Consider the following 80,877-nt stretch of genomic DNA (forward strand, 5'->3'; position numbering starts at 1 on the left):
CCCTACTTTGGTGGCGCCCGGGGCGGCGCCCCCCCCCCCCCCCCCGCCCCCCCCCCCCCCCCCCCACGACGGGGACCGGGAACCTCCAGTGGACACACTCGGGGTGAAGGTCATGCCCGGCGCATATAGGCCCGGATGGCCAACGGTGCGAAGATCGCGATGACCGCGGCCGACCCAATCAGGCACCACGCCAGGTTGCTGCTGTAGACATTGCCGTTCATCAGCTCCCGGCACGAATTCACCATGTAGTACACGGGATTGACCTTGTTCAGGCCCTGCATCCAGCCCGGCATCGTGCTCACCAGGGCGAAGGCGCCGGACATGAAGGTCAGCGGGAACATGATCATCATCGAGATGCCCTGCACCGACGCGGCGCTCTTGCCGGTCACGCCGACCAGGGCCCAGATCCAGCTGACCGCGAACGAACAGACCACCACGACCAGGCCCGCGACGACCACGCCGGACACGCCGCCTGCCGGACGGTAGCCCAGGATCAGGCCCACCGCGATCGTGAGAACCGTGGCGATGCCGTAGCGGACCATATCGGCGATGAGCGCCCCGGCCAGCGCCGAAACCCGTGCGATGGGAAGGGATTTGAAGCGGTCGAATACGCCCTTGTCCATATCCTCGCGCAGTTGGGTGCCGGTGACGACCGAGGTGAGGACCACGGTCTGCACCAGGATTCCGGGAATGAGAACGGGCAGGTAGTCGTGCACGCTGCCGCCGATGGCGCCGCCGAAGATGTAGGCGAACAGGGCGGTGAACAGGATCGGCTGCACCGTGACGTCGAACAGCTGCTCCGGATTGTGCTTGATCTTGAGAATGCCGCGGTAGGCCATGGTCAGCGAGTTGGCCACGGTCTGCCGGAGGCTGATGTGGTTGCCGACCGCCGGAATCGCGGTCCTGCCCGCGCGGCGTGCGGGGGCGGTGGGTGCGGTGATGGTGGTCATGCCGCACTCCTTTCGGTGTCGTTGTCGTTCTGGTCCTCGGCGCCGTGTCCGGTCAGGGCGAAGAAGACCTCGTCCAGGCTGGGCTTGCTGACGGTGATCTCGTCGACGCGAATGTCGTGGTCGCGCAGGCGAATCAGCAGATCGGCGGTGACGCCGGGATCGTCGAGCGGTGCGGTGACGCGCCCGGCCTCCGGGGTGATGGTGGCCTCGACCAGTCGGCCGCTGGTACGGGAGAGGAATTCGCCGATGATCGTGCGGGCCTGTTCGATTCGGCTCGCATCGGCCAGGGTGACCTGCAGCGCGGACAGGCCCACCGACGATTTGAGCTGATCGGAGGTGCCGTCGGCGATGACCTTGCCGCGGTCGATCACCGCGATGCGGTCGGCCAGCTGGTCGGCCTCGTCCAGGTACTGGGTGGTGAGCAGGACGGTCGCGCCCTCGCGGACCAGTCGCCGGATGGTCTCCCACATCTGGGCTCGGGTGCGCGGGTCCAGGCCGGTGGTGGGCTCGTCGAGGAACAGCAGCGGCGGGGTCGCGATCAGGCTGGCGGCCAGATCGAGGCGCCGCCGCATGCCGCCGGAGAAGTTCTCCAGCGCCTTGTCGGCGGCCTCGGTCAGGCCGAACTCCTCCAGCAGATCGTTCGCCCGCCGACGGGCATCGGCTCGGCTCAGCCCGAGCAGGCGGGAGAAGATGACCAAATTCTCGGTGGCCGACAGCTTCTCGTCCACGGAGGCGTACTGCCCGGTGACCCCGATCAACTGCCGCACCGCCGTCGGCTCGGCCACCACATCGTGTCCGAAGATGCGAGCGCTACCCCCATCCGGTCGCAGCAGCGTGGCGAGCATGCGGATCGTAGTGGTCTTCCCGGCCCCATTGGGCCCGAGCACCCCATACACAGCGCCCTGCGGCACCGCCAGGCTCACCCCATCGACGGCCCGCTGCTCCCCGAAAACCTTGACCAGCCCATCCGCCTCGATAGCGAGAGCCTCATCAGGTGCATAAGAAGTCATGCCCCCACCCTCGCCCCACGGACTTGCACGCCCCTTGCACGAAGATTGCATCCCCTCTTGCACCCACCGCGTTGCCTGTCGTCCGGCCTGGCGGCCGCACGGCAGGCAACGAGAAGCGCCCGGTTGTCGAGGGTTTGCTCACGGGCAGCAGATCAGCGACGCGCCGTACGCGATGCCTGGATGCTGGCTCAAGGTGCCGGGCAGCTGATTGGGGCGTAGGTGTCAGGTGACTCGTGAAAGTGGCCCCCGGCGACCGACTGGGGTGGCGGGGGCGGTGCTCGAGTGCTGGCTCCGGCGCCGGCAACTGGTGAGTGCGTGCTGACTCTGGTGCTCCGCGAATGGGGAGGGTAGCGGCTGGATCGACGGACTGGTGTTCTCCCCCAGCAGTGGTGGTGCTTTCGTTGATAGCTGGTGTTCTCACCGAGCAGCGCGGCACTTTTGTTGATAGCTGGTGCTTTCCCCAAGCAGCGCGGCACTTTTATTGATAGCTGGTGCTCTCCCCGAGCAGCGCGGCACTTTCGTTCCCCGTCCCGGTGCGCCCCGGCGCGCCGGGACGGGGCTAGCGGGCCGACTCCGAGATCAGGTGGTCCCGTAGTTTGGTGCGGTCTGGCTTGCCTGGGCCGCGCATGGGGATTTCCTCGACGATGGCCAGTTCGCGGGGGGCGGCTATCGAGTCCAGTTCGGCGGTGACGTGGTCGCGTAATTCGTCGAGGGTGGGGATGGTTCCGGGGGCGGGGACGACGGCGACGGCTACTCGTTGGCCGAGGCGTTCGTCGGGGAGGCCCAGGACGACAACCTCGTTCACCGCGGGGTGGGTGGCCAGGACGGCCTCGACCACCTGGGGGATCACCAGGAGGCCGCCGGTGGTGATCGCCTCGTCGAGGCGGCCGGTGATGCGTAGTCGGCCGTTCTCGATGATTCCGGCGTCCTCGGTGCGGAACCAGCCGGGCTCGGCGAAGGCGGGGTGGTCGGGCAGGCCGCGGTAGCCCTTGGCGAGCATGGCGCCGCCGAGCAGGACGCGGCCGTCCTCGATGCGGAGCTGGGCGCCGGACAGGGGGAGACCCTCGTAGACGCAGCCGCCGCAGGTTTCGCTCATGCCGTAGGTGCGCACGATGTTGATCCCGGCCGCGCGGGCGCGCTCCAGCACGGGTGCGGGGGTGGCCGCGCCGCCGACCAGGACGGCGTCCAGCGCGGCCAGCGCCTCGGCGCTCGCGGGCTCGTCGAGGGCCTTGATCAGCTGGGTGGGGACCAGGGAGGTGTAGCGGCGTGGGCCGGTCATTCCGGCCACGGCCGAGGCCAGGCCGCCGGGCAGGAAGCCGTCGGAAACGTCCAGCACCGCGGGTTCGGTCCCGGCCAGAATGCTGCGCAGCAGCACCTGAATTCCGGCGATGTGATGGGTCGGCAGGGCCAGCAGCCACTGGCCGGGGCCGCCCAGGCGCTCATGGGTGGCTTCGCCGCTGGCCCGCAGGGCCGCCGAGGTGAGCATCGCGCCCTTGGGCACGCCGGTCGTGCCCGAGGTGGTGACCACCAGGGCCACATCCTCCTCGATCGGCTCGCCCGGGCGCAGCGCGCTCGACAGCCGGTGTGATTCTCGACGGTCACCGGTCGGGACCGGCAGCCACGCCGGACCGTTGCCGTCCAATGCTTCCCGGAGATGCGGCAGAACGTCACCCACCGCGGCACCGGTGGGCATGGGAAGGGTCCGCAGGGTACTGCTCACGTTCGCGATCGTGTCATGTCAAGGTCGGCGACCCGCGCACGGGTCCGTCCTCCCTTCGTCGGTCGGGGAATCGGGATCAATCGGACGTCGGTGTCGCCAGCGGCCATCCACCGGCTGCGAGCCGGGAGGCCACCCGAGCGATATCGTCCTCGCCGGGTTGCTCCTTGGCAACTCGGGCGATCGCATCGGCGATCTCGTCCAGGGCGATCTCGGCGTCGCCGTCGCGCTCGCGCACCAGCTCGCCGACGATCATCTGCACCTCGTAATCGGTGAGACGGCGATGCAGCACCGCCAGCAGCGCCACGTAGTCCGACTGCGGAATGCCCTGCGGATAGCCCGCTTTCAACCAGCCGAGCACCTTGGCCAGCACCGACTGCGAGGCCTCCGAGCGCTCGGCGCGCTGGGGCGGTTCACGGTCATCGGTCACGGATGTCCTTTCGGCGGTCACTGTCCGAACAGGTGGATGCCCAGTCGGCTCGCGAGGAAGGCCTTGGCCACGAACAGCACGCCCGCGACGACGGTGGCCAGCACCACCGCGTAGCAGAGCGCCGCACCCACCGCGGCCGTGCGGCGGACGGCCGCGCCGTCCGTGCTGTCGGATACCCCGCTGCGCGATTGCAAACGCACGCCCAGTGCGAAGATCGCGGGCAGCCCGGCCCCGAACAGGAGCGCCGCCAGCGTCACTCGCGCCAGTTCCTGTAGATCGGTCACGAGTGTCTGCATCAGGTCCTCCCCGCGGACTCGGTCTCCGGCAACACCTCGGCGGTGGTCTGGGCCGCCGCGGCCGAGGGCTCGGTCCACTCGGCGTTGACATTGGCGGCGTGCACCGGCGTGCGGCGCGAGCGCAGATAGATCAGTCCCGACAGCACGATCAGCGCCGCGAAGACCACCAGCACACCCGGGAATCCGCCGATCCCGTGCGCCAGCCCCCAGCAGATCGCACCGGCCAGCCCGGCCAGCGGCAGCGTGCAGACCCACGCGACCACCATGCGCCCGAGCACCGTCCAGCGCACCTCCGCGCCGGGCCGCCCGAGTCCGGTGCCGAGGATGGCGCCGGTGACGGTCTGGGTGGTCGACAGCGGCAGACCGAAGTGCGCCGAGGTGAGAATGATCGCGGCACTGGTCGATTCGGCCGCCAGACCCTGCGGCGGGGTGATGTCGACCAGTCCCTTGCCGAGGGTGCGGATGATTCGCCAGCCGCCCAGCGAGGTCCCCGCCGCGATCGCGATCGCGCAGGCCACGATGACCCACAGCGGCAGCTGATCGGTGGGTCTGGCCGAGCCGTAGGCGATCAGGGCCAGGAAGATGATTCCCATCGTCTTCTGGGCGTCGTTGGTGCCGTGCGCGAGCGATACCAGCGAGGCCGAGCCGATCTGACCCCAGCGGAAGCCGCGGTCGACCACGCGCTGTTCGCTGCCGCGGGTGAGGCGGTACACCAGCCAGGTGCCGATCGAGGCGACCAGCGCGGCCACCACCGGCGCGAGTACCGCGGGCACCACGATCTTGGCCAGCACGCCCTTCTGCCCGGCCGACCAGATCACCCCGCTCCACCCCAGCGCCGCGATGGTCGCGCCGATGAGCCCGCCGAACAGGGCGTGCGAGGAGCTCGACGGCAGGCCGAACAGCCACGTCAGCAGATTCCACAGAATGCCGCCGACCAGTCCGGCGAACACGATCTCCAGCAGGTCCGGCCCGCCGACCTGATCCAACCGGACGATGCCTTCGGCCACCGTGGCCGCGACCTCCACGCTGAGGAACGCGCCGATCAGATTCAACGCACCCGAGAGCAGGACCGCGGTCCGGGGACTCAGCGCCCCGGTGGCGATCGAGGTGGCCATCGCGTTGGCCGTGTCGTGGAAGCCATTGGTGAAGTCGAATACGAGGGCGGTGACGATAACGATGAGCAGAACCAATAGTTCGGCGGTCACGTCTCCAGTGTGCGTTATGGATCCGTTAACGCCTGTGCCAGGTTCCCGTTGGGTCCTGTATGCCGGGATGGTAAAGCGGTCGTTCGATGCTGCCGGTTCGCTGGCTCAGCTGTCCCGCGGCGGACGGGTATCGCGACGTAGCGGATGGTCGGCGGGCACCTCCACCAGCACAATCGGTACGCCATCGGGATCGCGCAGCCACATCTCGATCAGGCCCCACGGCTCCCGGACGGGGGCCCGATCGATGGTGATTCCGCCCAGCGCCAAAGCCGCCGCGGTGTCGTGCACGTCACGGACCTGCAACCAGAGCGCGCCCGCGAAATCGGTCGGCGCGTCCTCGCGGCGACCGTGTGCGGCGACCTCGATCAGCGACTGCCCGGCATAGAACACCGTGCCGCCCGGATACTCCCGCGCGATCGCCAGCCCCAGCCCGTCCCGATAGAACCGCAACGTTCGCTCGTAGTTCGCCGGACGCAGGATGACCCGGCTGCTGAGAATGTCCACCACTTCAGAAGTACCAGGGGAACGGCGACCAGTCCGGCTTCCGCTTCTCCAGGAAGGAGTCCCGGCCCTCGATCGCCTCGTCGGTCATGTACGCCAGGCGGGTGGCCTCGCCCGCGAACAGCTGCTGGCCGACCAGCCCGTCGTCGGTGAGGTTGAACGCGTATTTGAGCATGCGCTGCGCCTGCGGCGACTTGGCCAGGATGTCGGCGGTCCACTCCAGCGCCTCGTCCTCGAGCCGGTCGTGATCGACCACGGCGTTCACCGCGCCCATCCGGTGCATCTCCTCGGCGGAGTACGGGCGGCCGAGGAAGAAGATCTCGCGGGCGAACTTCTGGCCCACCAGCTTCGCCAGATACGCGCTGCCGTAACCGCCGTCGAAGCTGCCCACATCGGCGTCGGTCTGCTTGAAGCGCGCGTGCTCGCGGCTGGCCAGCGTGAGATCACACACCACGTGTAGGCTGTGCCCGCCTCCGGCCGCCCAGCCGTTCACCAGTGCGATGACCACCTTGGGCATGAACCGGATGAGCCGCTGCACCTCGAGAATGTGCAGCCGCCCCGCCCGCGCCTTGTCCACGGTGTCGGCGGTCTCGCCGCTGGCGTACTGATATCCGCTGCGCCCGCGGATGCGCTGATCCCCGCCCGAGCAGAACGCCCACACCCCGTCCTTGGGGCTGGGCCCGTTGCCGGTCAGCAGCACCGCGCCGACGTCCGGCGTCATCCGCGCGTGATCGAGTGCGCGAAACAGCTCGTCCACGGTGTGCGGCCGAAACGCGTTGCGCACCTCGGGCCGATCGAAGGCCACCCGCACGGTGCCCTGTTCGACGTGCCGGTGGTAGGTGATGTCGGTGAGATCCTCGAAACCCTCGACGGGTTCCCAAAGCTTTGGATTGAACGTCACAGTGCTAGTTTGGCCTCCGCTTCGCTCCGGCATGTTCGCGGCCTGCATGTCTCGTCGTTCAGCACTCGAGACTCGCGCTTCGAGCGCTGAACGACGAGACGGCCGCGAACGGTCGCTTGTCGGGCTCGCTCCGCTGGGGTTGAGGGTGGGGAAGGCCAAGTTCTGGGGTTGAATGGGAGCCAGCTACCGGTCAGTTGTGTTTGACGCTGTAAGAACTCCGGCTAACGTGCAGGTATGAGCGAGCGAGTGGAACCGGTTATCGACCTTAGTGCCGTGGATGAGGATCGGTACGAGAAGCACGGGGGCTTCCCGAAGGTCGTGGGTGCGCGGCCGGGGGCAAATTTCGGGCCGTTCGTCGAGGCCATGCGGACGCTGCAGGATCTGGCCGTATCGGTCGACTGCCCGGACGAGGTGTTCGGGCGGGCGCTGGACAAGGCGCGGGAGCTGATCGATCTGCTGGAGCCGTATCGCGCGCCCGAATTGCAGGGGCCCGCGGGGCGCGTGGTCTCGTTGCCGGGGCGCGGCAGTCTGCTGATGCCGCCCTGGCATACGGTCGAGGCCGGGCCGACGGGTGTGCGCATGCGCGGGGAATTCCGGCGCTATCACCTGGGCGGCAATTCCGCGGTGCACGGCGGGGTGTTGCCGCTGCTGTTCGACGATCTGTTCGGCGCGCTCGTGCACTATGCCGGACGTCCGATAAGTCGCACGGCATTTCTGCACGTCAACTACCGCAAGGTGACTCCGCTGGAGACTCCGCTCGTGGTCGAGGGCACCGTCGATCGGGTCGAGGGACGCAAGACGTTCGTAAGCGCAAGGCTGCGAGACGAATCCGAAACGCTGCTGGCCGATTGTGAAGGGCTGATGGTCCAGTTGCTGCCGTGGCAGCCTTAGCGGGTTGCGGGAGTGTGCCTGGTTCGTCCGGTGCGTATAGTGGCGTGCGCTCGCTCATCGAAAACTATCCGGAGGAACCTGAAAGTGGTTGCTGCACTGTCTGAATCCCTGCTCGATGACGCCAAGCGCTCGGCCTTCCTCGCCGACGCCCAGCAGGTTCTGGAAGCGGAGGTGTCGGACAAGGGTGGCGCGTCCGGCCTCGCCGTGAAGGGTGCATACGCCGCGGCGAAGAAGGTCAGCCCGACCATCGTGTCGGACGCGCTGGAATCGTTCGTGCCCAAGTTCGTCGAGCGCCTGGAGCCCTACTGGGCGGAGTACCAGGCTTCGGGTAACGGCCGATTCGCCGATCTGCTGGTGGCCAAGCAGGACGAGGTTGCCGAGTCGCTGCTCGCCGTGACCGACGCCCGTGCCGAGGCCTCCTCGCGCCCGGCCCTGAAGAAGGCCTACTCCGCGGTCCGCGGGTCGGCGAAAAAGCATGTCGCCGAGGCGCTTCCGCGGGTGGGTGACCTCATCCAGAAGCACGCTGGTTGATCGGTTGCTCGGCGGGTGTCCGCGCCCGCCGAGACCAACCGGGGGGTCGGGGGATCTCAGCCCGCGGACCTGCCCACCCGCCAATATCCGGTGAAGGTGACGTCCGCCTTGGGAATTCCGCGCTCGTCGACCAGATGACGACGCACGCCGGAGGCGAGCTTCTGCTCCCCGGCAACGAAGCCGTACACGCCCTGCGCGGGCAGCTCCGCGGTGCGCACCGCCTCCTGCGCGACGCTGCCGATGGCCGCGGTCGGATCGGTACGCAACAGCCAATTCACCTGCACACCATCCGGTTCGTCCAGCTTCTGGGCGTCATCGGGGTGGGTGATCTCGATATAGGCCGCACCGCGCAGATCCCGCGGGGCCGAGCGCAGCACCCCGGCGATCGCGGGCAGCGCGCTCTCGTCGCCGACCAGCAGCGAATACGAAGTGTGTTCCGGCGCTTGGTACATGATGCCCTCGTCGAGCAGTCCGACCTCGGCGCCCGGCGACACGCCGCTGGCCCAGCCGCATGCGGGCGTGTCGGTGCCGTGCATCGCGAAATCGATGTCCAGCTCGCCCGATTCGCCGAATTCACCCTCGCCCGCGGGGCGCCAGGCGCGCACCGTGTAGTTGCGCACCACCGGCCGGTGCTCCTTGCCCATCATGAGGTACTGCGCGTACCAGAGGTTGCTGGCCGCGGTCGGCAGCCGCAGGCCGTGTCGGCCCGGCAGGAACAACCGGAACCACTGGTCGTAACCCATCGCCGTGAACCCGGCCAGGCCGGGACCGCCGATGGTGACGCGGACGAAGTTGGGGCTGATCTGTTTGCTCGACAGCACCTCGGCGGTGAGTATCTCGCGCTGCTCGGGTTTGACGTATTTGGTGCGCTTGGCCATGCACGTTAGGTTAGCGCAACCTAACTTGTAAAACAGTGTGTGAGCGAGTCGACTGCCCACGTCTACCGGCTGTCTGACAGGCTGGGGGCGTGAATCCATCGACTGCTCAGGCGCGGGTCGTCGTCGACGAACTCGTCCGCGGAGGCGTGCGCGACGTGGTGCTGTGCCCGGGGTCGCGGAACGCGCCGCTGGCCTTCGCGCTGGAGGCCGCCGATGCCGCCGGTCGATTGCGGTTGCATATGCGCATCGACGAGCGCACCGCGGGATTCCTCGCGATCGGCCTGGCCATCTCGAGCGGTCGGCCGGTGCCGGTGGTGATGACCTCCGGCACCGCGGTCGCCAATCTCGGCCCGGCCGTCCTGGAGGCGAACTACGCGCGCCAGCCGCTGATCGTGCTGAGCGCCAACCGGCCCTACGAGATGCTGGGCAGCGGCGCGAATCAGACGGTGGAGCAGTTCGGGCTGTTCGGCAGCCAGGTGCGCGCGGCGATCAGTCTCGGCCTGGCCGAGCGGGAGGACGGCTACCGCAGACAGAACAGCGTCTGGCGCGCGGCGGTGTGCCGGGTGCTCGCCGCGGCGCGGGGCAGCCGCTCCGGCAATGCCGGACCCGTGCAGTTCGACATTCCGCTGCGCGAGCCGCTGGTACCCGACGCGCTGCCGGACGAGCAGTGCCCACCCGGGCGGGCCGGCGGGATGCCATGGACCGCAACCCAGTACGCGACGCTGGATGTGCCGCTCGAGATCGACCTCACCCCGGACACGGTGGTGATCTCCGGACATGGTGCGGGTCGCCGCCCGGAGCTGGCCGCGCTGCCGACCGTCGCCGAGCCGACCGCGCCGATGCCCGGTCCCGCGCTGCATCCGATGACGCTGCCGCTGCTGAAACCCGCGCAGGCCATCATCACCGGGCGGCCCACGCTGCATCGGCAGGTGTCGAATCTGCTGGCCGATCCGGAGGTCACCGTCTATGCGCTGACCACCGGTCCGCGCTGGCCCGATGTGTCGGGCAATGTGGTCGGCACCGGCACGCGCGCGATCACCACCGGTGCGCCGCGTCCGGAATGGCTCGCGCACTGCCGCGCCGTCGACGCGATGGCCTGCGGGGTCGTGCGCGAAAGTCTGGCGCGCCACCCCAAGCCGACGGGACTGCATGTGGCGGCCGTGGTGATGGACGCGCTGCGCGAGGGCGATCAGCTACTGCTGGGCGCGTCGAATCCGGTCCGCGACGCGGCACTGGTCTCGCATCCGCGACCGAATATCAAGGTGCTGTCCAATCGCGGCGTCGCCGGAATCGACGGCACGGTGTCCACGGCGGTCGGGGCGGCGCTGAGCCATCCGGGTCGCACCATCGCGCTGATCGGCGATCTCACCTTCCTGCACGATGCCTCGGGACTGCTGCTCGGCCCGGGCGAACCACGGCCCGCCGACCTGACCATCGTGGTGGCCAACGACGACGGCGGCGGCATCTTCGAACTGCTCGAGCAGGGCCACCCGGATTACGCGGGCGTGTTCGAGCGCGTCTTCGGCACCCCGCACGGGATGGATCTGGCCGCCCTGTGCGCGGCCTACCGGATTCCGCATCGGCAGGTCGACCCCGCCGAGCTGGCGGTCGAATTGACCGGGCCCGCGCACGGCATCCGGGTGCTGGAGGTGGCCACCGAGCGGTCCAGCCTGCGTGAGCTGCACGCGAGTGTGAAGGCCGGGATCGCGGCGGGGGTCTAGTAGGCCGAGCCGGTGTCCTCGTAATCGTCGTCCAGCGGCACCGCGATGGACTGTTCCAGCACGTCGGCTTCTGAGGCCTCCAGCGCCGGTTCGCCCGATGGCACGAGGACGTCCTCGTCGTCGAGATCCGGATACGCCGGGACGGTCTGCTCCATGTAATCGGCTTCGGGAACGGCGTCGATGGCGCCGGCGGTGCGGTCGGTCATCGGGTGCTCCTTTCGCTGGTCGGCCGATTGCCGGGATGCCCCGGCAGTTTCGAGGATGCACGTCGTGAGCCCGCATGGCAACCGTTTCACGATCATCCGCGCGGCGCTCACTCGCCTGGGAGTGCCCCCGTTTCGGCCGGATATTCCACCAGTGCCAGGGTGCGCCCGGCCATGAACCGCGCGGTGCGCACCGCGGTGCCCGTGCGGGTCACCTCGCTGACCTCGACCACGCCCCGCGCGATGCGGATCTCCACCCGCCGCCCGGCCCGTGTCGCGGCCACCTCGTACTTGCGAGATCCGTCGCCGGTGTCGACGACGATCTCCACTCGATCGCCCTTCATCTTCCAATTCTCCCCGCCACCAGCGGTTTTCGCCGCTAACAAGTGGGTTTCGACCTGGCGGTGTACGTACGCCGATGAGTTTCGTGCGGTCGGGTCGTCTGCATCGGCAGGGCGCCCGCGCCACCCCTGCGGGCCGCCCGCAGCCGAGGAGGAAATGATGTTCGACATGGAATCGGCCGCCGCCGCACTGGAGTCGGTGGTCGCTGGCATCGCCGATGAGCAGCTCGAGCTGCCCACCCCCTGCGCCGACACCACGGTGCGCGACCTGCTGGTGCATGTGGTCGGCCTGACCGAGGCGTTCCGGCAGGCGGCGACCAAGGGGTCGGTGGGCCGGTCGGAGCCGCCGCAGGTCGGGCCGCAGGCCCCGCTGGTCGCGGACTGGCGCACGCGAATTCCCGCGCAGCTGAAGGCGTTGGTGGCCGCGTGGCGCGATCCGGCGGCCTGGGAGGGCGAGACGGAGGCGGGCGGTGTGACGATGCCCGCGGCCGTCATGGCGCTGGTCGCGCTGGACGAGGTGATCGTCCACGGCTGGGATCTGGCCCGCGCCACCGGCCAGGACTACCACCCCGCCGCGGCCGACCTGACCCTCCTGCTCGACTTCCTCCGCGAATTCCCGTCCGAGGGCACCCCGGGCATGTTCGGCCCGCACGTCCCGGTCCCCGCCGACGCCCCGCTCCTGCACCGCGTCCTCGGCCGCACCGGCCGCGACCCGAACCACCCCTGATCCCCGCACCCGTTCCCGCGCTTCGCACCCCGTGCGGCCATCCGGAACGGGTGCGAAGGCCCGCAAGGGGTGCGGCGCTGAGTTCAGTGGGTGAACAGGCCCGCGCGGGCGGCGAGCAGAGCCGCCTCGGCGGCCGTCTCGGCCACCCGGTCGTCGAGGGGGTCGCCGGTGACGAGCAGGCGGTAGTAGAGCGGGGCGGAGACGGCGGAAAGCACTGCGCGGGCATCTGTTTCCGGTGCCAGCTCTCCGCGCGCCACGGCCGCTTCGACGCAGGGCGTCCATTCGTCCAGACGGATGTCGTAGAAGCGGCGCAGGGCCTGTGCCGCTTCCGGATCGCAGGTGGCCGCCGCGACAAGGGATCCGAACAGCGGACCCTGCCGCGCGTCGGTGAGGGTCGCGACGACCAGGCGGGCATTGGCGAGCAGATCGCCGCGCAGCGAGCCCGTATCGGCATGGGGGAGTGAGGTTTCCGCCATCTCGGTGAGGACGTCGGCGACCAGTCCGGCCGGGGTGCGCCAGCGGCGGTAGACCGTGGTCTTGCCCACGCCCGCCCGGGCCGCCACCTCGGCCAGGTCGAGCCGGTCGAAGCCGTGTTCGGCCAGCAGATCGCCCGCCACCCGCAGGACGGCCGTGCGGACGCGGGCGGTACGGCCCCCGGGCCGCAGCGAGCCGGGCCGCTCATCGGTCATAACGGTCCTCCAGTTCCATTAGTCGCCGCACGAGTGTATCGTGACTCGCGTTAATGAAACATCTGTTCCGTTAGGAGTGGGGTCATGGAGTATCGGCGACTGGGCGCATCGGGACTGCTGGTCCCCGTCTTGAGCTTCGGTGCGGGCACCTTCGGCGGCCGTGGCGAACTGTTCTCGGCCTGGGGCGACACCGATGCCCGGCAGGCGCGCCGACTGGTCGACATCGGCCTGGACGCGGGCGTGACCATGTTCGACACCGCCGATGTGTACTCCGACGGCGCGTCGGAAGAGGTTCTGGGCGAGGCCATCCGGGGCCGTCGCGATCGAGTCCTACTGTCCACCAAGGCATCGCTGCCCACCGGCCCCGGGCCCGGCGACGCCGGTTCGGGCCGCTCGCGGCTGATCGGCGCGGTGGATGCGGCGCTGCGCCGCCTCGGCACCGACTACCTCGACCTGTTCCAGCTGCACGCCTTCGACGCCGCGACCCCGGTGGAGGAGGTGTTGTCCGCACTGGACGATCTGGTGCGCGCGGGCAAGATCCGCTACGTCGGCGCCTCCAATTTCGCGGGCTGGCAGCTGATGAAATCCCTTGCGGCCGCGGACAAGTACGGACTGCCGCGCTATGTGGCCCATCAGGTCTACTACTCGCTCGTCGGCCGTGACTACGAGTGGGAGCTCATGCCGCTGGCCCGCGATCAGGGCGTGGGCGCGATGGTGTGGAGTCCGCTCGGCTGGGGCCGCCTCACCGGCAAGATCCGGCGCGGCCAACCGCTTCCGGCGAATTCCCGCCTGCACAAGACCGCCGCGGCCGGACCACCCGTCGCCGACGACCTGCTCTACGACGTGGTCGACGTCCTGGACGATCTCGCCGCCGAGACCGGCCGCACGATCCCGCAGATCGCCCTGAACTGGCTGCTGTCGCGCCCCACGGTGGCGACGGTCATCGTCGGTGCGCGCAACGAGGAGCAGCTGCGCCAGAATCTGGGAGCGGTCGGCTGGCAGCTCACCGCGGACCAGATCGCCCGCCTGGACACCGCCAGCGCGCTCACCCCGCCCTATCCCTACTACCCGTACTACCGCCTGCCGGACTTCGCCCGCCTGAATCCGCCCGCGGTATAGGTCAATACACGTCGCGCACGTAGCGCTTCTCCGCGACGAGCTGCTTCTTGAAGGCCAGCGCGGCGTCGGAGTCCAGGTTGCCGTGGACGCGGGCGATGCGCAGCAGGGCGTTGTCGACATCGCCCGCCATGCGGGTGGCGTCGCCGCAGACGTAGAGGTGGGCGCCGTCGCGCAGCCAGGACCACAGCTCCGCGCCGTGTTCGATCATGCGGTGCTGCACATAGATCCGCTCGCGCTGATCGCGGGAGAACGCCAGATCCAGGCGGGTGAGAAAGCCCGTGCGGAACATGTCCTCGAGCTCCTCGCGGTAGTAGAAGTTGTCCGCGGCGTACTGATCGCCGAAGAACAGCCAGTTGCGCCCGGTGCAGCCCAGCGCCCGCCGCTCGTGCAGGAAGCCGCGGAAGGGTGCGATTCCGGTGCCGGGGCCGATCATGATCATCGGCGCGGTCGGGTCCAGCGGCGGGCGGAAATGCGGTGCGCGCTGCAGGAATACCGGCACCTCACCGTCGGCGCAGCGATCGGCGAGGAAGGTCGAGCACACCCCGCCGCGGCGCGCCCCGGCCTCGCCGTAGCGCACGATGCCGACGGTCAGCTGTACCTCGTGCGGGGTCACCAGCGGGCTGGAGGAGATCGAATACTGGCGCGGCTGGAGCTTTTTCAGCACGCCGAGCCAGTCCAGCGGATCCGCCCGCACCGGGAAATCGCGCAGCACGTCGACCGCCTGCCGGTCCCACAGATACCGGTCCAGTTCGTTGCGGTTGTCCCGGCGCAGCAGTTTGGCCAGGCGCGGGCTGGGATTGCGCTCGGCGATGAAGCTCAGCAGATCGTGGCTGACCTTGCTGATGTCGAAACGCGTGCGCAGCGCCTGGGCCAGCGGCAGCTCGCGGCCGTCCACCTCGACGAACCACTGACCGTCCAGCCCGGTCACCGACAGCCATTCGGCCACCAGATCCTCGCTGTTGGTGGGCCACACCCCCAGCGAGTCGCCGACCTCGTAGGAGACATCGAGCTCGCTCAGATCGAAACCGAACTGCCGCACCTCCTTCGCCGAGCCGGGCCGCGACAGCAGTTCGTTGCGGACCAGCCGGGCCGCCAGCGGCGTGTTGCGCGTGAAGCGGGCCTGCTGGGTGCGCCCGAGCGGCGGCGCCTCCGGCCGGGTCAGCAGGATCGTCGTCCCGCCGGGCGGCGGCGCCGCGGGGGTTCCGGCCTCGCCCGCGAGCGCCGCGATCACCTCGTCGACCCACCGCGCGGACAGCGGCTCGTGATCGGGTTCGCTGTCGATCCGGGCGAGCAGCCGGGTCGCGCCGCGCTCGGCCAACAGCTGATCCAGTCGGCGGCCGTGCCCGCAGAAGTCGTCGTAGGAGGAGTCGCCGAGGGCGAATACGGCATAGCGCAATCCGGTGAACCGAACTGTGCTGTCGTGCAGGCGATCCCAGAAGTCCGCGCCGTTGTCGGGCGGACCGCCGTCGCCGAAGGTGCTGGTGACGACCAGGGTGTCACCGGTCAGCTCGCTCGGCTCGCAGGAATTCATGTCCAGCAGCCGCGGCGCGAAACCGGAGGCGGCCAGTCGTTCCGCCACGGCGGCCGCGAGTTCCTCCGCGGTGCCGGTCTGCGAGGCCCACAGCACGGTGATCGCGCGGGCGGCGGAATCGGTTGCGGGCGTGTCCATTTCACCCGCCCTCGAGTACATACCCGCCAGCAGCCCGTCGACCCACAGCCGGGTGCGCGCCGAGAGCGGGGCCGATTCGGGCAGTACGGGCACCTCCCGCACCGGAAGCGATCGCAGCGCGGCGAGATAGCCGCCGAGGTAGATCCGCTCGCTCTCGCTGAGCGTCGGCGGCGTGGCGGTGTCCAGGCCGAGCATCGCGGCCAGCGGATGCGCCGCGCCGTCCGGCAGCGATGGCGGCTCCGGCACCGGGGCCACCCGCCGCAGCGCCACCGCGCACGCCTTGAACTCCGGTTGCAGCGACGCCGCGTCGACCGCGTCGTTGGTCACGGCGTTGACGGTCAGATACTCGCCCTGCTCGTCGTTCCAGTGGAACGGCGCGAAACAACATCCCGGCTGTACCCGATCGCTGATCCGCACCGGCAGCACGGCGCGCCCGCGCCGCGAGGCGAGCTCGAGCTGATCGCCCGCGCGCACGCCGAGCCGCTCGGCGTCGTCGGGATGGACCTCGAGGAACGGCTTTCCGTCGAGTCGGTTCAGTTTCGGAATCCGCCCGGTCTTGGTCATGGTGTGCCACTGATGGGCCAGCCGCCCGGTGTTCAGCACGAACGGATAGTCGTCATCGGGCATTTCCTCGGGCAACATGTGCGGCCGCGGCCAGAACACCGCGCGGCGGCTCGGCGTCGCGAAGGCCAGCCGCGGTCGATTGCCGTCCTCGTCGACGAACAGCGTCTGGCTCACGCCGTCGTTGTGATAGCGCACCGGGTTTCGGCGCTGCGCCGGATCGGGGCACGGCCACTGCATCGGTCCCGCGCGGAGCTCGTCGTAGCTGATCCCGCGCAGGTCGTAACCCGTGGCGGGATTGGCGAAGCGGCGGATCTCGTCGAAAACCTCGGCGCTGGAGGCGAAGTCGAAACCGTCGAACCCCATGGCCGTGGCCACCTGCGCGATCAGCTGCCAATCCGGCCGGGCCTGGCCGATCGGGTCGACCGAGCGCCGCAGCAGGGTGACGGTGCGCTCCGAATTCACCATGGTGGCATCGGATTCGGCCCACAGCGTGGCGGGCAGCAACAGATCGGCATAGGCGTTGGTGGCGGTGTCGGTGTAGACGTCCTGTGCCACCACGAGTTCGGCCGCCTCCAGCCCGGCGATCACCGTCTTGCGATTGGCCACCGACGCAACGGGATTGGAGCAGATGATCCAGCACGCCTTGATCCGCCCGTCGGCCAGGCCGCGGAACATCTCGATCGTGCCCGGCCCGGCCGCGTCCCGGATGGTTCCCGGCGCCAGTCCCCAGGCCGTCTCGACGAAGGTGCGGTCGGCCTCGGACAGCACGCTGCGCTGTCCGGGCAGCCCCGGACCCATATAGCCCATCTCGCGTCCGCCCATGGCATTGGGCTGTCCGGTCAGCGAGAACGGACCGCTGCCCCGCCGGCAGATGGCCCCGGTGGCCAGGTGCAGATTGCAGATCGCATTGGTGTTCCAGGTGCCGTGAGTGGACTGGTTGAGGCCCATCGTCCACAGCGACATCCATTCACCCGCCTCGCCGATCCACCGTGCGGCCGTGCGGATGTCGTCGGCGGCCAGTCCGGTGAGCTCGGCGACCCGGTCCGGGGGATAGTCGGCCAGGAACTCCGGCATCGCCTCCCAGCCCTCGGTGTGCGCGGCGATGAAATCCTCATCGATATCACCGTTCTCGACGAGCAGATGCAGCAGGCCGTTCAGCAGTGCCAGGTCGGTGCCGGGACGGATCTGCAGGAAAAGGTCCGCGTGCGTGGCGGTTTCGGTGCGCCGCGGATCCACGACGATCAGCCGCGCGCCCGCCTTGAGCCGATCGGCCATGCGTAGGTAGAGGATCGGGTGACAGTCGGCCATATTCGCGCCGATCACGAAGAACAGATCGGCGTGGTCGATGTCGTCGTAGGAGCCGGGCGGGCCGTCGGCGCCGAGCGATTGCTTGTAGCCGGTCCCCGCGCTGGCCATGCACAGCCGCGAATTGGCCTCGATGTGAACGGTGCGCAGATACCCCTTGGCCAGCTTGGTGGCCAGGTACTGCGCCTCCAGCGACATCTGCCCGGAGACGTAGAGCGCGATCGCGTCGGGCCCGTGTCGCTCCAGGATCTCGCGCAGCCGAGCGGCGGCCTCGCCCACCGCGTCGTCGACCGCGACCGGCACCGGCGGCTGGCCGCGCTCGGGGCGGCGCAGGGCGGTGGTCATGCGGCCGGGGGCGGCCATGAGGTCGGCGTGCGTGGCGCCCTTGGTGCACAGCCGACCGGCATTGACCGGATGCAGTTTGTCGCCCCGGACCTTGGCGATGACCGGCACACCCCGTTCGCCGGGCCTGGTCTCGACGATCATTCCGCAGCCGACACCGCAGTAGGAGCACGTGGTGGCCGTGGTGGCCGGTGCGCGGCTGGGTACTGCATCCGACGACATAGGCCGATCATCTCCACCCGCGATTGCGCCGGATTTACCGAACGTTATCGCCAGGTGACGAAGCCCCACACAGCCGAATTTCGGGCCTGTGAGGAGTGACCGATATCACCGCGAAGTCCCTGCCGCCCGGCCGTGGCCGGTGCCGACGGTACGTTACCCCAGCTTGTAGCCCCGGTGCAGGGCGACGATTCCGCCGGTCAGATTGCGCCATTTCACCGTCGACCACCCGGCGTCGGCGATGCGCAGCGCCAGCTGCGGCTGATTGGGCCACGCCCGGATGGACTCGGCCAGGTAGACGTAGGCGTCCGGATTGCTGCTCACCGCGCGCGCCACCCGCGGCAGCGCCTTCATCAGGTACTCCATGTAGACGCGGCGGAACGGGCCGAACGTGGGGGTGGAGAATTCGGCGACCACCAGCCGCCCGCCGGGTTTGGTCACCCGCAGCATCTCCCGCAGCGCCGCGTCCGGGTCGGAGATGTTGCGCAGTCCGTACGAGATGGCGACCGCGTCGAACGCCTCGTCGGCGAACGGCAGGGCGGTGGCATCGGCGGCGACCATCGGCACCTCGCGGAACCGCCCGGCCGCCAGCATGCCCTGGGAGAAGTCGGCGGCCAGGCACCAGGCCCCGGATTTCGCGAATTCGGCCGTCGAGACCCCGGTCCCCGCGGCGAGGTCGAGCACCCGCTCGCCGGGCCGCAGCGCCAGCGCCTTACGGGTGGCCCAGCGCCAGTATCGGTCCTGTCCGCCGGTGAGCACGGTGTTGGTGAGGTCGTACCGCTTGGCCACCCCGTCGAACATCGACGCGACCTCGTGCGGTTGCTTGTCCAACGAGGCCCGAAACGACTCTGTCTTCGCCACGACTGCGACCCTACCTGGCCAAATATCGGAACAGGATCACCCAGGCGTCCGGCGGGACATAGCCCACGGGCACCCCTTCCGGTATTCCCGCTGCCGCACAAGCCCTTCGGACCGCCTTGGCGGGAAAGCGGCGGCGCAGCGAGGCCGTCAGGCAGCCGCCCGTGCCGGCGAAGCCGATCTCCACCAGCGCGCGGTAATCGGCCCGTGTGGCGCCGGGCAGCAGCGGCGTCGCGCGGCGCTCGAGGTGCAGCACGGCCGCATCGACGCGCGGGACCGGATGAAAGCTCGTGCGGGCGATCTTCGGCCCCAGGCGCAGTGCGGTCCACGGCCACTCGCCGACGGTGAGCTTGGACCAGCGTCCGTAGTCGCCGGAATGCTTGCGGGCGAATTCCAGCTGGGTCACCAGGGTGGCCGAGGTCAGTCCGGGGGCGGCCAGGCACCAGCGCACGATGTCGGTGGTTATTTGTCAATAGCCGGTATATTGGTTGCGTGACGGAGAACACCCGTGCGGCCCGACGTGAACGCCTCGATATCGCTGCTCAGCTGCGATGGGTCATCTACGCCCGCAAGTCCGGGCCCGGCGACAAATCGCCTGCTGACCAGGAGAAGGCGGGCCGTCGCGATATCGAGAGCATCGGCGGGGTCGTGGTGGAGGTGTTCAAGGACAACCTCTCGGCGTCGCGGTATCGGCGCGTTCAGGAGCGCAAGGGTTTCGTGGCGATGAGGAAGTTCATTCAGGCCGGGCATGCCGACGGGTTGTGGACGTTCGCGCACAACCGCGGCCACCGCGACCTCGACGACTACGTGCACCTGCGGCGCATGTGCATCGAGAGCAGAATTCCGTGGCGCTACAGCGGGCGCACCTATGAGCTGTGGAGGGCCGTGGATCGCCGCGCCGCGAACGCGGACGCGGTGAGAGCCGAAGAGCAGTCCGACGACATCTCCGAAGCGGTGAAGCGGGGCATCGACGAAGCGGTGACCGCGGGCGAGCCGCACGGCAAGGTTCTGAAGGGCTACCGGATCGTTCGAGACCCGAACTCAGGCAAGCCGATTCGCCGCGAGCCGATCCCGGAGCAGGCGGCGGTAATCCGCGAGGCGGCGCGGAGGGTGCTGCCGCCGCGGCTGGAGAAGCTGCAGCGGGTGAGCCGTGACCTGACACCGGCATGGGAGAAGGCTGGCGGGAAAGGCGCTTTCGACCTGAAGGCGCTCCGTAAGATTCTGACCAACCCGAGCTATGCCGGCCTGCGGACCCACAAGGGCCAAGTTGTGCGCGTCGGGACGTGGGAAGGCATTCTCACCGTCGACGAGCACGAGCGTCTGGTCGCGCTGCTGGACGATCCGTCCCGGCGCACGCACCGCGGCAACGAACCGGTCCACCTCGTCTCCTACATCGCGACGTGCACGCAATGTAAGGAAGTGGTGCACGGGCGGACGCCGACGAGGAGCCGCCGCGGCTACCCGTTCTACACCTGCGAGGCCGGGTGCGTGGGTCGGGGCATCGCGAAGGTCGACGCGCATGTCGAGGAGGTGCTGTTGCGGCTGCTCGAGCATCCGGACACGATGGCGAAGCTGATGGCCGAGGACGCCGAGGGCAAGGCATCGGTCGACGAGCAGCTGGCGCATATCGAGCGGTTGCGCAACAACATCCGAGTGTTTGTGAAGCAGGCCGCGCGGACTGGGCTGACCGCTGCGGAGGTCGACGAGTACGTGAGCGAGGTGAAGACGCAGATCCGCGAAGCGGAGGAGCGGATGAAGGCCTCGATCGGTGATCCGGTGTTGGCTGGGATCGTCGGGCCGGACGTGCGCCGGGCGTGGGCCGGCTATGACATGGTGCAGAAGCGTGACGTGATTCGGCGAGCGATGAAAATCGAGATCCGGCCAGTCGAACATCGCGGCCGATACAGCGAGGTGGGGGTAGAGATCTATCCGTTGCGTGGGTTGGCCGCCGTGCCGATGGAAATCAATTGATCGGCGCGGCGAACACTGTTGTGTAGCAGAGATATTGGGGGCAAGTCCCTTTCGCGCAGAGGTAGCCCAAGGGTGTCTATCGGATTGTTTCCGTCCGGTGTTAGCTGGCAAGGAAAACCGGAGCGTTTCCCTGCAAAACCCTTGTGCGCTGGTGGAATCGGGATACGATCTAGCCGGGATGACTCAGTTGAGCCATCGGCGGGGGTCGGGGAGAAGTAGCGGAAGGTTTGACGATGACGTCATTCACACGAGATGGGGTGGGACTCGCGTGATCGGACCTGCCCTGGCAGCACTAGGGATCGCGATCACGGCGCCGCGCGGTGAGATCACGACCGCTGGTGAGACGATCGAGATCGGAACTGTGATCTGGCGCCACGACGGCGTTACCGTTATTCCGCGTCGGGGCATCACCCATCGGATGGCTCGGTGCTTGCAACAGGCCGCCGAAGACGCCTGGTTTCATGGACCACAACCTGGTTGGGCACCCTGCCGTATAGGGATGGTTGGTTGTGTTCGAATCCGGGCGTCGATCATCAACTGGCTGAAGCAATGTGGGCGTTCTAGAGAACGCATGGACATTGTGGGGGCGACGCTCAGTCCGGCCTGTCCGGAGCGTTCTGCTGTTCCAGTTCGGCGAGCATTTCCGGGGTCAGCTCCGCCAGCTGCTCCGGGGAAGGCGTTCCCCAGATGTAATCGGCGCTCCCGTTCTTGGTGGCTGGCCGGGCAGCATCGTCGGCGGCGGCCACGGCCGCCTCTTCGGCTCGATGCTCGAGTTGCTCGGCCTCGATCAGGGCGCGGAGCACTTCGATCGCGACGCGCCGCCGCTTAGGGGAGAGTTGATCTACCCCTTCGGGCAACTCGTCCTTGAACGGGGCGGCCGGTGAGGGGCGGCCAGCGGCTTCGAAGGCTACTCGTTGGGGTACCTCGGCGAGGAAGGCGATCGCGCGAATGGTGGCGTCGGAGGGGCGCGATTTGTACTTTCCGCTGAGGATCAGGGAAGCGGTTCCTCGGTTGAGGCGCATATCCGTACCGGCCGATCGCGCGGCGTCCTCGACACGCTTCTCCATCGCGCGGGTGGATAACCCGCGATCGGCCACGCCTTGCAGCAGTTCCCGCAACGTCGTCACGAATCTAACTCTCCCGGTACGTGCATTGCTGCGCTAGGACGCGCCCGTAGGGGTGTTGGCAACCATCCGCATGATGATGGCACATCTAGCTGCACGAATGACAGTTGACAGTCTATCAACGATTGCTTAGTGTCATAATTGACAATTGACACCCTGGCAACCTGAGGTGATCATGGCAGCGCGAAAGTATTCATCTCGACGTCGAAAGGACTGTTGGATGCAAGTCCGAGACCCGGCCGTGCTGCGCCGCTGGCGGAAGCAGCGCCGCTACACCCAGCGCGAGCTCGGCATGCTCGTCAAGCGATCGCACACCACCATCCACGCCCTGGAAACAGGGAAGCTGCGCACGTTGAGTGAGGATCTCGCGATCTCTCTCGCGTCACGGCTCGAGGTGCCATGGGAGGACCTGTTCGTCGAGCGCGGCGCTTTCGGTGTATCCGAGCTGTCAACTGCTGTGCAAATCGCATGACGAACGGCCGAGTCATGAAAGAGCCCGCACCCCGTACGCCTAAGCGCCCTTCCGGCGGCTCGAGCCCCAGCCGAGTAACCCCGGACGAGGCTTGGATCCAGCGTCAACTCGCACGATTTCAGCCCAGCGACCTCGACGGTGCCGTCGCGCTGATCCGCTCCTATCGACTCCAGGCGCGCGACGATGCGGCGTGTCACCAGGCCGAGGGGAGGGCGGTATCGTGACCCGCTGGATTTCCCTGTTTGGCGCCGTGGCGGTGAGCGTGCTGGCCGCGTGGTTCGCCGCGCTGTTCGCCACGGCCGCACGCGATTTGCGTGACGAGACCCAGGTCATCGCCGCCCGGGCCCGTCGGGCACAGCTCACCCGTGAGGATTTGTGATGGCCACCGCACTGGCCTGGATATTGACCGGGATCTGGGTGGGCTGCGCCGTAGTCGCGCCTTGGGCCGCGTGCGTCGCGGCCACCCACCGAAACGAGGCGCGCGAGCTGGCTCACCGCACCGCCAGGCACAACGCCGAGGTGCGTAGAAATCTGGCCGAGATACGCGTTCTGGCGCGTGAGATGCGTTGCCTGGCAGCTGAATGCGGAACACTGATCGGCTCGGCGGGCCAACCGCCGTCGCGAACGCGCACGTTCGCGTCCGATACCGGGCTCGTACGTCCCCAGGCTAGCGGGGCCGATGCCTTCGCTGGTACCGCGGCCGTCACCGCCGCGCGGAATGCGGCGAAGCCCGGGCGGCATCGCCGGGCCGAGTCAGAGACCACGGTCGTTCGACCGGCGCAGTGCGCTGTCGTGCGCCCTCCCTCCGATTCGCATGCCACCGACCCTGACGGGATCTCCGTGGTCGAGCCGAAGACCGGCCACCCCTCGGACACGTTGTGCGCGGGGAGCGGCTCGGGCAGCGGTGGCGGCGGGTCCGACCTCGCCGGTGGTGACTGCGGCGGACCCGGCGGGGGTGACTGATGTTGACTCCGAATCGTCTGTGCAGCAGCAGCCTTGCCCTCCTTGTCGGCGCATGGGTCCTGTACGGCACGGGCGTCATCGTCTCCGATCTGTTCCTCGGTACCGCGGCGGTCGCGTTGACCGTGGGCGCCGTTGGCACCGAGTGGGCGCTGCTGGTCTGGCTGCAAGCGCGCCGGAAGCTGGCTCGCCGATACCGGAACGGCCCGTACCTGGTCCCCATCCCTGAATCCCCTTCCTCGCGAACCCTGCTCGCGCGGAAGGCCCGGCCGGTCGCCGACGCACTCCCGCCCGCCGCGGCGACCGGCCACCCCCGCACCCCCGCACACGCGGGCGGCGGACCCCGCGGGTACATCCGGGTCCGGCCGAAACCTCGGCGCGTCCCGTCCCCGCAGGGCTACCACGGCGCCGGGGAGCGGCCCTCCGGATTCGCTCCCCGGCCGCTGCGGAGGACGCGATGACCTCGGTCCTGCCTTCGGTGCCCATGCCGCCTCGGGGCGTGCGAATCCTGCGCGGTGACACCGCGATTCCGGTTGAGGTCGTGTATGTGGGCCTGCGCGAGGACGGCCAGCATGTGTGGGCTGGCACGATCCCGTCTTTCCTCGACACCGACCAGGTCGACTGGGACTGGCTCCCATCGCGCACCTGCCTGGAGTTCGACGTGGGAGGTGATGACCGTGCGTGAGCTGCTGGAAATGTGGGGACTGCTGCGCCCCGCCCCGCTGGTGGTGGCCGTGTTCGACGCGCCGACGCTGCACTGGCTGCCCTAACCCTGAGTCGCCCTCGGCACCGGCGACATTCCCGGCGTTCCGAGGTGCGCGCGGCCCGCGGCCAACCCCTCACGGTGCACCACCGGCTGCGGGCCGCGCTTTCCAACCCTGCAAACACGTGTCCGGTCGCCGCGAACCTCCCACGCGGCGACCGGCCGGACCCGACACATGACCTTCGATCCAGACAAGGAGCCTACCCGACCCATGATCGGAACCACGGAACTGCGGGCGCTCGCCGCGACCGCCCGCACCTACGGCGACGCGGAGTTCGCCGACCTCGCCGACACGCTCGCCGCCCGCCGCGAACACGACTACGACGAGCGGCACCTGGCGCCGCTGGTGCACGCGCTGCACCCACAAGCACCCGAGGACGGAACCTTCGCATCACTGCCGCCGCTGGTGCGCGAGCGGCTGACCGAGCTCGCGACGGCGATCCGCGTCCGTCTCGAGGAACACGGCTGGGCGCGACCAGCGGAACCCGGCCGCCGCTGGAAATACGCGGCCAGCATTCCGGAGGGCGTGCGATTCCGGCCCATCGGCGACCACGAGAACCAGTGGGTGCGTGCCGATCGGTACGCGCTACCCGCGCCTACGGTCGGGGAGGCCGAAGTCGCCGACGCGGCGTTCATCGCCGCCACACTGGACGACGAGTACAGCGACGGTTACATCGAGGTGCTCGCATGACCGCGATTGCCGACGACGTTCGCGCTTATGACGCTTCGGCGGGAGCGTCGACCGACGAGCTGGCGCGCCTGATTTGGATCGCGACGCAGTGTGATCCCGACGATCCCGAGCCCGGGTCGTCGTGGCCGGATTTGCACGCCGGCGAACGGTGGAAGTTTGAGCGGATCGCTGCGCGGGTGCGGACTCACCTCGAGCAGGCCGAGGGCTGGCAGCGGCCCCGAGCGTGGGAGGCGCGTCGCTGGGAATCGGCGATCGACATCCCGGATCGAACCCGATTCCGAGCGGTAGGCGACCAGCGCGAATTCGTGCGCCACGACGAACACGTCCGTGCGGTCGCGCCCCCGAGCGATACTCGCTACCTCCTCGGGGGCCTGGACGCGGTCTTCACCCGCGGCTACATCGAAGTGGTGGTGTCCGCACGATGACCCAAGGGCACTGGCGCATCAACGATCCCGGCGACCGTCGCGAGTTGCGCGAATGGCTCGTCGCCTCCGAAGGCGAGGAGGGGCTGAGCCCCCAGAACTCGGTGCAGCTGCTCGATCTGGTCGACGAGCTGGCCGCACGCTTGGATGCCCTGCACGCCTACGGCGAATTCCTCACCAATCCCTACGTGCCGATCCTCGAGCAGTGGGGGATCGGCAACATCGTGCAGCACTTGGCCGCTCCGGAGCGGCACCCCTGCCCGGGCTCTGCACCGACTGCGGCTTCCGGCCTGTCTGAGGGGAGTGCACCCCAGTGATCACGATCGGTGAACTGCAAGACATGGCTGCGGCGGCCGAGTATCGCGGTGATGCGCGGCTCGCCGAGCTGTTGGCGGAGGAGGCACACGCCCGCACCGAGGCGGCCTCGACCCGCTCCTGCGACGAGCAGGGCAGGCGGTGGTGGCCCACTGCTGCCGCGGTCCCGATCGGCGTGATGTTCCGTTCGACGAGCCCGCTGTGCGAGATCCCGTGGCGGCGCGAGGTCGGCGGCTGCCGCGAGCTGGCGGCGGCCGGGGACGGCCGGGTCTACGCGGTCGGAATCGTCGACCACGTCTGGGCTGAGGGTGGCGGGTTCGTCGAGACCACCGCTGATGAAGCGAATCAGATTGCGAGGCAACAAGAATGAACATTTTCAGCGACGTGCATCTGGGTGTGCGCACCGACGGCAGGCTGGGTGTGCGCTACGACCAGCCGCGGCCCGGGCACGAGCAGCATTTCGGCGGCGTCTCGCTGGAGCTGTCCGACGGTGCGATCTTCGCGCTGTTCCGCACCCCCGAGGACGCCAAGCGCCTCGGTCGCGAGCTCTACGACCGGGCCGTGCGGTGGGAGCAGGATCTGAACGGCGACGCTGCTGCGGACGGCGCGGAGACCGATGTGCGGTATCCGGACCCGGACCTGCTGCGCGAGCAGGCGATCGCGAGCGCGCAGGGGGCACTGTGACAATGGCCGTGACCGACGAGCCGCGCCAGCCGCTTGGTCTGGACTGGCGAGCGCGGGCGGCATGCCGGGAGTGCGACCCGGATCGGTGGTATCCCGAGACGTCGGTGCGGCCGACCTACGCGCGCCAGGTCTGCCTGGAGTGCCCGGTGCGTTCGGAGTGCGGATGGACGGCCTACCGCGCGGACGAGCGGCAGGGGATTTGGGCCGGATTCCGCATGGACCGTGCCAGCGAGCGCGCGGCACTGCAGAACTGGCTGGGCGTGCCCGACGATACGGCCGGGAATGGGACTCCTGTCCGTCGTACCTGCCAGGGGTGCGGGGACATCTTCGAGCCCGCGGAATCGCAGGAGCGGGTGTGCGCGCTGTGCTCGCGGTACACCGACGCCGCCGCGCCGCGCGCGCGGGTGCAGAGGCTGCGTGCGCTCGGCTGGACGATGGGCCGCATCAGCGCCGCCAGCGGCGTGCCGCAAGGCACATTGTTCGACCTGCTCCGTCCTGATCACGCTCGACCGGAGCGGATGACCCGGACCAACGCCGAGAAAATCATGGGCATCATCGCGCCGGAGCTGGACGAGGCGGTGACGCGGTGAGCACTGTTGTGGAACCCGGTAGCGCGGAATGGTTGTCGCTGATTACGCCGAGCAAGGTCGCTGCGATCATCGGTGTGTCCCGGTGGGAGAGCCCGTATCGGTTGTGGCACAGGATGAAAGGGCTCGTGCCGCCGGAACCACCGGCAGACCGGTTCGACGTCGGCCACGCGATGGAGATGGCGTTGGCCGAGCTGTGGCGGATCAAGAACCCGGGCTGGCAGCTGTCGCGCCCTCAACTGCAGATCCGCCGCGATCTCGCCGAATTCAGCACGCTGGCCACCCTGGACCGGCGGGCACGGCGCGGCAGCCGACGGCGGGTGGTCGAATTCAAGATCGCCCGCAAGCTCGAGGACTGGGGCAGCTTCGGCACCGACCAGGCCCCCGCCGACTATGTCGCCCAGCTGCAGTGGCAGATGCACGTCACCGGCTACACCGACGACCCCGCTCACCTGATGGTGATGGGCCCCTACTTCGCCCACCACACCTACGAAATCGGCTACGACCCCGAACTCGCCACCGCGATCGAACAGCGGTGTGCAGCGTTTCATCAGTCGCTGCGTGCGAACCAGCCGCCGCCGCTGGACGATTCGGTGCCCACTTACGAGTGCGTGCGCGAGCTGCACCCCGACCTCGATCCCGAGGTGAACGTCGAGCTGGATCCGCAGCTGGCGGCGGACTACCTCGCCGCCGACCGCGCACACAAAGCCGCAGAGACCACCCTGCGCGGCGCCAAAATCCGCGTGCTCGCCGCGATGGGCACCGCCGCCGTGGCCACCAGCGCGGGACTCGCTGTGGCGACCCGGCGTCGAAGCGGCAAATCCGTTGCCCTGTACGCCGATACGAAAACCCCGATCGATCAACTGAGGGAGTTGACACCTGCATGACCAGCACCGACCTCGCCGTTCCCGCTGCGGCGACGACCGAGCTCACCCTGCGCCCCGACCAGGACAGCTTCACCGATGTGCAGCTGGCCGCGCTGCGCCAGCTCGGCGTGGAGAACGCTCCCGAGGGCGACATCAAACTGTTTTTCCACCTGTGCCAGCGCACCGGCTTGGACCCCTACGCCAAGCAGATCTACATGATCGGCCGTAAGACCAAGAGCACGACCTGGCACAACGGTGAACAAGTCGACCGCTGGGTCACCCGCTACACCATCCAGACCGGCATTGACGGCTACCGCGTCACCGGTGCCCGGATCGCCGAGACCCGCGGCGACGACCTCGAATTCCGCGATCCGCTGTGGTGCGGGCGTGACGGCCGCTGGACCGATGTCTGGCTCGACCCCGACAACTCGCCCGCCGCCGCGAAATACGTGATCGTCAAGAACGGCAAACAGTTCCCGGCCACGGCCATGTACGCCGAGTACGTCCAAATGGGCCCCAGCGGTAAGCAGCCGAATGCCATGTGGTCGAAGATGCCTGCCCACATGCTCGCCAAATGCGCCGAAGCCGCCGCCTGGCGGCGCGCCTACCCCCACGACTTCTCCGGCCTGGTCCTTGAAGACGCCGCCCACACCGTCATCGACGCCGACATCGAGTCCCCGGCCCGCAGACCCGCACCGCGCCACGGCGTGGCCGGCCTGCGCGCCGCGGTCGGTCTGACCGCCCCGCCCGCAAACGAGCACCCGGAGGCGGGCGCGGAGCTGCCTCTGGACAACCCGCCCCCTGCGGACAGTGCCCAGCACAAGACGCTTTCCTCGCTCCTGGACGAGGCCGGATACAAGACCCCCGCGCGCAAACGCGCCTACCTGTCGGAGTTGATCGGACGGCCCATCAAATCGGCGAGAGAACTCACCGCGGCCGAAGCCACACAGCTGATCGACACCCTGGCCGGGGCCGCGCACGCCGCCGCGGCACCAGCGGTGGCCGAGAACCCGAAGGCCACCCCGGCGCAGGTGAAGGCGCTCGAAAACGCCCTGATCGGCGAGGCCGTTCACGACGAGGCCCAGCGCCTCGACTGGGTGCGCAACGCCGTGCACAACCCGGATCTGGCCTCCATGGCGGAGCTGACCGGCGAGCAGGCCGAGGCGATGACGCGCTTTCTCCTCGACGCCCAGGCCGCGGACGCCCACCCGGCCACCGCCGACTCTTCGGGGACATCGTGAGCAGCGTCGACCCGGACACCGTGCGCGGCAGCAACCGACGGTCCGGCTGCCGCCGCGGCTGTGAGGAGAACGAATGCTATTGCACCGAACCGTTTTTCGCTGAGACAGCGGGCGTGTGTGACGGCTGCGGCGGCCTCGGCGGCGAGTGCTACTGCGGAGAGGAATGACTGCGAATGGAATCACAACCCACGAAATCCGGTGTGCTGCTGCGGCTCATCGGCGACGAGGCCGATATCCGTGCCACCCTCGACAGGATGCGGGCCGCCGGGTTCACCGTGCAGTGGAATGGGCGTTTCCGCCCCGACGACCAGGGCGGTGTCCGCACCTACGCGAAGCTGCGCGGTGAGCAGTCGTGAGCGGCACCGTCGTGGTGGGACCGTGGGCGGGCAGCGCCGCGGCGCCGTCGGTGTCGGTCACCCGCCGACGCCGCGCGGGCCCGATACCGCACCGCTACCGCGACCGATACGGGGCCCGGTACCTGATCGACTGCCGCGGTTGCCGGGTCCCGTTCCGCCCGGACGTGGAGGTGCCGCGAGACCGGCTGTGCCGGGACTGCCGCGAGCAGCGCCCGGACCTCGCGCCACCAGCCCTGTTCGAGGTTCGCGAGGCCGACCGGTGAATCAGCGCCCCGAGGATGAGACGCGCACCGCGGTGCGGTGCAGAAAGTGCCTGGGCTGGTTGGTGGCTCAGGAATCAGTGGACAAACATCTCGGGCCGACCTGCGAGCGGAAGGTGGCCGCCCAGCGGCGGGCCGTCGCGGCGGCGGCCCACGAGATGCCTCTGTTCGAGGTAGAGGGGCCGTGCTGATGGGCGTCGACATCGGGAGGGCGGGCCGAGAGGGGCAGCCACGGCCTGGTGGCGGGCTGGCGGCGGCTGGGCGGATCGAAATGGGACGGGGGCAGGTGCGGGTGTCGAGAGGTGGTGCGTATGGACCCAGCCGGTGCGCCGGAGCTACAACCGTTCGATCGGTTCGCGTGGGAACGCGTCGTGCGGCGGGCCCGTATGAAGCCGATGACGAAATATGTGGCCTTGGCCATGGCCACGTATTCCGATTCGAACGGCTCCAGGGTCCGGCCGGGAATCAATGCGCTCGCGTTGGTCCTGTGCATCTCCGTGCCCACGGTGAAAAGAGCGTTTGCGGAGTTGCGGGAATTGGGGCTCATTCAAAAAACGAAACAGGGGAATCGGTGGAAGAACGAAGCGGACACTTATCGACTGACGGTGCCGATGAATTTGGCGAGTCTGCCGATGCTCGACCCCGACGAGGTTGCGGAGGCCTCCGAAACCGCGTAGTCCGAGGATCTGGCGCGATACCCGGAGTTATCCACACGGTACGTCTGGGGATCTCTGGAGCGCCCCAGACTTTGCGCAGATAACAAAGTCTGGGGATCAGTCAGAACGAGTCTAGGGATCACACAGGCCCAGTCTGGGGATCACCCGTGATCCTCCACCATAACAACCATCCACAACCATCCCAACCAGGTACCCGGCTCGACAACGCAACTCACGACCGCGCGCGAGCGCCCGCGCGGCGACCGGCTCGGAACGAATTTTTGCTCGGTCAGGAAATGCGAAAAGAGGTGATGGTAATGCGGCACGACCGAACCGGAGAAAAGCTAGACGAGGACGCCGAATTCACCCCGTCGCACAATCCGAACTGCACGGGATGGATCGGCTACGACGACGACCACCGTCCCATTCCTTGCCTGCAATGCCGAAAACATCTGCGAGAAGGAACCGTGAAACTCAACTACTTCGACAACCGGAGAACCCCGTGATCAATACGACCGCAACCGACACCGCGACACCGCTCGTATTTCTCGACACTGAGACAACGCATTTGAATCCGCGGCTGCGGCGACCCTGGGAAATCGCGATGATCCGCCGCCCCGCCCTGGCCGGACAGCCCACCGACCGGCTGACGATCCTCATCGACGATGTCGACCTGGCCGACGCCGACCCCCGCTCCCTGCAGATCGGCCGCTTCGACGACCGCCACCCCCGCCACAGCGGACGCGACCAACTCTGGAGCCCCTCACCGACCGGACGCGGCGTCGCCCTGCACGGCGCCCCCGACACCCTGCTGATGCCCGAACGCGACGCCGCCGCCACCGTCGAGGAATGGACCCGCGGCGCGGTCCTGATCGGCATCGTGCCCGACTTCGACGCCCACACCCTCGACCCCATGCTGCGCCGCCACGGCCTGCTGCCCCGCTGGCACTACCAGGTGATCGACGTCGAGACCCAGGCCGCCGGCTGGCTGGCAGGGCGCCTCCACGCAGGCGATAGGCGACTGACCTCCCCGGCCTGGCCCGACGACGACGAGCCGGGGCGCTCGCTCGCTGAGCTCCTCGCTGAACTCCTCGCCGCGCTCACCCCGCCACGCAATTCCGATCTGCTGTCGTTGATGTGCGACGTCGCACCCCCGGCCGAGGCCGAACGCCACACCGCGATGGGCGACACCGCCTGGGTCGAACGCTGGTGGGACGCAATATCTCCCACCAGCACGCCCGCCGCCGGGAGCCGGGCATGAGCAGCGGCCAGCAGCCCCGCCAGCCGCGGTTCTTTTCCCGCATGAAGTACCGGGCCGCGAAACGCCACCAACGAGCGGCATTCGGCCGCAGCCTCCGATGCGGTCGCCAGCTGCTCCTGGACCGGGCCACCGCCGCGGCTATCACCGCGATCATCCTCGGTACCAGCCGGGCGCACCAGCCGTGACCGATCGCCTCGAATACGGCGCCCGGTGGCTCACCACCGACGGCGAAATCGGCGTCGCCCGTCGCGCCCCAACCACCGACCCCACCGTCGCCGTCGAGCTCGTCGACAAGCTGCGTGAGATTCAACGGCGCGACGGCCGCACCCGGGACGCCCATCTGGTCGCCCGCCGCCTTGACGCTGATGGGCTGCCGGTCGACGACTGGCAGGCCGTTGCGCGCCCGCCTGGAGCTCGCGCCGACGCGCGGGCCGCTATGAACGCTAGGACTGGCCCATGAGTGCGACCACGATCGCCATTCTCGCCGAGACCGCTGAGGCCGCCGAGAATCCGTGGGTGGACCTCCTCGCGTTGGTCGTGCTCTTCGTGTTGTTCGGTTTTGGGGGTTGGCTCGACAGCGGACGCTGAAGCCCGGGCTCGTCACCGGCATGTCCGAGCCCACCGGAAGGCGTCGGTGACCAGCAACGGGTCCGGGCCACGCGGTGACCGTAGCCGTGTCGCGGTTGGCGCGTCGCCCGTGGACCTGGTAGGCATCGGGCAGTCGATGAATGTCCGGTATTGCTCGACGGGCTTCGAGATAATTGTGGGTACACAGCGAGAGGAGGGCACGCGATGGTCGATCTGTTTCACGATGCCCTGTTCACGCCGACCGACGTGTCCCACCACCTGGTGATTCCGCATCGAACCGTCACCTCCTGGCTGTCCGACAGCGCCCCCGGTGGACCTCTGGTGCATCGTGTGCCAGCGGAACGGCGGGGCGCGGCCAACGTCACATTCATCGCGCTCGTCGAGGCGTACGTCCTGCGGGCGCTGCGTACCGAACTGCGGTTCAGCAAGCGGCGAATCCGCGAAGCCGTCGAGGCAGTCCGCCGCGAACTGGACACGCCCTACGCGCTGGCCAGCCAACGCATCGCCACCGACGGAATCGACATCTTCGTCCACTACAGCGACGACGAATTCGCCCGCGTCGGCGACCACCAGATGCCGGTGCGCGAGTTCATCGCCGACTACCTGCGATTCATCGACTGGGGCGGCACCGACCACGCAACCAGGCTGCGACTTCGCCAGTTCGCGGACGACACCCCCGTCATCATCGATCCACGCTTCAACTGGGGCAGCCCCGTCGTGGAGCGGACCAAGACGCCGGTGAAAGCCGTCGTCGACTTGTTCACCGCCGGAGAACCCATTGATGTCGTCGCCGAGGAATACGGCCTCCGCGAAGAGGAAGTCGAAGCGATCTGCCGAGCGGAACTCCTCCGCGCAGAAATCCTCACCGCCGCCTGAGTTCCTCCTCGACCGCTGCCTCGGCAAAGGCGTCGCCATCGGCCTGGCCGAGCTCGGGTGGATCATCCATCGCATCACCGACCACTTTCCCAACGACGCCCAAGCAATCACCGACGAGGAATGGATCGACTACGGGCTGTGCCACGGCTGGATACCGCTGTGCAAGGACAGCCGCATCAAATCCCGTCCCGCCGAGCGGCGCCCACTGGTCGACCACGACGCACCGCTGTTCTACCTCGACAACCAACAACTGGTCATCACCGAGATGATCGCGCGGTTCCACTCCGCCCAAGCCGCGATCTACCGCGCGATTCGCCGCGGTGGCGCAGCCGCCTACGCCGTCGGACCGGTCGGACAACGGCTACGGAAAACCTGGCCATGAGCCCGCGCCGTCTGCTGTCCCGCCCCCACCGGCCCCGGTTTTCCTGCCCGGGTTTCCCGACGTGTTCCCCCCGGTTGCGGCTCGCTGGACCTCGCCCCCGAGCCCCGTACCATCCGAGGCGCCAACTGCTCCGAATCCCCAATGGTGGCCGGTGAGCTGAGGAGTCCGCTGGCCACCTCTCGGGTACGAGCCGACACCGGCGGCACGCAATCACCTTGAGCCGCACGCACCGCCGGTGTCGGCCTTGCCATTGTCCATCCAGGGCACGCCGCCGCGGTGGTGTTCCGTTGTAGAGCAGATGCCCGCCGGCTGAATCGCCCGCGGACAGTACATATGCGACTTCGTGGCGCCACTTGTCTGAGCCAGGTAACGGTCGGAGCTCAGCTATCGGTCTTCGCCCACTGCCCTGGTGACAACGTCGACCCACAGCTCTGGATCGGTAGCCCACAGGTTGTGGCCAACTGCGGGTAGCTCTTCGAACCTCCCGCCCGGAATCAACGCCGCGAGCTGCCGAAGTGGCCAGGACGGACGGATGTCGTTCTGCGCGGCGATGAAGGTCATGACGACCGGGCAGTCGGCCAGTCGGCGCCACAGGTCGGGTTCGTGTATCCATTGCACGAACGACGCGCTCAGGGCGGCGTGAACGCCTTGTTCCCAGGGGATCTCGAGGTCGGCTTCCAGATGCCGCGAGGACTCGTACACCTGGGACCAAGTGCTGTCCTTGTGCAGTCCGTGGCCTGCGACGCCGACGACGGACCTGACTCGATCGGGATGGTCCAGCGCATAGCGCACCGCGAGATCGGAACCCCAGGAATGGCCGACCACTGCCCAGCTTTCGACGCCTATCTTCCGGCGCACCACTTCGAGATCGGCGACCGCGCGGGCGAGATCGTGCGGCCCGCCACGGGACCGGCCGACTCCGCGGGGTTCCGGGTACCAGGCTCGCAAACCGCGCGGCGCCAGGTCGTCGGCCGCGAGGTAGTGGATATACCCCGGCCCGCCGGACAGGACCACGACGTCCGGGCCGTGCCCGGTGGTACCCACGTGCAACAGCGTCCCGTCATCCGCTGACATCATCAGCGATCGCATCACACCCCCTCGCCATTCTCTCCGTGCACCAGATACAGCGGCGGCCGGAAATTGTCCGGCCGGTGGCGGCCCAGCAGTTCGCGCAGTGCCTCAGTGGCACTGGGTTCGATGGCGGAGACCATCTCGGCGGTTCGGCGCACTGTGAGCGCGTCGACGCCGCGGGTGGCGGCTTCGTCGACGTACCTGTCGATAACGTCCAACGTGTCCAAGGTAGGCATCCGCACTTCGGCGTGTTCGCCTGCGGCCCTGCGGCGTTCGATGTCGAGCTCGCTGCGGCCGTCGCGGCGCTCCCGCAACAACTGTTCCGCTTGCTCGAGGCTGGTCGTGCCGACGAGGGGTGCCGCCAGCGATGACTCGGTGAGTGTGCGAGCGTCGATTTCGTAGACGATGGCCGCGGCCGCAGTGAGCTCCAGCAGCGCATTGCGCTGCGTCTCCACCGCGCCCTGCCATCCGCCCGCGGCGGCAGCCAGCAAGGCGTTGGCCTCCGAGGGATGCCAGGACCAGATGTCGTTGAAGGGTTCGACATCTTTCGGGGTGAGCTCGGCAACGGGCCGGGCGTGGAGTTGGTCGAGCCGGACCTCGAGTTCCGGGCTCGACAGCTCGCCGTCCATGCCGATCCCGGCCACCAGCACCCGGGTAGGAACTCCGGATTGGACAGCCGCGGCGAGAGCGAGTGAATCGGCAAGCGGAGTGCGCAGATTGGCCTCGTGGCCTTCCCCAAGGATGTCGCCGCCAACGTCCACCACAACCACTTCGTCCGCGTCGAACGCTGCCACCGCGCGCTCGATCAGCTCAGCCAAGCCCGTGGCACCCCCGTCCGCCTCCAGCAACAGCAGCGGATGACCAAGGCGGCCAGCCAGTCGCGGCAGCGTCGATCGGCCGATCCGTAGCGCAGACGTCTCCAAAATCTGAGCGACGCCCCCGCGGTCGCCCAACCGATCGAAGTCGCCGCGCACGCGAGGGCCGGGAGTCGGGTCGATCATGAATCGGTCCCACGACCAGCTCATAAGGGCCGCGACTCCCAACTTCGGCATCGCTGTGGCGAGCATGGCGGCGGACACCGCATCCCCGCCCCCACCGGCGGCTATCGCTATCGCTGTATGCATGGCTGCGCTGGCATCCGTCCCCGAGTTCGTATAGTGGCCAGTGGCATATGGTAGTTGGCGGAGGTGTGCGGTTGCCCGAGATCGAGGAAGTACTCCCGAAGTACCTACAAATCGCCGGTTACCTGAGAGACCAGATCGTGCGCGGCGACCTTCCACCTGGCGCGGAGGTGCCGTCCGAGCGTGAGCTCGCAGCAACCTGGAAAGTCGCCAGACCGACGGCGAGCAAAGCGCTTCAGGCCCTGCGTCACCAGGGCCTCGTCGAATCACGACAAGGCTCAGGCACATTCGTGCGGGAACCACACGCGGCGCCTCGGACCCGCGAACGTCTCGAACGGGCCGCCAAGCTCGGGACCATGTACTCCGACAATGAGAGCGTCGAGTTCCCTTTCGTCGGCATCGTCGACGGACCCGAGTACGTGACCGGCGCGCTCAATCTTCCCGCCGGCGGCCCAGTCATCCAGCGCCAACGGATCATCAGCAGCGAAACGAGCGGGCTTGTCGAGCTTTCTACGTCATGGTTCCCGGCGAAGCTGGCAGAGTCCGCTCCGCGGCTGTTGCTCACCGAGCGCGTCGGTCACGGCACGCTCGGCTACATCGCGAAAGCGGCTGGAATACGGGCCGCCTACGCGCGTGACCAAGTTTGCGCCCGTCCGGCCACCGACGAGGAAAGTCGAGCGCTGGACTTAGCATCTTCGTCGGCGGTGCTGGTGTACTGGCTGGTCGCCTACGACTCCAATGACGCCGCCATCGCATTCGACGAAGCCGTCTATCCGCCGCACCGGTGGTCTTTCCGGCAGGAATACCCGCTGGCCCTGTAAACCCCGCCCGTCGCGGCCCCCAACTATTGAAATAATTCCGGATTCTCACAAGTGGCCTATACCACTTACCGGGTAGTGGCATAGTCCAGCTAACAGTCGTACGTGAGACGACCCGCACGGCTCTCCTCCGATGTGGTGGCAGGGCTGAGTTCGGGTGATGCATGCCGGAGGCACCGGATGAGAACAACAGCCGAATCGGCCGTCCTGGCCGTTCTCGCGCCGGGCGGCAGGCTGACCGCCCAGCAGATCAGCAACGAAGCGCAACTGCCCCCGCGGTCCGCGCGCCGCGCAATCGCCACGCTGGCGGCGCGGGGGTTGATCGTCGCGACCCCGTCGTCGCGGTGGCTGCTCAGCAGACGAGGACACGCCTTGTGCGCGAGCAGGACCGGGCGGTGCGGACAGTGAGTTCGCATGAGAGAAGCCGTCCCGCTGGGATGGGACGGCTTCTCGTTGACGAGCACCGTCAGTTGTCCGACGCGTGCGGTAGCAGTCTACGCTGCGACGCCGACGCGGCGGCTGAGTTCTTTGACGTCGTCTTTCATTCCCGACGGCGGTCGTTTCTGCAGGGCGAGCAGCATGTCGCGGGCGAACCCGTTGTAGCGGATCGTTTCTGGCGCGGTGCGTTCGGCTATCGACAGCAGCGCGAACGTTGCTGCGGCCTCGTCGCGCTGTGCGTGAGCGCGGGCCACTTCGATGAAATGGCGGCTGCGTCGTGGGATCGACGCGATGTGGTCGGCGTCGAAGGACTGCGCTGCCTGCAGGGCTTCTCCGGCGTGGCGCAGTTCGACACCGAGGGTGACGGCGTGGGCGTTCATGACCGGCATCGAGAACGAAGTCTGCACGTGCCGATACGCCGGCCCCAGCCGCACCGCGATCTCGTCGGCCCGCTGCCAGTGCCGCCAGGCGTCCCCGGACTTGCCGCGGCGGGCGTGGACGTAGGCGATTTCCGCCTCCAGCGCACCGAGAATCCCTCGCCAATCGTCGGAGGTGTTGTCCCGGTCGATGTAGGGGCGAAGGCGGGCAGTGGCGTCGTGGGCCAGGGCGATCGCTTCCTCCCAGCGGCCCGAGTCGCGCAGGGCTTGGACCATGGCCCAGGAACTGCAGGCGATGACGTACGGGTCGTCGGCCTCGTAGCCTTCGTGCAGGCCGCGGTCGGCGACCATCCACACCAGTTCCGGCGCGGGTTGGTAGGCGACGTAGAAGTCGGCGAGCTGGTACACCCCGGCCAATACCGTGCGTGCCGCCCGGCGATGCTCGCCCGGGACGCGGGCGGCGGATTGAGCGTCGCGGATCAGCCCGGGCAGCAGCGCGCCGAGTTGGGTTCGATGGTCCGGGCTGGAGTGCCGCACCTGCCAGGCTTGCCGAAGCCGTTCGGCGAGATGGGGCACGCTCACTTCCCGCGCCGCTGGGCGGGTACGGAAATCGGTGAGGGCGGCTTGCACCTGGGTCAGCGCGGCGTGGCGTTCGCCAGCGAACACCACCACCGGTACCGCGTGCTCGTTGCCGGTCAACTCCGCCAGGTCCTCCAGTTCGAGCGCTCGGGCGATCCGCAACAGCATCGGCAGGCGTGGTGGCTGGAGCCGACCATTCTCGATGGCCTTCAGCCACTCGCCCGAGCGGCCGACCAGGCCGGCCAGGACGGGGCGCGACATGCCCGCGCGTTCTCGCTGCAACTTGATCCGCTGTCCGATAGCCAGGTCATCCACGCTATGCACTGTCGGCGCCTTTCGCCCGGTGGTGCTCGTCACCTCCAGCGTAGCCAGCGGGCAGGGGGTACGGAATGTACCCGTCGGTCCCTGCGGCCGGATTTAGCGTCCTCCCAGCTCCCGACGCGAGCCAGCCCCCGACCCACCTCTCGAACGGCGAATCCCCAGTCACGGCCGGTCGGCGACGCCCCGGCAGCGGGAGCCCTGTCACTTCACGACAAAGGGGAAGCACGATGAAACAACCCACGACACCATCCACCGCTCCGGTCGCGCTCGCCGTGATGAACACGGCGCTGGTGCCAAATCAGGAAGCGGGCGAACGGGAAAGCGAGATCTGTTCGGCGGCTGCGCGTTACGGCTTCGCCGAGGCGCCGGAGGTCGTTCGGTTCGAGCACGGCGCGGACACGCTACCGCCCGCGTTGGGGGAGGTGTTGCGCCGGATCGTCGAAGTGCAGGCGACCGCAGTGTTCATGCCGAGCGCCGATCATGTCGGGGGGATCGCCGGGGTGCTGCGAATCATGAACGCGGTGATGGGGACCCGGCCGCCACGGGTGTTGATGCGCGGGGTGTTCTTCACCGACGACGCGGCCGACCAGGACGGGAGGCGGCGGTGATGGGCTCGCCGTACATGCCCCCCGGCGAGCTGGCCGCCGCGACCGCGCGCGAGGCTGCGGCCGAGGACCGGCCGAGGATTGCTCAGGAAGCGGCGCTCGCCCAATGCCAGCTGTATCGGGAGACGTATCGAATTCCGGCCGAGGTGGTGCCCGACACGGCGGGCGTGCCGTGGGTGGAGATGCCGGTGTCGGCGAGTACCAGCGCGGTGTGCATGCCGACGGGCATCGCCCGCGAAGTGTTCGCCGAGCTGTGTGTGCCGACGATCGAGTACGCGCGGCAGCCGCACACCCACATCCTCGTGTTCCCGGACGCGGTGACCGCCGATCAGCGGGGCGCGCTGAAACGGCTCGGCATCACGATCGCGGTCTACGGCAGCCGGGTCCGGCTGCCGGTCGGCGCATGCGATCTTCCGTTCTGGTGGGCGCGCCCGCTGCTGGTGCCGGCGTATCTGCCGCGGTTGTCGGAGATCGCCACGGTCGCCGCAGCATTCGAACGGAGGCCGCGATGAACACCGGCGGTGACGCGATGGGCGAGGCGCTCGGTGAGTTGCGGGCCCGCGCGGTGGCGGAACCGTTCGGGCCGGTGCGTCCCGAGCACGCCACCGGCGGCTGGGAACTGGACGGCGACGAGCGCGAATGGTCGCTAGTGAAACCCGTGGGGGAGCTGCGGTTGCGGGTGAAGGCCGACACTCGTACTACTTGCTCGTGGCGCATCGGCGGCCCGGACGGGGTGCTGATGCGCCACGGGCCCGCCGCGGGGGTCGAGGAAGCGAAGGCCGAAGCCGAGCGCTGGGTATCGCAGCTGCCGCGCTCCGACGTCGTGGCCGGTGATGAACCGAGCGAGGAACCGAGTCCGCAAGTCGCGTACTACGCGGATCTGCACCACAGCGACCAGCACGCCCCGGACCGCGCTGCCGCGCTGCGGGCTGAGGGTCCGCCTCCGCCGGTAGAAGCGGACGGCTACTGGGGCCGGTTCGCCTACTACCAGCACCGCGCCGAGGCACTCGGCGACCCGGCCGCGGTCGAGATGTTCGAGCAGCTGAAGGCCGAGCGCCCACCCTGCGGGGGTGACCGGTCGTGATCGGTATCGCCGATATCGGATCGTTGTTGCTGGTCCTCGGACTGGGGTCGACGATGTGCGTGCTGTTCTACGCCGCGCATCGGACGATCCCGCTGGATGAACCGCCACCGGAACCACAGCCCCGGACCGGGGTGTATGCGATCCGGCTGCGGCTGGATCACGAGGGCGCGACCGGCGCGATCGCCTCGTCACCGGCCGCGCACCAGGCGATGCAGTTGCACGCCGGCTGCAGCCGGGACTGGTGCAGCCGCAAGGCCAACGCCTACACGTGGCTGGTCGACCACGGCGAAATCGTCCCCGACAGCGGCCGGACACGGTGAGAGAAGGGGCGCGAGTGGGCGGCAAATTGACCGACGAGGCGTTCGAGGGCTTGATGACGACTCCGCAGAGCGCCCGGGTGTACGGGTATCTGCTGGGCGGCAAGGACTGCTTCGACGCCGATCGCAAGTTGGGCGAGCTGATCCTGCAGCATTTGCCCACCGCGGGGGTGGCGGCGCTGGTGAACCGGAATTTCATGCGCCACACCACCCGCTGGCTCGCCCGCGAGGTCGGAGTCGAGCAGTTCCTCGATATCGGCGCGGGCCTGCCGCAGGGCACGAATCTACACCAGATCGCGCAGGCGATCCGGCCCGCCAGCCGCGTGGTGTATGTCGACCGTGACCCGATCGTGCTCGCCCACGGGCGCGCGCTGATGACCAGCGCCCCCGACGGCGGGCCGGTCGTCTGGGTCGATGCCGATGTGAGGGACCCGGCCGCGCTGCTGGACCACCTGCGCACGGCGGGGCCGCTGAATCTGCGCGAACCAATCGCGTTATCGCTGAACGCGGTCCTGCACCACGTCACCGACGACGCGGTGGCTGAGAAGGCCGTGCGGGAGCTGGTGGCGGCGTTGGCGCCGGGCTCGTTCCTGGTCATGACCCACCTCACCGCGGACTTCAACCCCCACGTCGTGGACGGCCTCGTCGCGGCCTGCAGCAGCGAGGGGCTGCCAGTCACACCGCGCGGGCGCGAGGCGTTCGCGCGGTACTTCACCGGACTGGAACTGCTCACCCCCGGTGTCGTCGCGCCGCACCGATGGTGGCCCGAAGACCGCAAAACCGCGCTCCAGCACCCGGATTCCGACATCTGTGCCTACGCCGCGATCGGACAGAAGATGCGCGCCGTTCCCTCATGAGGGCGCGGCAGGGATATAGACGCAGGGAATCCGTTGCCCTGCAATGAAAAAAGGGGAGATAGAGATGGCATCGTTACGACGCGCCACGATCGGCGCCGCTGCGGCGGCGTTCCTCGCGACCGGCATCATGACCGCCGGGGCCGGGTCCGCCCGTGCGGCCGAGAAATCCTGTGGGTTCGAATTCACCTGGACCCGTCCCACTGTGCTGCCACCACAAGTCCTCGCCCGCGGCGTGGCCCAGTGCACCGTCCCGCCCGAGGAACACATCGCGGTGCTGAAGCTGGAGTTCCGGCCCGCCGGCGGTGCCCGGTGGGAGGTGGCGGCGGCGACGCCACCGAACCACACCATTCCCGCTCGCGAGGCCCGCTACGAAGTGTCGGGCCCGTGCTACGCCGGGTCGTGGCGCGCGGTAGTGGAGATCTGGGGCAGTATGCAGGGGCACCCGTTCACCTTCAGTGACCGGTCCCGATCGGTCGACATTCCCCCCAGCAAATGCGCGTCGCGAGGATAGGAGCCGAACCCATGAATCCCGACACGGGTACATCGCGCGAGCTGCGCAACGACATCCAGGCCCTCACCGAAAAGGTTGCCACCCTGGTGGGTTCGGATCATCCGGCAGTGATCACGCTGATGCGAGCCGCCGACGAACTGGCGGCGGCAGCGATCGCGGACGAGCCGCCCAGCTACGGCGACCCGCCGGACGCCGGGTGAACTTTCGCCGCGGACACCCTGCGAAGCGCCCGAGACAAATCTGGCGATTACCCACCCGGAGGCGGGCGCCCAGGATTAGCCTGAGGGAGCCCCCCAAGATCGGGTGACCTTCGATCCCCGATCCCGAGCCTCGCCTGAACCCCACCCCCGCAGGCGGGGCTCGTCCCATGTCCGGGCAGCCCAGCCGGTAGCCGAGCTGTAGCCGAGCCCGTCGGTCGGCCGGGGCGTGCACGCCTGCTCCGTACGGTCCGGCCCCATGACAGCACCGGTCGGCAGCGTGCGCCTCGAGATCGACGGTGATGCGTCTCGGTTCGAGCGGGAGCTGCAGCGAGCGGTCGTGGGCGCGATGCGCGACGTGCAGCGTGACCTGGCCCGTAACGGACTGCAGGTTCATTTCGAGCTGGCCGACCTGCGCGCCGACACCGCTCGCGCCACCCAGGACGCGCAGAAGGTCGCCGACAAGACGCCGATCACGGTGCCGGTCGACGCGGACACCTCCGGTGCGCTCGGCGACGTGGCCGCGATGCGTCGCCAGGTGCAGGCGGCGACACCGCCGATCCACCAGCAGATCCGCGTCGAAGTCGACCGCGGGTCCACAGCCGCCGCGCGGGCGGTCATCACCGATACCGCGGCGGCCGAACGAGAGTTACAGCGCGCCCAGCGCGACTCGGTGGCCGCGGAGAACGCGTTGGTCGCGGCCCGCAAACGCGCGACCTCCCAGCTCGCGGACATCGACCTCGCGGTACGGCGCAACGCGATCGCGCAGCGGGAGGCCGCAGCCGCGGTCGCCAAGGCGCGCGCCGAACTTGACGCCCTCGGTGACGGCAACGACCCGGACGGGTCGCTGCGGGAGGCTGCCGCGCTGCGGGTGGAAAAGGCCGAGCTCAAGGTCCTCGAGGCCCGCCGGGAAAGCACGCGGTTGATCGACCGCGCGACCGAGGCGACCGCGCGGCTGGCGCAGGCCGAACACCGCGCCGCTGCCGCGGCCCGCGCGCCCGGTCCGTCCGCCGGGCCGGTCGGCGGCGGCGATACCGACCGGCTGCGGGTGCAGGCCGAAGCGTCGCGTGCCTCGTTCGCGCGGTTGGGCGGGGAGATCGGGTCGGTCGCCGCCACCGCGACCAAGCTCGGCGCGGTGACCGCCGCGCTCGCCGCGATCGGCGGCGCGGCCGGCCTCGCGGGCGGCGCGATCGGCGGCCTGGCGGTGGCCGGCGCGGCGCTCGGGCCCGCGTTCGGCGCCGGGATCGGCACGGTCGTGGTCGGCCTGCAGGGCATGAAGGACGCGTTCGACGCGGTCGCCGCGGCCAGCGAAGCCGGTCCGGCCGAAGCCGAGGCGCACGCGAAAGCCGTTGCCGCCGCCCAAGATCAGCTCGCGTCGGCGCTCGACGGCGCCCAGTCGGCGCAGCGGTCGCTGACCAGTGCGCAGCGCGACGCCGAAGACGCCGCCCGCGATATCGGCGACGCCTACAAGCAGGCCGGCGAGGACCTCGAAGATCTCCAATTCAAGCTGCGCGGCTCGGTGATCGACCAGAAAGAAGCCGCGCTCGCGGTGCGCCAGGCCCAGCGCGACCTGAACAAGGCCAGCGACCCGGAGAAACGTGAAGAGGCGCTGGTGCGGCTCGAGCGCGCCCAGCTGCGCTACGACCAAGCCCTCGAAAACGGCCGCGATGTCGCCGCCGAGGCGGCCGAAGCCGAAGCCAAAGGACTCGACGGCAACGCACGCGTCGTCGCGGCCAAGGACCGGGCCGCCGCCGCCAACGATCGCGTCGCCGCCGCGCAGGACGCGGTCAACCGCGCCAACGCCCAGGTGGCCAAGGCTCAGCAAGCGGTCACCGACGCCCAGAACGCGGCCACCCCGTCCGCGGAGAAACTCGCCCAGGCGCTGGCGAAGCTGGCTCCGAACGCTGCGGCGTTCGTCACCGCCGCCCAGGCGCTGGCTCCCGCGTGGGACGCGGTGCGTAAATCGGTGCAGGACAACCTGTTCGAGGGCGGCGCGGACACGCTGCGCCAGCTCGCCGACGCGGTGCTGCCCAGCTTACAAACCGGGATGGGCGCGGTCGCCACCGAGCTGAATCTGGGAGCGCGCGGATTCGCCGACTTCCTCAGCAGCGGCGAAGGCCTCGCCGCGCTGGACGCCGTCTTCGCCTCGACCGCGGAGCTGCTGCGCGGAATGCGCGACGGCAGCGACGGTTTCCTGTCCGGATTGGCGGCGATGGTGCAGGCCGCGCAACCGTTCGCGCAACAGATCGGTGCCGCGTTCGGCAGCGTGGCCAGCGCGCTCGGGGCCGCGTTCGCCCAGATCGCCGACAGCGGCCTGCTCGGCCAGGTCCTCGACGGGTTCGCCCAGGCGCTGCAGGGCGCGGGACCGCTGCTGGCGGACCTGGTGCTCTCGTTCTCGCAGCTGGCCGCCCAGGTCCTGCCCGCGCTGGCACCGCTGTTCGACTCCCTAGGGCAGACGCTGGTCGCGATCTCGCCCGCGCTGGGCAGCCTCGGCGGCGTCTTCGCCCGCTCACTGGCCGAGGTGCTGCCGAGCCTGGGCGAGTTCATCTCGGCTCTCGCCCAAGGCGTGGAACCGATCCTTCCGGTGCTGATCGAGCTGCTGAAATCGTTGTTCGGTGCTCTCGAACCGTTGATCGAGCCGCTGTCGCAGATCGCGGTCACGATCGGTCAAGCCCTGATCGGTGCCATCGACGCGCTCGCACCATCGATCGGGCCGCTCGGCGAGGCGTTCGCTGCGGTGCTGAACGCCGTCGCCCCGCTGATCCCGCTGATCGCCGAGAACCTATCGACGGTGATCCAGGCGCTGGCGCCCGCGCTCACCGACGTCGCCAACGCCCTGGCCCCGGTGATCGCGGCGTTCGCCGAACAGATGCGCCCGGTGATCGAACAGCTCGCCCCGATTCTGGCCGCGGTAGCTGCCACGATCGGCCTCGCCCTCGCCGACGCCCTGACACAGATCGCCCCCGTCGTGCCCGATCTGGTGAAATCGTTCGCCGCCCTCGTGATCGCGGTCGTGCCGCTGCTGCCGGAGCTGGCGCGCCTGGCCGCCGAGATCCTGCCGCCGCTCATCGACGTGCTGGTGCAGCTGAGCCCATTCATCATCCGGGCGATCGACGCCTTCACCTGGCTGGTGCAAAACGTCATCATCCCGCTGGTCCTGCCGATCTTCCAGCAGATGACCGACCAGCTCGGCCAGAACCTGCAATTCCTCGCAGACGCCTTCCACTGGTGGAACGGAATCGTCGACACCGTCTTGAACGCCGTCACTACCGGCTGGAACGGGCTTAGCGAGACGCTCACCGGCATCAAGGACTGGATCGTCGGCACCGTGTTCAAGGCGCTCGGCGACGCGATCGTCACCGTGCAGGGCTGGTTCGACACCGGTGTGCGCGGCATCGGCGAGATCTGGGCGCGGCTGCAGGAGATCGCGAAAGCACCGGTCAGGTTCGTCATCGAAACGATCTGGAACAACGGCCTGCTGAAGGCGTGGAACGCGGTCGCGCGGTTTCTGCCCGGTGTCGACGAGATCGCGCCCATCCCAGTGCCGTTCCACCGCGGCGGCATCCTGCCCGGCTACACCCCCGGCCGCGACCCCCACCGATTCATCTCGACCGACGGACGGATGGCGCTCGCGCTGTCGGGTGGCGAAGGTATCGCTCGCCCCGAGGTCGTGCGCGCGCTCGGCTCCGGACGCTGGGACGCGATGAACGCCGCCGCCCGCACCGGCGGCGTGAGCGGGGTGCGCCGGTTCTTCGGCTTCGCCTCCGGCGGCGTGATTCCCTCGACGATGTGGCGGCTGATCTCCGAGCGATTCCCCGCCATGCAATGGACTTCAGGCTTGCGCCCGGGCGCCCCGGATTTCCACGGTCGCAATATGGCCGGCGACTTCGCAACGGCCGAGGTGCCCTCCGCGCAGATGAAAGCGTTGGCGCGCTGGATTTTCGAGAACTATGGGCCCGAATCCCTGGAGCTGATCCACTGGCCCCTGGACGGCTGGCAGAACATCGACAACGGCGCTCCCTTCGACTTCGGGCAGCCCACCAACGACCAGCACCGCTCACACGTGCACTGGGCGATGGACCACCCGCCCGACAACTCGGGGGACAAGCCCGGCGGCGTGGGTGGCGTGCTCCGGGAAACAGCGTCGCGGTTGTTCGGCTCGATTCGCGACCGCGTCGCCGACGTGTTCGACTCGATGTTGTCCGGTATCGCCGACGCGATCCCGGCGTTCGGCGGAGCATTCGGTGCGCTGCCGCGCGCGGTGTTCGACAACTTCCGCCAGCGAATGCGCGAGTTCCTCACCGGCCACGCCGACACCGAAGACGACAAACGCCAGGACGTGCCGCCCGGCGGGAACGTGGAGATGTTCCGCGACCTCGTACGCGATCTGCTCGGCCACTACCGGCTGCCGCTGTCGCTGACCAACAGCACGCTGCGACGCATGCAGCAGGAGTCCGGCGGGCGCACCGACGCGGTGAACCTCTGGGATGTCAACGCGCAGAACGGGACACCGTCCGTCGGTCTCATGCAGGTGATTCGCCCGACCTACGACGCCTATAAGGATCCGGCGTTCGACAAGGGACCGTATCTGTACGGGGTGAGCATCGATCCGGCCGCGAACGTCTCATCCTCGATGCGGTACGCGCTGGCCCGCTACGGATCGCTGTCGGCGGCCTATGACCGGCCTGGCGGGTACCAGCGCGGCGGCCTGGTCCCGGGCATCGGGTCCGGCGACATCGTGCCCGCCCTGCTGGAACCGCAGGAAATCATCATGAACCGGCGCGCGGCCAAAGCTTTCGGACCGCTGCTGCTGTCGATGAACCGAGCGGTACCGCGCTTTCAGAACGGCGGCATTGTCGAGGGCCTGGTCGGCGGGATCGGCGCGGTTCCGGTCGCGGTGGTCAACTGGGACGCCGCCCGCGGCGTTCTCGGCGCCGCACCCCCGGCCGCCCCCGACGTCTCCGCTGGCTCGCCCCCGCCGTCGGCCGCGCCTGCGTCGCCGGCCGCGCCGAGCATGGCCGAGGCTGCCGCGGCAGCGGCCACCGCTGCGGTGGGTGCGTTCGGCGAGGGGCTGGCCACCGTGATCGGCGACACGCTCAAGGCGTGGGTGGTGCCCGTCGCTCAGCAGACGGCCGAGCAGGCCGAGCAGCAACGCATTCAAGCTGCCGCCGAATTCGCCATCGAACAGCAGCGCTTCGACGAGCAGGGCCGACTGCTGTCGGACACGAACGCACTGCTGCAGCGCAACGCGTCCTCGCAAGAACTGGTGACGCAGGAACAAACCGAGCAGCTCCGCGCCCAGCTCAACGAGATCGCCAACCGTCTCACCGGCGGGGTGCTCGCTCCCATCATGCAATCGGCGGTGGACGCGGCGATCCAGGTCGTGCAGACCTGGCTGAAGGCGGGATTCAGCGATGTCGTCGCGGGCACCGACCGCACCACCCGCGCGGTGGAGAATATCGACGTCGGCGGAGGCGGTGGCGCTGCCCCGCCGTTCGGAGCGCCTGGCTCGGCGTTCGACGCGGCCAGCGCGATCAGTCAGGCCGTGGTCCAGGTGGCCGACACCGCCAAGCAGGCGTTCATGTCGGTCGCGACCGATATCGCGAAAGCCGCACTGGCACAGAAACCTTCGAAGGTCGACAAATCCCGCGGCGTGCTGGGCCGCGACATCTCCGGCGGCCCGCTCGTCGACATGATCGTCCGGCTCACCGGGGTCGAGATCCAGATCCGCGACGTGCTGATCAACACCCTCGACGAGATCACCGACTTCCGCAAGGACCTCTTCCAGGCCCTCGAAGAGGCCGGCGCCCTGGTTTCCGACACCGCGGTGCTGATGCAACGCAACGAGAGCAGCCGGGATCTGGTGCTGTCCGAGCAGAACCGCATCAACCGCGAACTGATCAAAGCGGTGCTGCGGTACCTGATCGTGTCGGTGGTCATCCCCATCATGACCGCGATCCTGGGCGCAATGATCCAGCTGGCCGCCACCGCGATCGGCGCGGCGATCGGATCGATCATCCCCGGGATCGGCACCGCGATCGGCGCGGCGATCGGCGCGGTCATCGGCGCCGCGCTCGCCGGCTTGGCCGCGGTGTTCGTGTCCACCCTCGCCATCGGCGCCGGCGCCGCGATCGACTCGTTCGACTCCGGCGGCGTCGGTGTCGGGAAGGGGTTGATGGTGAAGGCGACGTCGCTGCGCGAACGAGTGCTCGACCCGCAGGAGACCAATTCCTACGACCGGCTTGCACGCATCGCCGACATGCTGGAGGCCCCCAGCCGCCACACCACCACCGTCCATGCCCCGATCTACATGCGCGGCGGGGAGCGCGACGCCGACCGCGTCGCCGACCGGCTGCTCGCGCTGATGCCGAAATAGGAGGAGGTGACCCGTGTTCCGAGGCTGGCTCGCCCTCGGCGACCGCGAGATCGCCAACAGCTCCCGCGTGGTGGCCCTCGCCGACCCGGCGGGCCTGCCCGCCACCGACACCGAAGGATTCGCCGCCGAGGCCTGCGCACCGTGCCGCAACCTCGCGGTGGGCCGCGACGACTCCTGGCCGGGACTGCGCGCATATCTTGCCGACCCGCCCTACACCGACATCACCACCGCGCCCTGGTACGACGGCACCGACACCTCCCGCGAATTCCTCGGCGTCTGGGTCATGTCCGCCGACGGGTTCGACGGGATCCCGGTCAGCCGCGATATTTCCGACGCGGTGTGCTCCGGCGGCGTCGCCAGTGTCCATCGCGACTCCTACCGCACCCTGTCGTTTTCCGCGCTGGTGTGGGGATGCACCCACCGCGGCGCGCGGCACGGGCTGCGCTGGTTGAACTGCCAGCTGCGCGCCGCCCGCGCACCGCAGATCCTGCGCTACCTCGACGCCCATCCCGAACAGTTCACTGCGGACGGGCTGGAACGCAGCATGCGGCAGGTGGTGCTAACCCAGCCGGCAGTCGTGCGTGAGGTCGCTGGTCTGCCGATCGGCAACCACCAGCAGGCCAGCATGTTCCGCGTCGAATTCGAGCTGGTCGCACTCGACCCCTATCCATGGACCGCCGCCACGACGCACCCGGTCACCTGGGACACCCAGGACGTACACACCATCGAATGGGCCCACGCTCCCGACTGCGTCGACGCGACCTGCGAGCTGCCGGTGCTGCTGTCCACCCAGTGCCCACCCCAGACCATCGACACCCGCCCCGCGCCGATCCCGGTCTGTGGCGGCTGCCTGCCCGTCTGCGAAATCGACACTCGCACCTGGCAACTCGATCTCACCGACGTCGCCGACTGCGACCTGGTCGCCGCCAGCATCCAGGTCACCGCCGGAACTGTCAGCGACACCACCGTCCGGTTCTGGTGGCGCCCTTGCGGATCCACCGACATCTGCGACGAGACCGGGCAGCTGCAGATCACCGGACTCCCAGCCGGGCAGACCGTCGTCGCCGACTCAGTCGAGGGCCGCAGCTACGGCCTGGTGTCCGGGCAGCGGGTGCGCCAACGCGGCATCGTCGCCACCCCCTCCGGCGCACCCTGGCACGGCACCCTGCTCCGGCCCGGCTGCTGGGAACTGATCGCCCAATCCGAACCCGGCATCACCTACACGGTGAGCGTCGACACCATCGGGCGACCCGCATGACCGCCCCGACGCTCAACGGCGTGGTCAACGGCGACCAGCTCGCAATCTGGGTGCGCACCGTCGACGGCCGCCCGATCGGCCACATCCCGTGCGACCGAACCACTGACGTCACCTGGTCACGCGAACGCAACGAAGTATCCCGCTGCGAAATCACCACCAGCGACATCGACGCCGGTGCCCTGGTCCCATGGCTGCATTGGATCGACATCTGGGAAGACGGCACCCCGGTCTGGTCAGGCCCCGTCCAGGAAGCCAGCACCGACCTCGCGACGGGCTCGACCCGGATCGAGGCCCGCGACGTCGCCGCGTTCCTGTGGTACACGCGAGTGCCCACGACACGGCAATGGCAGCGCCTGGACCCCGCACCGATCGCCGCCACCCTCTGGCAAGCCATGCTCGAGCTGCACCGCGTCGACGTCGACCCGACCGTGCTGCCGCCCACCGACCTGGTCGAGCGGTTCGACTTCGCCGTCACCGCCAACTCCCGCATGCTCAACGCCGTCATGGACGAACTGGTCCGCATCGGCCTGGATTGGACCGTCGTCTCCGGCCGCCCCATCCTCGGCACCCTCGACACCGCGCCTGTCGCGCAACTGCAGGACTGCGACTTCATGACCAGCCTGCGTCGCGTCCGTTCCGGCAAACGCAGCACCTGCGACGTCCGGGTGCAGGGCAAGAACTGGGCCCACACCGAAACCGTCGACATGGCCGGGCTGCACCTGCAGGCGCTGATCAGCCTCGACAACATGTCCGGCGTCGCGAACATCACCGCCGCGGCCCGCCAATACCTGCGGGAAGTCGGCGCCCTGCGTGACCTCCTCGAGGTCCCACCCGGCGCCAGCCTGCACCCGAACGCCCCTCTCACCACCGCCGACCTGGTGCCCGGCAGCGTCTTCGCGGTGTACGCCGCCGATATGGCGGCGCTGATGCGGCTCAAATCGGTCGAGATCGCGTGGACCGGCACCAACCGCGACGTGCGGGTCACCGTCGACACCGTCACCGAACCGATCGAACTCGACCCCGGGATCGGAGGAATCCTGTGACCGGCACGACCGAGAAGAAGACCCCGCCCCGTTCGGACCAGGAATGGGCGCGCGACATCCAGCAGCGGGTCGACAACGTCGAGCACCCGACCTCGCTGCGGGCAGGGGACTGGGTGCTGTCGACGCAGGAAGGCACCGGCAGCCTGATCGCCAGCCACGTCGACGGCGGCTCGGTAGTGCTCGCGAAGAAGCCCGAATCCACCGAGGATCCCGACAAGGTCGCCGACAGCGGGCTGCCGTTCGTGAAGCTGGTGCGCAACCTGCTCCAGTCCGCGGCGGCCAACACCGTCACCCCGATCTCCTGGAACGCCGTGGTGCACCAAACCGGCGACTGGAACATCACCGCCCCCGCGTCGACCATCATCATCCCCACCGACGGCATCTACCTCGTGCTATTTCGCCTCATGTGGGAAACCAACGGCCAGACGACCACCAAGGCCATCGTGACCGTCGACGGCACCGCCGTGATGACTCAGGAATTCAACCCGCACAACACCGAGACCTGGTGGCAGTCGGAATACACCTCGGATACGTTCCCCTTCAACGCCGGGCAAGTCCTCACCTGCCAGGCGTACTCCGGCGGCACCACCCGCAACTTCGGTCCGAGCAGCCCCGACCCGAACTCGGTGACCTCGCTGTCGCTGATCCGGCTACCCGTGGAAGTGAAGTGATGGCAGACGTATGCGTGTCCCGAAACCTCGACCTCACCGCAGGCAAATTGGGCGTCGAACCGTGGTCGGTATTCCGGCTCGTCGCCGATGTGACCGGCACCAGCACCGGCGACGGCGCCCTGACGCGCAACACCCGGCTGCCCGGCAAACTCATGATCAACACCAGCGTCTCGTGGGTATCGAACTCCCCGCTGCCCTCGCAAATGATGCTGCGAGTCACCCGCGCCCACCGCAGCATCGTCAGCAGCAACCCCAACGCCGTGCAGATGCGCGACGCCTGGGAGGTCGGCATCGACGAAGCGCCCCGCACCCCCGACCCCTCCCGCGTCCTCAACAGCCAATTCGGCACCGCGGCCGATCTCGGAGTCGACACCACCGCCCAACCCTACTACGGCCGCATCTACCTGCACGCGGATACGACCAGCTCCGATACCTGGTTCGACGACCCACTGCCGGCCGGATCCACCATCACCATCGCCTACCGCTGCTACGTGTGGACACCGCCGCCGTGGTCCAACAACGCCAGCGCGAACCAGCCCGTGCACGAGGCGTACGCGCGTTCGACCCGGCTGCAGCTGTTCGCGGCCCCCCTCCAGGACGAGGCACTGCGATGAGCCTGCGAATCTGCACCTCTGAATGGATGATCTCCAACCTGCGCGGAACCGACCTCGCCGAGGCCTGGCTACCCCGGGTCGCGGCCTCCCGCTACGCCACCAGTGCCCGCGACGGCCAGATCAACAACGCCCCCGACGCCGTCCCGCTGATCGATACCGACCTGATCTGGACCAACACCACCGGCGCTTGGCAGAACTGCCACCTCGGGGTCCACCGCGCTCCCCGCAGCATCGTCACCAGCAACCCGAACACCGTCGTCCTCGACGACGCGGTGTCCTGGGACATCGGCACCTCCCCCCGCGCCGCCCTACCCTCCGCCGTCGGCGCGGGCATCGGCGCCCGCGTCAAGACCACCCCGTCCCAGCTCAACCAGACCATCTACTCGCGGCTGTTCAACGACTGGGACGACTGGACCAGCCTCGAGAACATCGGCGCCGTCGCCGCCGGCGAAACCGTGCATGTCCGCTATCAGTGCCTGCTCACCACCCCCGGCGAATGGCGCGGCGGCACCAGCCCCTTGCATCAGGCCCACGCCCGCTGGGTGCGGCTGCGCCTGCTCTGCGCACCCCTGCTCGAGGTGATCTGATGACCAATCCCTGCATCGATCCGAACGCCTTCGACGTCACCGACGGCGCCATCTCCCCGCACACCTGGTTGCAATGGCGTCACGTCCAGACCGGCAGCGCGACCGGCACGATCGTCGACCCGCTCACCGACACCGCCGAGGTGCTCTCCCACACCCTGCAGATCGCCTGGACCAACACCAGCCCGATCAGCCAGCACGCCTACGGACTGTGCACCCGCGGCGCCAGCCAGGTCATCACCACCGCGAACAAACGGTTCGCCGTCGAACAACGCCGCGGATGGGCCTTCGGCACCGCGCCGGCCGACCCGCCCGTCACCATGCAAACCAGCCGCCACGGCGGCGGCCTCGACCTCGGCCTCTACCAATCCAGCGCCATCTTCGGCATCTGGGAACACCGGCAAGGCACCACGACCACCCCGATCGGCCCCGACGTCGTCCTAGCCCCCGGCCAAACGTTGAAAGTCCGCGTCGCCGTTTACGTCGTCCGCGATTCGTGGTCACCCAACCCGAGCGCATCGTTTGTCAACGAGGCCGAGAACAGAATCGAAACCGGCGACACCCGCCTGGACATCTTCGCCTATCCCGTCATCGCGTAGCCGTCGCTGTGCACGCCCGCCCCCTACCGTCGCCGCACATCCAACCGAAAGGGGAAACCGGCGATGTTCGAACCACCGGAAGGCACCACCGATTTCGACCACGACGCTGACGCCGCCACGCTCGCAGGACAGACCGCACCCGACCCCGAACCTGATACGGACGACGGCCCCTGGGAGAGCCTCGAGCTGCAGGAGCTCAAGCTGCAGGAGCTGAGGCTGAAAGCCCGACGCGCCGAACTCGAGCGGCGGCACACCGCACCGACGGTCATCGACAGCACCGGCACTGACGTGGCGGCGGCCGAGCCACCCGAGCCGGTATGGCCGCATCAACTGATCGAGGTGCAAGACAAACAGATTCAGGTGAAACAGCCACCGGCCGCCGCGATCCGCTACCTCGGTGTCTTCGGCTTCGGCGAACACGGCGTCACCCGCGGCGACTTCCAGGACTTCATGCACCGCCACGTCTCCGCGAAGTCCATCGACGACATCCGGGAATGGACCTACGCCGGCGAAATCGACGAAGGCTTCTACGACCAGCTGCTGAAGGCACTCACCACCATGGGCACCGGCCGCCCTACCGGGCCGTCGTCATCCTCTGCGCGATCACGCTGAGGAACTGGCGACGGATCCGCGCCCGCCTCGTCTTGGCCGGCATCACCCACCCGCTCCGGCAATTGGATCTGCACAGCCTGCTCGACGTCGTCGAAGCGATGCTCGAAGAGGGCATGGACAAAAAGGAACTCGAGGCGATGCGCCGCGACCTGTACCGCCCCGAGCCCGGACAGCACAGGGTCACCGGCTTCTCCGCGCAGGAGGAAATGGCCGGATTCCGGTCGTTGCAGGCCCAGCTGGCCGGGCTTGGCCGCTAAAACTGGTGCCGTCCGCACTTCCCCTGGGCGGCACCAGTTTTCGATTCCGCACCCCCAATGTGTATCCGCCGTGGGAGGATGAGCGCGTTCGGTCGGGGGTCCGTTCGCCCGACCTCGCACAAGGGATCTCATGCTCACGCGTACAGTTCGGCTCGCGGCCTTGGCCGCCGCATTGATTATCAGCGCCAGCCCCGCCGCGGTCGCCGGCCCCTTCGACACCGGCTCGGCCGGGCCGCAGCCACCGCCTCCGCCCACGGTCCGATTCGGCGACTACTGCCGACCCGAGACCGCAGCCTCCGGCACCACCGCTCGAACCTCCGACGGCCGCACCGCCCACTGCGTGCAGGTCTCCCACACCGACGCCTTCGTATGGTGGCCAGTCCCCGGTGCCATTCCCGTCGACCCGCACAACCGAGTGTCGCCCGGAGATCCCTGCCTCGACGAGGGCGCGCGCTGGATCGACGACGAGGGCCGCCACATCGTGTGCGAGAGAACTCAGAGCGGTCGCCAGCGCGGCGATCTGAGGTGGATGCTCGACCGATAGCGACCACGCTGCATGCTCGGCTCGTAGCGTGCCGCGCATGCCTACTCCCTCCATCGGCCGCATCGTTCACTACCAAAGCCACGGCACTCCCGGCGGCGAATATCTGCCGGAATCCCGTGCTGCGATCGTCACCGAGGTGAAGGGCTGCGACCCAGCGCTGAAGCGGGAGGGGTGTCCACATGCCAGCCTGGCGGTGCTCACCCCGACCGGGATGCACTTCGCCCAGGAAGTGCCGTTCGCCGAGCAGCCGACACCCGGCCATTGGAACTGGCCGCCGCGCGTCGACCAGGGCTGAGCACCATGGTTGTCGAACTGCTCGTCGTGCCGCACGTCGGGACACCCGAGCCCGGCCTGTGGTGCGCGAACTGCCAGCTTCCCAGCCGCATCGGCTTCCCGGTGATCGCGCTGCTGCCCACCGGCGTCCTTGATCTCGGCCACGCCACACTGTGCCCGGACTGCGAGAAACCGACAGACGCGGTCGATGCGTGGTGGCGGCTGCGCCGGGCCGCCTGAGCAGGGCGTGCACGCCCCACCCCTACGGTGCGCGGTATGGCCGAGTCGTGCTGCACACCGCTGGTCACCGGGTCCGGGAACGCGCCCGGCGAACTGCGCGTCAACGTGGTGTGCGGCGACCCGATCAATCTGTCCTTCCGCCGCTGCGGCGGCTGGCCCGGCGACACCACCGCGACCCTGCGCCTGGCGCATCCCTGGGACTGGTCGGCGACCATCGCCGGCACCATCGTCGGGGAATACCTGACCTTTCACATACCCCCGGACGACGCCAGGCAGATCCCGCGCGACGCGGTCGCGTCGATCCACCTCGAGCACCCGGGCGTCGACCCCTACACCTGGTTGTCCGGCCGCGTGCACCACCGAGGCGGCTGCTGCTGATGCCGACATGCGAGCCGGGACTGTACGTGCCCATCCCAGGGCCGCCGGGCCCACCCGGGCTGGCCGGACCCCCGGGGCCTCCAGGCCCGCCCGGCAGCGGCGGCGAGGCAGTAATCGTCACCGGCGCAGCCGGTTCGGTGCTGTCCGGACATCGGGCCGTGGTCCGGCGACCGGACGGCACCTACCTCTACGCCAGCTGTGACGACCCGACGCACCTCACCCTGCCGATCGGCATCACCGCCAACGCCGCGCTGGCCGGTGATCCCGTGCAGGTCGTGATGTTCGGCGAGATGACCGACCCGTCCTGGGCGTGGACTCCCGGACCGATCTTTCTGGGCGCCGCTGGCGCGCTCACCCAGTCGGTGCCCAGCGACCCCGCCGTGTTCCTGGCGCAGCTCGCCGCCGCCACCGCGGCGACCACCCTGTTCGTCCACCGCACACCGAGCATCGCACTCACCTAGGAGAAGCACCACATGGCCGGCGACAAGTATCTGTACAACAATGCGGGCACCATCACCGAGAAGGCGGCCGTTCAGGCCTCGGCCGGGGCCGGGGACGCGGGCAAGATCCCCGCGCTGGATTCCAGTGGTCGCCTTGACAACTCGATGATGCCGGTTGGTCTCGGCGCCGATACCGCGACCATCACCGCCAGCGAGGCCCTCAGCGCGGGCGACATGGTGAATGTGTGGAACTCCTCGGGCGCCAAGGTTCGCAAGGCCGACGCCTCCACCGCCGGGAAGGAAGCGCATGGGTTTGTGCTGGCCGCGGTCTCCAACGGCGCGTCGGCCACCGTCTACTTCGAGGGCAGCAATACGCAGGTGTCCTCGCTGACGCCGGGCCCGCAGTATTTGTCCGCATCCACCCCGGGTGCCGCGACGGCCACCGCGCCGTCGGGGGCCGGTAACGTGGTGCAGCGAGTCGGTTTCGCCACCGCGGCAACAGCGTTGAATTTCGACGCTGGAACGCCGATCGTGCTGGCCTGACCCGTGGCGTCGAAGCTGCCGCTGGTTATGTCCAGCGGCGTCGTCCGCGAACTGGCCGACACCGACACCCTCTACGACCAGCAGCTCTACACCCCCAAACGGTCGATGACGCTGACCCACAGCAACGGCGGCTTAGGCGGGACGGTCGCCACCACACTGTCGGCGGCCACCGCGGGGAGCTACCGGTTCGTGGTGAAGCTGCCTGTCGATGTGACCCGCTGGCGGATCAAGCTGCGCAACCAGGAATACACCGCCGGATCCAAGACGAGCGCCACCTTGAAAAAGCTGGTCGTCGGCAGGCACGCGCGGGCGACGTCGGGGACGTGGCTTGAGACCGGTGATTTCCAATCCTCGACCGCGACAACGATTGTCAGCACCGACCAAACCATCCCCGGCACCACGAGCTGGTACACCTCGCCGTGGGTGTCGGTCGCTACCGGGTTCGCGTCCACGGATCTGTTCACCGCGGGCACCGAGTTCCTGGTGGGCATCGGCTACACCTTCGCCTCGCTGACCTCACTGCAAACCGGCGCGGGCCGCGGCTGGCACTGGACGAATTCGACATCCGGCACCGATCCGACCGTCGCGGGCAGCGGGGCCACCCAGCAGTACATCCCGTTCGATTGGGTGATCGAATACGACTGCGCCACAAGGAAAAAGGTGTGCGTGGTGGTGGGTGACTCGATCAGCGAGGGCATCACCGGCAGCAATGCGGCGTTGTCGTCGACGTCGTTGTGGCGCAACGCCGTCGAGATGTGGGCCGCGCGCACCAACCGGATCATCGTCAATCTGAGCCTGGCCGGGGTCGGGTACGTCCACTTCGCCACCACACCCGCGACCAATTACCTGTGGACCCGCCGCGACATCACCGCCCACCCCGTCGACGAGGTCATCCTGTCGGCGGGCTCCAACGACTGGAACCAAGCCTCACGAACCTTGGCGAACATGCAGGCCGACGTCACCACGATCGTCAACTACATCCAGACCACCCTCGGTCTGTCGCCGAAGTTCTACCTGGCCACCAACCTGGCGCGCGGCGCGACCGGCGACTCGGTCCGGTTGTCGTTCAACGAGTGGATCAGCCAGCAACCGACGTTCTGCTCCGAGGTGATCGACTGGGACGGCGCCACCCGCGGCACCACCGCGCAGAATCTCGTCGACCAGTACACCCCGGATTCGATCCACCCGTCCTGGCTGGGAAACATCGCTCTGCGCGACGCGCTGCTGGCCGTCCTGCCCGCCTGATCGGCGGGCGTCGGCGTGCACGCCCCCTCCGTACCGTCCGGAGTTATGAGCTGGACGGGAGATCCGACGTGGCTGGCGGAGGTGCTGCGTGCCGACGGATTACGGGTGATCGAGCACGACGGGTGGCGCGACCGCGGTCACGGCGACTTCCGCGACATCCGGGGCGTGCTGTGCCACCACACCGCCGGCGGCGGCCCGAACGATTGGCGCATCGTGCAGGACGGCCGTCCCGACCTGCCCGGCCCGCTCGCCCAACTGGTCCTGGAGAAAGACGGCACATACCGGATCATCGCCGCCGGCGTGTGCTGGCACGCCGGACGCGGCGAATGGCCGGGGTGGCCCACCAACAACGCCAACTACCACACCATCGGCATCGAAGCCGTCTCCCGCGGCGACGGAACCGATTGGACACCAGCGCAGTTGGACGCCTACAAGCGTGGGTGTGCCGCGATCCTGCGGCGCATCGGCCGTGGCGCGAATAACTGCGTCGCTCACCGCGAGTACAGCAGCGAGGGAAAGATCGACCCGGCCGGGATCGACATGGACGCGTTCCGTGCCGACGTCCAAGCCCTCATCGACCGCACACCAGGAGGCACCGGCATGTCATGGCTCGACGACCAGATCACCAACTGGGCCAACAAATCCGTGACCGTGCGCACGCTGCTCGCATACATCGACCGCTACAACGGACTCGTCCTCGACCAGCTGCTGGGACCGGGCAGCCGCGACCGCGGCGGCGAACCGACCCGATGGGCGATGCTCGGCGACCGCACCCTGGTCGAAGCCGTGGCACGCATCGGCGAAGAACTCGAGATCCCGGGCTTCAAGGCGCCGCGGTGAGCTGCCAGTGGCCGATCGACCGCAGTTGCTGGCCCGAGCTGTGCAGCCCGATCGACAAACAGCGCATGCAGTACGCGGCCGACTGCGCAGTGTTCGTGCTCTGGGCGTTGACCGGCCGCCAGTTCGGGGTCTGCCCGGTCCTCGCGCGGCCGTGCCCGATCCCGGACGCTGACCCGCTGCTCGGCTACGTGCCGATCGGGCCCGGCTCCTCCGGCTACTACGGGTCCCCGGGGTGGTTTCCCGTGTGGGAGGGCGGGGCCTGGCGCAACATCTCCTGCGGTTGCCCGGACCGATGCAGCCGTACCGGTATGGCCGTCGTCCACCTGCCCGGCCCGGTCCGGACCGTTGATGCGGTCACCATCGCGGGTGGGGCTCTCGCCGACACCGAATGGGCCCTCGAGGGCGACTACTTGTACCGTACGGGGGGTGCGCAGTGGCCGAGGCAGAACCTGCGCGCACCGCTCGGGGAGCCGGGAACCTGGAGTGTCGCCTATCAGCGCGGCTACCCGCCGCCGCCGGGCGCTCAGACCCACGTCGGTCAGCTCGCACTCGAGTTCTTCAACGCCTGTTCCGGCGGCAAGTGCCGACTGCCCAAACGGGTACAGACCGTTGCGCGGCAGGGTGTTTCGATGCAGATGATCGACCCGAACGACCTGTTCGGGGCCGGGTTGACCGGCATCGACACCATCGACCTGTGGATCCGCGCGATCAACCCGGCGCGGCTGCAGGCCGCGCCGACCGCGAGGTGACACGGTGGCCGATCGAGCGATCACCCTGATCGGGTTCGTCGTCGAAAGCTTGCGGCTGGCGTTCTCCGAGAATTCCGCGACTCCGCCGCTGGGCGGCGGCAGCCCGCACGTCCGGTTCTTCGCCGGGGACTCGCTGCCGCTGGCGGCATGGGCCGGGCACAGCGCCAGCTGCGATTGCGCGGATCCGATGCTGTGGGTGCGGGTCGTGCGCCGCTTCCGGACCGCGACGCTACCCAACGAGGAGCCCGGCGAGATTTCGGGTTGCGCGATACCGCGCGCGATCACGATCGAGGCCGGGGTGATGCGCTGCGCGGTCGTCGCCGCCGAACCGCCATGGGACGAGCTCGAACGCGAGGCGCTCGTGCAGCTGGATGACTCCCACCGCGTCGACGCCGCTCTGTGCCGGGCGATGCAGTGCGCCGAGCGGGAGAACGCGGCGCAGTCCACCCTGCTGGCCGCCGGGGAGCCCTTTGGCCCGGAGGGCGGTGTGATCGCCTGGACCCAGTGGGCCCACGCCCAGCTGGCAGGCTGACATGGTCGTTCGGGTTTTCCGCATCGACCGCCAGCAGTTGGCCCACCAGGTCACTGGCCCCGGTGGGGTCCTGACCCGTGCGGTGGCGCGGCTGGCGCGACGCATCACCAACAACGCCAGCCAGCGAGCGCCGGTCGACACCGGCAACCTGCGGCGCATGATCGCCACCGACCCGATCACCTTCACCCCCGGCCACGTCCACGGCGGCGTCACCGCACGGGCCAAGTATTCGCGATGGGTTCACGATGGAACCTCCCCCCACGTGATCCGGCCCCGCGGCCGAAAAGCGTTGCGATTTACCGTGGACGGGCGGACGGTGTTCGCCCGCTACGTCAACCATCCCGGCACTCGGGCGCGCCCGTTCTTGCTGAACGCGGCCCGCGAGGAGATCAGCCGAATGGGCAGCCGCTGATCACAGTGACACCGCCTGCGGAGTCCACATCGAACGTGGCCCGACCCGCCACGCGCGGCGCGGTGTGTCCCGCGCCTGGCCGTCGGAGTGGTGCAGCAGGGTCGGCCCGTCGTGATGGTCGACCAGCGACGGCACCGAGTAGGCGACCTGTAGCCGCCGAGCGCGCAACCACCGATCCAGCCGGGTGTCGGCAGGTACGCGCGCGGGCGTCGTGCGGGTGTGGGTGAGCATATCGGTGATCAACTCCGCACGCAGGCAGATTCCCACCGCGTGCAGCATGCGGTGGCTCGTGATCCACATCGCGCCGATCCGGTCGGCCCGCGCGAGCGCGGTGTGGACGCGGGCCTGGACTGAAGGCGGGCGCGACGTCCCGAGGTACAGGCTCACCACCGGCGTTGGAGTTACCGCGAGCGCGGCGCCGAGCTGCTGGCGGAATTCCGGTATCGGCTCGGCGTCGTCTTCGACCACGCACACCCAGTCGGTCGCGGCGTCGACGAGGACGCCCCACACGTGGCGGTGATTGCCGACAGCGCCGCGGGCGCCATCGTCGACAGAGAGGTAGGCGTCGAGCTGCTCGGCGAGCAGCTCGGCAGCCGGGCGGCGCGCGATGTGAGCGACCACGCCGAAGGCGATTTCAGGCCGGGGCGAGCAGCCCATCGAACACCCGGTCGTAATCGGAACTCAATGCCTCCCAGGATCGTTGTTGGCCACGCCAGCGTGCGGCTTCCCGTGCCGTCGCAAATACGTTTGTGTTGCTGGCGAACTCGTCGATTCGTGCGGCCAGAGCGCGGTGATCGACGGTGTGCAGATCGATCATCGAGCGGGCTCGGAACTCACCGGTTCTGGTGGCCGGGACCAGCCAGGCGCGGTCGCAGAGCAGTTCGTTAGGGGCGATGTCGGGCATGATGACCGGCATGCCCGCGCCCAAGGCTTCCTGGGCGGGCAGGCACAGGCCCCCGAATCGCCGTGGCATCACCAGCACGTCGTGCCCGCTGTAGGCGTCCCAATAGTTCTCCAGGTCGCCGGACGCCACGTCCACGTGCACGTGATCGGGAATCCGGTAGCGCGGCAACAGTTTCGGGAGATAGAGCGGGTCCTGGCAGCGAATGGTCACGGTGATCTGCGACCGCACGTGCGTCAGCGCGGCCAGCAGGTCCGCGGTGCCGTTGCGGTCGTGGACCGCGGGGCGGCCGACGATGTGCAGGAATCGCCGGGCACTCGGCGCGGGCTCGAACCGGCGCGTGAACCGGTCCAGGGCGATGGGTACCGGCAGCGTGACGACGCGCAGATCGGGACGGTGCGTTTCGACCTCGTTGCGGTGCCACCGCGCGGGATCGGCCAGGACGTCGGGGCGCGGTAGGTCCCGCCGCTGCAAGTAGTCCAGGAATTCGAAGTTGTACTGCAGCACCGTCCGGACGCCCACCTCGGCCGCGAGGCTGAAAAGCGTGTAATTGTAGGGTGTTTCGGCTGTGAAAACGACGTCCACACCGTCGAGGAAATCCTCGAGGTGCTGCGTGTTCGGGATTCCCCGGACGATGGTTGCGCCCGGGAACCGGGCGGGGAAAATCGGGTGCTCGGCCCGGCCCGCGCGGCTGGCGGGAGCCACCACGAGGGTCTTGGTGGGGCGCATGTGGCGGTGGAATTCCCAGGTCTGCACCCCGAGCCCGGTGTTGTCGGCGCGGGCGATCAGTCCGACCCTAGTCATATTTGGGCTCCTCGCTGCGGCCGTCGGTGTGGTAGCTGCGTTGAATGGATCCGGGCGGGGTGAAGATCCATGTGCGCCAGCCGTACCAGCCCAGGCTCCTGTCGCGCGTGACGTCCTCGATGAGCAGTCCGTGGGCGATGTCCTCCACGAATGTTCGGGCCTGCCGGTGGCGGACCCGATCGAGCATTCCGCGATACCACGACGCCGAGGCCAGGTGCGGGCGCTGGCTCCACTGGAAAGTGCGCATCATCGGCACCCCGCTGACGTCCTGCGGGGTGTCGTCGAGCATCAAATGCTTGTGCGGTTCGAGGATGGACGATTCATGGTGCAGCCGAACAACATTCGCGACGCCTGACATGATCGCGTCACTGAGGCCGGTCCAGGGGATCTCACCGATCAGGGGAGTGTCGTGCTCGACGAACAGCAGCAACGGCGTATCGAGGTGATCCAGAGCCTGCCGGGCGCACTCGGCCTGATGAAGATGGTTATCGAAAATCAAGGGAAAAACGTTGTGCCACAAGTGATCGGCGATCCACAACAGGCGTTGCAGGAACTTCTCGTAATCGTGGCGGCGATGCTCCTGCTCGGCTCGAACTCCGTCGCAGGCAATGATGATCTCGCTGTCGGGGAGTTGCGCGCGTACCGATGCGATTGTCGCTTCCAGAATGTCGCTGCTGGGGTGCGAGGGGATCGGGCTGACCGAGATCACCACGGTGATCAGCGAGCGCTGCGGCGGCACGTCGGCGCCCAACGCCGCCAGGTCGGTGCGCAGCCATCCCGCGAGGCGGCGTTTGCGCCCGATCCACCAGGCCGCTACCCGATTCGCCAGCCGCGGATAGTCGGCCAGGGCGTCCTCCAGGTAGCCGGGCAGGTCGCTGTAGCGGGTGAGGGTGGGGAACGGCGTGTCGGGGAACAGCATCGTCCAGTAACCGCGGCTGTCGTACACCGGCGACAGGTCGTCCGCGATCGGAATGGTGTGGGACTCGAGCGCCTCGTACACGCGGAACGATTCCGGGCAGACCGCCCCGGCCGGGGCCGGCGCCACCCGGGCGGTGGCCATGAGGAACGCGTACTCGTCGGGGGGCATGCCCTGCGCGAATCCCCCGGTCTCGCGGACGACCATGGGCATTCGGGCGCGGTCGATCGTGGCGAGCGCTTCGAACGCCTCGTGTCGCCGCGGGTGGCTGTTCTGCGCGGACAGGAAAACCCGCAGGTTCTTGTCCGGGCGCGTGACCGCCGGGAGGTCGTTGAAGTGCGGCGGATAGCCCAGCGGCAGAAGGCGGTGGGCGGCGCGGTCGCGCGGCCAGCGCGGGGTCTGCACCCACCATCGCAGATTGGGGTGCTCGATCTTGCTGATGTCCAGCAGCGATTCCTCGTCGCCGGTGCGGACGGCCAGCACCCACCGATATCGGGTGATCTCGGCGGTGATCTCGGCGCAGCGATCGTGCCAATACCGGCCCGGGACAATTAGCACGATGCCGTCGGCGTCCGGCCACGGTTCGCGGTACTCGACCGGCACGCTGTGGGGGTAGAGCTCGCCCGCCAGGAGCCGGTCGAGCATGTTCTGGTCCCACTGATCGCCCGGCTCCAGTCGCACCACGGCGATCATGCGATCGTCCGCAGGATCTCGGCCCACCGATGCGTGTAGGTGTGGTGGCCCTTGACCAGCTCGTGCCCGGCCAGCCGGATCGCTTCCCGTTCGTCCTCGTGGCGCAGGTAGTGGTCGATCAGCGCGCGCAGTTCCTCGAAGTTGCCGTGCTCGTAGAACACGACGTGCATGCGGTCGGTGAAATGCTCGTCGAGGCCCGACAGCCAGGGGTGGATCAAAAAGCCTCCCCGGCCGAGGGTTTCGTAAATTCGGTCCGACCAGTACCGGCCGGGATAGTGCGGGTCGAGGCACAGGCTGTCGCCGACGACGACGCGGGCGTCGGCGTAGACGCCGTTGAGATCCGCCCCGCGGACCGAGGGGAAGGCGCCTCCGCCGCCATAATGCCGGAACCGGTTGCCGTAGGTGTCGGCGAGCCAGTCGATCAGCTGCGGCCGGTAGGGATATTCGGGGTGGTAGCCGCGGCTGCCGACGAACGCGACGTCGAATCGGTTGCGGGGCTGGGCCAGGTAGCACTCGGCGCCGTAGACGCCGGCGGGCAGGTAATGGGCGCGCATGCTGGTGTGGGCGTTGAGCCAATCGGCTTGGGTCTGGTCGACGGTGAAGAAGTGGTCGAGCTGCCAATAGGGATCGGCGGGCCGCATGTCGGCTTGGCGTTGCAGCCCCATCCAGCGGTCGAGGTGGTAGGACACGGACCTCACGCCGGCGTCTCGGAGGGTGCGCAGAGTCGCGCCGATGTCGCCGGGGGTGCGCCAACCGTGGGTGTGGATCCAAACTAGCAGGTCGCCGCTCAGGGCGTGGGCTTCGATCTCGCGGGCGGTGGCGCGAGTTTCCTGTAAGCGGGTGACCGTGTGGCCGAGCTGTTCGAGGCTGAGCGCGTGATGGGTTTCGCTCGAGGAGGGGACGGTGAAGTTCCCGAGGAATGTGATGCGCATGAGGCCCCTTCCGGTGCTGCCGTTTCCTGGGCGTGGACGGTAGGCCGCAGGCATGCACCACCCCGCGCGGCCGAGAAGGCCGCAGCGCCGCCCTCGACGCGGTCGAGGGCGGCGCGGTGCCGGGAAAGGGATCAGCTGCCGGGCAGCACGAAGTTGCAGGTCGGCTGGGCCGGGGCGATGTCGGCGGCGGGCGCGTTGCCGGGGCCGCCGTAGTAGTAGTAGTTCGGTGCGGTGAAGATGGATTGGACGGCCAGGGTGCAGCAGCCGTCGGTGGGCGCCGGCGGGGCGATCGGTGTGGTTTCGACGTGCAGATCGCTGATGCCGTCCACCAGCGACCCGACCGGTGCGAGCAGGCGGCCCGGGGTGAGGTCGGAGTCGATCGGGACGACGTTGTAGGGGCCGCGGCCCCAGCCGCGGATGTCGTAGCTGATCCCGGACAGGGTGAAGGTGGATACCTGGCGGCCGATTTCGAGGCCGCCGGACAGTTGCCATTCCTTCACGCCGATCAGGAAGTACCCGTACTGGTCTCCAGTCGCCTCGTCGGACTGGCCGAACACGTCGTCGGTGGTGGGGGTGGTGCAGGCGTCCGCGGAGCTGGTGCCGGTCCACAGCTCCATCACCACGCCGGAGTCGGTGACGACCTTGCGGGTGGTCTCGAAACCGACTGGGTTGCCTGCGTAGTCGATCACCGGGGCCCAGCCGCCGAGCATGGTCCAGATGCAGGTGTTGACCTCGCAGAACTCCAGCTGCACTTCGAACCACTTGATCTCCGGTGCGGTGCGATCGGATGCGCAGATCTCGCCGTCGGCGTTCTGCTGCTCGAGGTCCTCGGCATCTTTCAGAACCGGGTTGAGCGTTGCGGTGACGTATCCCTTGGTGACCGCGTAGTTGCCTTCCCCTTCGATCGGCCGCCCGCATCGGTTGGCCTTGGTGAATCGCGCGGACTTGCCGCGGACCACCGAGAATTGTGCACCAGCCATTTCGTTTGCCTTCCTGCTCACTCGCGCGCGAGTGCCGGCAGCCGTTTCCCTGGTCGCGGACTGTAGAGAGCTGACGTGCATGGGAATGTGCCGGCGGCCGGTGAGTTGGTGCAGGGGAAACGGCCACCAGCAGGGGTCGGCACCGCGTCACCGGCCGCCAGCACTACTCGAGCGGAGGAGGCGGAGGCACGTCCTCGCGCCCGAGGTCTCGGAGGATGATTGCAACCTGGTTGTCCCAGGCGATATGTCGCGCGGCCGACGCGAGCCGGTGGGCGTCTCGTTCCGCGGCGATCCGTTTGTGTTCGGCCAGCTCGGCGCGTACCTCGGCCAGCTCCTGTCGTAGCGGCTGCACCATCGCGGTGGCGGTCTGCGTCAGGATCTGGGCTGCATCGGCTTTGGACCGGCGGCGCCCGAACAGTCCCGTCACGACCGCCCCGCCGATGCCCAGAGCGCCGATCGCTGCGGCCACCTCGGTGATCATCTGCTCCTCCTGCTGTGTCGCCGCGGGGAGCACGATCTACTCCCGGCCACGGAGCAGACTGGGAGACGCGGGGCTGCCGACGCCGGTGGACGCGATGGACGACAACACCGACATCAGCGCGGCGGTCGCCGAGACGCTCAGTGTCGTAGGCCAGTCGATGTCGGTGAGTGCGGCGCCGATGGTGATCAGCGCCAGCAGCGCTTGGGCGAAGGTCTTGAGCGCCCGTTCGGCGGCAGCCTGCCAGAACGCGAGAGTGGTCATGGCGTACTCCGATCGTTGTGGCGATCCCAGAGGTCGATCAAGTCGGTGCGGCTGGCAGCCAATCCCCAGCCGATTCCTCGGCTGGTCAAGAACTCCCGCCACGCAGGAATCGAGGAGCCGCGCCCGGACCGCGGCGGCTCCTCGGAAAGAGCCGACGGCGGCGGCGACGCCGCAGTGCTCGGGGGACGTTGTGCGTCCGGGTCGTCGACTCCGCCGCCACTGGCCGCGGAGGGGCCGGGGCGTTCGTGGTCGATGAACCCGGCGCGGTCGACGACGTCGGTCGGCGCGACGTACACCGGCACCGGGCGCCCTACCGTGCGCAGTTCCACGCGCCATGCTTCCGGTCGGGCCGCCGCGACCAACCGTGCGGCGACCCGGCGGCGCAGCCTCGGATCGGGCACCTCGACTTCGGCGGTCGTGCCGTCGACGGTGACGAACACCCCGGCGGGCATCAGCCGGCCACCGCGACGGAGTAGACGGTGTCGGGGCATTCCCAGCCCGCGACCAGCACGCGCTCGGCCACGACCTGGCGTGCGTTGGTGGTGTGCTCGATGGCTTCGCGGGTGCTGATGGGGTCGCGCCACAGCGTGACCGGTCCGGTCGCGTAGATCGTGTTGCCGAGCTCGCTGTAGCTGCCGCCGAACGCCCACCGATTCCCCAGCGCGGTGGTCAGCATCGCGCCCTGGTGCTCGACGAGACGGTGCTCGGCGGCAGCCGCGGCGAAACCGCGGCGCGCGTGCAGGACCCCCGCGAATCCGTTCTCGCCGAGGGCCTGCTCGAGCGCGCCGACCGCGGCGGTCAGGCTCGTTTGGGAAGGCAGCGGCGTGGCCCTGGCCGTCAGCAGATCGGTCAGGTACCGCTCGGCCCACAGCGGCTCGTGCAGGCGCAGCAGCTGCTGAGCGCGGGCGACGCTTTCGCTGGTGTCGGTCGCGTACAGGCTGCAGTGATCGGTCGCCCAGATCGTCACCGACGGGAAGTGGCCGTCGCTTGGGCGCTCACCGTTCTTGGTGGCCTCGTCCGGGTCCGGACAGAACGGCTCCACCCAGATCCCGGAGGGACCGCAGTTGCGCGGGACCCATTCGACGCCGCCGATCACCAGCCGCGCGGGGGCGTCTCGTTCGAGAACGGTTGCGGCCGAATACAAACCGAACGGCTGCGGGTTCTGGAAGTCGGCGACATGCACGACGCCGGGCAGAGTGGGGGTGGTCACCGTGGCCTCCTCGAAGGTGAGCGATCGTGCCGTGCTGCCGGGGAGGAACCGCGCCGATCCCTCCCCGGGACGCCCGAGTCAGGATCCCGCCGCGCAGACGGCATCCATGCGGTTGCCGATGGCGCCGTTCGGGCAGACCGGGATGGTGACCACGACGGAATCACCGCACCGCTTGCCGACATTCAGGCCGTCCTCGGTGAACATGCGGGTGTAGCGGTTGATCTGCAGCAGCTCCCGCGGATACATGACGCCGAGATCGATGACCGGCTTGACCAGCGCGAAGTAGGCGCCCTGCTCCCACAGCGCGATGTCGACGGTGTCGGGGAACTCGGTCCAATCCGGATCCCAGGTCTGCCATTCACCGACGAACTGCAGCTGGATACGGCGCAGGTCCAGCCACCGAACCACCTGGGCATCGGTGATCTCGAAGGTCGCCACGCCCTCCTGGTTGGCGAGATCGTTGCGGATCAGCTCGAACACCAACGTCGGCGCCGCGCCAGCGACCACGGCGTCGCGAGCCAGCTTCCGGGTCGCCCGCACGCCCATCGCCGCGATGGTCAACGAGTTCAGGATCGAGCTCGCGGCGCCGATCTGGGAGAGGGCGGGGATGGTCATTTCCCGGGTCGTCGGATCCGACAAGATCTTCTGCAGCATCCACATCGACCGGCGGCGGGCCTGCGCAGCCATGAGCTTCTGGGTGAAGGTGTTCACCCGCTCCGGCCAGGCTTGGTCGCCGATGATGTCGGACTCGACGCACAGCGGCAGGTAGCACAGCCGCAGCTCGTTGAATTCGTCCGGGCAGGGAACCTGGTGGCACTGCTTGACCGTCGGCGGGTCGGCGTTGAGTTCGGCTTCGCACAGCACCTGCCAGTTCAGGGTGATGTCGAACTCGGCCGGCCAGCTGATCGCGCACCGTTCGGCGGTCACCTCGGGCAGCACGAACAGATCCCGCGCCGGTTCGACCGGGCAGAAATCGTAGGACACCTGCGGCGGCGGACAGCACGCCGCGGTGAGCGACCCGTCCTCGTGCTGGGACGCGCCGACCGCGGCGGCCAGCACGGCGTCGAGGCTCTCGTAGTCCTCGACGGCCGGGACGTCGCGCACGTACTGGCCGAGGTACTGGGGGGTGTGCCCCGATGCCTGGGTAGTGCCGTTCGGGCGGGCCATCGCCGACCCCGACCCTTTCGCCGCCGCGGCCAGGCCCGCAGTGATCGACTCCAGAGGCTGGAAACCGGGCTGGTAGCCGGGCGCGTCGGGCCGCATCCGCCAACCCGCCGTCGGCTGCGGCTCCGACGCGGCCGGGATGCGCGGGGCGCGACCGCGGTTCGCGCCGGCGAAGCTGGTGCGTCGCCGGTTCGCAGCGGTGACCGACTGCTCGGCAGCGGCCTCACGGGTAGCGCGTTCGGCCTCGGCCACCACCTCGCCACCCGTGGCGGCCTCGGCGTCCGGATCGTCCTCGCCATCGTCCTCGTCGCCGTCGGGTGCCTCGTCGTCCTCGCCGCCGGAGTCGGTGGCGCGGTTGCGGACGGAGTCGAGGATGCGGGCCGCTTCGGCGCGCCGCTGCTGGGAGCTGGTGTCGATGTCGGCGATGGCGGCATCAATGGTGGCGAGCGCATCGGCGAGATAGCGCAGGTAGGTGAGGTCCTCGTCGGACAGCTCGGCGTTGTCGGCTTCGACGGACTGGGCGAGCCGCTGGAACTCGGCGTCAGCGTCCTGGCGCAGCGCGGCGAGATCCTCCCGGCTGGTCGGCATCTGCTCGGGCAGCTGAAACGACATGATGGAATCCCTTCAGACGTGCAGGTTTGATGGGGTCCCTTCGGCCCGCAGCCAGCAAGGGGATGTGCGGTTGTCGAGTGCCTCCGGCCCGCAGCCAGCGAGGTCCTCTCAGCTGATCGCCCACCCTAGACATCGGGCGTGCACCGGCACCCGATCAGGCGGTGCCGGTCGGTGCGGCGGGTTCGCGGATCGGGTGGATCGTGCCGCCGCCTGCCAGAGAGCGCTTCATGCGCGCTTCCACCAACGTCAGGAACGGGCCCTGCTTCTCCCCGGTGGGAGTGGTGAGTTCGTAGGTAGTGATCATCGGCTTGCGGCTGTTGCCGCCGCATCCACATCCCATGCCAGGTCATCCTTTCCCGTTGTTGACAGCAGCCACCAGCGCCGCGGCCTCGGCGCGTCGCCGGTCGGAGATCACCGCGCGGGCCTGCCGCAGCCGGGCCTCGCTGGTGCGGTACTCACGGACTGCCGCGATGGCGACCGAACGCAGGATGCTGGTGTCCAGCGCGCGGGCGCGCGGGCGGGGCGCGAGCGATGCGACCAGCACGGTGCTGCGGCCCCGTTCGTCGTCTCGACCGCGGAGCACGGGGAAGCCGGGGGTGTTGACGCTGAGGGCGGCGACGAGTTCGAGGTGACCGCCGATGCTGCGCCAATCCCCGGACAAGGGGGCGGACAGGCCGTCGCGGACCTGGGCGTCGGTGGCATCGGGATGAAGTAGTCCCGATACCCAGATGCCGTGGGCGTCTTCGCCCGCGCGGACGTACGCCCAGCAGGTGGCGGTGTTGTCGTAGTGTTCGGCGGCGGCGCGGGCGCCCAGAGCGTGATCGGCATGGCCGGCACCCACGGTGAGCCGGCCGACCGGCAGCTGGTGACCGGTGCTGCATTCGATGGCACTGGTGTGGAAATGCGCGTAGCCGGTGACGGATCGGGGTGGGGTGACGCAGCGATCACTGATTCCGACATGGCAGGTGTCGAACACCGCGAGATGGCCCTGCACGCGGCCGTTGTCGGTGATGTGCAGTGCGGTCGGCGCGGTGAACCCGGGGTCGGCGAACAGCGCCGGGTCGGGACGGAAGCGGGGTGCGGAAGCGGTGAGAACCGCTGCCGCAGCGATGGATTCGTTCTCGGCCAGTGCCTCGTCGAGGGTGATGCTGGTGGTGCCGAACGCGGGGATGGACACCAGCGTCGCCGCGGTCACGATCGCCGAGGTGACGGTCATGATCAGGCGCGTGTCGTCGGCGATCTCGGAGTCCTCGGTAATGAGGTTGCCGTCCTCGTCGCGGAGCTCCCAGTCGACGTCGGCCAGGTCGATGCTCGGGCGGGTGACGCTTTCGCGGATCTGCAGCTCGGCCTCGGCGGCCTCGGCGGTGTCGAGCAGATGCCCGGTCGCGACGACCTGGGTGCCGTCGAGGCCGATCGTGTCGATGACGCCGATCGTGAACGCTTCGCCGTGCGCGGGCACGTCCTGGCGCTGCCAGCGCAGTGGCAGCGGGGTGTCGCGGAAGCGCAGATCCATCGTCGCGTCCAGCAGCCGGTCGTCGTCGGTTGGGACGCCGAGGTGGGCCAGGACCGCAGTGAACGTGCGCATGGTGGGGATCCTCTCGGGTGGGGGTGCAGCAGCGTTGATCTGTCCGACCCCGGCCGGGTCGTCTCGCGCGCGGATGACACCCTCTTCCTCCCGGCGTCGCTCGATCTCGTCCTCGCGCGTCCCGGCCCGATTGCGGACGGTGGCGTCGCCGGGCCCGCGTTCGGTGTGCCGGTCGTCCTCGGCCGGTAGTTCCTCGTCGTCGGCGAGGATCATGATCGCGCACCGGCAGTTGCACACCTCGCTGGCCGGGGCTTCGGGGTCGCCGGGCCAGCGCAGCTTCACCCCGTTGGCCAGCTGGAAATCACCGTCCAGGTCCACTCGCTGCCCGTCAGCGGCGAAATGTGTTGTGCGCGTGCGCGTATCGATTGTGGCCAGCCACGCCTTCTGAAGGGTTTCGCCGGTGATTTCGCCCATCACCCGCGCGGATTCGAGGCGGGCAGCGTTCAGCGCGCCGGCGGTTTCGGTGCGTGCGACCAACGAGGGCCGACGCCCGCCGAAGGTCTCCAAATTCTCGATGTCCAGGACCGCGGCGATGCGGGCGTGCATCTCGCGGATCGACTCGCCCTCGCGGGTGGCGTCGACGAGTTCGTCCGCGATGATCGCGAAGGCGGTGTCGGGCGTGCGGACCATGCGGTTGTTGACCGCACCGAGGTAGTTGGTTGTCCAGGCCTGGACGGAGGGGACCGCGGCCACCAGCTCGGGCGTAATCTGTTGCTCCCCCGGCTCGGGCATGCGGGTCGGCCGGTCGACGCCGTCGGGAATGACCGGGATGTCGAGCTCGCCGAGCAGCGTGATCAGATCCCCTGCGGTGACGCCCAGCCCGGCCAGTTCGGCGGTCATCTGCTCCCACATCAGCTCCGCCAGCCCGGGCAGGAACACCGCGGCGAGGATCGCTTCCCAGTCGGCCTGGGTGAGCGCGAGGGCTTCCGGTTGCGGGGGCGGCGGCAGCGGTTCCTCGGCGGCGGCGGTCAAGGTGGGTAGAACAGCCTTTCGGGCCAAGGGCAGCCACTGCCGATAGCACTCGGTGGCCAGCTGTTTCACTCGCCGCTCGGCCTCGAGCACCGTGAGCAGGGCGTGATGACGGCTGCGAGGTATCACCGCAGCACCGCCAGCGCGTCACGCGCGCCGATCGAGGCGTGCCCGGTGCTCATCAGCGCCTGCGATGCCCGGTCGATCACCAGGGTCCGCAACCGTTCCGGATCCGCGCCGACCGCCGCCGCCATGTCCGCGGTGAATCCCGCGTCCCAGCCGGCGATCAGCCGCCGCGTCTCCGCCGGGCTCGTCACCGGCGGCATGCGGGTGTGGACCTGCCACGGCGGCAGTTCGGGGTATCGCGCTTGGTCGGCTCGTGTACAGCGGCGCTTACCCGCCAGCTCGAGGGCGCGCACCAGCAGCAGGCTGGCCATCGCACGTGCCGGTTCCGCCGAGGCTTCGACGTTGGCGGGCTCGGGCGGCTCCTGCTCGCGCGGGCCCTCGATCTCCCGCTGCGGGCCCGGCGTCGCGGGAGCCGGGACCTCGGGAATCTCGGGTAATGCGACGCCGAGCAGCGGTGCCAGCGACGGCAACAGCTCCGGTTTCCGGGCGACGGTGTCGCGGGCGAACTGCTGCCAGCCTTCGACCGTGTCGAGGTCGTAGCCGTCCTCTTCGGTGAACCCGAGGTGCTTCAACAGCGAGGGGTGGCTGAGCGCGCCGCGCTCGTTGGCGTTGAAAGCCTCGTCTTTCTTGTCGGGATCCTGGGTCAGCTGGGTGATGTCGTACCAGACCACGAACCGGTCAGGGTCGAGGCCTTCGCGTTCGAGCACGGGCCGGAACAAGGCCGTCGTCACGGCGTCGGCGATGATCTCCAGCAGCGGTACGACGTGGGTCTTGACCGTGTCCTCCTGCATGGCCCACGCGTTCCAATGGTTCATGTCCGACAGACCCAGCAGGACCTCAGCGGGGATGTCCATGCTCAGCGCCAGGCGGCGGATCGCGGCCTCGCGGATCTTCAGCTGCTCGGCGTTGACATCGGAATGCAAGTCGATGACCTTCGCCTTGTCGGTGAAGTCGCCGGCCACCGTGCACACAATCGGCAGATACGCCGCGGCCGAATCAGGATTCTCCGTGGCGGCCTGCGCGACTTCGAACAACAGATCCTGCAGGTCCTGCGCGCTGGCTTGGACTTGCGGTGCCGGTGCCGGGGGCAGTGTCGGCGCGTCCGGGTCGACCGGTGCCGCGGTCGGTGCGGGCATCGCCTTGGGCAGCGACATTTCCGTCGGGAGCATCAGGATCTTGTTCCCGATCAGCCGGGACTTTCCCGCGTGATGGATCGTGGCGGTGGTCTGCACGATCTCGGCCAACGCCCCCAGCGCCGAACGAACCGGCGAGTCGGCGTCCTGCGCGCGCTTGGGATGCGGCTGCCACACCCGGAACAGGACGTCGACCTCCGGCCGGAAGAGATGCTTCGTACCGTCGTCCAGGGTCAGCACGATCTCTCCGGTGCCGCGGGTGGTGATCTCGGAGCGATCGAGCAGATGCCATTCCTCCATCTGCTCTTCGCGCCCCTGTGGGCGCACGATCACCGCGACGAATCCCTCGCCCGGTACGGTGAGGAAGACTCCGGTGCGGCCGAGCAACTGTGCCATCCCGGTCGGGCCGCCGGCGATATCGCGAACGATCCGGTTCGCTTGGGCGTTGGTCGTCTCCCCTGTCGGCCGGCCCGTCTCCTGATCGATCTCTGAGGCCACCAAGCGGCATTGGGTCAGTGACCCGTAGATCCATTTGCAGATGTAGCGCAGCTCGCCGCACTTTTCGTACATCTCCCAGCCGCGGGTCTGCCACGACTGCGACTCGACACCGAGCGTGGACCGAAACGTCTTGACCGGGTCCCGGACCGGTTGCACGGCAGCAGTCACGGCGGGTTTGCGGCGTGCGAAGATCCGGGCCATGCCGCCGGACCGTACGGAGCAGGCGTGCACGCACGGAGCGTCAGTCGGTGTCCACCGGGTCGGCCGTTGCGAGCATGCCGACCAGCTGCGATGCGGCCAGCGCGAGGAGGGGCAGAAGCCACCACGACAGCCCGGCGAGCGCGACGGCCGCCGGTGCGGTCGTGAACGCGACCCACACACTGGTGCACCAGGCACAATGCACCAGGTAGGTCAGCTGGGAGCCGGTGCCGAGACGCTGGATCAGTGCGGCGCGAATCGGCTCGGTGATCTTGTCGCGGGTCACCAGTCGGGTCAGGCGGGCCACGGCGAGAATCCAGGCGATGAGGATGAGCACGGTCATGACGGGGACGGTACGGCGGCGGGGTGCCCGGCGCGGGATTCGCTCTGACGAGGTGCTCGTCGAGAAATCACATTGAAAGACAATGCGGCGCTGAACTATTCAATTTCCCAGTACCTGCCGACTTTGTCTGATTTCCGCCAATCTTTGCTGAAGTGGTCGCAACGACCGGGCGCAGGCCAAATTGCTCCCGGTCAAATCTTGCGCGAGTACCAGGAGTCTCGCGTCCGAATCGGATTGCGCACCTGGTCACGCGGATCCCGAGTCAGCCGCGCTGGAGATGCATATGCCGCAGTGTTGCCGAGCATGGCGGCCAAGCGATCCCGGGCGATAATGGCCGCGGCGACTCGGTCGGGCTGGTGCTGGCCGGCGTGCCAGGTGACCGCTTGCAGCTCCATCGTAAACAGCTGGTGGCCGTGGACGACACATCGGCCGGTCTCGACGTCCGAGCGCAGGCCAATCGAGCGCACGACGGCATCGCCGGTGCCGCGCCACATATGCACTCGGAAAGGTTGTGGTGCCTCAGGATTCGCGCTTTCAGCGCGGAGCTGTTTCCATGCTTCGAGCACGGTGCGCCGGTAGGTGGTGGGGGCGGTATAGCCTTCGACGGCGATCTCGTGCGCCCCGGTCTCGAGGGCCAGTTCGACTGCGCGGGTCGCCCATTCGTTCGAGGTGAGTCGTGCCGACCAGTCATGGGTCAGCACGATGCGGCCGTCGGTGGTGATGCCCGCGGCGATGATGCCGGCCTCGTCGCCCTGGCCGGTGTCGGCGGGGTCGACGGCGACAATACGTACGGCGAAGTCCGGCCGCACGGCGATGCGGTGATCGTCGAACCATTCCTGTTCGAACAGGCCACCTTTCAGCGGGCGCGGTGAGCCCTGATACATCGCGAACCAGACCCGGGCCGGACTGTGCTCACGGATCTTCGGCCAGTCCTGATCGCGCGGTGATTCCAACAGCTCGCCGGGCGCGCGGTCGAGGGAGTCCAGCACGCCGTCTTCGGCGATGGCCGGGAAGTTGAGCACGCGCCACTCCCCGGGCATGCGCTGTTGGAGGTAGGCGAGGGCGTCGTGCTCGTTCCAGCGTGTGGAGATGGCGACGATCGGGGCATCGGCGCCGAGGCGCTGCAGGGCGACCGAGTCCAGCCAGGAGTTCACGCGGCGGCGCACCGCGGCGCTGTCGGCGTCTTCCATCGACGCGTAGAGGTCGTCGAGGAGCAGGTAGTCGGCGGGTATTCCGGCCAGGGCGGTGCCGACGCCGCACGCGGTGAGCGATCCCTTGTGTCCGCGTAGCCGCCAGAACTTCGCGGCGCTGGCGGTCCGCGGAACAGCGAGGCCGAGCCGGTCCGGCAGCGGCTCGCCGGTCTCGGCCCGGGCGGTGGATCCGAAAGCCTGGATCAGATTGCGGATTTCGGTCGAGTGCTTGAGGGCGAGGTGCTCGGCGTGGGTGGCGATGATGATCCGCCAGTTCGGTTGGCGCAGCATGGCTCGCAGGGTTCCGGCGATCGCGACGCGCTGGGATTTGCCGGTCTGCGACGGCATCGAGACCATCAGCCGTGCGGCGGGGGTGCTGAATGCCCATTCGAGGTTCTCGTCGATCAACTGCAACGCGGGGGTTTGGCGGACGTGAGGGTCGAGGTGCTGGGCGAGCGCGCCGGCAGCCGGGTAGTCGCGCACGCAACGCAGACGGGTGATTTCGCGCCGCAGGAACGCCTCGTTCGCCGCAGTCTGCATGAGCGGCGCGCCCATCAGAACAGGGTGAGCTGGTCGGGATCGACGGGACGGCGCCGCAGCCGCGGTCGGGGCCGGTTGGTGCCGAGGTATTTCCGGTAGGTGCGGGTCCGATGCTCCTCTTGGTGACATCGGGTGCGAAGGTTGCGGATCTGGTCGACCGCGGTAACCAGTTGCGCGCGGACCCGGGTGGTGGATTGTTCGCAGTTGCTGAGGGCGCTCTGGCACCAGCGGTCGAGGGACTCGATGCGGTCGGCGTGAGCGTGCGCGCGGGCATCGGCGACGATCCATCGGCTGGTCATGATGGTCAGCGGATCGGCGCGTAGGTACCGGATCTTGCGGACGCGACATCCGACCCGGGTGGCAATCTCGTCCGCGGTCAGGCCCTGGGCGGTGAGGTGGGCAACCAGCCAGCACTGATCGGGATGGGCCAATTCGAGGAGGCGGACACCGCCCGCCAGCGCGGCGTCGACGAGCAGCGAATCCGGCTCCCACGGAGACGTGTTGCCATCGGGGACGGGCCGCAGGACGGCTGCCGCAATCACCGTCGGCCGCCGGGCTCGAGCGCGGCGGGCGGCAGTTGCTGCTGCAGGGCAACGTATTCGGCGAGTGAGGCCCGAAATTCGTCGGGGGTCATACGCGGGCCGTCAGCGCCCGGGCCTTCGCGGTTGAGGCCGTGCAGCTTGTTGATCGAGTCCATGACGCGCAGCACGATGGCGGCGGCTTTGTCGTCCGGCGGCATGAGGTCACCGTCTTCGTCGTGGGCGGTGCCGACCGCGGCGGGCCACCAGGCGCGCAGCAGGGCGAGGTAGCGCTGGTCCTGGACGGTTCGGTATTCGTCGGCGGTTTCGGATTCCCACCGGTCGAGCAGAGCGCCGACGGCCTTGCGGACCCCGGCTTCGGTTTTCCAGTCGGTTTGGTCGCAGATGGATTGCCAGGTGTGGCCTTCGATACGGAGCTGGAGGGCGTGGATGCTGCGGGCGCGTTGGTCGGTGCGGTGATAGTTGACCACGCCTTCACCTCCCTGCCTGCACAATTCGCCTACGTCGTTCATAGTACGTCGTAGGCAATTTGCTTGGTGTTATCTGGCGGTGCTTGCAGGAATGGCTATTTCGGTCTAGCCGGTCCGGATGGCGGCGAGCCGTTCGGTTGCCGTGGTTGCGTAGGCGGGGACGCCTTCGATGCCGAGGAATCGCCGTCCTTCGAGGTGGGCGGCGACGCCGGTGGTGCCGCTGCCGGCGAACGGGTCGAGGATTCGGCCGCCGGTGGGGACGGTGCGCGCGAGGTCGCACATCAGCTCGACTGGTTTGGCGGTGATGTGTTGGCGGTGGCGGCCTTTCGGGCTGCCGTAGGTGTAGACGCCGGGCAGGCAGGGTGGCCGGTGGTCGGGGTCGAGTTGGCCGTGAGAGGCCCAGAGGATGTATTCGGATTCGTTGCGGAACCCGGGGTTGGGTCTGGAGTTCGTTTTGCGCCACACGACGATTCCGCGCCACCGCCAGCCAGCGACCTGCAGTGCGTCGCTGAGGGCCGGGAGTTGTCTCCAGTCGGTGAAGACGAGGGCCTGGCCGCCGGGGCGGATCAGGCGCAGGGCCTCGGTCAACCAGATCGACGCCCAGATGGTGAAGCTGCGTTGGTCGCGTTGGTCGGGGAAGTCTGGCATGGCTCTGCCGCTGGCCGAGTCCGTCGACACATATTTCTGCACCGCGCTGCGGGTGGTGCGGTCGGTGGATGCGGTGCCGCCGGAGCAGTAGGGCGGATCGGTGATCAGCGCGTCGAACGAGGCGGAGGGCAGGTCGCGCATGACGGTGAGCGCTTCGCCGCAGATGATTTGCTCGGACATTTCCCGAGCGTAGCTCGAACGACCTGCGGAAACGCCCGCAGTCAAGATCGTCAGGCGGGGAGTAGTCGCGGTCGCGTCTACGAGCGTCGGGCCTCGGCGGCTACTTCGTCAGCGAGAGCGGACAGTGCTGCAGCCGCGGCCGACACCTCGGTGAGCTTGTCCGGCGACAGCTTCACCAGGGTCGCGCGGGCCTTGGCGAGGTCGCCGCGCATCATCCAACCGAAGGCCCCTTGCGCTGTCATGGTTCCGGCTGCGGCGGTCGCCGACTCGCGAAGGCGCTGCAGCGCGGCGTCGAGGCGCTCGCCGGGGGTGGGGTCGTCCATGGTTCATCCTGTCCGAGGTATGGGGTGTCACCAGTTGGCGCAGGGCCCGCACCATGGCGGGCCCTCGCCGTGGGTCAGCTGAGTTGCTGGCGCAGCACCTGACCGTATTCGTCGACGCGGATGCTGGCACGGTGTTCTTTCTGCACGATGGCCAGGACCAACCACACCGGCGACCAGGTGAAGCAGGTGACCAGGGTGAGGATGAGGTGCAGGGTGTGGTTCGGTGTGGAGCCGGTCACGATGACGGCGTTGAGATCGGTTTGCGATTCGACCCGGCCGCCGCGGGCGACTTCGGTGGCGAGCGCGACAGCCAGGGCTTGCCGCCGTTGGTTCATCGACATAGGCGACAGCGGTGGGACCGGTTCCAGGTGCGGCGCGGGGTCGGGGGCGGGGGAGTGGGATTCGGTCATCGTGAATTCCTTCGATCGGGGAACGCTGGCTCGCGGGTCCGGGCGTCCCCTCTGCGCCCGGCGAGCAAATCTGTTGGGGTGACAAGGGTTTCGTTCAGGTTCAGCGGAGGCGCCAGTCGACCTCGGGCCATTCGGCCGCAGCGGTGACCGGGCGGTCCAGCTGTTCGTCGAGGAACTCGGCGACCAGTTGCCGGGAGATGGTGGCGGCACGGTCCGCGGGCAGGGTGCCGCACAGTTCTGTCGCGTCGGCCGCGAAGGCGGGCAGGTCGGTGGGGGAGTAGTGGCCGCCGCCGCGGATAGTGGCGAGCCGGAATATTCCGGTTCTGTTGTGGCCGAACTGGATCCAGCTGGCGTGGACCATGTCGCCATAGGCCAGAACGAGCACGGGACGGTCGAGCCCGCGGTGCTCGACACCGGTCGTGCCCGGCCAGCTCGCCGACCCGTCGAGCACGACACCGGCACGTATGCGCGGATCGGCCTGCATCGCCGCCACCGTGGTGTAGCCGCCGTAGGAATGACCCATGGCCACGATGCGGGATGGGTCGGCGTGGTCGGCGGCCACCGGGAGGTCGAGCAGGTGATCGAGGACCAGGCGGGCGTCGGCGACGCGGAGCTCGAGGGCGGACCGCATGTAGTCCGGATCGTCGCTGCGCGGCACCGTGCCGGTTACGATCGCGCGGTCCGCGAGCTCGACGGCCGGAGATTCGCCGGTGTGGTCGATGACGATCGCGAGGTAGCCGCGGCTGGCGAGATCCGCTGCGGCGCCGGAGAGGATCCAGCGCGGTGTGCCCAGGCCTGGCGACAGGATCGCGACCGGCAGCCGGTCGAGCCCCGGGGCGACGGTCGCGTTCTGGACGGCGGGTGCGGCCGATGTCGCCATCGGCACCGCTGCGGCCGGAGTGTGCATCCACCGCGCCGCGTCGGCCGAGACGCGCAGCGCGTTCGGCGAACTGGACGCCGGAACATAGCGTGCGGGCGGGGCCGATCCGGCAGCCGGGTACCAGATCGACGTCATGATCGTGCGGGCACCGGCGCTGATCGCGGTATCGGTGCGACCGACGGTGTGCGATCCGGTGGGCGCGGCGATCGGCGTGCCCGCGCGTCCAGCGAGTTGGCAGATGCCGGCGACGTTCGGGCACAGCGGCTCAGGGACGTCGGCTAGGGCAGGTCCTATGGAAATGAGAATGGCCGCGGCGGGCGTCGCCCAGATCAGACGAGCGCGGCTCATATGGTGCCGTCCTTCACGGTCGCGGGTCGGCCGCTGGTCGACGGTGCGGGTCTGGGTGGCGTGGAAAGCCCGAGCTGCTGACACATGATCAGCTGCTGCTCTTTGAATTCGATTCGCATCGTGGTTTTTTCGGCCGCGTGCTCCTCCCGCATCTCCCGCACCATGTCCATGACCTGCTGGTGGGCAGCGGCAAGGGCTTCGGCGTGGCGGGCGTGCAGCTCCTGCACCCGCTCGCGGCCCTTGTCGAGTTCGGCATCGAGCATGGTTTGCAGCTCCCGGGCCCACCCCTTGGCGGACTCGGTTTCCCGGACAGCGGCATCGCGTTCGGCTTCCGCACGGGCCGCACGCTCGGTCGCGGTGTCGAGCTGAGTCAGCAACTCGGCCAGCTGCGCATCGCGCAATCCAATCGCCTCGGTGATCTCGCGTTCGCAGTCGGCGGTGATTTGCTCGGCGCGCGCGATAGCCTCGTCTCGCTCGGCGGTCGCTTCATCCGCCGCGCCCTCGGCCAGCTTGCGGGCCAACACGGCGTCGTCACGCTCGGCCTGCAGCAGCACGGCCTGTCGCTCGGCGCGGGCCTGCGCTGCCTGCGCCTGGGCCACCTGCAGGCGCGCTTCGGACCGAAGGTGCTCTACCTCGGCCGCCAGCGCTTGCGGATCGGTGATATCGGCGATCAGATCGCGGGCGTCGGCCACGGCCGCGGCGAACCGGCCCTCCAACTCGGGCAGCAGCGCAATCAACTCCCCGAGCGCCTGCACACCGCTGGTAACCGGGGTCGAACTCGGTTCCGGCGCGGACTCAGCAGCTTTCGCCGCGGCCTTCGCGGCAGCCTTATCAAGTTTGCGACGCTCGTCGTACGCGCGGGAATAGGTGTGCAGAGGGTTGTCACAGAAGCTCGACGGCCGTCCCGGACGGCCTGTCCGGTCCACCACCTGCCGCGTACATCCCGGGAACGCACACAGGTGCTGATCGTGCCCGGCCGGAACCACCTTCAGCATGTCGAAACCCCTTGCCGCGTAACGTTATTTCCTCGGATTTCCTCGGCCGCCGAGGAAATGAGGTCCGAGGAAAGGAACGGCACCGGATCGCCACCAAGGCGTCCGATACCGGACGCTGAGGGATGGACTACGCCATGATCCGGGAGAAGGTACGGACGTCGTGACGGCCGTCGGGAGATGGCGCGCGAGTCGACCGCGGGGCGCGTCTCACAGGCAGCGCCCCGGGGGCCAGGAGAGTTGGGCGGGTTGGGCATCGAAGCCTCCACCGAGTTCGGGGGATGGCAGCGCGGCCGGTGCCGCGATGCGGTTCAATGTCCATACCGCCCGAATGCGCCCCGGTCACGCTGATTGCTGGGGGTATCGTCCAATGACTGTGGTTATTTGTCAATAGCCGGTATATTGGTTGCGTGACGGAGAACACCCGTGCGGCCCGACGTGAACGCCTCGATATCGCTGCTCAGCTGCGATGGGTCATCTACGCCCGCAAGTCCGGGCCCGGC

98 protein-coding genes are annotated in these 80,877 nt (G+C 68.7%); 57 read left to right on the top strand and 41 right to left on the bottom strand.

The features are described from left to right. Positions 1-110: 110 nt before the first annotated feature. The 8 genes from NDR87_RS26050 to NDR87_RS26085 form a co-directional block, all read right to left on the bottom strand. The gene (locus NDR87_RS26050; protein ID WP_251912817.1) at positions 111-950 is read right to left on the bottom strand and encodes an ABC transporter permease; all 840 of its coding nucleotides are present in this window, start codon (positions 948-950) and stop codon (positions 111-113) included. Then, positions 947-1,960: an ATP-binding cassette domain-containing protein gene (locus NDR87_RS26055; protein ID WP_251912818.1), complete on the bottom strand. Its 1,014-nt coding sequence runs from the start codon at positions 1,958-1,960 to the stop codon at positions 947-949. Before NDR87_RS26055 ends, NDR87_RS26050 begins: the two co-directional genes overlap by 4 nt. Positions 1,961-2,519: 559 nt before the next feature. Beyond that, positions 2,520-3,653: an o-succinylbenzoate--CoA ligase gene (gene menE, locus NDR87_RS26060; RefSeq protein ID WP_251913244.1), complete on the bottom strand. Its 1,134-nt coding sequence runs from the start codon at positions 3,651-3,653 to the stop codon at positions 2,520-2,522. A 103-nt stretch (positions 3,654-3,756) separates the two neighbouring features. Further along, a complete protein-coding gene (locus tag NDR87_RS26065) occupies positions 3,757-4,107 on the bottom strand; it encodes a DUF3349 domain-containing protein (protein ID WP_251912819.1) in 351 nt (116 codons plus the stop codon). 17 nt (positions 4,108-4,124) lie between these two features. Next, positions 4,125-4,403: a hypothetical protein gene (locus tag NDR87_RS26070; RefSeq protein ID WP_251912820.1), complete on the bottom strand. Its 279-nt coding sequence runs from the start codon at positions 4,401-4,403 to the stop codon at positions 4,125-4,127. Beyond that, positions 4,403-5,608 (bottom strand): inorganic phosphate transporter, encoded by a 1,206-nt coding sequence (locus NDR87_RS26075; protein ID WP_251912821.1) that lies wholly within the window; start codon positions 5,606-5,608, stop codon positions 4,403-4,405. The genes NDR87_RS26070 and NDR87_RS26075 overlap by 1 nt, the downstream gene beginning before the upstream one ends. A 105-nt stretch (positions 5,609-5,713) precedes the next feature. After that, the gene (locus NDR87_RS26080) at positions 5,714-6,112 is read right to left on the bottom strand and encodes a VOC family protein (protein WP_251912823.1); all 399 of its coding nucleotides are present in this window, start codon (positions 6,110-6,112) and stop codon (positions 5,714-5,716) included. 4 nt (positions 6,113-6,116) lie between these two features. Beyond that, positions 6,117-7,010, bottom strand: a complete 894-nt coding sequence (locus NDR87_RS26085) for a 1,4-dihydroxy-2-naphthoyl-CoA synthase (protein WP_251912825.1) — start codon at positions 7,008-7,010, stop codon at positions 6,117-6,119. A 234-nt stretch (positions 7,011-7,244) separates the two neighbouring features. Here NDR87_RS26085 and NDR87_RS26090 point away from each other — a divergent pair, with 234 nt between their 5' ends. Continuing rightward, entirely contained in the window at positions 7,245-7,901 is a 657-nt protein-coding gene (locus NDR87_RS26090; RefSeq protein WP_251912827.1) for a PaaI family thioesterase, read from the top strand. A gap of 84 nt (positions 7,902-7,985) precedes the next feature. After that, the gene (locus tag NDR87_RS26095) at positions 7,986-8,432 is read left to right on the top strand and encodes a hypothetical protein (RefSeq protein ID WP_251912829.1); all 447 of its coding nucleotides are present in this window, start codon (positions 7,986-7,988) and stop codon (positions 8,430-8,432) included. Positions 8,433-8,488: 56 nt separating this feature from the next. Here the strand turns inward: NDR87_RS26095 and NDR87_RS26100 are convergent, their stop codons facing one another. Next, on the bottom strand, positions 8,489-9,310 hold the full coding sequence (locus NDR87_RS26100) for a siderophore-interacting protein (protein ID WP_251912830.1): 822 nt from the start codon (positions 9,308-9,310) through the stop codon (positions 8,489-8,491). Positions 9,311-9,399: 89 nt separating this feature from the next. On the opposite strand from NDR87_RS26100, the gene menD reads away from it, so the two are divergent. Beyond that, entirely contained in the window at positions 9,400-11,031 is a 1,632-nt protein-coding gene (gene menD / locus NDR87_RS26105) for a 2-succinyl-5-enolpyruvyl-6-hydroxy-3-cyclohexene-1-carboxylic-acid synthase (RefSeq protein ID WP_251912832.1), read from the top strand. Here the strand turns inward: menD and NDR87_RS26110 are convergent. Further along, a complete protein-coding gene (locus NDR87_RS26110; RefSeq protein ID WP_251912833.1) occupies positions 11,028-11,237 on the bottom strand; it encodes a hypothetical protein in 210 nt (69 codons plus the stop codon). The two genes, menD and NDR87_RS26110, sit on opposite strands and share 4 nt — an antisense overlap. A gap of 107 nt (positions 11,238-11,344) precedes the next feature. Further along, on the bottom strand, positions 11,345-11,578 hold the full coding sequence (locus NDR87_RS26115) for a hypothetical protein (RefSeq protein WP_251912835.1): 234 nt from the start codon (positions 11,576-11,578) through the stop codon (positions 11,345-11,347). A gap of 157 nt (positions 11,579-11,735) precedes the next feature. Between NDR87_RS26115 and NDR87_RS26120 the strand changes: the two genes are divergently transcribed. Next, on the top strand, positions 11,736-12,302 hold the full coding sequence (locus tag NDR87_RS26120; protein ID WP_251913246.1) for a TIGR03086 family metal-binding protein: 567 nt from the start codon (positions 11,736-11,738) through the stop codon (positions 12,300-12,302). An 83-nt stretch (positions 12,303-12,385) separates the two neighbouring features. Here the strand turns inward: NDR87_RS26120 and NDR87_RS26125 are convergent, their stop codons facing one another. Next, complete coding sequence (locus tag NDR87_RS26125; RefSeq protein ID WP_251912836.1) at positions 12,386-12,991, bottom strand: TetR/AcrR family transcriptional regulator; 606 nt, start codon at positions 12,989-12,991, stop codon at positions 12,386-12,388. Positions 12,992-13,075: 84 nt separating this feature from the next. Between NDR87_RS26125 and NDR87_RS26130 the strand changes: the two genes are divergently transcribed. Then, positions 13,076-14,110 carry an aldo/keto reductase gene (locus NDR87_RS26130; RefSeq protein ID WP_251912837.1) on the top strand — a complete coding sequence of 345 codons (1,035 nt, stop codon included), beginning with the start codon at positions 13,076-13,078 and terminating at the stop codon, positions 14,108-14,110. A 1-nt stretch (position 14,111) separates the two neighbouring features. Here the strand turns inward: NDR87_RS26130 and NDR87_RS26135 are convergent, their stop codons facing one another. The 3 genes from NDR87_RS26135 to NDR87_RS26145 all read right to left on the bottom strand — a co-directional run bounded on the left by NDR87_RS26135 (position 14,112) and on the right by NDR87_RS26145 (position 19,533). Beyond that, positions 14,112-18,212 (bottom strand): bifunctional nitrate reductase/sulfite reductase flavoprotein subunit alpha, encoded by a 4,101-nt coding sequence (locus NDR87_RS26135; RefSeq protein ID WP_251912838.1) that lies wholly within the window; start codon positions 18,210-18,212, stop codon positions 14,112-14,114. Positions 18,213-18,365: 153 nt separating this feature from the next. Then, entirely contained in the window at positions 18,366-19,070 is a 705-nt protein-coding gene (locus NDR87_RS26140) for a demethylmenaquinone methyltransferase (RefSeq protein WP_308212145.1), read from the bottom strand. A gap of 10 nt (positions 19,071-19,080) precedes the next feature. Then, the gene (locus NDR87_RS26145; RefSeq protein WP_308212148.1) at positions 19,081-19,533 is read right to left on the bottom strand and encodes an rRNA adenine N-6-methyltransferase family protein; all 453 of its coding nucleotides are present in this window, start codon (positions 19,531-19,533) and stop codon (positions 19,081-19,083) included. A gap of 26 nt (positions 19,534-19,559) precedes the next feature. Here NDR87_RS26145 and NDR87_RS26150 point away from each other — a divergent pair, with 26 nt between their 5' ends. Continuing rightward, positions 19,560-21,038: a recombinase family protein gene (locus tag NDR87_RS26150; protein WP_251912840.1), complete on the top strand. Its 1,479-nt coding sequence runs from the start codon at positions 19,560-19,562 to the stop codon at positions 21,036-21,038. Between the two features lie 593 nt (positions 21,039-21,631). Here NDR87_RS26150 and NDR87_RS26155 read toward each other — a convergent pair. Then, positions 21,632-22,165 carry a hypothetical protein gene (locus NDR87_RS26155; protein WP_251912842.1) on the bottom strand — a complete coding sequence of 178 codons (534 nt, stop codon included), beginning with the start codon at positions 22,163-22,165 and terminating at the stop codon, positions 21,632-21,634. 217 nt (positions 22,166-22,382) lie between these two features. On the opposite strand from NDR87_RS26155, the gene NDR87_RS26160 reads away from it, so the two are divergent. The 22 genes from NDR87_RS26160 to NDR87_RS26260 all read left to right on the top strand — a co-directional run bounded on the left by NDR87_RS26160 (position 22,383) and on the right by NDR87_RS26260 (position 33,542). Further along, positions 22,383-22,634 (top strand): helix-turn-helix transcriptional regulator, encoded by a 252-nt coding sequence (locus NDR87_RS26160; RefSeq protein WP_251912843.1) that lies wholly within the window; start codon positions 22,383-22,385, stop codon positions 22,632-22,634. A 220-nt stretch (positions 22,635-22,854) separates the two neighbouring features. After that, a complete protein-coding gene (locus NDR87_RS26165) occupies positions 22,855-23,013 on the top strand; it encodes a hypothetical protein (protein ID WP_251912844.1) in 159 nt (52 codons plus the stop codon). Then, positions 23,013-23,597 (top strand): hypothetical protein, encoded by a 585-nt coding sequence (locus NDR87_RS26170; RefSeq protein WP_251912845.1) that lies wholly within the window; start codon positions 23,013-23,015, stop codon positions 23,595-23,597. The genes NDR87_RS26165 and NDR87_RS26170 overlap by 1 nt, the downstream gene beginning before the upstream one ends. Then, positions 23,597-24,055, top strand: a complete 459-nt coding sequence (locus tag NDR87_RS26175) for a hypothetical protein (protein WP_251912846.1) — start codon at positions 23,597-23,599, stop codon at positions 24,053-24,055. The genes NDR87_RS26170 and NDR87_RS26175 overlap by 1 nt, the downstream gene beginning before the upstream one ends. Further along, a complete protein-coding gene (locus NDR87_RS26180) occupies positions 24,052-24,279 on the top strand; it encodes a hypothetical protein (protein ID WP_251912848.1) in 228 nt (75 codons plus the stop codon). The genes NDR87_RS26175 and NDR87_RS26180 overlap by 4 nt, the downstream gene beginning before the upstream one ends. Positions 24,280-24,568: 289 nt before the next feature. Beyond that, complete coding sequence (locus NDR87_RS26185; protein WP_251912849.1) at positions 24,569-25,048, top strand: hypothetical protein; 480 nt, start codon at positions 24,569-24,571, stop codon at positions 25,046-25,048. Continuing rightward, positions 25,045-25,473 (top strand): hypothetical protein, encoded by a 429-nt coding sequence (locus NDR87_RS26190; RefSeq protein WP_251912850.1) that lies wholly within the window; start codon positions 25,045-25,047, stop codon positions 25,471-25,473. The genes NDR87_RS26185 and NDR87_RS26190 overlap by 4 nt, the downstream gene beginning before the upstream one ends. Further along, positions 25,470-25,787, top strand: coding sequence for a hypothetical protein (locus NDR87_RS26195; protein ID WP_251912851.1), 318 nt, complete (start codon positions 25,470-25,472; stop codon positions 25,785-25,787). The genes NDR87_RS26190 and NDR87_RS26195 overlap by 4 nt, the downstream gene beginning before the upstream one ends. Then, entirely contained in the window at positions 25,784-26,155 is a 372-nt protein-coding gene (locus tag NDR87_RS26200) for a hypothetical protein (protein WP_251912852.1), read from the top strand. Before NDR87_RS26195 ends, NDR87_RS26200 begins: the two co-directional genes overlap by 4 nt. Beyond that, entirely contained in the window at positions 26,152-26,469 is a 318-nt protein-coding gene (locus tag NDR87_RS26205; RefSeq protein ID WP_251912853.1) for a hypothetical protein, read from the top strand. Before NDR87_RS26200 ends, NDR87_RS26205 begins: the two co-directional genes overlap by 4 nt. 2 nt (positions 26,470-26,471) lie before the next feature. Further along, positions 26,472-27,059, top strand: coding sequence for a WhiB family transcriptional regulator (locus NDR87_RS26210; RefSeq protein WP_251913249.1), 588 nt, complete (start codon positions 26,472-26,474; stop codon positions 27,057-27,059). Further along, positions 27,056-27,943, top strand: coding sequence for a YqaJ viral recombinase family protein (locus NDR87_RS26215; protein WP_251912854.1), 888 nt, complete (start codon positions 27,056-27,058; stop codon positions 27,941-27,943). Before NDR87_RS26210 ends, NDR87_RS26215 begins: the two co-directional genes overlap by 4 nt. Beyond that, positions 27,940-29,163: a phage recombination protein Bet gene (gene bet / locus NDR87_RS26220; protein ID WP_251912855.1), complete on the top strand. Its 1,224-nt coding sequence runs from the start codon at positions 27,940-27,942 to the stop codon at positions 29,161-29,163. Before NDR87_RS26215 ends, bet begins: the two co-directional genes overlap by 4 nt. A 173-nt stretch (positions 29,164-29,336) precedes the next feature. Next, complete coding sequence (locus NDR87_RS26225; protein ID WP_251912857.1) at positions 29,337-29,519, top strand: hypothetical protein; 183 nt, start codon at positions 29,337-29,339, stop codon at positions 29,517-29,519. After that, positions 29,516-29,782: a hypothetical protein gene (locus NDR87_RS26230; RefSeq protein WP_251912858.1), complete on the top strand. Its 267-nt coding sequence runs from the start codon at positions 29,516-29,518 to the stop codon at positions 29,780-29,782. Before NDR87_RS26225 ends, NDR87_RS26230 begins: the two co-directional genes overlap by 4 nt. 308 nt (positions 29,783-30,090) lie before the next feature. Beyond that, positions 30,091-30,456, top strand: coding sequence for a helix-turn-helix domain-containing protein (locus NDR87_RS26235; protein ID WP_251912859.1), 366 nt, complete (start codon positions 30,091-30,093; stop codon positions 30,454-30,456). A 481-nt stretch (positions 30,457-30,937) separates the two neighbouring features. Further along, a complete protein-coding gene (locus NDR87_RS26240; protein ID WP_251912860.1) occupies positions 30,938-31,696 on the top strand; it encodes a hypothetical protein in 759 nt (252 codons plus the stop codon). After that, a complete protein-coding gene (locus NDR87_RS26245) occupies positions 31,693-31,881 on the top strand; it encodes a hypothetical protein (protein WP_251912861.1) in 189 nt (62 codons plus the stop codon). Before NDR87_RS26240 ends, NDR87_RS26245 begins: the two co-directional genes overlap by 4 nt. Further along, complete coding sequence (locus tag NDR87_RS26250) at positions 31,878-32,156, top strand: hypothetical protein (RefSeq protein ID WP_251912862.1); 279 nt, start codon at positions 31,878-31,880, stop codon at positions 32,154-32,156. The genes NDR87_RS26245 and NDR87_RS26250 overlap by 4 nt, the downstream gene beginning before the upstream one ends. Further along, positions 32,153-32,284 carry a hypothetical protein gene (locus NDR87_RS37445; RefSeq protein WP_286014044.1) on the top strand — a complete coding sequence of 44 codons (132 nt, stop codon included), beginning with the start codon at positions 32,153-32,155 and terminating at the stop codon, positions 32,282-32,284. Before NDR87_RS26250 ends, NDR87_RS37445 begins: the two co-directional genes overlap by 4 nt. A 150-nt stretch (positions 32,285-32,434) precedes the next feature. After that, positions 32,435-33,160 carry a DUF433 domain-containing protein gene (locus NDR87_RS26255; RefSeq protein WP_251912863.1) on the top strand — a complete coding sequence of 242 codons (726 nt, stop codon included), beginning with the start codon at positions 32,435-32,437 and terminating at the stop codon, positions 33,158-33,160. After that, on the top strand, positions 33,066-33,542 hold the full coding sequence (locus NDR87_RS26260; RefSeq protein WP_251912864.1) for a hypothetical protein: 477 nt from the start codon (positions 33,066-33,068) through the stop codon (positions 33,540-33,542). The genes NDR87_RS26255 and NDR87_RS26260 overlap by 95 nt, the downstream gene beginning before the upstream one ends. A 384-nt stretch (positions 33,543-33,926) precedes the next feature. Here the strand turns inward: NDR87_RS26260 and NDR87_RS26265 are convergent, their stop codons facing one another. Further along, entirely contained in the window at positions 33,927-34,631 is a 705-nt protein-coding gene (locus NDR87_RS26265; RefSeq protein ID WP_251912865.1) for an alpha/beta fold hydrolase, read from the bottom strand. Beyond that, complete coding sequence (locus tag NDR87_RS26270; protein ID WP_286014045.1) at positions 34,631-35,737, bottom strand: DUF1152 domain-containing protein; 1,107 nt, start codon at positions 35,735-35,737, stop codon at positions 34,631-34,633. The genes NDR87_RS26265 and NDR87_RS26270 overlap by 1 nt, the downstream gene beginning before the upstream one ends. A gap of 71 nt (positions 35,738-35,808) precedes the next feature. Here NDR87_RS26270 and NDR87_RS26275 point away from each other — a divergent pair, with 71 nt between their 5' ends. Both NDR87_RS26275 and NDR87_RS26280 read left to right on the top strand, forming a co-directional pair. Beyond that, complete coding sequence (locus NDR87_RS26275; protein ID WP_251912867.1) at positions 35,809-36,555, top strand: GntR family transcriptional regulator; 747 nt, start codon at positions 35,809-35,811, stop codon at positions 36,553-36,555. Positions 36,556-36,732: 177 nt separating this feature from the next. Continuing rightward, positions 36,733-36,960: a MarR family transcriptional regulator gene (locus tag NDR87_RS26280; protein ID WP_251912868.1), complete on the top strand. Its 228-nt coding sequence runs from the start codon at positions 36,733-36,735 to the stop codon at positions 36,958-36,960. Positions 36,961-37,046: 86 nt separating this feature from the next. On the opposite strand, the gene NDR87_RS26285 is transcribed toward NDR87_RS26280, so the two are convergent. Continuing rightward, the gene (locus NDR87_RS26285) at positions 37,047-38,261 is read right to left on the bottom strand and encodes a helix-turn-helix transcriptional regulator (protein ID WP_251912869.1); all 1,215 of its coding nucleotides are present in this window, start codon (positions 38,259-38,261) and stop codon (positions 37,047-37,049) included. Between the two features lie 233 nt (positions 38,262-38,494). Between NDR87_RS26285 and NDR87_RS26290 the strand changes: the two genes are divergently transcribed. From NDR87_RS26290 to NDR87_RS26420, 27 genes are all read left to right on the top strand, one after another. Then, positions 38,495-38,875 carry a hypothetical protein gene (locus NDR87_RS26290; protein WP_251912870.1) on the top strand — a complete coding sequence of 127 codons (381 nt, stop codon included), beginning with the start codon at positions 38,495-38,497 and terminating at the stop codon, positions 38,873-38,875. Then, positions 38,872-39,384 carry a hypothetical protein gene (locus NDR87_RS26295; RefSeq protein WP_251912871.1) on the top strand — a complete coding sequence of 171 codons (513 nt, stop codon included), beginning with the start codon at positions 38,872-38,874 and terminating at the stop codon, positions 39,382-39,384. Before NDR87_RS26290 ends, NDR87_RS26295 begins: the two co-directional genes overlap by 4 nt. Next, positions 39,381-39,956, top strand: a complete 576-nt coding sequence (locus NDR87_RS26300; protein ID WP_251912872.1) for a hypothetical protein — start codon at positions 39,381-39,383, stop codon at positions 39,954-39,956. The genes NDR87_RS26295 and NDR87_RS26300 overlap by 4 nt, the downstream gene beginning before the upstream one ends. Further along, the gene (locus tag NDR87_RS26305) at positions 39,953-40,276 is read left to right on the top strand and encodes a hypothetical protein (protein ID WP_251912873.1); all 324 of its coding nucleotides are present in this window, start codon (positions 39,953-39,955) and stop codon (positions 40,274-40,276) included. Before NDR87_RS26300 ends, NDR87_RS26305 begins: the two co-directional genes overlap by 4 nt. Before the next feature lie 14 nt (positions 40,277-40,290). Further along, positions 40,291-41,130, top strand: coding sequence for an SAM-dependent methyltransferase (locus tag NDR87_RS26310; protein WP_251912875.1), 840 nt, complete (start codon positions 40,291-40,293; stop codon positions 41,128-41,130). A gap of 64 nt (positions 41,131-41,194) precedes the next feature. Then, positions 41,195-41,641 carry a hypothetical protein gene (locus NDR87_RS26315; protein ID WP_251912876.1) on the top strand — a complete coding sequence of 149 codons (447 nt, stop codon included), beginning with the start codon at positions 41,195-41,197 and terminating at the stop codon, positions 41,639-41,641. 11 nt (positions 41,642-41,652) lie between these two features. After that, positions 41,653-41,841, top strand: coding sequence for a hypothetical protein (locus NDR87_RS26320; protein ID WP_251912877.1), 189 nt, complete (start codon positions 41,653-41,655; stop codon positions 41,839-41,841). A gap of 256 nt (positions 41,842-42,097) precedes the next feature. Next, positions 42,098-48,214, top strand: a complete 6,117-nt coding sequence (locus NDR87_RS26325; RefSeq protein WP_251912878.1) for a hypothetical protein — start codon at positions 42,098-42,100, stop codon at positions 48,212-48,214. A gap of 13 nt (positions 48,215-48,227) precedes the next feature. Further along, the gene (locus NDR87_RS26330; RefSeq protein ID WP_251912879.1) at positions 48,228-49,472 is read left to right on the top strand and encodes a sugar transferase; all 1,245 of its coding nucleotides are present in this window, start codon (positions 48,228-48,230) and stop codon (positions 49,470-49,472) included. After that, positions 49,469-50,515 carry a hypothetical protein gene (locus tag NDR87_RS26335; protein ID WP_251912880.1) on the top strand — a complete coding sequence of 349 codons (1,047 nt, stop codon included), beginning with the start codon at positions 49,469-49,471 and terminating at the stop codon, positions 50,513-50,515. The genes NDR87_RS26330 and NDR87_RS26335 overlap by 4 nt, the downstream gene beginning before the upstream one ends. Continuing rightward, the gene (locus tag NDR87_RS26340) at positions 50,512-51,186 is read left to right on the top strand and encodes a hypothetical protein (protein ID WP_251912881.1); all 675 of its coding nucleotides are present in this window, start codon (positions 50,512-50,514) and stop codon (positions 51,184-51,186) included. The genes NDR87_RS26335 and NDR87_RS26340 overlap by 4 nt, the downstream gene beginning before the upstream one ends. After that, complete coding sequence (locus NDR87_RS26345) at positions 51,186-51,800, top strand: hypothetical protein (RefSeq protein WP_251912883.1); 615 nt, start codon at positions 51,186-51,188, stop codon at positions 51,798-51,800. Before NDR87_RS26340 ends, NDR87_RS26345 begins: the two co-directional genes overlap by 1 nt. Next, on the top strand, positions 51,797-52,387 hold the full coding sequence (locus NDR87_RS26350; protein ID WP_251912884.1) for a hypothetical protein: 591 nt from the start codon (positions 51,797-51,799) through the stop codon (positions 52,385-52,387). Before NDR87_RS26345 ends, NDR87_RS26350 begins: the two co-directional genes overlap by 4 nt. Beyond that, on the top strand, positions 52,387-52,983 hold the full coding sequence (locus tag NDR87_RS26355) for a hypothetical protein (protein WP_251912885.1): 597 nt from the start codon (positions 52,387-52,389) through the stop codon (positions 52,981-52,983). The genes NDR87_RS26350 and NDR87_RS26355 overlap by 1 nt, the downstream gene beginning before the upstream one ends. Positions 52,984-53,046: 63 nt before the next feature. Further along, entirely contained in the window at positions 53,047-53,595 is a 549-nt protein-coding gene (locus tag NDR87_RS26360) for a hypothetical protein (protein WP_251912886.1), read from the top strand. A gap of 32 nt (positions 53,596-53,627) precedes the next feature. Next, positions 53,628-53,852, top strand: a complete 225-nt coding sequence (locus NDR87_RS26365) for a hypothetical protein (protein WP_251912887.1) — start codon at positions 53,628-53,630, stop codon at positions 53,850-53,852. Between the two features lie 130 nt (positions 53,853-53,982). Then, positions 53,983-54,396, top strand: a complete 414-nt coding sequence (locus NDR87_RS26370) for a hypothetical protein (protein WP_251912888.1) — start codon at positions 53,983-53,985, stop codon at positions 54,394-54,396. 37 nt (positions 54,397-54,433) lie between these two features. Beyond that, a complete protein-coding gene (locus NDR87_RS26375) occupies positions 54,434-54,691 on the top strand; it encodes a hypothetical protein (protein WP_251912889.1) in 258 nt (85 codons plus the stop codon). A gap of 5 nt (positions 54,692-54,696) precedes the next feature. Then, positions 54,697-54,909: a hypothetical protein gene (locus NDR87_RS26380; RefSeq protein WP_251912890.1), complete on the top strand. Its 213-nt coding sequence runs from the start codon at positions 54,697-54,699 to the stop codon at positions 54,907-54,909. A gap of 36 nt (positions 54,910-54,945) precedes the next feature. Further along, complete coding sequence (locus NDR87_RS26385; RefSeq protein WP_251912891.1) at positions 54,946-55,287, top strand: hypothetical protein; 342 nt, start codon at positions 54,946-54,948, stop codon at positions 55,285-55,287. A gap of 26 nt (positions 55,288-55,313) precedes the next feature. After that, complete coding sequence (locus NDR87_RS26390) at positions 55,314-55,748, top strand: hypothetical protein (protein ID WP_251941225.1); 435 nt, start codon at positions 55,314-55,316, stop codon at positions 55,746-55,748. Positions 55,749-55,760: 12 nt separating this feature from the next. Further along, positions 55,761-56,270 carry a hypothetical protein gene (locus NDR87_RS26395; RefSeq protein WP_251912893.1) on the top strand — a complete coding sequence of 170 codons (510 nt, stop codon included), beginning with the start codon at positions 55,761-55,763 and terminating at the stop codon, positions 56,268-56,270. Between the two features lie 3 nt (positions 56,271-56,273). Then, positions 56,274-57,515 (top strand): SGNH/GDSL hydrolase family protein, encoded by a 1,242-nt coding sequence (locus tag NDR87_RS26400; RefSeq protein ID WP_251912894.1) that lies wholly within the window; start codon positions 56,274-56,276, stop codon positions 57,513-57,515. A gap of 45 nt (positions 57,516-57,560) precedes the next feature. After that, positions 57,561-58,355, top strand: a complete 795-nt coding sequence (locus NDR87_RS26405) for an N-acetylmuramoyl-L-alanine amidase (RefSeq protein ID WP_251912895.1) — start codon at positions 57,561-57,563, stop codon at positions 58,353-58,355. Next, positions 58,352-59,104, top strand: a complete 753-nt coding sequence (locus NDR87_RS26410; protein WP_251912897.1) for a hypothetical protein — start codon at positions 58,352-58,354, stop codon at positions 59,102-59,104. The genes NDR87_RS26405 and NDR87_RS26410 overlap by 4 nt, the downstream gene beginning before the upstream one ends. 4 nt (positions 59,105-59,108) lie before the next feature. Beyond that, positions 59,109-59,636 carry a hypothetical protein gene (locus tag NDR87_RS26415; RefSeq protein ID WP_251912898.1) on the top strand — a complete coding sequence of 176 codons (528 nt, stop codon included), beginning with the start codon at positions 59,109-59,111 and terminating at the stop codon, positions 59,634-59,636. A gap of 1 nt (position 59,637) precedes the next feature. Further along, on the top strand, positions 59,638-60,048 hold the full coding sequence (locus NDR87_RS26420; RefSeq protein ID WP_251912899.1) for an HK97 gp10 family phage protein: 411 nt from the start codon (positions 59,638-59,640) through the stop codon (positions 60,046-60,048). Here the strand turns inward: NDR87_RS26420 and NDR87_RS26425 are convergent, their stop codons facing one another. The 22 genes from NDR87_RS26425 to NDR87_RS26530 all read right to left on the bottom strand — a co-directional run bounded on the left by NDR87_RS26425 (position 60,049) and on the right by NDR87_RS26530 (position 80,377). Then, complete coding sequence (locus tag NDR87_RS26425) at positions 60,049-60,669, bottom strand: hypothetical protein (RefSeq protein ID WP_251912900.1); 621 nt, start codon at positions 60,667-60,669, stop codon at positions 60,049-60,051. It abuts the gene before it with no gap. Positions 60,670-60,682: 13 nt separating this feature from the next. Continuing rightward, entirely contained in the window at positions 60,683-61,753 is a 1,071-nt protein-coding gene (locus NDR87_RS26430) for a glycosyltransferase (protein ID WP_251912901.1), read from the bottom strand. Next, positions 61,746-63,362 carry a hypothetical protein gene (locus NDR87_RS26435; RefSeq protein ID WP_251912902.1) on the bottom strand — a complete coding sequence of 539 codons (1,617 nt, stop codon included), beginning with the start codon at positions 63,360-63,362 and terminating at the stop codon, positions 61,746-61,748. The genes NDR87_RS26430 and NDR87_RS26435 overlap by 8 nt, the downstream gene beginning before the upstream one ends. Beyond that, entirely contained in the window at positions 63,359-64,294 is a 936-nt protein-coding gene (locus NDR87_RS26440) for a glycosyltransferase (RefSeq protein ID WP_251912903.1), read from the bottom strand. The genes NDR87_RS26435 and NDR87_RS26440 overlap by 4 nt, the downstream gene beginning before the upstream one ends. A 131-nt stretch (positions 64,295-64,425) precedes the next feature. Further along, positions 64,426-65,274, bottom strand: a complete 849-nt coding sequence (locus tag NDR87_RS26445; protein WP_251912904.1) for a hypothetical protein — start codon at positions 65,272-65,274, stop codon at positions 64,426-64,428. A 163-nt stretch (positions 65,275-65,437) separates the two neighbouring features. Beyond that, positions 65,438-65,755 (bottom strand): hypothetical protein, encoded by a 318-nt coding sequence (locus NDR87_RS26450; RefSeq protein ID WP_251912906.1) that lies wholly within the window; start codon positions 65,753-65,755, stop codon positions 65,438-65,440. 36 nt (positions 65,756-65,791) lie between these two features. Then, positions 65,792-66,016 carry a holin gene (locus tag NDR87_RS26455; RefSeq protein WP_251912907.1) on the bottom strand — a complete coding sequence of 75 codons (225 nt, stop codon included), beginning with the start codon at positions 66,014-66,016 and terminating at the stop codon, positions 65,792-65,794. Then, on the bottom strand, positions 66,013-66,468 hold the full coding sequence (locus tag NDR87_RS26460; RefSeq protein ID WP_251912908.1) for a hypothetical protein: 456 nt from the start codon (positions 66,466-66,468) through the stop codon (positions 66,013-66,015). The genes NDR87_RS26455 and NDR87_RS26460 overlap by 4 nt, the downstream gene beginning before the upstream one ends. Then, positions 66,468-67,226 carry a hypothetical protein gene (locus NDR87_RS26465; RefSeq protein ID WP_251912909.1) on the bottom strand — a complete coding sequence of 253 codons (759 nt, stop codon included), beginning with the start codon at positions 67,224-67,226 and terminating at the stop codon, positions 66,468-66,470. Before NDR87_RS26465 ends, NDR87_RS26460 begins: the two co-directional genes overlap by 1 nt. A gap of 78 nt (positions 67,227-67,304) precedes the next feature. Then, entirely contained in the window at positions 67,305-69,002 is a 1,698-nt protein-coding gene (locus NDR87_RS26470) for a major capsid protein (RefSeq protein WP_251912910.1), read from the bottom strand. 154 nt (positions 69,003-69,156) lie between these two features. After that, complete coding sequence (locus NDR87_RS26475; protein WP_251912911.1) at positions 69,157-69,342, bottom strand: hypothetical protein; 186 nt, start codon at positions 69,340-69,342, stop codon at positions 69,157-69,159. Between the two features lie 6 nt (positions 69,343-69,348). After that, entirely contained in the window at positions 69,349-71,685 is a 2,337-nt protein-coding gene (locus NDR87_RS26480; RefSeq protein ID WP_251912912.1) for a phage minor head protein, read from the bottom strand. Next, the gene (locus NDR87_RS26485; protein ID WP_251912914.1) at positions 71,682-73,514 is read right to left on the bottom strand and encodes a hypothetical protein; all 1,833 of its coding nucleotides are present in this window, start codon (positions 73,512-73,514) and stop codon (positions 71,682-71,684) included. Before NDR87_RS26485 ends, NDR87_RS26480 begins: the two co-directional genes overlap by 4 nt. A 40-nt stretch (positions 73,515-73,554) precedes the next feature. Then, positions 73,555-73,854 carry a DUF1360 domain-containing protein gene (locus NDR87_RS26490; RefSeq protein ID WP_251912916.1) on the bottom strand — a complete coding sequence of 100 codons (300 nt, stop codon included), beginning with the start codon at positions 73,852-73,854 and terminating at the stop codon, positions 73,555-73,557. A 191-nt stretch (positions 73,855-74,045) separates the two neighbouring features. Next, positions 74,046-75,599, bottom strand: a complete 1,554-nt coding sequence (locus tag NDR87_RS26495; protein WP_251912917.1) for a hypothetical protein — start codon at positions 75,597-75,599, stop codon at positions 74,046-74,048. Next, positions 75,599-76,126: a hypothetical protein gene (locus NDR87_RS26500; RefSeq protein WP_251912919.1), complete on the bottom strand. Its 528-nt coding sequence runs from the start codon at positions 76,124-76,126 to the stop codon at positions 75,599-75,601. Before NDR87_RS26500 ends, NDR87_RS26495 begins: the two co-directional genes overlap by 1 nt. Next, positions 76,123-76,593 carry a hypothetical protein gene (locus NDR87_RS26505; protein WP_251912920.1) on the bottom strand — a complete coding sequence of 157 codons (471 nt, stop codon included), beginning with the start codon at positions 76,591-76,593 and terminating at the stop codon, positions 76,123-76,125. The genes NDR87_RS26500 and NDR87_RS26505 overlap by 4 nt, the downstream gene beginning before the upstream one ends. Before the next feature lie 105 nt (positions 76,594-76,698). Beyond that, on the bottom strand, positions 76,699-77,466 hold the full coding sequence (locus NDR87_RS26510; protein ID WP_251912921.1) for a site-specific DNA-methyltransferase: 768 nt from the start codon (positions 77,464-77,466) through the stop codon (positions 76,699-76,701). 32 nt (positions 77,467-77,498) lie between these two features. Further along, positions 77,499-77,744 (bottom strand): hypothetical protein, encoded by a 246-nt coding sequence (locus NDR87_RS26515; protein WP_251912922.1) that lies wholly within the window; start codon positions 77,742-77,744, stop codon positions 77,499-77,501. A gap of 74 nt (positions 77,745-77,818) precedes the next feature. Further along, positions 77,819-78,154, bottom strand: coding sequence for a hypothetical protein (locus tag NDR87_RS26520; RefSeq protein ID WP_251912923.1), 336 nt, complete (start codon positions 78,152-78,154; stop codon positions 77,819-77,821). A gap of 100 nt (positions 78,155-78,254) precedes the next feature. Then, positions 78,255-79,382 (bottom strand): prolyl oligopeptidase family serine peptidase, encoded by a 1,128-nt coding sequence (locus NDR87_RS26525; RefSeq protein WP_251912924.1) that lies wholly within the window; start codon positions 79,380-79,382, stop codon positions 78,255-78,257. Beyond that, entirely contained in the window at positions 79,379-80,377 is a 999-nt protein-coding gene (locus NDR87_RS26530; protein ID WP_251912925.1) for a hypothetical protein, read from the bottom strand. The genes NDR87_RS26525 and NDR87_RS26530 overlap by 4 nt, the downstream gene beginning before the upstream one ends. Positions 80,378-80,877 lie beyond the last annotated feature (500 nt).

This window comes from Nocardia sp. CDC159 (assembly GCF_023740735.1).
GTDB classification, from domain to species: Bacteria; Actinomycetota; Actinomycetes; order Mycobacteriales; family Mycobacteriaceae; genus Nocardia; species Nocardia pulmonis.

Bases quoted from the DNA above. Each gene is read 5' to 3' on its own strand.
- NDR87_RS26050 (WP_251912817.1), bottom strand. From the start codon at position 950: ATGACCACCATCACCGCACCCACCGCCCCCGCACGCCGCGCGGGCAGG.
- NDR87_RS26055 (WP_251912818.1), bottom strand. From the start codon at position 1,960: ATGACTTCTTATGCACCTGATGAGGCTCTCGCTATCGAGGCGGATGGG.
- menE (WP_251913244.1), bottom strand. From the start codon at position 3,653: ATGCCCACCGGTGCCGCGGTGGGTGACGTTCTGCCGCATCTCCGGGAA.
- NDR87_RS26070 (WP_251912820.1), bottom strand. From the start codon at position 4,403: ATGCAGACACTCGTGACCGATCTACAGGAACTGGCGCGAGTGACGCTG.
- NDR87_RS26090 (WP_251912827.1), top strand. From the start codon at position 7,245: ATGAGCGAGCGAGTGGAACCGGTTATCGACCTTAGTGCCGTGGATGAG.
- NDR87_RS26100 (WP_251912830.1), bottom strand. From the start codon at position 9,310: ATGGCCAAGCGCACCAAATACGTCAAACCCGAGCAGCGCGAGATACTC.
- NDR87_RS26110 (WP_251912833.1), bottom strand. From the start codon at position 11,237: ATGACCGACCGCACCGCCGGCGCCATCGACGCCGTTCCCGAAGCCGAT.
- NDR87_RS26115 (WP_251912835.1), bottom strand. From the start codon at position 11,578: ATGAAGGGCGATCGAGTGGAGATCGTCGTCGACACCGGCGACGGATCT.
- NDR87_RS26120 (WP_251913246.1), top strand. From the start codon at position 11,736: ATGTTCGACATGGAATCGGCCGCCGCCGCACTGGAGTCGGTGGTCGCT.
- NDR87_RS26125 (WP_251912836.1), bottom strand. From the start codon at position 12,991: ATGACCGATGAGCGGCCCGGCTCGCTGCGGCCCGGGGGCCGTACCGCC.
- NDR87_RS26130 (WP_251912837.1), top strand. From the start codon at position 13,076: ATGGAGTATCGGCGACTGGGCGCATCGGGACTGCTGGTCCCCGTCTTG.
- NDR87_RS26135 (WP_251912838.1), bottom strand. From the start codon at position 18,212: ATGTCGTCGGATGCAGTACCCAGCCGCGCACCGGCCACCACGGCCACC.
- NDR87_RS26160 (WP_251912843.1), top strand. From the start codon at position 22,383: ATGCAAGTCCGAGACCCGGCCGTGCTGCGCCGCTGGCGGAAGCAGCGC.
- NDR87_RS26170 (WP_251912845.1), top strand. From the start codon at position 23,013: ATGGCCACCGCACTGGCCTGGATATTGACCGGGATCTGGGTGGGCTGC.
- NDR87_RS26175 (WP_251912846.1), top strand. From the start codon at position 23,597: ATGTTGACTCCGAATCGTCTGTGCAGCAGCAGCCTTGCCCTCCTTGTC.
- NDR87_RS26180 (WP_251912848.1), top strand. From the start codon at position 24,052: ATGACCTCGGTCCTGCCTTCGGTGCCCATGCCGCCTCGGGGCGTGCGA.
- NDR87_RS26185 (WP_251912849.1), top strand. From the start codon at position 24,569: ATGATCGGAACCACGGAACTGCGGGCGCTCGCCGCGACCGCCCGCACC.
- NDR87_RS26190 (WP_251912850.1), top strand. From the start codon at position 25,045: ATGACCGCGATTGCCGACGACGTTCGCGCTTATGACGCTTCGGCGGGA.
- NDR87_RS26195 (WP_251912851.1), top strand. From the start codon at position 25,470: ATGACCCAAGGGCACTGGCGCATCAACGATCCCGGCGACCGTCGCGAG.
- NDR87_RS26205 (WP_251912853.1), top strand. From the start codon at position 26,152: ATGAACATTTTCAGCGACGTGCATCTGGGTGTGCGCACCGACGGCAGG.
- NDR87_RS26210 (WP_251913249.1), top strand. From the start codon at position 26,472: ATGGCCGTGACCGACGAGCCGCGCCAGCCGCTTGGTCTGGACTGGCGA.
- bet (WP_251912855.1), top strand. From the start codon at position 27,940: ATGACCAGCACCGACCTCGCCGTTCCCGCTGCGGCGACGACCGAGCTC.
- NDR87_RS26225 (WP_251912857.1), top strand. From the start codon at position 29,337: ATGGAATCACAACCCACGAAATCCGGTGTGCTGCTGCGGCTCATCGGC.
- NDR87_RS26235 (WP_251912859.1), top strand. From the start codon at position 30,091: ATGGACCCAGCCGGTGCGCCGGAGCTACAACCGTTCGATCGGTTCGCG.
- NDR87_RS26245 (WP_251912861.1), top strand. From the start codon at position 31,693: ATGAGCAGCGGCCAGCAGCCCCGCCAGCCGCGGTTCTTTTCCCGCATG.
- NDR87_RS37445 (WP_286014044.1), top strand. From the start codon at position 32,153: ATGAGTGCGACCACGATCGCCATTCTCGCCGAGACCGCTGAGGCCGCC.
- NDR87_RS26260 (WP_251912864.1), top strand. From the start codon at position 33,066: ATGTCGTCGCCGAGGAATACGGCCTCCGCGAAGAGGAAGTCGAAGCGA.
- NDR87_RS26265 (WP_251912865.1), bottom strand. From the start codon at position 34,631: ATGCGATCGCTGATGATGTCAGCGGATGACGGGACGCTGTTGCACGTG.
- NDR87_RS26270 (WP_286014045.1), bottom strand. From the start codon at position 35,737: ATGCATACAGCGATAGCGATAGCCGCCGGTGGGGGCGGGGATGCGGTG.
- NDR87_RS26280 (WP_251912868.1), top strand. From the start codon at position 36,733: ATGAGAACAACAGCCGAATCGGCCGTCCTGGCCGTTCTCGCGCCGGGC.
- NDR87_RS26290 (WP_251912870.1), top strand. From the start codon at position 38,495: ATGAAACAACCCACGACACCATCCACCGCTCCGGTCGCGCTCGCCGTG.
- NDR87_RS26300 (WP_251912872.1), top strand. From the start codon at position 39,381: ATGAACACCGGCGGTGACGCGATGGGCGAGGCGCTCGGTGAGTTGCGG.
- NDR87_RS26315 (WP_251912876.1), top strand. From the start codon at position 41,195: ATGGCATCGTTACGACGCGCCACGATCGGCGCCGCTGCGGCGGCGTTC.
- NDR87_RS26320 (WP_251912877.1), top strand. From the start codon at position 41,653: ATGAATCCCGACACGGGTACATCGCGCGAGCTGCGCAACGACATCCAG.
- NDR87_RS26325 (WP_251912878.1), top strand. From the start codon at position 42,098: ATGACAGCACCGGTCGGCAGCGTGCGCCTCGAGATCGACGGTGATGCG.
- NDR87_RS26335 (WP_251912880.1), top strand. From the start codon at position 49,469: ATGACCGCCCCGACGCTCAACGGCGTGGTCAACGGCGACCAGCTCGCA.
- NDR87_RS26345 (WP_251912883.1), top strand. From the start codon at position 51,186: ATGGCAGACGTATGCGTGTCCCGAAACCTCGACCTCACCGCAGGCAAA.
- NDR87_RS26350 (WP_251912884.1), top strand. From the start codon at position 51,797: ATGAGCCTGCGAATCTGCACCTCTGAATGGATGATCTCCAACCTGCGC.
- NDR87_RS26355 (WP_251912885.1), top strand. From the start codon at position 52,387: ATGACCAATCCCTGCATCGATCCGAACGCCTTCGACGTCACCGACGGC.
- NDR87_RS26360 (WP_251912886.1), top strand. From the start codon at position 53,047: ATGTTCGAACCACCGGAAGGCACCACCGATTTCGACCACGACGCTGAC.
- NDR87_RS26370 (WP_251912888.1), top strand. From the start codon at position 53,983: ATGCTCACGCGTACAGTTCGGCTCGCGGCCTTGGCCGCCGCATTGATT.
- NDR87_RS26375 (WP_251912889.1), top strand. From the start codon at position 54,434: ATGCCTACTCCCTCCATCGGCCGCATCGTTCACTACCAAAGCCACGGC.
- NDR87_RS26380 (WP_251912890.1), top strand. From the start codon at position 54,697: ATGGTTGTCGAACTGCTCGTCGTGCCGCACGTCGGGACACCCGAGCCC.
- NDR87_RS26385 (WP_251912891.1), top strand. From the start codon at position 54,946: ATGGCCGAGTCGTGCTGCACACCGCTGGTCACCGGGTCCGGGAACGCG.
- NDR87_RS26395 (WP_251912893.1), top strand. From the start codon at position 55,761: ATGGCCGGCGACAAGTATCTGTACAACAATGCGGGCACCATCACCGAG.
- NDR87_RS26405 (WP_251912895.1), top strand. From the start codon at position 57,561: ATGAGCTGGACGGGAGATCCGACGTGGCTGGCGGAGGTGCTGCGTGCC.
- NDR87_RS26420 (WP_251912899.1), top strand. From the start codon at position 59,638: ATGGTCGTTCGGGTTTTCCGCATCGACCGCCAGCAGTTGGCCCACCAG.
- NDR87_RS26430 (WP_251912901.1), bottom strand. From the start codon at position 61,753: ATGACTAGGGTCGGACTGATCGCCCGCGCCGACAACACCGGGCTCGGG.
- NDR87_RS26435 (WP_251912902.1), bottom strand. From the start codon at position 63,362: ATGATCGCCGTGGTGCGACTGGAGCCGGGCGATCAGTGGGACCAGAAC.
- NDR87_RS26440 (WP_251912903.1), bottom strand. From the start codon at position 64,294: ATGCGCATCACATTCCTCGGGAACTTCACCGTCCCCTCCTCGAGCGAA.
- NDR87_RS26445 (WP_251912904.1), bottom strand. From the start codon at position 65,274: ATGGCTGGTGCACAATTCTCGGTGGTCCGCGGCAAGTCCGCGCGATTC.
- NDR87_RS26450 (WP_251912906.1), bottom strand. From the start codon at position 65,755: ATGATCACCGAGGTGGCCGCAGCGATCGGCGCTCTGGGCATCGGCGGG.
- NDR87_RS26455 (WP_251912907.1), bottom strand. From the start codon at position 66,016: ATGACCACTCTCGCGTTCTGGCAGGCTGCCGCCGAACGGGCGCTCAAG.
- NDR87_RS26460 (WP_251912908.1), bottom strand. From the start codon at position 66,468: ATGCCCGCCGGGGTGTTCGTCACCGTCGACGGCACGACCGCCGAAGTC.
- NDR87_RS26470 (WP_251912910.1), bottom strand. From the start codon at position 69,002: ATGTCGTTTCAGCTGCCCGAGCAGATGCCGACCAGCCGGGAGGATCTC.
- NDR87_RS26475 (WP_251912911.1), bottom strand. From the start codon at position 69,342: ATGGGATGTGGATGCGGCGGCAACAGCCGCAAGCCGATGATCACTACC.
- NDR87_RS26485 (WP_251912914.1), bottom strand. From the start codon at position 73,514: ATGGCCCGGATCTTCGCACGCCGCAAACCCGCCGTGACTGCTGCCGTG.
- NDR87_RS26490 (WP_251912916.1), bottom strand. From the start codon at position 73,854: ATGACCGTGCTCATCCTCATCGCCTGGATTCTCGCCGTGGCCCGCCTG.
- NDR87_RS26495 (WP_251912917.1), bottom strand. From the start codon at position 75,599: ATGGGCGCGCCGCTCATGCAGACTGCGGCGAACGAGGCGTTCCTGCGG.
- NDR87_RS26515 (WP_251912922.1), bottom strand. From the start codon at position 77,744: ATGGACGACCCCACCCCCGGCGAGCGCCTCGACGCCGCGCTGCAGCGC.
- NDR87_RS26520 (WP_251912923.1), bottom strand. From the start codon at position 78,154: ATGACCGAATCCCACTCCCCCGCCCCCGACCCCGCGCCGCACCTGGAA.
- NDR87_RS26525 (WP_251912924.1), bottom strand. From the start codon at position 79,382: ATGAGCCGCGCTCGTCTGATCTGGGCGACGCCCGCCGCGGCCATTCTC.
- NDR87_RS26530 (WP_251912925.1), bottom strand. From the start codon at position 80,377: ATGCTGAAGGTGGTTCCGGCCGGGCACGATCAGCACCTGTGTGCGTTC.